Raw genomic sequence first — 112,450 nt, 5'->3', positions numbered from 1 at the left:
GCCGGCCAAGGCGACCTGGTACCTGGCCACCGACCTGCCCCGCCCGGGCTCCCCACGCGTCACCGCATCGCCCTACCCGGCCGCCGCCCTCGCCGAAATCGTGCGGATCTACGGACTGCGGCACTGGGTCGAGCAGAGCTACAAACAGGTCAAGGACGAACTCGGCTGGGCCGACTTCCAGGTCCGCTCCGATGCCGCCATCCAGCGTCACCAGGCCCTCGTGAACTGCGCATTCAGCTTCTGCTGGAACACCTGGTTCGCCCCGCCCCCGCCCGCCCCAGCCCACCAGCCGCCCGGTCCTGGCGCACCGCCAAGCCCGTTAGAGAGGGGGAGAACCCGGGTCCCAGCAGCCCCAACCGGCCTGCTGGCCCAAGGCACTCCGCGCCGTCCGTGGCTGGCTGACGCCCTGGGTCATGCTGCAACGCTACTGGCGGGCATGGTCGACGAAGCCCCCGCCCGAAGCACTCCAGGAGCTGATCAACACCGTCGGCAGCGGCAGACCTTTGACCTCTACTGCCCGGTCTAACAAACCACCGGGACCGGTTCGGTGTGGATTGCGACATCTCCACCGGTACTCAGGAGGCCCAAGACGTGCGGCTCCGGGCTGAGTAACTGCCGGTGGGTGGCCGGGTGTGCGGTGGCCCGTGCGGGCCGACCTGCGTTGAACGCGAGGCGTGCGACCCGGGGCCCCGGGGGTTCCCGGAGCCCCGCGGGGTGCGCGGTCAGCGCCGCGTGGGTGGCGCGCTCGGCGTCTCCCATGCGCGCGCATAGCGGCGGGCGTCGGGGCCTTGCGGGTCTCGGCTGCGGTACACCACATACGGCCTCACCAGATAGCCGAGCGGTGCGCTGAAGACGTGCACCAGGCGTGTGTACGGCCAGATCGCCAGCAGGGAGAGCACCGCGAGGTTGTGCACCTGGAAGCTGATCGGAACGCCGGTCATCAGTTCCGGCTGCGGGTTCAGCGAGAACAGGCTGCGGAACCAGGGCGAGACGGTCGCGCGGTAGTCGTAGCCGCCACCGATGAGGTTGCTGCCGACGGTGTTCAGCATCCCGGTCGCCATCGCGGTGGCGAGCAGCGCGTACATGACTTTGTCGTTGGCCGTGGTGGCCTTGCGCACGGCGGGCACGGTCACCCGGCGGTAGAGCAGAATCGCCAGGCCCGCCACCGTAGTCAGGCCGGACAGTGTGCCCGCCGACACCGAGACGAAGTGGTACGTCCCTTCGGAGATGCCGGCGAACTCGGTCCAGCTCGCCGGGATCAGGATGCCCATGGCGTGCCCACCGATCACCGCAAGCAGTCCGAAGTGGAACAGCGGGCTGCCCAGCCGCAGCAACCTGCTCTCGTAGAGCTGCGAGGACCGCGTCGTCCAGCCGAACTGGTCATGGCGGTAGCGCCAGATGTGGCCTAGCACGAAGGAGGTGAGCGCCACGTAGGGCGCGGCGAGCCAGAGCAAGGTGATCACCGGCGTCCTCCCATCTCGGCCTGCGCCGTCGGCTCCATCGTGAGCGGATCCATTGCGAACGGCTCCAGGCCGACCTCTTCCTCGGGCGGGCCCTGCGCGGCCAGTTCGGCGATCCGGCGCCGGTCGGCCGTGCCCAGCTCGGGCAGGGTCGCGCACACCGCGCCGAGCACGTGCGCATACGCTGACCCACTGTCCACAAGGGAGAGCCGGAGCAACTCCACGACGGGCCGGTATTCAAGGAGCAGCCGCCGTCCGGACGTGGGGTCGACGCCCGCGGCGAACTCCAGCACCACGGCGAGATGGTCGGGGAGTTCGTGGTCGCCCAGCGCGACGCCCGCCGCCTTGTACGCGTGCTTGAACCGCAGCAGCGCCATGCCGCGCTTGCGCGTGTCGCCGTAGGCGTAATAGGACAGGTGCAGGCAGCTGCGGCGCCGCAGGTCGAAGGTCTCCACGTAGTGCGCGGCCAGTTCCATTGGCGAGGTCCGCCGAGCGCTGTCCACGAAGGACACCAGGGCCGGGCCCGCCGGTGCCGGTACGGAACCGGCGGCCGCCGCCATGTCCTCCAGCAGGTCCAGTGTCTGCCGGGTCGGATAGTCCAGCAGTAGCGCGGCGATCCGCCAGACGATCCGCCGTTGACGTTCGGACAGTTGCTCGGGCGAGGTGGTCTCGGTCCCCCGCTTGCCCGGCCTGAGCGGATTCTTCGGAAGTGGGCTCACCGGACCCCCTCCGCCGTCGGCGCCTGCTCGGCGTCATCAGAAGCCGAGCCGCCCGCTTCCTGTGGGGCCTGGGGGGTCCGGGCCGGGAACAGGCCGTCGGTGCGCCGGCCGTCCCAGTTCAGCAGGTTGATACGCCCTCGCTTCTCCTCGGGTCCGGCGCCATTGGTGTCTGTGAGGCTGTCGGTGAGGTGGAATTTCTCGGCCATCGTGTCGAAGGCGGTCATCCCCGGTCCGCCGTCGCCGTCCAGGCTGCACCCCGTGGCGATCGCGTCAAGACGGTGCGCGTCTGCCGCCGCACCATTGGGGATCACGTAGCGCTCCTCGTACTTGGCGATCGCCAGCAGCCGGTACATGGCCTCGACCTCGTCCGGTGTGAGGCGCACCGACTCGGCGATCTCCGGCGTGGTCGGCTCGCCGAGGTTGATCCGGCGCATGTACGAGCGCATCGCCGCGAGTCGTTGCAGCGCGGCACGGACGGGCCCGACGTCACCCGCGGTGAACAGGTGCGCCAGGTACTCCACCGGGATGCGCAAGGCGTCGATCGCGCCGAAGAGGTTGTCTGCGTCCTCGCCGTCATGGCCGGTCCCGGCGAGCACGTCGACCACGGGTGACAGCGGCGGCACGTACCAGACCATCGGCATGGTGCGGTATTCCGGGTGCAGCGGCAGCGCGACCTGGTAGTCGACGATCAGCCGGTAGACGGGCGAGTTCTGCGCCGCCTCGATCCACTCGCCCGAGATGCCCGCCCGCTCGGCCTCGGCGATCACCCGCGGGTCGTGGGGGTTGAGGAACACGCCCAGCTGGGCCGGGTAGAGGTCCTGGTCATCCTCGGCCGAGGCGGCTTCCAGCACCGCGTCGGCATCGTAGAGCAGAACGCCGATGTAGCGCAGTCGCCCGACGCAGGTCTCCGAGCAGACGGTCGGGATGCCGACCTCGACGCGGGGGTAGCAGAACGTGCACTTCTCGGCCTTGCCGGTCTTGTGGTTGAAGTAGATCTTCTTGTACGGGCAGCCGGTCACGCACTGCCGCCAGCCGCGGCAGCGGTCCTGGTCGACCAGGACGATGCCGTCCTCGCTGCGCTTGTAGATCGCACCGGACGGACAGGACGCCGCGCAGGACGGGTTGAGGCAGTGCTCGCAGATCCGTGGCAGATAGAACATGAACGTCTGCTCGAACTCGAGCTTGACCTGCTCGGACACCTTGGTCAGCAGCGGGTCCCGGCCGATCTGCTCCGGGCCGCCGCCCAGGTCGTCGTCCCAGTTGGCTCCCCAGGTGACCTTGGTGTCCTCGCCGGTGATCAGTGACTTGGGCCGGGCCACGGGTGTGGTGTCCGACGGCGGCGCGGAGAGCAGGTTCTCGTAGTCGTACGTCCACGGCTCGTAGTAGTCCGACACGGTCGGCAGGTCCGGGTTGGCGAAGATGTTCAGCAGCCGCTTCAGCCGGGAGCCGGTGCGCAGCCGCAGCTTGCCGCGCTTGGACAGCTCCCAGCCGCCGCGCCACTTGTCCTGGTTCTCGTACTGGCGCGGATATCCCTGTCCGGGCCGGGTCTCCACGTTGTTGAACCAGACGTACTCGACGCCGCCGCGGTTGGTCCACGCCTGCTTGCAGGTGACGCTGCAGGTGTGGCAGCCGATGCACTTGTCCAGGTTCATCACCATGGCCAGCTGTGCCATGACCCTCATCAGTACCGCACCTCCTGGCCCCTGCGGCGGATCGTCGTGACCTCATCGCGCTGGTTGCCCGTCGGACCGTGGTAGTTGATCGCGAACGACTGCTGGGCGTAGCCGCCGATCAGATGCGACGGCTTGATCATCAACCGGGTGAGCGCGTTGTGGATGCCGCCGCGTTTGCCGGTCTTCTCGGTGCGCGGCACGTCCACCGCGCGGTCCTGGGCGTGGTACATGAACACGGTCCCCTCGGGCATCCGGTGGCTGACGATGGCCCGGGCGACGACGACGCCGTTGCGGTTGACCGCCTCGATCCAGTCGTTGTCCTTGACGCCGATCTTCGCCGCGTCCACATCGGACATCCAGATCGCCTGCCCGCCCCGGGACAGCGTCAGCATGTGCAGGTTGTCCTGGTACGCGGAGTGGATCGACCACTTCGAGTGCGGAGTGAGGTAGCGGACGGTCACCCCGGCCTCGCCGGTCGCGCCGACGGCGGGTTCGGCGAACAACGCCGTCATGTCCAGCGGCGGCCGGAAGACGGGCAGTTGCTCACCGAGTTCGAACATCCAGTCGTGGTCGAGGAAGAAGTGCTGCCGACCGGTCAGCGTGTGCCAGGGCTTGAGCCGCTCGGTGTTGATGGTGAAGGGGGCGTAGCGCCGGCCGCCGGTCTCGCTGCCGGACCACTCCGGCGAGGTGATCACCGGTACGGGCCGCGCCTGCGTGTCCGCGAAGGTGATCCGCTTGGCTTCGTTCTCGGCGGCGAGGTCGGCGAGCCTGGTGCCGGTCCGCCGCTCAAGGGCCTGAAAGCCCTCGGTGGCGAGGCGGCCGTTGGTGGTGCCGGACAGCGCCAGGATCGCCTCCGCGGCATGGGTGTCCTTGGCCAGTTTCGGCCTGCCCGCGGCGACTCCCTTTGCGACGACGCCGTTGACGGCCCCCAGTTGGTCCACCTCCGCGTCCGGGTGGACCGTCACGCCCTTGGTGGTCAGGCCGAGAGTGTCCACCAGCGGGCCGAGCGCGGCCATCTTCTCGGCGAGGGCCGGGTAATCGCGTTCGACCACGACCAGCCGGGGCATCGTCTTGCCGGGTATCGGCTCGCACTCGCCCGCCTTCCAGTCGCACACGCGGCCTCCCGGCTGTGCGGTGGCGTCGGCGGTGTCGTGCGTCAGCGGCACAGCGACGATGTCCTTGCGCACGCCCAGATGCTTCTCGGCAAGCCAGGAGAAGCCGCGGGCGATCCGGTGGAAGGCCTCGAAGTCGGTCTTGGCCTCCCACGGCGGCGAGATCGCCGGGGAGAACGCGTGCACGTAGGGGTGCATGTCCGTGCTGGACAGGTCGTGCTTCTCGTACCAGGTGGCCGCGGGCAGCACCACATCGGAGAACAGGGTGGTGCTGGTCATCCGGAAGTCCAGCGAGAGCAGCAGGTCCAGCTTGCCGACGGGTGCTTCGTCCCGCCAGGTGACCTCCTCAGGCCGGACGCCTTCGCGATCGGTGGCCTGCAGGTTGGAGTCGGTGCCCAGCAGATGGCGCAGGAAGTACTCGTTGCCCTTGGCGGAGGAGCCGAGCAGGTTGGCGCGCCAGACGGTGAGCACGCGTGGGAAGTTCTCCGGCGCGTCCGGATCCTCGCAGGCGAAGCGCAGGTGTCCGGACTTCAGGCCGTCCACCACGTGCTGCGGGCCGTCCTTGCCCAGCCGCGCGGCCTCGTCCGCCAGATCCAGCGGGTTGCGGTTGAACGTCGGGTAGCTCGGCATCCAGCCCAGCCGGCTGGCCAGGGCGATGTTGTCGGCCGCGGTGCGTCCCGCGAAGCGCCCGGTGGCCAGCGGAGATGCCATCGTCTGGGACGTGAACGGGTCGTAGCGCCACTGGTCCGTGGCCAGGTACCAGTACACCGTGCCCTGCATCTGGCGCGGTGGCCGCTGCCAGTCGAGACCGAAGGCGAGCGTCGCCCAGCCCGTGATCGGCCGGCATTTCTCCTGGCCGACGTAATGGGCCCAGCCGCCGCCGTTGACGCCCTGGCAGCCGGTGAGCATCGTCAGCGCCAGGAACGAGCGGTAGATCTGGTCGGAGTGGAACCAGTGGTTGGTGCCCGCTCCCATGAGGATCATCGAACGGCCGCCGGAACGCTCGGCGTTGTCGGCGAACTCGCGGGCGATCCGCTCGGCGGCCTTCGCCGGTACTCCGGTGATCGGCTCCTGCCAGGCGGGGGTGTACGGCTGTGACGCCTCGTCGTATCCGGCGGGCCAGTTGCCGGGGAGCCCGGCCCTGTGCACGCCGTACTGGGCGAGCAGCAGGTCGAATACGGTGGTCACGCGGTGTCCGCCGACGATCCGCGTGGGGACGCCGCGGTGCAGTACGCCCGGGTCGGCGGCCCCTTCGGCGGTGTCGCTCGCGTCGAACCGGGGCAGGGCGACGGTCAGCGCGTCCGGGGCGCGGCCAGGGCTGTGCAGCGACAACAGCGGGTCGACCTCACCGAGATCCAGATTCCATTTGCCCTGCCCGGAATCCGTGAACCGGTGACCGAGCGACCCGCCGGGGACGACAGGGGCGCCGTCGGCGTCCAGCAGGACGGTCTTGAACTCGGCGCCCTCGCCGGTCTCGCCCAGGTCGGCGGCGGTGAGGAACTTGCCCGGGACGTAGCCGACACCGCCTTCGCGTTCGGCGAGAGTGACCAGGAACGGCAGGTCGGTATAGCGCTTCACGTAATCGGTGAACCGAGGGGTCACCTTGTCGACGAAGAACTCCTTGAGGATGACGTGACCCATGGACATCGCCAGTGCCGCGTCGGTGCCCGGCCGCGCGGGCAGCCACTCGTCGGCGAACTTGGTGTTGTCCGCGTAGTCCGGGGAGACCACGACGACCTTCTGGCCCCGGTAGCGTGCCTCGGTCATGTAGTGCGCGTCAGGTGTGCGGGTCACCGGGACGTTGGAGCCCCACATGATCAGATAACCCGCGTCGAACCAGTCGGCGGACTCCGGTACGTCAGTCTGGTCGCCGAACACCTGCGGCGATGCCACCGGCAGGTCGGCGTACCAGTCGTAGAACGACAGCATCGAACCGCCGATCAGCGAGATGAACCGGGCGCCGGCGGCGTGACTCACCATCGACATCGCGGGTATGGGCGAGAACCCCGCGACCCGGTCGGGTCCGTGCCGCCGGATCGTGTGCACATGCGCGGCGGCGGCGATCTCGGCGGCCTCCCACCACTCGGCCCGTACGAACCCGCCTTTGCCACGTGCGGACTTGTACCTGCGCGCCTTCTCCGGGTCGTCGACGATGTCCGACCAGGCCAGCACGGGATCCCCGAGCCGCTGCTTGGCCTCCCGATAGAGTTCGAGCAGAGCCGCGCGCACATAGGGGTAGCGGACTCGTGCGGGGGAGTAGGTGTACCAGGAGAACGACGCGCCGCGGGGACAACCTCGGGGTTCGTACTCGGGCTTGTCGGGGCCGATCGACGGGTAGTCGGTCTGCTGCGCCTCCCAGGTGATGATGCCGTCCTTGACGTAGACCTTCCACGAGCACGAGCCTGTGCAGTTCACCCCGTGCGTGGACCGCACCACCTTGTCGTAGGCCCAGCGGTCCCGGTAGAAGACATCCGCTGACCTGCCGCCGATCTTGTGCACCGTCCGGAGGTCGGCCGAGGTCTCGCCGCGCTGGAAATGCCGGCCGATGCGAAGGAGGGAATCTTCGATGTCGGTGTCCGACCTGACCTCTTGCGCCGTGGGCCTGCCATTCGAGGAATCGGACACAAGCCCCACCTCTCCTATATTGTGTGAACACGCGCCGCGCTCCGCAGACTTACCGTAGGGGCCGCGTTATTGCCGTACAAGACCGCATGTGGGATCTAAGAATGCTCACGTATGCGCGACGATATTTGTGCGGTTACGGTAACGCCATGTTTACACTCCCGACCGGTGCAAGCTCCGCCCGCAGTCCTGCAGAATGGATTCGGTGAAGGCCGAGTCGGCTCCCTCGCCGAATTGCCCATCGACTCGGCGGTATTCGACGGATGACCTGCGGCAGTGTGCGAGCGCTCGACTCGTGGCCGGCGCAGTGCCACGGCGACGTGCGCGTCCTGGGCGGACCTCGGTTGCAGGGAATTCTCATACCGGCGGCGGTCGTTTGTCATTGGCGCTTGTGCTTGCGCCGGACGTTGGGCGTTGGTGTCTCGGGAGGCTCGTTGATCGGATTTCGTCCGAGCCCACTCCGCGGATGGCGCACATTCGTTGAGTGAGCGACCCTGGAACGCCCAGACATCAGTGTGAGCGTGGTGGCCTTGTGCCCATTCGACCAAACCTTCTGATCGGTTCTCACCAGAAATCCGTGCGTCCTTCGCCTGTCCGGTTCCGAAACAGTGATCGATTTCCGAACTTCCCCCGCAATCGTCATTGTGCCGGTACGGTCACACCACGGCTCGCATCGTTCTCGTGGTCCTCCCTCGCCGACTGGTCGCAGCGATCAACAAGTGGCTGGCGGTCGGCAGGCGATCAGACCCGACTCGCGCCCCCAACCAATCAGCAGAGCACGGCGCCAGACCCACCAGACCGCTGGCTGCGCAGCCACATACGCTGTGCCGATGCCCGTTGTCCCCGCGATGCCGAGACCCACATCCCGCCATCGCCCAGTGGTGCTCCACCATCTTGGCCGGCGACACCGCCCGCCTGCTGCTCCTGGGACCGCACTGGTCCGGCAAGTCCCACGCGGCCTACGCCGCACTGGAGGTCGCGGCGCGGGCGCAGGAGGAGTTCAGCTCGCCCGCTGGCCGGGGAGACGCTGCGGGCCGCACTGGAGACGCTGGCCTGCGCGGCCCCGGACTGGCTGGCCGAGGCGGTACCCGTTCGGGAATGGGCCGAACGCTATGGCCCGCGGACCCACTCCTGGCATCCACCGGCGCCCGGCAGACTGCGGCTGGCCTCTCCGTACGACACCGACGCGCGCTACGGCCTCAAACAGGGCTCCTGTGGACCGGCTACAAGATCCACATCAGCGAGTCCGGCGACGATCCCGATAACCAGGACGCTGCTGCCGGCGGCCAGTCGCTGATCCCTGGAGCAGACGGACCGCCGCCGCGCTTGATCACCGGCATCGCGCCCACCGACGCCACAGTGACCGACGCGGAAATGACCGAACCGGTCCATCACATGCTCGCCGCCCGCGATCTCCTGCCCGCCGAGCACTTCCTCGACTCCCGTTACCCTTCCGCCGAGTTGATCGTGGGCATGAAGAAGAACTTCGGGGTCACCCTGGTCACCCCGGTCCTGATGAACAGCTCACCCCAGGCACGTGCCGGCGCTGGCTTCGACCGCACCGCGTTCACCCTCGACTGGGACAAGCGGCAGGCCACCTGTCCACGCGGGGACACCAGCACCTGGTGGAGCCCCGCCACCCTGCGCGGCACCAAGGCCATCGTCATCAAGTTCGACAAGGAGACATGCCGCCCCTGCCCGGTGCGCGACCAGTGCACCCGCTCGAAGACCGGCGGCCGGACCCTCTCCCTGCAACCCCGCGAGCTGCAAGAAGTCCTCGACCATGCCCGCCTCCAGCAGGGCGACGAGCAGTGGCGAGCCAAGTACGGAACCCGCGCGGGCATCGAAGGAACCATCCACCAGGCCGTCGCAGTCACCGGGATGAGACGTGCCCGCTACCTCGGCCTCCAGAAGACCCACCTGGAGCACGTCTTCTCCGCCGTTGCGCTCAACCTCATTCGCCTCGATGCCTGGTGGAACGGCCACCCGCTCGACCGCACCCGCGTCAGCCACCTTGCCCGCCTCGACCTCTCCCTCGCTGCGTGACCGAATAAGCCAGCAGGATCGGTGACACGGTTCTTACCGCCACGTCCGCAGTGAATTCAGCGTGACTGAGGGACTTTCACCGGGAACCCACGGTGTTTTCTGGAGATGTGCTCGAAAGTGCGGTGGGTTCCTTGCTGCTGATCGGCAGAGTACGAAGTTGTCAGATCGTGCGCTAAGCCCTCGTCGCCCCTGGCAAGGGGCTGACGGAGCGTCGGCGGTCGCGCTGGCCTGAAGTCTTCCCCCGGATCATGCGCCGTTATTTGCGGTACCGTGACGGTGAGCTGCGGATCTACCCGGTCCCGACCGCGCGAAGCGACGCCGTTATCTCCAGGCCCGCCCCCACAGTCCCCCAGCCGGTCTACACCGCGATCAGTACGCTCAGCATCGCCAGCCAGCACAGCGCCACCAGGATCGGCAGCAGCACCATGATGAGACCGGTGGGAGACGACTTCAGCCACCCGTTGCCGCTCTCGCCCGCCTCCCGTGCCACTATCCGCTGCCCACCGTGCCAGGCCATGTACTCCTCAAGTTCTATGACCGCCTGTTTGCGGGCCAGGAGGTAGCGGCGGCCGAAGCGCAGCATCTGGGAGAAGGCCATCGAGGCGCCTAAGCCGATAACGGAGAGGACGATCGCCAGCCCGCGGGACAGCGGCTCCGACTCCCCGCTGTCCTTGCTCAGAGAAAACGCCATCGCTGCCGCGAGGCCCGCGGTGATGTAGAAGAAGTTGTTGAGCTTGTGCCAGTTGGTCGTATCCTCGTGTTTGTAGAGGTCCACGGCAACCGAGTACTGCACCTGCAGCATCGCCTCACGGGCCTTGCGCCGCACCCACACCGTGCGCTGCCTGCCGTCGGGAGGCGTAAGGCGGGTCAGCTCTTCGAACCCGAGCTTTCGGTGGAAGAGCGTGGATGCCTCATTGGGTGGGTCGGAGACGACCGCGGCGATCACCGGACTGGTGGTCCACTGCTCTAGGACATGGTGGTACAGCCGTGAGCCGATGCCCAGGCGGGCCGATTCCCGCTCTACGCACACCTGCTTGATGACCAGGAAATTTCCCAGGGTCGTCTTGATGTGATGGTTCAACCACTCGTCGGACTCGATGCGCTGGTCGCTGTACGCGAGCAGGAAGCCGACCACGTTGCTGCCCTTGCGCGCCACGTAGAAGTGCTCGGCCGTAGCGAGCCGCGCCCGGTAGGTGTCGACGGTATAGCCCGAGACGAGGAACCCGTCGCGGGGCGCCGTGGACGGGTGGGCACCGTCCAGGCTGCGGGATGCGGCGATCTCGGCGATGCGCGCCACATCCGACTCGACGGCTCGGACGATCTCGATGTGATCGCTCTCCATGGCCTCGGCCCCTCATCGCGACTGTTGCCCACAACTTACCGGCAAGGGAGGGACGTTGCCGCGTGATAGCGCACGATCTGACACGCATGTTCCTCAGCCCCCAGTACTCACTCTCGGCGGTCTGCCCGGTCTGCCCGGTCTGGTCGTCGAGCAGGTTCTGGGCGATGGCCGCATAGCGGCTCGCGGCGGTGTGGGACAGGTTGAAGACCATGGCGAGGTGCAGCGGATCGGCGCCGAGGGTCAGAGCTTCGTGAAGTACCCGGTCGCCGCGGATGCGTTCGAGGTAGACGCCCTGGTGCAGCAGGTGCCGCTTGAGGTATTCGGGGCTGACGGGCCCGGTTCCCAGGGCTGTCTTCGCGTTGATCAATACGTGCCGGTTGGGGGTCTTCGGCCAGGTGACCCGGCGCTGGGCGAGCCAGGCCAGCAGGGTCTGGTAGGGCAGTTCGCCGAGCCGCTGGGCGTGTCCGGCGATGGTGATCCGACGGTTGGGTAAGTCGAGGTCGTCCAAGGTGAGGCGTCGGATGGCTGTGGCGCGGGCGGCGTGGACGGCAGCTAGGGCGACGATCAGCCGCTGCGCGGGATGTCTTCGGTCTTGAGGCGGGTGGTGGGGTTGGCGAAGATCAGGCCGCGCTTCTTGGCGAAGCGGAACAGTGAGCGCAGTGCCTCGATGGCGTTGCGACGCTGCCATCCACGCAGGGGTGACAGCGCGGTCGTGACGTCGACGACGGTGATCTCGCGCAGGTGCCCGCGGGTCGTCGCCCAGTTCTCCAGCAAGGGCCGGACACAACCGAAGTAGACGTAGAGACAGGTGCGGGACCGTGTCGAGCAGGATCAGCAGCCAGGCTCGGACGTCGCTGGCGAAGCCGGCGGGCAGTTCGCCGGTGCGTGAAGGCACGGTGGGCGTAGTTGGTGCGGCCGGCTACTACCAGGGCGCCTGGTCGGGCGTAGGACGATAGGTTCTCTAAATGGTTGTCGTAGCAGATGGCCGCAAACTGCGATGAACGGTTGTTCAGCCCCCTCATGCGGGGCGCAGCAGTGGAAGGCGTCGTTTTGGAAGCCGCGCTCGGGCTGGACGGCGGAGTCGATTTGGACGGCCCGGTCGTACTGGCCGCGGTGCCCGCGTCAGACACGGTGGGCGCGGGTGTCGTCGAGTTCTGCGGGCGAGTGCTCGGGGCGGCGGATGCGTCGGTGGGGGTCCGATCAGCTGCCGCGCAGCCGGTTCCGAGGCCGGTGGCTGACAGTATGCCGACGGCTGCGATCTTCAGGGAGTCGCGTCGGTTCATGGCTGGGCGTGTGCTCCTCATAACGGAAGCTTTCTGGCGTTCGGGTGTGGCGCTTGCGTTCGGAGCGCAGACGATTATCAGTGGACGATCTTGTGCCAGTTGAGCTTCGCTTTCAGCGAGGGGGCACCACCAGAAAACTCAACTGGTTATTACCAGACCGAACCACAACGTAGCCTGTGATGGCTATAGGCGCAACTCCCCAGTCGGGCGGGCTGCTTGAGGTAGGCCACGCCTTCTCCTCGGTCGCTTCACCCAGAGGGCCATGCATCGCTTGAGCACACCACGCCCTACCATCTCCAGCTCACGGATGCGCTTGTCCTTTTCCGCCGTCTCCCGGCGCAGCCGCCCGCCGGCTCCGCGGCGCGGTCGGACGTCGCCGACCCGTTGCGGCGCCAGCGCGAGACCCAGCTGTGCAGCGCGCCCGGGTTGACGCCGAGTTCCTCGGCGACCTCCGGGATGGCTTCCCGGTCTCGATCACGATGTGTACAGCACCCTCACGGAACTCCGCGTCGTACGCGGTTGCTTGGACCCCGTGACTCCCAACTTCCCCTGCAATCACGGGCTCCACGCCACGAGGGGAGGGACGGTTCGTGCGACGACGGGAAGCGGCAGGTCGTGGCGGCGGGGTGGTCGTCACGACCCGCCGCAGCTCTAGGCGTCGACGCTTCGGGTGGCCTCGGCCCGCTCGTCCAGGTCCTGCAGACGGGCTGTCAGCGCGGCGCGCGCAGATCGGTCTCCGCCCGGCTTGCCCAGGGCAAGCCGGCGCGGGGGTGTTGCGGAGTTGACCGCTCCCAGGATGACCTGAGCGGTCCTGGCCGGGTCGCAGAACGCCTCGGGGGAAGATAGCCCAGCCCAGTGTCTTCTGCACCGCGCGTACGGTCTGGTCGTAGTCCTCGGCGGTCTCGGCGAACTCCAGATTGGACAGGAACGGTGTCGCAGTGGGGCGGGCTCGACGAGAGTGACGGTGATCCCCAGGGGCGCCACTTCGGCTGCCAGTGCGTCGGACATGCCTTCGATGGCGTGCTTGGTCGCAGCCAGCAGTCCCACGCCGGGGAGAGCGAGCTGGCCGTAGATGACGTCAACACATGCCCGGTCGACGGGCGTTCGGAGCGGCTCACCGACGCCGGCACCATGGCCGAGTGGCTGGTCGGGTGGAGGCTGGCTGCCGAGGGCACGCTGATCGCGGACGCGGACGCGGCGAACGCGTGCGAGCTCAGACAGGCCCTGGTGACCGTGATGCTCACGTGTACGGGTGACGGCGACGGCACGGATTCAAGATTGGCTGAGGTCGAACAACTGCTTGGGCGTGCCGGGACGCTGCATCCGCTGATTCCGGTGATCACCGCTGAGGGGAGCGGCCTCGTCCCCTCGAGCGGCTCCAGTTGGAGTCGCATGGTGGCGACGAGCCCGCGCGGGTAGGTGAGGGTGATCAGGTCGGCGGACTCCACCCCCGGTTTCTCGGCCCTCTTCCAACCTGCCTGCGTCATCGGTGGGTTGGTGGCTCTCGGTCCCTCGTGTCGGCATACTTCGGCCTGGTGTGGCGGCACGGCGAAATCGCACCCTCATTCAGGCGGCGATGTCGATATCCTCGAGCAATTGGTAGGGTCTGGTCATGACCATTCTGGATTGCTGGGTGGCCACATGTGATCGCTGCGGCCGGGGCTCAGACTCGGTTTCGCTGCAAGTGGCCGTAGTGGCTCCCATGGGCGGGCGGTGTCTGCATGGCTGATCATGCACGTGAGAGCGAAGCGGGCTGGGCGGAAGCCTGGAGTGTGCCTCCTGAGGTGCTGGTGAAGGGTGACCCGGACCGGGTCAGGGCGTTGCTTGACGGATCCCAGCTGTTGGTGTCGGTGTACGAGGCGTCGGGAGCTGTGCACCGGCGGGCAGCGGCGGGAGTGCGGCGGCAGTTGCTGGCGCTGGACGCCGCCCGGTACGGACAGCCACAACTGGCAGCAGAGATTCGCAAGGTGGCCGTCTGCCAGGAAACGGATGATCCATGGATCGTGCAGTGGGCGACCGGTACCGGCCTGGACTCCCGGCTGCGGTATGCGTTGCCTGCGCCGGCCAACGCGGGTGTGGTGGCGACGGTGGTCGTGGAGGGCCGTGGAATCGCTGTCGCCGGCTGCGGGGACGGCACGCTGCACTGGTGGGATCTGGCCTCGGGCAGGAAGCTCGGCAAGGCCGCAACCGATCACACCGATACCGCGCCTGCTCTGGCGACGGCGGTGCTGGACGGCCGTCCCGTCGCTGTCACCGGCGGCTCCGACGGGACTGTCCGGGTGTGGGACCTCGCTGAGGGAGAACCGGTCGGCGCATACCTAGCCAACGACGATTCCCGGGTCAACTCGCTCGCCACCGGACTGGTCGAGGGCCGGCCGGTCGTCATCAGCGGCAGCACCGACGGCGTGGTACGGGTGTGGGATCTGGCCGCCCCCACCCAGAGCGGTGAGCTCTTGACCATTCGCACCGGTACCGTGGCTGCCCTGGCGACGGCGCTGCTGCACGGCCGTCTGGTCGCTGTCACCGGCGATTCCTATGGAAGCGGCAGGGCGTGGGACCCGGTCACACCCGGAACCGTCAGGGCGTGGGACCTGGTCACGGGACGGGAGTTCGGCACCCTGGGCGACCACGCCGGGGAGTCTTGCGTAGTCACAGACCCGGCGTCCGGCCGCCCGAGGGCCGTCAGAGACGGCGACGGGGAGGTACACCGCTTACACCGGTGCGTCACCCTGGACCTCAACACCATGACGAGCCTCCTAGCGACGGACCCGACGTTCGAATGCCCGATGGCCATCAGCGCCAACTCCTACGCGGGTTGCATCTGGAACCTGGCCACGGGCGAGCAAGTGGGTGAGCCCGTTTGGGGCGTACAGGCGGCGGCCTTGAGGATGCTCCATGGCCGCCCCGCCGCCCTCCTGGCACGCCATGGGCGGGTCGAGGTGTGGGATCTGTCCACCCTCCGGCATCTGTACCCGCCGCTCATCGGCCACGAAGGGACTGTGAGGGGAGCGGCGACGGCGGTGGTGAGGGGGCGTCACCTCGCCGTCACTGGTGGCGACGACGGCTCGGTACGGATCTGGGACCTCGACGGCGAAACGGAGGCGGGCAGCCCACTTAGTCGTCACGTGGGCCCCGTGACAGGGTTCACCACGGCCGTCGTGGAGGGCCGTCCCGTGATCGTCACCGGTGGCGACGACGGCTCGGTACGGATCTGGGACCTCGACAGCGGGGCGCAGCTTGCCGAGCCCCTGATCGGCGACACCAGTTCAGTGAACCTGCTGACGGTGGGGATGGTGGACGGACGGCTCACCCTCATCACGCGCGGCCGGTGGCAGGAGAAGACAGTGCAGGTCTGGGACCTGACCACCCGGGAACAGCTGCACGGACGGACGACGACCGAGTACACCAGCTCGAACATCGAATTCTTCGCGGTACTGGACGGACGCTTCGTTGCCGTGGACTGGCGTGGACGTGTGTGGGACCTGACCGTGCGCCGATGGATCGGAGTGGCGCCGCATGAAGGCAAGCCGCTGGCCCTGGAAACGCTCGAAGGCCGCAACGTCGTCCTGACCGGCCGCTTGACACAAACGGTCCATCTGTGGGACATGGCCACGGGTGAACAAATAGGGCCGCCTATGACGGGACACACCAGCAAGGTTCGGGCAGGGGCAGCGGGGATGCTCGACGGCCGCCTGGTCGTCGCCGCCGGAGGCGACGACGGAACCGTACGGGTGTGGGACGCGACCACGGGGCGGCAGACCGGCACGTACACCTTTCCCGCCAGCATCTGGGGCCTGGCGGTGGCGCCGGAGGGGCGGCTGGTGGTCGGTTTCGGCTCGGACATCGCGGCCCTGGCCCCCCGCTGAGACCGTGCCAGGGGCCCGGACACTGATCCGGGGCCCGCTTCCCTTTCGAGCAGGTCGGTTTGCACCTCTTACGGGTGGACCGGCCGGTGAAGTCGGCGCTCACGTGGTGAGGCTCTCAAGCGGCTGCCGGACCTGGTGGGCCGGGAGAGGGGCCGGTGTCGACGCCAACCCTGATCTGACGCACGGCCTGAACAGTGCGCTGAGCTACGTGTCCCTTGGTCCGCTGTTCGCCCATCTGTTCGTCATCGGCACCCGCAACAGGAGTCTTAATGGCCGACAGCAGTCACGGATACGTCAGGGACCGGCGCGGATGCCGTCACTGGGGCCCGCAGGGCGCCGCGGGGCTTCTCCTGCGCCAAGGCCCTCGATTCCTGCTTCAGCGCCGCTCCTGGCGGGTCCACCACGGCCGCACCTGGAGCATCCCCGGTGGCGCGCTGAGAGCCGATGAAACCCCGTGGGACGGGGCCCGCCGGGAGTTCGCCGAAGAACTCGGCAGTGTTCCGGCACTGTCTCCTGTCCTCACCTTCGTCGATGACCACGGCGGATGGGCGTACCACACCGTCGTCGCGGACGCCGTGGAGCCATGCTTCCGACAACGTGGCGACGGTGAAGGCGTCGCGCACAGGTGGTACCCCCCCCCGCCGAGATCGACTCGCTGCGCCTCCACCCCGGATTCGCCGCCACGTGGCCTCGGTTGATCGCCGAGCTGGACGCCGCCGGACGATGAGACTCACGGTCGAGTGGTCAGCGTTCTGGCCCTCAGTCGGCACGGGTCGTTACGGCCCTCTTCGGCAGGGCGTCTGCCAGGGTCGACACAGTCCCGTCCCCTCCTGGCCAAGTCCTCTTCCGCGAGGCCGCCCTGCGGGGCGACGAGGATTCTGCGTCGGCCGACTCCTCCTCCTCGGGCTGGCGCAGGTCCTCGTTGACGTACCCGACGCGGTCCGGACCACGTCTGCTGCGACACCCGCGCGCCGTGCACCCCCGCAGGCAAACGTGCCGGATCGTCAATCCTGACAGGGTCGGCCTGCAGCACGGCTGCACCATCGCCGCGACCGGCAGCGGGCATGCCGTACACCAGTGGTGGAGCTCCCGGTGGCGCTGGGCTCAGGCGTCGACGTCCGTCACCGCCGCGTTCCGCCCCTCCAAGGGGGACGCCCGCCTTGCCGACGAGGTTTGTGCGGGTGTCAACACGGCGATGAGGACGCGGTCATCTTCACTCCGGCCGCGCTGGATGGTCGTCCTCGTCTGGGCGCCACGTTCCTGCCCCCCGCCATGCCGCCTCGTCGACGGCACGCTCACGTATGAGGTCAATCAGCATGTAAACAAACACCACCACGGCCGACAAGAGGACGGCGGCGATGGCGAACCCGACTATTCTCGTCATCGTCGTATCTCCTTTGGGCGCGGCTCGTTTCGAGAGACAGCGAAGACCGAGGGGACTCGCTCGAAGCTGAAGCGTCTGGTCGAACGGGGCTGGCTGGACGAGGACTCTCCCGTCCGCAGAGGGTATGGGCTTGGCCGGGTTGTCTGGCTCGGTCTTGATGCTTGCCCGTGCAGTGGTGCGGCCGAAGGGCACGGCTGAGGAAGGAACCACGTTGCCGGCGCAGTTCCGGTGGCGCCCATGATTCGCCAGATGGCCTGTGCGTAGCCTTCCTTCTGCTGTAGGGGACTGCTGGTTGTGTGCTGGGGCGGAGGTGACCGGCACACCAGCTTGGGCGGACACGTGCTCTGCCCTGCGTCGTTGGCGCGGGTGTCGTGTCGTGGTGGTGCCAGGAGCTTCAGGCCTGCGGTGGGCCTCGGTGCTGGTCAGGAGGGCAGGGCTCCGGTGGGCGCGGCGGTCGAGGCCCGGTCTCGGTGGTGACGGAGGCCAGGCTGTTCCCGTCTGGGGCCGGTTTTCGTTTTTCTGTCCGGCGGGGGCGGGCCGGGTGTCAGCGGAGGGAGAGGACGGCGATCTCCCGTCCGAAGCAGACCACCAGCCGCCCGTCCGGGGCCACCGCCACGGCCCCTACGGCTGTGGGGAACACCAGCTCCTCCCCGGCCTGCTGGCAGGTGGTGAGGTCCCAGACTCGCACCGTCCTGTCGAAGCTGCCGGTGACTGCGACGACGCGGCCGTTCACCATCCCTGTTGCCACGGACGACACCCATTGGGTGTGGCCGTTCAGGGGCTTGCCGAGCTGCTGGCCAGTGGCCAGGTTCCACACCCGCAACGGTCCGTCGCCCAAGCCGGTGATGCCGACAGGGCGGCCGTCCACCACCCCTGTTGTCAGAGCCGATAGCGGACTGTGGACGTCGACATGCAGCTGCTCCCCGTGCTGCCGCCTGGTGGCCAGATCCCAGATCCGGACCGTTCCATCCCGGCTGCCGGTGACCGCGACGGAGCGGCCGTCCACCACCCCTGTCGTCACGGCCTCCACCACTCTGCTTTGTGGAAGTCTGCCGAGCTGCCGGCCGGTTGCCAGGTCCCAGATCAGCACCGTCCAGATCCACGCCGCGTCGTCCCAACTGCCGGTGACGGCGACCGGGCGGCCGTCCGCCACGCCTGTTGCCACGGCCTTCACCATGTTGGTGGGGCCGATCAGTGGCTTGCAGGCCTGCTGGCCGACGGTCAGGTCCCACACCCGCGGACCGCCGAACTCAGCGCCGGTGATGATGACGGGGCGGCCGTTGACCACCCCCGTTGCCGCCCCTACCACTCTGCTGTGGGCGTCGAGGGGTGCGCCGAGCTGTCGGCGGGTGGCCAAGTCCCACATCCGGACCGTCCTGTCGAAGCTGCCGGTGACCGCGACGGGCCGGCCGTCGACCACGCTTATTGCCACCGCTCCCACCTCCTCAGTGTGGCAGTTCAGGGGTTTGCCAATCTGTCGGTGGTCGGTCAGGTCCCACACCAGGACCGTGCCGTCCCCAGCGCCGCTGAGGGCGACGGGACGGCCGTCCACCACCCCTGTTGTCACCGACCCCACCCCTCTGGTGTGGCCGTTGAGGGGTTCGCCGAGCTGTCGGTGGTCGGTGAGGTCCCACACCCGGACCGTCCTGTCGAAGCTGCCGGTGACCGCGAAGGGGCGGCCGTTCACCACCCCTATAGCCACCGCGGTCACGAAATGGCTGTGCCCCCTCAGGGGTTCGCCCACCTGCTGGCGGGTAGTCAGATCCCAGATCTGCACCATTCCGTCCCAGCTACCGCTGACCGCGACGGGGCGGCCGTTCACCACCGCCGTTGCCAGCGCCGGCACCGCGTCCCGGTGGCCCCTCAGGGGTTCGCCGAATTGCTGGCCTGTGGCCAGGTCCCAGACGCGCAGCCGCCCGTCCTCAGCGCCGCTAACGGCGATGGGGCGGCCGTCCACCACCGCCGTCGCCACCGACCCCACCCGGCTTGTGTGGGCCAGCGGTTCGCCGAGCTGCTGGCCGGTGGTCAGGTCCCACAGCCGCAGCGTGGCGTCCTCGCCACCGGTGACGGCGACGGGGCGGCCGTTCACCACCGTCATCGCCACCCCACGCACCACACCGAAGTGGCCGATCAGGGCATGCCGGAGCCGGGAATCGAGCTGGGCACCGGTGGCCCACTCCACACCCCACCGCGCCGCAGGCGTGCCCTTCACCGGCACGGCGTTGATCCGCTCCGACAACGCCCGGTACCCGTAACGGGCCGCATCGAGCGACAGCAACTGACGACGCAATCCCGCACCTGCCTCACGATGCACATGCGCCGACGCCCGGTACACCGCAGCGATCGGCAGAGGGCTGGAAGCCGGCGCTGCATCCAGCAACGCCATTGCCTCACTGGGATCGGCGTGCACCCAGAATGCGGGATCGGTCACCTGCCCCTCTGCCGCCGCGGATCCATTGTGCGAGCCGCCCTTTCGCAGGTCATCAGACATGACGGACTCTGCACTCCCTTCTTCACGCGCAGATAGGCGCAGTTGAACACGAGTTCGTTGGTCATGCGGCGCGGCGTGCGGTGGGGGTTGCTCGACGCGAGGCGGGCGGCCACGTGTGCGGGCATGTGCTCACCCGCCAGCTCTGGCGGCTCTGGGCGGTGGGTGGTGTTTCGTGGGCCGGTCAGGCTGCTGTGATAGTGGCGGGCTGGCCGGTGCGGAGGGATTCGTAGGCGGCCAGGACGATACGCAGCGTCCGTAGACCTGCGTGTCCGTCGGGGTGGGCGCGCTGTCCGGTGCGGGCGGCGGTGAGGAAGCTGTTGAGCATGGCCGCGTCGAGGTCGGTGGCGGCAGGTTCCCAGCGGGGTGTGGCGCGGGAGGTGTCGTAGCCGGTGAGGAGGGGTGGGAAGGCGTCGAACTCGACGAGGGCGCGTTCGGTGACGCAGGTGAGGGTGAGGCCGCCCCAGGTGGGGTGGGTGGCGGGGTGGCTCCAACTGCAGTCGATGGTGGTGACGAGGCCGCGCGGGTAGGTGAGGGTGATCAGGCCGGCGGTCTCAACGGCTTCTGCTGCCCCTTCGTGGGCGGGGGAGAGGTGTTCATTTGCGGCGGCGTAGACGTGGGTGGGCTGTTCGCCGTCGAGGAGGACGTCGATGAGGTCGGCGATGTGGACGGTGTGGTCCATGATGGCGCCGCCGCCGGAGAGTGCGGGGTCGGTGAACCAGGAGCGTTCCAGGGCGGGCGGGGAGGAGTTGTTGACACCGTGGACGCTCAGGAGCCGGCCGAGTGAGCCGTCTGTGGTGCTGTGCCGCAGGGCGGTGAAGGCCGGGTGGAAGCGTACGGGGTAGGCGGTCATGAGGCTGACGCCGGCCTGCTGGCAGGCGTCGATCATGGCGCGTGCGTCCTCTTCGGTGGTGGCCAGGGGCTTCTCGCACAGGATGTGAGCACCGGCCGCGGCGGCCTGCTCGACGAGTTGCCGGTGGCGGGTGTTCTCGCTGGTGATGATGACGGCTCGGGGGCGTTCGGCGAGGGCTTCTTCGTAGTCGGCCCGGTAGGGGACGCCGAGTTCGTCTGCGAGGGTCTTGCCGCGTGTGGGGTCGCCGGGTTCGGCGTCGGGGTCGGTCACGATGAGTTCGATGTCGCTGCGGTCGCGCAGCAGCTGGATGTACGTCGCTGCGTGGACGTGCGCGAAGGAGAGGAGGGCGACCTTCATCGGGGGCTTCCTTCCGTGAGCGTGAGCGGGTACGCGTCGTCGACGGCGACGGCGACGGCCAGACCGGTAGCCGCGGACTGCCGTGCGGCAGCGGCGATGCGGACGGCGGCTACGCCGTCGAGGGCGCTGACCCGGGGGGCGGGGCCGCCCTGGAAGGCTGCGGCGAACTCGCGTATCTGCGTGGCGAAGGGGTCTTCGCCGAAGTCACCTGTTGGCACGCCGTCGCCTTGCGCGCCGGCTGCGCCGGTCACGCGCAAGGACGGGTGGGCGAGGGAGTCGTGGGTGAGGGTGCCGTGGGAGCCGGCGATGTGGAAGGTGTATCGGAAGGGGGTGGCAGGCGGGCCCCATACGCCCAGGACCTGGGAGATCACGCCGGATTGATGGGTGAGGGTGGCGCTGCCGGTGGCCACGGGCCCCTCGGGGGCGTGGGGGCGGCCGCGCTGGGTGGCGTGGACGGTGACGACGTCGCCGAAGAGCCACCGGGCGATGTCCATGTCGTGGAGCATCTGGTCGGTGACGATGCCTCCGGACAGGGCGGGGTCGGTGAACCAGTTGCTCCAGGTCGGGTAGCGGCCGGTGCGGGTGAAGCGGGCCATGGCCACGCGCCCGAGTGCCCCGGAGGTGACGGCGTCATGGAGGCGGACGTAGGCGGGGAAGAACCGCACGACGTGTCCGGGGTAGAGCAGGCGTCCCGCCTCGTGCGCGGCGTCGGACATGTGCTGGGCGTCCTTGGGTGTCAGGGCGAGCGGCTTCTCGCACAGGACGTGTGCACCCGCCTCGAACGCGGCCAGGGCGATGTCGTGGTGGGTGGTGGTGGGGGTGCAGATGTCGGCGATGGCCGCTCCGTCCAGGGCTGCTGGGAGGGAGGCGGCCTCGGTGAGGCCGAACTCCTCGGCGAGCAGGGCGGCTTGGCCGTCGGTGGAGAAGATGCGGATGCGTGCGCCGAGGGCGATCCAGGCCGCCATGTGCGTGCGGGCGATGAAGCCGGCCCCGATCAGCGCCACATCGAGTCTGCTCATGCTCGGTTCTCCTTCTCGTTGCTTCGTCCTGCCGCAGTGCGTGCCTGGAGGGCGTCACGGATGGTGCGCAGGCGGGCGGAGGTGAGGTCGGGAATGGTCCAGCGCGCTCCGGCTCCGGTGAGGTCGGCTGCGGCGGCGGTGGTGGTGATGCCGACGATGTCCCGCACTCCTGCGGCGGCCAGGGCGCGGACCCCGGACGGCGAGTCTTCGAAGGCCAGGCAGTGCTCGGGGCGGGCGCGCAGTGCCGCGCAGGCTCTCAGATAGCCCTCGGGGGAGGGCTTGCCCGCGGTGGTGTCCTCGGAGGTGATGACCACGTCGACCAGGTGCCGTACGCCGAGGACCTTGTCGAGGAGGTGCTGCGCCCACGGGGCGCTGGCGCTGGTGATGACGGCCAGCGGGTACTTCACGCGCAGTTGCTGGATGAGTGCGGCAGCGCCGGGCACGACCTTCACGCTGCCGGCGTGTTCCAGCGTGAAGGCGGTCATGGTGGAGAGCACGGCTGCTGCGTCGGTGCCCGTCCAGGGCCCGGGAACGGCGGCGATGACGTCGCTGGGCCGCCGTCCCATGTAGTGCTGTTCGTAGTCGGCGTCACTCACCGTGACGCCCCAGGTGTCGAAGAACGCCTGCCAGGCGAGGCGGTGGACCTCTTCGCTGAGGACGAGGGTTCCGTCCAGGTCCAGCAGGACTGCCTCGCACCGGTCCCGGGGGTCGGGACCGTGTGCGCCCCCCTGCCTCGGGATGCCGCGGCGGGCGGCCGTCACGGCGCGGCCCAGGTGAACATCAGTGCCCCGGCCCGCACCACTGCGGTGGTCGACGGTGCCTGTGCAGATCCGGGAGCGCTGTCGGGGACGACGACGGGGCACATCGCGGACAGACCGCGGGCGCGGACTGCGCCGGGGTCGAACGTGATCAGATTCCGGCCGGCCTCGACCTGTTCTCCTTCGGCGACATGGGTGCGGAACCCCTCTCCGTTCAGCCGGACGGTGTCGATGCCCAGGTGCACCAGGACGGCCGACCCGCTGTCGGTCCGGATGACGAACGCGTGCGGGCGTACCGTGGCGGCCTGGCCGGCGACGGGGGCCGCGACGTCGATGGGCCCGGTGTCGTCATCGGGCTCCACCGCCATTCCGGAGCCCACCAGCTGAGCGGCGAAGACGTGGTCCGGGACGTTGCCGAGCGCGGCGAGGGTCCCGGACAGCGGGGCATGGACCGCAAGTCTCACTGCAGCTCCTTGATGTCCTCGGCCAGCGAGTCCGCATCCGGACCCACGACCACCTGTACGACACCGGCTGAGACGAGGACTCCCAGAGCCGCTGCCTTCTTCAGGGCGCCGACGTCGACGGCGTTCGCGTCGTTCACCTCGGTGCGGAGCCTGGTGATGCAGGCCTCGATGTCGGCGATGTTCCCGGCACCGCCGAGCCCTTCGACGATCAACTGCGCTTTGGACATGTGTGCCCCTCGATGGATGAGCGTGCCGGACGGCGCTTCGCGGGACGCCGAAATCATAGTGGTAATTACCAGACCTGACCAGAAGATAGCGCGGGGAGGGTTCGGTTTGCAAATATGTCATGAGCAGGTCAATTGATCGGCGGTCGCCGAGTGGTTGCGAGACTCGGCCAGACGGTCACCACTGTGGGGATGGAGCCGATGGTCGTGACGGGTGTGCCTGGGATGCCTGGTGGTGCGGCCACTGCCAAAGACGCCGGATCCGCCCATGACTGCGCGTTTTGTGCGGTCCAGGCGGTACCGCAAGCGGGCGGTCGGCGTCTGGTGGACGGATGCCGTGAAGTCGATGCTCTGCAGTGAGGGCAGGACGTCGGCGAGACGGGCGCCCCGGTGGCCGGTTTGGGGGACGAGCGGCCCAGATCTGCTCTGTCGAGTGCCGCTATGCCGGTGTTCGCAGTGCCGGCGCGAGCACAAGGGCGACCACCGCGAGGTTGGCCACGGTACCGAACGGCAGATACCACAGGCCCAGTCCGGCAAGGATGAGCACCGCCCACCACGCCCCCTGCACCCGTGCGGCGAATGCGATGCCGGCAGCGAGGTAGGCACTGGCGTATCCGACAAACGCGACCTTGACCGGCATCGACCGCGGGTCGAGCCCCGCTGCGGACAGCAGGCCTGCCCACGGTCCGAGCCGGCCCGCGTGTGGTGCGCTCGTCGGCGTGACGAAATCCCCGCTGAGCAGGGCGTGCAGGCCGTCGAACAGCATCCATCCGCCGATGATCACAACAAGGGTCACAACGACCCATCCTGTCCAATGCACGACGCACTCCTTGAGGCATGTTGGTCCGGTTCCCTGTCAAGTCGTTGTGTTCACATCGGAAGCTCTCTGCCGCCTTCCATCTGGGCCACCGCAAGGTGAAGCAGATCCCGCCGAACCGGCTGTCCGCGCAGGCCGGGACGGGGCCCTGGAGCTGTTCGAGATCCTGATGGCCACCAAGGTGATCGGCACCGCGAAGCGGTCCACCGACAAGCAGCGCCTGTCGACCCTGCCGAGGATGGAGAGGGCGGCACAAATCGCGGCCCGGATCTCGAAGGTGGTCATCGAGGAGCTGGAGCTCATCGATGAGACCGGCTGCGATGTGGATACGGCTGCTCTATGGCGGGCGCTGGAAGAGATCGTGCCCCGGGCCACGCTCTCCTGCGCAGCCACCACGGTGGTGAGCGGAGTGGCATGACCCTACGTCGTGCTGCCAGCTGCCAGTCGATGTCCGGCGACGGTCCGCGTCAACGCGGTGCCACGTGATCGGCCCGTCTCGTTTCGGAGCGTGCGGGAGTACGGTGAAGGCAGCGAGGGACCTTCGCATGCCGGTATCGGACCGGTCTCGTCCTCGCGGCTCCCATCACGGGCCTGACCCTGGCCGCGCCATCCGCAACCGAGGCCGAGGAGCCCCGCATGTCGTTCCATTTCCCCTGTGTCCATGACGGCGATTCCGTCGGACTCTGCCTCGGCGAGAGCCGGCACAACCTCCACCACGCCGACCCCACCAGCGCCCGGCACGGCGTCGACCGCGGCCAGAACGAACCGTCGGCCGCCGTCATCCGCCTCCTCGAACGCCTCGGCTGGGTGTACGACGTGCGCCAGCCGACTCCGGCCAGCGTCGCCGCCCGTCGCGCCTGACGCCACACATTCATCCGCGTATGCCAGTTGCCAGGAGCCCGTCATGACCACCGCACTGCAACCTCCGCTTCCCTCCCACCCCGTCCTGCGCCTGCGCCTGGCGCCCCAGGGGGGCACGCCCCGGCGCATCGACGGAGCGTGGTGGCCGCGCTCGTACGACCTACTCGCCGAACTCCCCCGGCTGCTTGCCGGATTGCCCCGCGCGTGGGGCAACATCAGCAGCGCCACGGTCAACGGACCCATGTGGTCCATGCCGCCCGGCCGGATGCTCGTGGCCAACCAGGTCGTACGATTGCACAGAAGCCTGACGGCACCCGCCCCGCACACCATCGTCCTGCTCGCTCCCGGCCGGGGGCGCTGGGACCTGCTGGTCGTGCCTCCGGATACGACCGTGGAGGCCGCCGAACCGCTCATGGCAGCCGCCGCGGGCGTTCCCGCCTGATCCGGCCCCCTCACAGACTGCCCGGCCCATCCCCACTGACGGCCAGGGCGGTGACGCCGTTCGTCACATCCCCGCCACCAGTCGACCGGGCCGTCCGGTGTCGGCCGCGTACGACGAGGAAGTGTCGTTGGCCTGCTCCGCCGTCATGAGAGCGGTCGCGGTCAGCTGCGGGCCGGTGCTCGCGCTCGCGGCGGCCATCAGCCGGGCGGCCGAGGGGGCACTGGTCTCCGGCGGAATCACCAGGAGGTCCCAGCGGCCGGCCGTGTAGGACAGCAGCAGGATCTTGTGCGGATCCAGCTCAGAGGTGAACCAACCGACCTTCACCACATGGCCGTTGACGAAGATCTTGCGCGGGATGATCGGCCAGTAGCGGGGGTTGACGGCGACACGGGTGATCCGTCCCCACAACGGGTCCAGTACGTCGGCCAGCGCGGTGAGCTCATGTGTCAGGTCACGGGAGCGAGGCCACCAGGCCCCGTCCAACTCGCCCCGCCCGGGGGAGGGACTCACGGCTTTCAGTGCGAGGCGCGCGGTCGGCACCCTGAAGGGCACGGCATACAGCGGGAGATGGTCGGTGGTCGCGGACATCATACGAACCCGTCTCCGGACCCCTGCGCGTGGGCAGTTGCCCGGTACCGTTGCTCACCAGGAACGACACCGGCATCGGGGCCGATGTGCGAAATGCTCCCAATGAGTTCACGCTACTCCCCGAAGAGGCCGAAAGGACCGCTCCTGGGCATCGCCTCACTGCGGTCGGCGGTCCTCCCCCGAGGAGCGGCTGGTCTCCAGCCAGGACCGCGCCGGTTCCGCCGCGCGCGTGGTGTCCACGGTGAGTTGGAGACGCGTCCCTCCCGTGGAGCCCGCAGGATAGCTGCGCTGCTCGGTGGTGGCGAAGCAGCGGCGGAGAACCTCCGCGACGCGACGGGCGACCTCGGGGGAGGCGGCGACGATGCGTACGTCGGCGTGCCCGTCCGAGGGTGTTTCCGCGGGCTGCATGGCGACCTCGTTGTGTGGGCACGGATCTGCTCAGTGGACTCGATCTTTCACTCTACTCCGGCGCTTCTTGCAGCCCACCCGTGCGCCCGCCGTGCTTCCCGGCCGCCGCGAGCCGCGGAGTACCGTGAAACGAAGAACCTACTTTGCGTTTCTCGCTGGCAGACAGGTAGGCGAGTGCGATGCCCGACGCCGACTCCCCACGCGTGACGAGGCTCCTGCCGGACACCGTCCACCAGGCGGTGAAGGCCGGGACGGCTGTCATACGGCTGGAGACGACTCACGACCGGCAGGGAGTTCTCGACGGGGCATGGTGGCCTCGGTCACGTGACATCGCCGTCGAGCTTCCCGCGCTGATCGCCGCGCTGACCGAGCACCTTGGGCCGATCACACGTATCGGCCTGGACACCGCCGCTTGGGAAGAACTGCCGACCTCGTGATCCCGCCGCATGCGACGCCCGACGCGGCGCGCGCCGCGATGGCCGAAGCCGTCCGCGCCGACAACGTGACTCCGGCCGAACAGATCCTCATTGACACCGGCACTGACCGGGCAGCGTCGGAGACGTGACGGCGGTCAGCCGAGGCGACCGTCGGGCCGGTCCCGTACCAGGGATGTTCGCGGTGTCGAAGCAGCCCGAAATGACCCGTGCGTCGAGCTCCACATCGTCCGCTTCGGCGGCGACGAGCCCCAGCTCAGCGAGCAGACGCTCCAAGTCGGCGACCGGGTGCTGTGCTTCACCGACGGCTGATCGAGGAGCACGATGTCCGCGGCGAGCAGTTCGGCGAGGAGCAACTCATCGCCTGGGTCAACCGCATCGAGCACGCCGAGAAAGGGGTTCGGGCGGTGGTGCGCTCCCTCTCCCACACCCTGATCCGGAAGCGGGGCGGGATCACCAGCGACGACGCGACCCTCTTCCTGATCGAGTGGCGCGAGGGTGCCGCCGACCACCTTGCCACCCTGGAGTGAGCCGATACCGCCCGCCAGGTGATGCGGCCGCGGGCGGTGACTCTGGCATGTCACGCGAGAAAACCGCGAGGGATCTATCGTCGAGGTATGAGCGTGTTCATCAAGCTGGTGGAGAACCGGCCCCCCAAGGAATACGCGGAGCTGGCGGCTGCAGATATCACTTACGCCGACATCACCGAAGGTGAGTCGCCCGCCACGTACGAGTACGACCTGCTTCCGAGCGGCGCATTGCGGATCCTCAAGGTGACCAAAGGCGAAGCCGCTGTCGTCGAATCGATCTACGCTCCCGGACTCTGGTTCCGTGTCCAGGGACAGTGGCGCGGTAATGCGGAATAGCGGCACTCTGCCACCGCCCGGACGCTGCCGGCTGCTGGGCCCGGTCAGCAGGTATACCGTGGAGTGTGGGTTGCGCACTCTCACGTGTTGCGCCTGAAAGGACGGCCCCGGCGGTTTCACCGGGGCCGTTTGCTGCTCAGGGCTTCCCGGCGGGCCGCGTTGAGCGATGTCGAGCTGGTGCTGGCGTGTGTGCCGCAGCCGCTGCTGCGGATCCTGGAGATGACGGGCGCCGATCAGGTCCTGCAGGTCCATGGCACCGTGGCGGAGGCCGACGCAGCGTTTGGCGGCCGAGGGGATGCAGCCGGGAGCCTCACCTGAGGAACATCGCTGCCTGACGGCCGTCCGCCGTCAGGGCCGTACCACGGATCTTGCGCGCCGCCGCTCGTCGTCGCTGCGCCGGCCTGTGGCCGTACTGCCGAAAGCGCCTGGTCACAAAACGGTTTGGGGCATCGTGCAGGAGTAGAGTTAAAGGACCGGGAGCATTTCGAACACCAGCTTCCACGCAGGTGCCGTTCCCGGCGATCAACAAACACCGGGCTGCCGACGGGCAGCCCGGGGGCAGGTCCGCACCATGACCACGACCCTCGACCGCACCACGCCGCGCGACCTCGCCCCAAGGCTTCCGGTGCGCTTGTCGCTCACACCGAAGACCACACTCGCAGGCCAGCTCGATGGCGCCTGGTGGCCCTACAGCCGCGATCTGACCGCGGAGCTTCCGCCGCTGACGGCGGCCCTCCATGATCCCTGGGGCCGCATCACCCACGTCACCGTGAATCCCAGCCGCTGGCCCGTCATCCCCCGCAAGGTGCCTGTGGACGGCGGCCGCAGCGTGCACGTCGGATGGTTCACCGAACAGGACGCGGACAAGCTGATCCTGCTCTCCTTCACTGTCGGCCGCTGGGACCTGTTGGTGATCCCGCCGGAGACCGAGCCCGCCGCCGCGGCCCGGCTGATGGCCGCGGCCGCGATCCCCGGCAGCGTCCTCAAGGCAGGTGTCCTGATGGCCAACGAGGCCGCCATAGGACGCGGCATGCGAGACAGCCGGGACTGGGAAGACGCCTGGGAGGCCGAGGGCGGGGCGTGCATGTCGCCCTACGGGCACATCGGGCTGACCGTCATGCCCGAGCCCGCGCCCGGAAACACCCAGGGGTGACCGTCATGGGGACCATCGTCTTCATCGCGGCGTTGCTCATCGCCGTCGCCGTGGGCGTGCGCCTGATCCATCTGCTCAACGCCCAGCACGACGCACGCATCGCCGCCCACCACTACAGCGACGTCCTGCCCGGCGTCGGCCGACGTCGCGGCAAGCACCACAGGCCGCCGCCCACGCCGGCCTCCCCGGTCGACCACACGGGCATCGCCCGATGACGGACCTTCCGCCGGCCGGCTCCCCGCCCCCGCCAAAAGGACAGCACTCCCTTGAGAACGATCAAGAGCGGCACCGAGGCCCTGCGGGCGACCGGACGGGCAGAAGTCCGCATTGTCGCGGCCTCTCCTGAGACCTATCGTGCGGTGGCCGAGGCCCTGCGGCACTGCATCGCCGGGACTGAGCAGCGCAGCTACCCGGCCCCGGGCGGCGGCCCCAGGCTCCATCTCACGGTCGCCACCGAAACGCCGGCCGGACCCGCCCGCTCCTGGCTGACGAGCAGCAGATCGCCGGTCGGCAGCCGCACCGAAAGCCATGCCGACGGAGATCTGACGGCCATGACCTCACGCCCTCATGGGAGGAGCGCGCCAGCTGTGGCCGGGTGTGACATGCCGCTGTTGGCGTAATGGGCTCGTAGGGCTGGTTGGCCGGGGCAGGCTGTGCGGGTTGACCACGGTCGTGTCAGGAGTCCGTGTGTACAGATCGCGTCAGTGGGTCTTCGAGCGGGTCCGCGGGGTCATCGAGACGGGCGTCCACCGTGCCCGGTGAAACCACTGGAGGCAGACAAGGACGACGCGGGTATGGCGGACGGTGAACGGCCTGACAACAGCGCGGTGGACCGGTCGGAAGGCTTCGGTGAACGGCTGTTGGGCGTACTGCTCGACCGGGCACATGAGATGCCGCCGCAGCTGATCGCCCCGCTGATCGCGGAGGAGATGAGCCGGGTCGGTGGCCGGGACGTCTCCATCCTCTTGCAGGACTACGGGCAGCAGCAGCTGGTGCCCCTGCCCGGCACGCGGCTGGTCGTCGGCGAGCCCGAGCCGATCGATGACTCCCACGCGGGCACCGCCTTCCTGCGTGCGACCCCGGTCGAGGTGCCGCAGGCCGAGGGAGTCCGGATGTACCTGCCGTTGCTGGACGGCAGCGACCAGGTGGGGGTGATGGCGCTCACCCTGGACGCCGTCGATGACAACGACCGGCGTCTTCTGCGCAGGCTCGCCGGCCTCGTTGCCGACATGCTGGTCACCAAGCACAGCTACACCGACCAGTTCTTCCTCGCCCGCCGCCTGGAACCGATGAGCGTGGCCGCGGAGATCCAGTGGTCCCTGATGCCGCCGCTGGCGATGGCCGTACCGCAGGTCGCGGTGGCCGGCATCCTCGAGCCTGCCTACAACGTCGCCGGGGACAGCTTCGACTACGCGCTCAACGGCGACATCCTGCACCTCGCCATGATCGACGCGATGGGCCACGGCCTGGACGCCGCCACGATGGCGACCGTCGCCATCGGTGCCTACCGGCACGCCCGACGCGCCAGCATCGGCCTGGCCGAGATCTACGCGTTCATGGACCGGGCCATCGCCGAGCAGTTCGGGCCCGACCACTTCGTCACCGCGCAGATGATGCACCTGAACATCACCACCGGTCATCTGCAGTGGGTCAACGCAGGCCATCCCGCACCGCTGCTGATCCGCAACCGCGAGGTCATCCGGCAACTTCACGGCCCCACCACCCTGCCGGTCGGCTTCGGCGGCGAACAACCCCAGATCAGCGAGCTGACGCTGCAGCGCGGCGACCGTGTGCTGTGCTTCACCGACGGGGTGATCGAGGAACACGAGGCCGGCGGCGAGCAGTTCGGCGAGGAACAACTCATCGACTGCGTCAACCGCACGGAGCAGGCGGGAGAAGGAGTGCGAGCGACGGTGCGCTCCTTGTCCCACAGCCTGAAACAGCAACGCGGGGGGAGTACCAGCGACGACGCAACGCTCTTCCTGACCGAGTGGCGCGGCGGCGCCGCCGACCACCTCGCCACCATGGATTGAACCGACACGGCCACCGACGAGGCGTACGCCGACACCAGGTTCGGGAAACAGTCGCTTGTTGAGGCTCCGGGCCCTTTTCTCCCACCCCTCACCGCGACGGCGTCTGCCCAACCGGGAGGACCGAGCCGGACCCGGCAACTGGCCATCATCAGGCGGCAGTCGCCCATAGGCCGCCGGGAAGGAAGTCGCCCCAGTCCCCGGCGGGGAAGAGTTGCTGAGCCAGTCGTATCAGCCTCAGCGGCTGCTGGCTCAGCCCGGTGACGGTCAGTGTCCGGTCCGTGTCCAGGCATGCCAGCCGCTGCTGGATGAGCAGGTGGAGGCCGGCGATGTCCATGAACAGGGCCTGACGCAGATCCCAGGTCACCTGGGTGACGGACTGCGGCAGCTCTCGGGCGGCGGCGAGCAGGCCAGGCAGGGCGTCGAAGTCGATCTCTCCGCGCGGGCTGATGACAGCCGCGCCGTCATCGATCGTGGTCGTGATGAGCAAGGTGAGCGCCCCCTCGTTAAGGGGGTCATGAGCCCAAGGCCGCGCCCGCAAGGGCGTCCCGGCGGCGATGGCGGGACAGGATGCCCGTGAAAGGGGCGATTTCCGGAACCCGTGAACCGGCCCCCCGCAACCGCGGCGGCAGGACACCGGTCAATCTCTTGTCCGGCCATCGTCGCACAGCCACAGTCCTCTGGACAGGCTCCCGGCCATGCGCTGCGAAGCCCGGCGCCGCTGGACCGAAGCGATTCCTGGATCGGGGATCGAAGGCTCGCTCTAACCGGGGTGGTGACGTCGGGCCCGGTGTCATGGTGCGCCCGCGGCCGCTCTCGCGTGCCCAAACCGCCGCACGCGTCAGCTTGGTGGTCGGCGCAGTGGCACGACGTTGTCGGCGGCAGGTGGGTCCAGTGCCTGCTCATCGTTCTGGAGAAGCACGGCGCTGGCGAGGGTGAGCCTGGCCACCAGCTGGCGAAGCTCTTCGATCTCGGCTTTCTGACGGGCGACCGTCTCCTTGAGCCTGGTGACGGTTTCCCGCAGACGTCTTTCGTGCTCCGGGACCTGTCGGGTCTCGGCGCGCACCCGCTCGTAGAACTCGTTCTTCAGGTCGGTGTGCCTCCGGAGGAGGGCCATGCGGTGCACGCCCGCCTCAGCGGCGAGGGCGACCACGGTGAGGCTGCCGTTGGAGGCGGTGGCCTCACCGGCCAGGAGCCGGTCCATGGCCTGGCGGATGCGGGCGCGCTCGTCCTGGTGTTGATCGTTCACGTGAGGGCCTCGGCAGGGTGAGCGGTGGCGTCGTGTGTGTCGGCTGTCGCGCGCAGCCGGTCGGCGTTGACGTGTAGGCGCTTGCCGATCGGGCCGGGGGCGTGGGCGGCGAGCTGGTCGAGTTCGTCGGCGCGTTCGCGGAGGAGACGGGCGTGGGTGTCGGTGCGGACGGTGTTGCCGCAGCCGGGCCGGCAGTCGTACTGCCGCGGGGCGGTCGCGCCTTCCTCCGGCTTGCACAGAGCGTTGTCGTGCTTGAACGCGCAGATCAGGAACGCGTCGGGGTTGTCGTAGAGCACGATGCCGTCCCGGGCGAGGAAGGCGCTGGCCTTTCTCGCGAAGGTGCGGGGGACGAGGCGGCCCTCGAAGCGCGGGGCGTGGGCGGCGGCGGTCAGGGCCCTGCGGGCGGCTGGACCGGAGATCTTCTCGCCGGCCGCGGCACGGTCCCGCAACCGCGCGGCGGTGTCGGCGGCGGCCAGTGCCGTTTCGACGTCGAGGATGGCGTGGATGCCGCGGCGGCCGCGGGAGCCGTAGGCGCTGGAGGTGCGTGCGTCCAAGACGGTGCGCATGTGGCCGTACTGGATGGCGAGGGCGATCAGGCCTCCGGGGCGCCGTGCGATGTGCCAGGCCAAGGTCCGTCTGAACCGGCCCAGTCTGATCGGACCGTGAGGGTCCTCGGGGATGGTCTGGTCGGGCAGCCCGTGCAGCTCGGCTTCGTGGTTGGCCCAGTCCACGAAGGACTCGATCCGCTTGGTCAGCGTCTCCTTCTTCAGTGCGCCCTGTTTGCCGCAGGTGCCGTGGTGGGCGGCGCTGAGCAGGAGTTCCCCAGGCGGCACCATCCGCTCCAGCACGCGGATCGCGTGGACGACCGGTGTGATCGCGACCCAGGGGACGCGGCGGACCTCGCCGGCGGAGATGTGGTTGCCGTCGTCGTCGGTGACGTTCTTGTAGTGGTGGCTGCGGATCAGGTGGCGTCCTCGGGTGCCGTCGGCGGTGGGTTCTGGCTCGGGGCAGCAGCCGGAGCGCAGGCCTTGTACTTCCTGCGGGCGCATGCCGGTCAGGTACAGGCAGATGATCGCGGCGGCGGTGCTCAGGTGCCGCGTCAGTTCCTCTGCCTCGTTGAAGTCGAGGTGCTCGCGCCAGGGCCTGCCGTTGATCCGACCGGTGACCGGAACATCCAGTGGACACGGCCCCGGCTGCTTCGCTGCTACCTGATGCAGGTCGTGGCGTTGGATGAACCTCGCGGTCTGCGGGACGCTGGCGCCGGTGAGAGCGGCGACGTAGCTGCGGGCCACCCGGAAGGTGTTCCCCACCGGGCTGGCGGGCAGCGGTCCACCGCCCTGGGCCAGTGGGAGCAGCCACTGCTCGAGCGCCGCCAAGGTCTGAGGCGTGGCCGTGTTGGTGGCGGCCTGGTTGGCCAGGCGGCACCGTTCGGTCCATGCCGCCAGGATGTCGTCGGCGAAGTCGTCGACGACCCGGATCGCCCAGGTCAGCAACGGCCCGAGCACCAGCGGGTCCAGCGGCTCCGTCGCATTCTCGCCTTGGCCCGTGCTATCGGCGGCGGGAAGGAAGTCGTCCACCCCTTCGGTCTCCCAGGGGGGTCGGCTGATGCCGGAGGGGCGGGCACTGAGCTGGTCGAATGCCCACAGGTCCGTCAAGCGGGTACAGAGGATCGCCGCGGAGTCGCGGGACACCTGGACCAGGCGCTCGCCGGCATAGGCCCGCCATTCGGCTTCGGTGCAGGCCCCCAGGCTCGTGATGTGACGCTTGTGCAGCCAGCGGGCCAGCCGCATCCACTCCCAGCAGCTGGCACGCATGTGCGGCGCGGACGTGCGGGCCCGGGCCTGGACTCCTCGGGTTTGGAGGTAGGTGGGCCGACGCTGACCGTTGATCATGGTCCAGGCCACCAGCTTCACCTCGTCCCGCAAAGGTTCGGGGCAGTTCCTCCAGTGGATCTTGCCCAGGCTCGTGCTGGGGTTGTCGATGAGCGGGGCCACGGACCAGATGGGGTCCTGGTAGCGGGAGTTCGGGTGCGTGTTGCCCGGGCTGATCCACTCGGGCAGCACCACGGGGCTGTCCGGGGCGGGCATGGACAGCACGTACGGGTCGAGCTCGGCAATGGCGCCGTTGGTCACGGGGTGAGTTCTCCCTTCACCAGGAGGTGGATCAGAGTGCGGTCAGCGTCGTCCACCCGGGCCAGGGCCGCTGTCCAGGCCGTGGGCCCGACCTTGTCGCGCAGGTCATCGAGCCGCAGTGCGTGCTCGCCCCATCGTTGCTGCCACGCGCCATCGGGCAGAGGGGATCGCAGGCTCTGCAGGACCTGGTGCAGGTGGGCGAGCCGGGGATGATGCCCAGGGTGGACACGGGCGTTGGGGCAGGCCAGGCAGAGCAGAAAGTCTGCGGTGCAGCCGCCCTCCGGGCCAGGCCAGGGGCTGGACGTCTCGTCCGCGCAGTCCCCGGTCACCGTCTGCTGGTGGGCAGGATCCGGCGCGCCCACGACGTGGCCGGCGAACACCACGGCCCGTGCCTGGGCGAGGGCCTCGCTGGCGCCGGCCTCGAAGACGCTCTGTGAGGCGCGTTGCACCTGCTCGTCGGGGAGCATGTAGACGCTTTGATGCGTGCCTGGGGAGTGTTGAAGGGGGCGGCCCTCGCGCGTCACGGTCGTCCGTCGGGTACGCCGGAACGGAGCTCCGCCCAGCCCGTGCCGTTGCGCCCACCACTGCGCATCGCCATGGCCGACACCGAAGGCCAGCGGGCCCACCGGCCGGGGCCGCTCCGTGTGCTGGTGCCGGCGCGTGGGGTAGTGCATCCGCGCGACCATCAGCAGCCGTATGCCTGGATCGAGGCGTGCGGCCAGTGCACGGCCGTGAGCGGTGGCCTCCAGCGCCTGGGTGATCAGCCGCCCGGCGGAGTCGGCCCCGGAGTCGGTGATGTTCTCCGTGGAGAACCAGTGGCCGCGGCCCTTGCGGCGCTTTTCGATCTGCAGCTGGTAGGTCACCGAGGCTGTCTCGCCGACCGACGGCGCCCGGGTCGGTGCCGGCAGGCAGTCGTAGACGGAGAGATTCCACCCGAACCGGTCGGTCAGCAGCACCGCCAGTGCCGTGAGCTCCGAGCGCGACAAGAACAACCGGCCCCATGTGGACTCCGCTCCGCTGCCTCCCAGCAGCACGCGGTTCTTCACGCAGTGATGTCCGCCCGAGGTGATCGTGGTGGGCACTTCGCCGGTGCGCGCGAGGTGATCGAGGATCCGGCCGATCCGCCATTCCCGGCTGCCCTCCACCAGCTCGCCGGCGCGCCAGCTCTCCAGCAGGCGTGTGTTCTCCCGGATCCGCAGCAGCGCGGACCGGAACTGCCGCTGTGCGGCCAGCACCACCCGCTCCCGTTCCTGCTTGTCATAGGACTTCTCGACCGGCCTCGGGCTGGGGATGCGCCGGGCCAGTTCCTCCGCGACCGGCCCGCTGGCCAGCCGCGGATCTGCCGTCAGCAACGGCCTGATCTGCCGCAGCACGCTCTTGCCGGTGTTGGTGGCGATGTGCCGGGCGCGCCAGCGCTTGAGCTGGGCGGTGGTCAGATCCCCCAGGTCCTCGGGAGGCTGGTCCAGTTCGGCGACGAACCGGGCGAACGCGTTCAGCGCGATCCAGTAGCCCTGGGCGGTCGCGTGGCTGGTCCATCCTGGCGCCCGGGCGGCGAACACCGTCGCCAGCGACCCCTGCATCGGCTCGGGGACCGGCAGCTCAGCGAAGTCGAACGCCTTCGTGTATCCCGCGTTGTTGACGACCGTCACCACGAGCCCGTCGGGGGCCAGGAGCGGCTCGGTGCGGTGGTCGGCCGGCGGCAGGACGGCCCGCCGTCCCCGCCCGGTCACGAGCCTGCCTCCAGCAGCCGGTCGATGTCCTGGATGCCCTCCGACTCCCGGGCCAGCCGTGCGAACACGCCGTCCAGGTCCTCGACTTGTTGCTCCTGGTCGTCGTCGGTCTCGGCGGCCGCGAGGATCGACTCCAGCTGCAGGTGCGCGACTGGCGCGAGGTAGTGCCGTTTCGTGATCTCCACGTCCGCGTGCCCGAGGAGGGTCTTCACCAGCCACCACGGGTCACCGAACAGCAGGGCGAAGTCCCGCCGGTCCGCGGCGGTGAGCCCGTAGCGGGAGTCCATCAGCTGGTTCAGCACCACCAGCATGTAGAGGGCGTACGAGTGCCGCGCGGCATGCGGGGTGGCGTGCGGGCTCTTCCCGCGGACCTCCGCCAGCCGGAACTCCCGGCTGATCTGCCGCTCCTCCTCGGTGAGCAGGACCTCTTCGCACCGCAGGTTCGCGGCCCTGAACACGCCGTTCCACCGGTCCGGGACCATGGGCAGGCCCTGCTCAGTCAGCCACAACCATGCAGGCTCCGGCCCGTCCGGCCCTTCGAGGAACAGCCACTGCCGCTCGCGCCAGTCCAGGCGGCCAAGTTCCTGTCCGCCGACGATACCGTCGGCGTCGACCCACTCGATCCGCGGCTTCAGCCCGCGGGTCACCTTCGTGACCAGCCGCATCATGGGGAGCCGGTCGTAGCGGCCCGCCGCCTGGGCGCGCTGCACCGCCCAGGCCCGCTCCGACTCCACGTAAGCCTCGACCTGGCCGACCGCGTCGATGGACGCGTAGAAGACCCGGCTCTGTTTCGCCCGGGTGAGCGCCGCGGCGACGTGACCGTGGCAGTAGCGGCCAAAGCGCAGGCGCCGGCTGGGCAACTCGAAAGTGAGCAGCGCGCCGCCCTCCTGCCGGCGCAGGCCGGAGCTGAGCAGCAGCTGCACGAAGCTGGTGTTGCGCAGCTCCGTCCGTGACTCCCACCCGGGTGCCGGAAACCCGGCGCGGCTGTGGCCGCGCAGCCCGATGTCCGACCACAAGCCCCAGGTCCGCGGCGTCAGCCACAGCACCCGCGAGCTCACCGAGTCCGGAGCCCGGTCCTCGCTCCGCGAGACGTCCACCGGCAGCGGGTAGACCTTTGCCCATCGGAACAGCTTGGTGAACGCGGACGCCTCCCGGTCCCACTTCGTCCCGCCGATCCGGCCGGGATTCTCCGCAGCCCGGCACCTCCAGTGCCGGTAGTCCGCCAGGTCCTGCCGCGTCGCCCTCCGCCACGGCACCCGCCGCGCAGACAGAAAGGTCAGCAGCGGGCGGATGTCCGTCGCGTAGTTCCGCTTCGTCTCCCGCTCCAGGTTCCGAAACTCGTGGGAGCGGACGAAGTCCAGCAGATCCCGGTCGACCGTGCCGTCCGGCGCCACGAACACCGGATCACCCGGCCGCAGACCGATCCAGGCGACCGCCGCCGGCAGGTCCTGTACCCCCAGGACCCCCTCAGGCGGCAGCGTCCCCCAGCGTTCCGGATCCGGCACACGCACCACATGCCACTCGTTCAACCAACGCCTCCCCTGACGCTTGAACTCGCTCAATCATCAGGGAAGTGGGGTCCACGACTGCTGGCGAGCGGCAGGACGTTATCGAGCGGTGTAGTGCGAGCGTGCTCGTGGTCGTGGATCACGCGGACCCTCGTGCCGCGATGACGAACGTCTGCCCGAGATGAGCGAATCACTGACCACTTGGGCCGCCCTCACGCTGATGATCCGACGGCTCCACCGACGCCCAGCCAGGCCGGCCGCAGTGCCTGGTTCGAGATCAAGATCTCAACTCCACCCGCACGATAGGGCGCGGTCCACGGCTCAGTAGGTGGTTTTGATCCCTGGCCGTGAGGTGCGTGCGCGGCGATGTCCAGGGCGTTGTGGAAGACCGCGTGAGTAGAGCACATACGTCTGCGATCAGCTTCAGCAGCGCTGGTTCGTCGTCGAGGACCCGGCGGGTAAGGAGGCGTTCACCCCGCTCGTCGAACACCACGCAGTGGTGGTGTTCCTTGCCGATGTCCACTCCGGCCCGGATCTGGGTACGGTCACCTCCGCCAGCTCGCCACACACGGTCCCGCAGACGACCTCGCCGTCGTTGGCCTGCACAGCGATCGAGTCACGTATCCCGATGAGCGGTCGAGTCGTCGCGGGGCTCCGGGCGGCCAAGTTCTTTGAGCCATCCAACGGCGACAGGCTCACAGCCATACCCAGAACCTCTGGGTCCGCCGATCTTACGAATGACCAGCTCAGACCCACGCTTGGAGGTAGGACGGGCTCAGCCGCTGGTGACGAGGGGGATCCTGTCGTCCCCTGTGTCCGGTCGGGGGGCAGTTGGGCCGTAGCGGGGTCAGTGATCGGAGAGGGTCATGTGCAGCTGGTAGCGGTCGGCGCGGAACCAGGAGTATGCGTGCTCGACGGGCTGCTCGCCGCTGAAGGCGATGCGGTCGAAGGTCATGACGGCAGTTCCCTTGGGGATGCCCAGCAGTGCGGCTGTCTCCGTGGAGGCAGGGCCGGCTCCGACGGTCTGTTCCGCTCGGTCGACGGGGAGTCCGAAGCGGGAGTCGAGGGTGTCGTAGACGGAGGCAGTGAAATCGACCGAGTCCAGATCGGGCAGGAGCTGCGCGTCGTACCAGGCGTCCTCGACGCAGATGGGCGTCCTGTCGGCCAGCCGGAGGCGGCGGACGTGCCAGGCCTGCTGTTCCTCGGTCATCCGCAGGGCTTGGGCGGTGGCCGGCGTGGGGGGCTCCTGGTTGATGGAGAGGACCACGGTGCCCGGCTCCAGCCCAAGCCGACGCATGTCCTCGTGGAAGGAGGCCAGGCCCAGTTCTGAGCGGTGGGTGCGTTCGGCGACGAAGGTGCCGCGCCCGTGCACCCTCACGGCCAGGCCCTCCGCCACCAGCTGGCCCAGGGCTTCGCGCACCGTCACCCGGCTGACCCCGTGGTCGATGCACAACTTCCGCTCGCTGGGCAGTGCATCGCCGGGGGAGAGCTGGTTGGTGCACATGTCGACGAGGATCGCGCGCAGCTGCGCGTGTTTGGGCAGCATGCCCTTGCCGGCGATCTGCTGTGCAGTCACTGCGACCCCACTTTCGATTCCGGAGGCTCCGTCACGCCCCCTGGATGGTTACTACCAGTATGCAGCATGCATGTGCTCGCTGTTCCGCAGCGGCGTTGCCCGTGCCCGCCAGGGGTGGAGGATGCGCGCGTCGCGCCGGACTGGACTTCTGCCGCCCCAGGGCATTGACATGCCCTTCCCCCAGGGCCATCCTGTGGGGCAACTGGTCATGACCAGACAATACCAACTGGGTTCGGCTTATCAGTAGCCCGCGCGCTGCTGCATTCCTGCCCGGCTCTCCGCGCCTCCCATCCTCCGCTCACCTTCGAGGTTCGTCATGAGCACCGACACGTCCACATCCGCAGGCCGCCGTCCGGGCCTGGCCGGCCTGCAGAAACTCGGCCGCAGCCTGATGCTGCCGATCGCCACGCTGCCCGCCGCGGGTCTGCTGCTCCGGCTGGGGCAGGACGACGTCCTGGGCCGGTTCTCCGCCCTGAAGGACACCGCCCACGTGATCTCCGCCGCCGGCGGAGCCCTGTTCACGCACCTGCCGCTGATCTTCGCGGTCGGCATCGCGATCGGGTTCGCCAAGAAGGCGGACGGCTCCACAGCACTGGCCGCGGTGGTCGGCTACCTCGTCCTCGACGGCGTCTTCACCGCGATGTCCCCGGTCGTCCTGGAGGGGAAGAAGGACCTCGCGGGCGAGCAGGCCGTCGTCAACTTCGGAGTCCTCGGCGGCATCGTCATCGGTCTGCTGGCCGCGATGCTCTGGCAGCGCTTCTACCGCACCGCGCTACCGCCCTATCTCGGCTTCTTCAGCGGCCGCCGGCTCGTGCCCATCCTGACCGCCTTCACCGCACTGGTGGTCGGGGTCCTGATGAGCCTGGTGTATCCGCTGTTCAACAACGGCCTCACCGCTGTCGGCGAGGCCGTCGACGAGAACAGCATCGTCGGCGGCGGCATCTACGGAACGGCGAACAAGCTGCTCATCCCGTTCGGCCTGCACCACATCCTCAACTCCGTCGTGTGGTTCATCCTCGGCGACTACGAGGGCAAGCACGGGGATCTGAACCGGTTCTTCGCCGGCGATCCCGAGGCAGGCATCTTCATGACCGGGTTCTTCCCGATCATGATGTTCGCCCTTCCCGCTGCCGCCCTGGCCATCTGGCGCGAGGCCCGGCCCGAGCACCGCAAGGCCGTCGGCGGGATCATGCTCTCGGCCGCACTCACCAGCTTCCTCACCGGTATCACCGAGCCGATCGAGTTCGCCTTCTTCTTCGTCGCCTGGCCCCTGTACCTGGTCCACGCCGTGCTGACGGGAACGTCGCTCGCGCTGGTCAACGCCCTCGACATCCACCACGGGTTCACCTTCTCCTCCGGCCTCATCGACTACGTCCTCAACTGGGGCAAGGCCACCGACCCGCTCCTGCTGATCCCCATCGGCCTGGGCTACGCCGTCCTCTACTACGTGCTGTTCCGTTTCGTCATCCGCCGCTTCAACCTGCGCACCCCCGGCCGCGAGGACGACAACCAGGACAACCCGGAAACCGATTCTGACCTCCGGCCCCAGCCCGCGGCGTGACCGACTGCGCAATGGCCCCCGTCCCCTTCGATTAAGGATTCCCGTTCATGGCGCAGCGCGTCGTCTCCACCGGCTTTCGCAGCGGCCTGCACGCCAGGCCCGCCGCCACCTTTGTCCAGGCCGCCTCCCGAGCGCCCCTGCCGGTCGCGATCGCCACCGCGGGCAAGCACCCAGTGGCCGCCGACAGCGTCCTCGGCGTCATGACGCTCGCCGCCGGCTACGGCGACCAGGTCACCCTGGCGGCAGAAGGCGAACAAGCCGAGGCCGTCCTGGACGAACTGGCCGACTTGCTGAGCAAGGAACTCGACGCGTGAGCCCCACCCCCACCACGATGACCGGCTACGGCGTCAGCCCCGGGCTGCCGTGTGCACCCCTGGCCCGCATGACGCCGCCGGTCATCCCCGATCCCGAACAAGCGCCGGGGGAGAACCCCGCCCACGAAGTCCAGCGGATACGACCGGCCCTGGCCGAAGTGACCGCGCAGCTGTCCACCCTTGCGGACGGCGGAAGGGCAAGCGCCGACGCATGCGGTGACGTGGCCGCCGACCCATTGCTTGCCCCCGTCCTTGCCGGGCTGGGTGCAAGCAGCCTCTCCATGGCCGCCCCGGCCGTCGCCGCGGTCCGTGGTGCACTTGCCCGTCTCACCTCGGAGCAGTGCAAGAACCTGGCCGCGAGTGCGCTCTACGCCAGGGAACCGGACGCGGCGCGCGCCACCGCGCAGCGGATGAGCCGGACGTTCCTGCCCGCAGGCAGCGAACAGCGGGAGGTCTGAGATGGAGGTGGTGATCCGCCCTGACGCGGACGACGCCGACCGCACGGTCGCCGGCATCGTCCACCAGGCGCTGGCGGACGGTATGAGGACGCTGGGCCTGGCCACGGGCTCCTCGCCCCTGGGCGTCTACCGGGACCTGGCCCGCCGCCATCGCCACGAGGGCCTCAGCTTCGCCGGCGTCGAGGCCTTCCTGCTCGGCGAGTATGTCGGTCTCCCGCCCGCTCACCCGCACTCCTTTGCCCACGTCATACAACGCGAACTGGCCGATCATGTCGACCTCGACCCTGCGCGGCTCCATCTGCCGTCCGGCACAGCGCCCGACCCCGCTGCGGAAGCGCGCCGCTTCGAGCGCTGCCTCACCGAGGCCGGGCCCGTCGGCCTGCAGATACTCGGAATCGGGGTCAACGGTCACATCGGCTGCAACGAGCCGGGCTCCTCACTGGCCTCACGCACCCGGCTCAAGACCCTCACCGACGACACCCGCCGTGACAAGGCACGCTTCTTCGGCAGCATCGAGGGCGTGCCCCGCCACGTGATCACCCAGGGCCTCGCAACGATCGGCGACGCATCCCACCTCGTGCTCGTCGCCACCGGCCCGCACAAGGCCCGCGCGGTGGCCGCTGCCGTCGAAGGCCCCGTGACCGCGGCCTGCCCCGCCTCGGTCCTCCAGCTGCACCCCCACGTCACCGTCGTGGTGGACGAAATCGCCGCCTCCCGGCTGGAGCAGCAGGCCTACTACCGCTGCATCGCCCGCCACAAGCCCGTCGGCCAAAGGTACTGATGACACGCCCCGCACACGTGGTCGCCGTCGATCTCGGCGGCACCACGATCAAAGCAGCCCGCTACGGGGCCCACGGGATCGCCGAGGAAACGCTACGGCTGCCCACCCCTGTCCCGAAGGGGCCCGACGCCGTCACTGCTGCGGTCATCAAGGCGGCCACCGTCCTCATCCGCCCTGGTGTCAGGCCCGTCGGCCGTTGCGCTCCCGGGCTGATCGACACCGACGCCGGGATCATCCGCTTCGCATCGAACCTCGGCCTGCGCGACACACCCCTGGCCGCAGCTGCCGCCGACGCCGTACGCCTGCCCGTCACCCTCGAGCACGATGTCCGGGCCGCCTGCCTGGCCGAGCGGCAGCACGGGCTCGGCGCCGGCCTGAGCGACCTGCTCGTGGTCGTGCTCGGCACCGGCCTGGCCGCGGGCATCGTCAGCAACGGCCGTCTGACACGAGGCGGGACCGGCACTGCCGGGGAGTTCGGCCACATCCCTGTCCACGCCGATGGCGAACTGTGCGCCTGCGGCCAGCGCGGATGCGTCGAGGCCTACACGGCAGCCGGCGCCCTGGTCCGCCGCTACCGCCCGCACCGGCAACAGCGCGGACACCGCCGCCGACATCACCGCGAGCCTGGACACCGACCCTGTCGCCGCCCGCGTCTGGGCCGAGGCGACAGACGCCCTCGGCCGGGCACTGGTCACCTCGACCCTCCTGCTCGATCACCAACGCATCGTCCTGGCGGGCGGAATGACAGCGGCCGGAGACCGCCTCGCCGCGCCTGTCCGCAGGAGCCTGCAACTAGGGCTGGCCTGGCGGACCGCACCAGCCGTGGAGATCTCCCCCTGGGCGCGGACGCTGGGCTCCTCGGAGCGGCTTTGCACGCCGCGACAGCCATGGACGCGGCCCCGGCCAAGGTGAGCTGAGCCCTTGCGGGGACGCCTCCCCCCAGGCCCAAGGGCAGCCGGATTGCCGCCGTGCGGCAGCGGAAAACCGGTCCGCTGCCGCACCACACCACCGGATGGAAGGACCAGGTGACCATGTGGCCCCGAACACGACGCCCAAGACCACCGCGCCGACTGTGCCCACCACTGGACGACAGCCAGCTCGCCCGCTCCCTGACCCACCTTGAGGCCCAGATCGCCGCCCAGGGCGACAACCTGGCCGAAGCCAACGACCGTGGCGCCCTCACCTACCCCATCGAACAGGCACTGCGCGACCCCGGACACGACTGGGACCGGCGCATGCACCGCCTGCTCGTGTTGAGCGCCCTGCCCCAAGCCCCCGTCCTCGCCCGCCAGTGGCGAAACCGGGATCCCACCAACGCCGACGCCCTGCTCCTCCAGGTGTTCGCCGACCTCCACCGGGCCCGCTCCACCGGCGCGGGCCTCGACATCGAAGGCACCGTAAACGTGGTCCGGGGGCGCGGCGGAGCTCGCGCCCCCGGACCCTGCCCCCTGGATTGCCCTGCTCAGCTGCCAGCGGCTGCAGCGAGCCCCCGGGAGGGCCGTGCAGCCGGTGTGGGAAGCCGTCAAGGCACGCGACCCCTGGAATCGGGAAGCGCACCTGCAGATGCTGCACTACGTCTCTCCGGAGGAATGCGGCTCAAACGCCCTGACCGTGCAATTCCTCGACTCCGTCGCTATCACCGTGCCTTCAGGGAGTCCCGTGACAGCCCTCGGCCTGACCTCCTCCCTCGACCGGTACCGCCGGGTCCTGACGGCAGGCGGGATCCCGGCGCTGACCGCGCACCGGCACTGGAACCAGCCGCAGGAGCTCGCGGTCGTCGACCAAGCCCTTAAGACCTGGCCGCAGCCGGGCTACCTCACGCACGCAGCCGCACTCGCCGACCTCAACCTCCTCGCCTACGTCCTGATGCAAGCCACGCGCCCGCGCGAGGCATGGCCGGTTTTCGAGGCGATCTCGGCAGTCGCCACCAGCTGGCCCTGGGAACTCGACGGCGACCCCCTGCAGCAAATCCAAAGGGAGCATCGTCGGGCCTTCCGTGCCCGGATGCGGAGCGGCCGCTGATGCATGCCATCCCCCTCCGCGCCGTTCGCCCTGAGGTATCCCGAAAAAACTCCTTGGACCCAATTGACAACCTCTCCACCCGGGGTTCAATCTGGTCATATCTGGTTAGTACCAGTAAGGGGGGGGTCGGGAGACCGCTCGGCCCCCTGCGGAAGGCGCGAGGTTGTCATGACTACCCAAGTACTCCCTGAACCGACCGGGCCGGTGCAACTGCTCGACGCGGATCCCAGCGTCACGGCCGCCGGTTCCGGTCAGGCCCAGCGCCACGGACCCTGGCCCGGCACGGATGACAAAGAAGCCGGGTACCTCGTCCTGATGGGCACCGGCGCCGAAGACGTCAGCCGGATCCGCCGCCTCGCGCACAACTTCCTTGCGCGTCTGCACGTGCCGCCCTCGGCATGCGACGACGCGCTTCTCATCATCTCCGAGCTGGTCACCAATGCCGTCGTCCACGCTCTCCCGCCGGCAGCCCTGCGGGTCCGCTGCACGCGATGGGGCGCCCTTCGCATCGAGGTCACCGACGGTGGCCCACAGCCCCCCCTGCCCTCGCACACCGACCCGAGGGACGAACACGGCCGCGGGATGTACATCGTCGCCGCCCTCGCCACGTGCCACGGCACCGTCACACATGAAAGGGGCGCTACACGATGGGCTGAGCTGTGTCCTTGACTACGGCTTCCCCCTGCCCAGGCATGGCCCGGCCTGCGGCTGCGGCGACACACGTGGGGGCGGGACGGCGCTCGGTGCGGATGAGCCCGTATTGCGCGCACCGACAAGCCATCGCCTTCCCTGATCTCGCGGGGCGTGGACCGGACCCGGCACGCAGCTCCGATCGGCGAGAGGGAAGCCGTCCTGCCCGCACCGAACGTGTCGGGACTTGCATTGAGTTCGTGGAGGGGCCATGGGAACACAAGCATGGACATCGGCCATTGCCCTGATCGGTGTGACCGTCGGAGGCGCGCTTTCGTTCGCAGCACAATGGGTAAGTCACCGCGCGCAGGATCGCCAACACCACGCGACGCGGCAGGAGGCTCGACGCAACGAGCGGCTGTCCTACCTCGTCACCTTCCTCGAAATAGCGCAGGAAGCTGAACGCACCGCGATGGAGCAACACCCGGTACGCACAGATGATGACGAGTGGCGCCGAAGGGCAGAGGCTGTCCAGGATCGCCTCTGGGCGGCGCAGAAGACACTGCACATGCTGTGCCAGCCGACTGTTGCGCAGCCCGCTCACGCGTTCGCCCAGACGGTCAATCATCTGCTCTGGCACGGTCCGGGGGCTCAGCCGGTCCGCGACTTCCTGCACCCGACGCGCAACGCGTTTCTTGATGCTGCACGATCCGATCTTGAGCGCCACGCCAGGTGGCCGGGCCGTTCTCATTGACGCGCCATGGGCGGTGTCGACCGGCGCGGACGGACTCACGCGCCAGCATCTTCACCGAGGGGACAAGACTCGTGGCGGCCGCCCGTAACGGCGGTATGGTCCCCGCTGGTCAGTCTGGTCGAGTCAGGAGCGCCAGTGGTCGTCGACGAAGGCGAGCAGGGGACACAGCGCCGGAACGTTGCCGAGTCCTTCGGTGCACTCCAGACGTCGCCCCGCCGGCTTCGCTCTCACGCGCATGATCAGCCACACAGGCACCGCCCGCCCATGGGTAACCCCGTCGAGATCGACTCGCTACACCTCCACCCCGGAATCGCGGCCACCTGGCCTCAGTTGATCGCCGAGCTGGAAGAAGCAGGGCGATGGGACTCACGGTCGAGTGGCCAGCGGCGCCCTGGACCTCAGAGGTCGTTTCCGGAGACTCGGTCGACTCCCGCAGCCCCTCGGCCAGCGCGATCAGCTCCTGAGTGCCGTCCAGGCGTACACCCATCAGCACCAGGACGCAGGAGTGCGCCTGCCCGAGCCGGACCTTGGGGTGCACCCCGTCGCCCACACGTACACGTAGTCGCTGTCGGCGAGGTCGCGCTGCTGGAAAGCGGCGTGGTCGTCCTGCCACTGCTTCGTCAGCCGGGTCACGGTGGCCGGCGACAGGCCGGCCGCCGAGCCGAGGAACTGCTCGAGCGCGGGCACGAAGTCCCCGAGGACAACCCGTGCAGGTAGGGCAGCGGCAGCACCTGGCTGACCTTGGGCGACTTGCGGTACCACGGCGGCAGGATCTCCGAGGAGAACCGCATCCGTTCTCCGGTGGCCGCGTCCGCCCGCTTGTCGTTCACGCGCAGGGCCGTGACCTCGACGGGACCTGCGGCGGTGGTCACGGTGCGGGGCCGGTGGTGGCCGATGCGGACCACCAGGCGGCCCGGCCTCGTCCGTCTCGGTGGCCAACTCGGCTATGTACTGGTTGACCTCGGCCTCCAGCGCGGCGGCGAGCATCCGGCGAGCGCCCTCGCGCACGATCTCGTCGATCAAGGAGCCGGACTCGGTCGAACCGTCGGCGTTCACTACGCTGAGCACGGGCGTGCTTCCCCGACCCGGGCTGCGAACGTGGGCCTACTCGGTGACTTGTCGATCAATCACCCGGGAAGGTACGCCCTTCGGGTGCTCCCGGGGAGCCGATCCACAAGTCCTGAGCATTGCTCCCTCGGCCACCCGGACCGCGGATTCGGTGTGACGCTGTCCCGCCGTACGTCGATCAAGGGGGTTGCCTCAATGAGGTCATGCTGAGCCACAAGATCGGGACTGATGGGGCGCTCCTTGCGCGGGCTCCGGTGCGCAGCCGGGGCAGAAAACGCACCTGACGTCTGGACTGGACCTGGAGCTGATCGTCATGGCCGACTCCATGTCGGCCCCGCTGGAGAACGTCCGTGTGATCAAGACATCACGTGTTCAAGGTCAGCGAGAAACCGTGCCCCAGACGGTGACCTTCCCCTGGAAATCCCACTTCCCCCTCTTGCCGGTGACGTCGGTGATCTCCATCATCGCGAGATTCTCCTGCTTGGTCACGGTGCAGAGCACCGCTCCCTCTGTGAGGGTGTTCTCGATCTGTTGGCTGTCGAGCTTGCCCGGCAGGGCGTTGCTGTCGACTGCCGCCCTGCATTGCTCGGGATCCTTGCCCGCGCTGATGCCGGTGGGGGTCACGAAACCGAACTCCGGTCCATACAAGGAGTAGAACCATTCGATGGCCGCGGGATCCGAATCCGAGGGTGCGGGGATCGCCTTCGGAGTGTCTATGTCGACGTCGACGTAGCCCGTCGTGGGCCAGTGGATGACGAACGGCTGGTCCTGGACGAGAAGCGAGTCCGCGACCGGTCTTATGGACGACCCCGTAGCGGCGCCGGTGGGTGTTGTGGTGGAGTCCGGTGTCGGGGACCGCTGGGCCGACGAGGTCTGCTGCCCGGTGCTCGCCTGGGTCTGCGTGCCGTTCCCGTCATCGTCGTCATTGTCTTTGAAGAGCATGGCCGCCGCGGTGATCACCACCAGGGCCAGGGCGGTGGCTCCGATGACCAGGGGAGTCCGGCTGAGGGGGGCGGCGCTCTGCGGCCGGTACGCCAGTCCGGTGTGGGGCCGCGTCCCGGATCCGGCTGCCGACCCCGGCCCTGTTCCCCTCCCGACCCCCGTTGCCAGCCCGGGGGGCGGGGGCGGTACGGGCCCGGGCGGGGCGGCCTGTGTGAGCTGAGCCCACGCCTGGTGCGAGGTCTGCGCGGGGCTCTTGGGAGGCTGGGGCACGTACGTGGGTGTATACCCGGAGGGACTCGCCGCAGGGCCCGCAACCGGAGGTACGGTCCCGCCCGCCGCACCCGTTGGTACGGTCGTCCCCATGCCGTGCGGCTGCTCGGCGAGCCGCTCCCGCTCTGCGATGTCCGCCGCGACCGGTGCCGGAAGCCAGTCGGTGAAGTCCCGCAGCGGCCGTCCGCTCAACTCCTCGCACAACGTGGTCAGTTCGGCGGCGGTGGGTCTCGTCCCGGGGTCGGCTGCCAGGCAGCGCTCCAGGATCGTCCGCAGCGGCTCTGGGTAGCCGGTCAGGTCCGGCGGCCGGTTCTCGGTGTTGGCGATCTGGGTGGCCAGTGTGATGGCACCGGCGTCTCCATAAGGGTGGCGGCCGGTCGCGGCCACCGCCGCGATCAGGCCGAGCGAGAAGATGTCGGTCGCGGGTGTGAGGTCCCGGCCGCTCGCGTGCTCCGGCGACATGAACTGCGGCGTGCCGATGAGCCCGCCGCTGCGGGTGAGCTGGGTGGCGTCGGCGGCCCGGGCGATGCCGAAGTCGATGACCCAGGGCCCCTGCGAGCCGATGAGGATGTTGCTGGGCTTCATGTCGCGGTGGATCACCGCGGCCTTGTGCACGGCGTGCAGCGCCTCCGCCGCGCAGCCGGTCAACTGCAGCGCCGCGTGCAGCGACAGTGGCCCGTACACGGCCAGCACCTCGTCCAGGGCGAGGCCGGGGACGTACGTCGTGGCCAGCCACGGCTGCGCCCCGCTCGTGTCGTGGTCGACGACCGGGACGATGTGGTAGCCGCGCACCTGGCGGGCGGCGTTCGCCTCCTGCTCGAAACGGCGGCGGAACGCCTGGTCCTGGGCGTAGTCACGGCGGATCACTTTCAGGGCGACGAGCTGGTTGCCCCGCGTACGGGAGAGGTACACCGTCCCCATGCCGCCCTCGCCAACTCTGGCGAGCAGCGGGTAACCGGCCATCTCCCTCGGATCCTCAGGGCCCAGCGGCTTCAAGTGGCCGTTCGTTCCGGCGGTATTCATACGCGTCGACTCCCCGCAATTGGTAGGTTCTGGTCATGACCAGTAAACTGATGATGCCCGTGACTTCAAGACCGTGTCGATGGCGTGCTGGCGGCGGTCACAGGACCCGGCGACGGCCACCACCTCGGGGAAGAGGACCGCACCCCGCACCCTGCCCCACGCCGGACGACAGGGCAGCCACGGCCGACACGCCGACTTCCGGAACCTACCGGCCGGGACACGGCCCTGTTGAGTCAGACCGCGGACGGGCTCCGGACCGGCGTCATACCCCGGGAGAGCCAGCCTTGAAGGGCGGCAGACGGTTCACGAGTCACCCGGCCCGGCGTCCTACGGCACGCTACGAGCGGCCAACCCGACCGCGTCCCGCTACCCCCATACAAGTCGGCGGTTCAGGCACTTTCTTGCGACGAACCTGAGGAGATGAGCTGCACCAGTTGCTCGTGGGTGACGTCGGCCGAGGTGCCCTGCCAGACGGTTCGCCCTTGCCGTAGGACGTGGAAGCGGTCACCGAGCGCGTACAGCTCTTCCAGGTCGTCCGAGACGACGAGGACGGCGGCGCCGGCGTCGGCGCGCTCGCGCAGGAGACGGTGGATCTGTGCCTTTGTGCCGATGTCGACGCCGGCGGTGGGCTGGTCGATGATGAGCACGTCGGGATTGGCGGCAAACGTCTTGCCGAGGACGACCTTCTGCTGGTTGCCGCCGCTGAGTGTCGCGGCGTTGGCGTCGATGTTGCCCGGGGAGATTTCCAAGTCCTCGACGAGGCGTGTGCTCAGGCGCCGGACCGCACTGCGTGGTACGACGCCCCAGCGGCCCAGTCGGCGGTGCATGGCCATGAGGCACAGGTTCCACGTCAGCGGTGCAGACAGGCTCAGTCCTTGGTGTTTGCGGTCCTCCGGTATGAGTGCCACGCCGTGAGCGATGGCCTTGCGCGGGGTTGTGAAGGACACCTGGTTGCCGCGAAGGCGAAGGCGTCCGCTCGTGGGCTTCTCGGCACCGCTGAGCACTCGGCAGAGCCTGGTCCGGCCGGAGCCGACGAGACCGGCAACACCCATGATCTCGCCCGCGCGCAGGCTTATGGTGACGTCGCGAAGGCGGGGTCCGCAACTGACCGAATCCGCCTCCAGGACGACGGGCTGCTGGTCGTCGGCGTGATGTGAGGCGACTTCTTCGTCCAAGGTCTGTTTGAACTTCTCCCCCAGCATCAGCTCGGCCATCTGGACCACCGACAGCGACTTTGTCGGCTGCGACGCGATGGCCTTGCCGTTGCGCATCACGGTGAGCCAGTCGGTCACCTCCCGGACCTCCTCGAGGAAGTGGGAGATGAACACCAGCCCCACGCCGCGGTCTGCCAGGTCGCGTACGACGCGGAAGAGGGACTGCCGTTCGGCCTCGGACAGGCGGGCGGTCGGCTCGTCCATGACGAGTACCTTCACATCGTCCGCGAGGGCCTTCACGATCTCGATGCGTTGGCGGATGGCCGGGCTGAGTGTGCCGACGCTCGCGTCGAGGCTCTCGCCGATCTCGATGCCGACTTGCTCGACCAAGGCCTGGGCCCGGTTGTGGACTGCCCGTCGGCTGTAGCGCCACCCTCCGGGCTCATGTCCGAGGAGGAGGTTGTCGGCGATGGTCATCTCGGACACCAGGCTGAACTCCTGGTGGATGACAGCGATTCCCTCCGCCCTGGACTGGCGTGGGCTGCCAAGCGTCGCGCGCTTGCCGTCGACGGTGATCAGGCCGCCGTGGTCCGGGTACAGACCGGCCAGCGTCTTGACCAGGGTCGACTTTCCCGCACCGTTCTGTCCGATAAGCCCGTGTACCTGTCCGGCGCGCACCTGGAAGTCGACGTGATCAAGCACCATGACGGGACCGAACCGTTTGGTTACGCCCGAGAGCTGGAGTCTGATGTCGCTGGGCATGGACACTCATTCCTCTGTATATGTGTCGTCACGTCTGAAATGGCGGAGATACCGGGGGTGGGCGGTCGGCCCGGTTGGCCGGTGGAGAAGGGCGGCCCGCCCTGCGCGCCGGCGGTACGTGGGTGGTGTCAGGCGCGCAGGGCGATCAGGTCAGCCGCTCCACTCAGCGGGGTTGGTGTCCACGTTGTCCTTGGTGATCAGTGGCAGCGGGATGTAGTAGTTGGGCCGCTTGACCTTGTCCTTCTGGCCGGTCAGCCAGTAATTGGCGTACTGGGCGCCGAGCTTGCCTTCCAGGACGGGACTCTGGTTGACGGTGCCGTAAAGGTCGCCGGACTTGATGGCGGCCTCGACCTGCTTGGAGTAGTCGCCGGCGATGAAGCGGATCTCGTTGCGCCCGATCTTGCGTGCGTACTGGGCCCCGACGTACATCTGGGGGCCTTGGGCGACGATCGCGTCCAGCTTCCCCTTGGGGTACTTCGAGAGGAGGTCCTGGGTCACGGACAGGTTCTCGCTGTTCTTGAAGTTGTCGACCGGGGTGGCGACGATCTTGATGTTGGGGTGATTCTTGAGGACGTCCTTGATGCCCTTGAGCCGCTCGACCTGCGGGGTGGAGCCGAGCGTTCCGAGCGTGATTGCGATCTTCCCGCCCTTGGGAAGCGCCTGGACGATGAGCTTGCCCTCACCGCGTCCGAACTGGCGGTCCGAGGCCCCGATGTACGTCACCAGGTCGGCGCCGGGGTTGAGCTGGGCATTGAGGGCCATCACCGGGATGCCGGCGCGGTTGGCCTGTTTGATGGCGGGGATGACGGCGGTCGGGCTCGAGGAGCAGACCAGGATCAGGTCCACCTTGCGGGCCACCAGGGTCTGCACGTTCGCGGCCTGCTTGGCGTTGTCGAGGCCGCCGTTGAGGGTGACGGTCTTCATGCCGAGCCGCTTCGCCTCGGCCTCGAAGGCGGAGTTCATGGAGGCGAGGAAGGGGATCGTGGTGTCGGCGTTGGCCAGACCGATGGTGAAGGTCTTGTCCTTGCCGCCAGCGGTGCTGCCGGTCTCGCCGCAAGCGGCCGTAAGCACGGTCAGCGACACGGCAGCGGTCGCGGCGGCCAGGCAACGTCTGAAGGTGCGGCGGGCGGGGATGGATGCGGACATGGTGCTCCCTTGGGGCGTGTCGTGCGGAAGTCCGCGGAGGACTTGATGATGTGCGGATGTGCGTGTCCTCAGCGCATGCGCAGCGCAGGGGACGTACCAGCCGGCGGTCAGGTCGAGGCCGACGGGGTCAGTGGGGTGGTGGGCGCGCCGGGCGCGGCAGCGGCGGGGGAGTTTTTGCTGCCGCGCCCGGCGCCGTTGTGTAGCCGGCTGTAGCGGTCGATGACCACGGCCATGAGAATGACCAGTCCGGTGACGGCGGGCTTCCAGTAGGGCGAGACGTTGAGTTGGTTGAGCCCGTTGGAAATGACGCCGAGGAGGAGGGTCGCGGCGAGGACGTCCTCGATGCGCCCGATACCGCCGGTCAAGGCGATGCCGCCGACCACGCAGATGGCGATGGCCTCCAGGGGCCAGTCGGCCGCGGCCGAGGGCTGCCCGACCATCGTCTGACCGAGGAGCAGCAGGCCAGCGCCTGCGGCCATCAGGCCGCCCATGGCGAAGGCGAAGATCTGCACGCGCTGTACGGGGACACCCGACAGGTGGCTGGCCTCGGCGTTGCCGCCGACGCTGTAGATGTAGTGCCCGTACTTGGTGCGGGTCAGGAGGAACCACACCGCAAGCAGGCAACCCATGAAGACAGCGAAGATCACGGGGATGCCGGCGACCCGCGCGTTGGCGGCGCTCTCCAGCAGGGGCGTCACACCCTGCTTGGACTCGGCGCCTGTGGCGACGAACAGCAGGCCGGAGACGATGCTGGCCATGGCGAAGGTGGCGACGAAGGCGTTGATACGGACCTTCGCGATCAGGATGCCGTTGGCGACACCGACCGCGATGCCTGCGAGGAGGCCGACGCCGATGGTGACGATGGCGCCGTTGCCACGGCTGGCGACGACTGCCCCTACGACCGATGTGGTGGCTCCGACAGCTCCTACGGACAGGTCAAAACCGCCGGAGATCATCATCACAGCCATGCCGCAGGCAACTATGCCGATGATGGCGTTCTGCTCCAGGATGTTTTCCAAGTTGACCGTGGAGCGGAACGTCGGTGATACGGCCATCAAGACGCTGGTGACGAGTGCGAACACCAGCCAGAGACCGAAGCGCCTCAAAAGGCCGCTTCTGTTTGCCATGCTCTTCATGCCGACCCGTTCTCCTGCTCCGTATTGTCGACGACTGTTCCGTACTGGGCTGATGTCAAGGTGGCGAGCGCGGCAAGCGGCCTGGGTGGCCTTGCCGCCGTCGTCCATTGGACGGGTGGTGCCGAGCCGAGCCGGATCGCGAGCCAGTCGTCGAGAGGCTCTGCGTCCGTGCTTTGGCCGTACGGCAGGTGGGTGACGGCGCCGTCCTCGTCGACGAGCGAGCCATGGCCTGCGAAGGCGTCGATCGAGAACCTGTCGTTCTCGAACCCCAGGGCTATCACCAGGTCGTTTGCCCCGGACATGCTGACCGGGTGTGACCAGCTCGGGTCGATGCTTGCCCAGGCTCCGCCCGTGGTCGTGACGACTACCTGCTCCGCGTCCTCCACGTCACCGACCCGGCTATGACTGCCGGCCTCCGCGCGGAAGGTCCGGTACTCATACTCGGTCAGCCCGCGCAGAGCGTCGGCCAGATGCACCGCGTCGTCGATAAGGACACCGCTGCCGGACTCGCTGTGGGTACCGAAGAATCCACCGGGGAAGGTGCCGTGGTTGGTTCGGCTCATGGCGACGAGGGGACTGAGCGATCCGTGCCCGTAGTAGGCGTGCGTATCCGGCGGTGTCGGGATGATGACCGCGTCGACCCGCTCCGGGTCGAGGGGGACTTCCGGATGGCTTCCAGAGCGGCGTGCGAGACCTGCTCCGAAGCGACAGCCAGCGGCTTGCATTCCGGTACCGCCGCAGGGCTCATGGCGTGCAGGGCGCCCAGAGGGCCCGCGCCAAGGAGACCTATTCGCATTTCCAACACTCGTGCCTTTCTCAGATCTTCGGGACTGCCTAGTTGGCTCGATGTCGAGCTGTCGTGGCAACGCCCCACCGCGCCGTCCCGAGGACAAGCCAGCCACTCAGAAGATTGGTAGTGTCTGGTAATGACCAGTAGAGAGAGCATGGGTCAAGGGTGGGGGGATGTCAATTGTTTGGCCGAAAGAAAATGCGGCAGCCCGAGTGCCCGCGGTGCACGGAGGTCCGGTGCACGTCGGAGACCTGACAGCGGCCTCGAGGATCTTGGGCGTCAGGATTTCGGGCGGCCCGGTGGCGGCTGAGTCTGGCGATGTACCGGTTTCTCGGCCTGCGGGGTTACCCCTCAGGCCGCCCTGATGGCCTCCCGGCCGCCGTTTGCGATCACTCGCACGCCCGAGTGCATGAAGGCGCTGCTGGCCCTGCAGCCGGTCAGCGACCTCTCGCGACCCCTGAGTGGGCGTTAAGTCCGTTCTTCCTCGGTTCGTGATCGCTCGATCGTGGTACTGATCGTCACACAGGGCGCCTGCCGGGCATGTCCATGTTGAGATGCGGGGCATGATGCGAGAGCCGTATCCGAGCGACTTGGCGGACGAGCAGTGGGCGTTGATCGAGCCGATGATCACGGCCTGGAAGCAGGCGAGGGTGGCGCGGTCAGCGACCGGAGATCCCGGGTCCTGCGATCTGCGGGAGGTCGTGAACGCGATCTTCTATCAGAACCGGACGGGCTGTCAGTGGCGCTACCTGCCCCATGACCTGCCGGCCTGGTCGGCGGTGTTCTACTACTTCACGCTGTGGCGTCAGGACGGCCTCGACCAGCGGATCCAGGAACTCCTGCGCTGCCAGGTGCGGGAGAGAGCCCGGCGATTAGAGGACCCGTCCCTGGTGATCATCGACACCCAGTCCGTCCGCGCGGCCGCGGGTGTCCCGAAGACCACGACGGGACTGGATGCCAACAAGAAGGTGTCTGGCCTGCTGCGTAAACGGGTCCTGCTCGCCACATGATCGTGCTGTCAGTGGGGGCTGATGCGAGGATCGCCGCACAACCCGTCAAGGAGATCATCGTGGGTACCTGGGACACCGGCCCTTTCGACAACGACGCGGCCGCGGACTTAGCTATCGCGCTCGACAATGCGAAGCCCGAAGAACGCGAATTCCTGATCCGGGGTGTCCTCGCCCGAACGGTCAACGCGACTGGCTACCTCACGGAAGCAGAAGAGGCGGTTGCCGCCGCCGCGTTGATCGCGGCACAGTGTCCAGGCGGCGAACCGATTGACACAGCTTACGGCCCTGAGAAGGCCATGCCAGCCTTTCCCGTCGATCTTCGGACGCTCGCGGCTGAAGCCCTCACCCGCATCCTCGATGACGAGTCTGGACTGGCCGCGAACTGGGTCGACCCTGCTGATGCGCGCCGATGGCTCACAACAATCAGCCACCTCTGCCGAGTACTTGCCCCGCCGCCAGCATCCACTGACGTCCCGCTCTTCGACCTCGACTCGTAACGCTACGTCACTGTTCACGGAACTTGTGCCAGACCCCAACTCAAACCGTCACGGCCAACCAGTGTCCTGTGACATCGAACCTTGAGCACGTGTCATCGAAGGTTGATCGAGGGCAGCAACCGGGGCCACTGGGGAGGGTTCTGATGCCCTGGCCATTAGGGCGCGCGCCGGGCTACTCCAATCGTCGCTGCCACTCTCCGGCTTCCGGAACCCATCTGACGATGACGGCCCGCCCACGCCGATCAGGGGCGGCGAGGGTCTCCAGGTCAGTCTCGGCGAGCTTGGCCAGCGCCTCATCCGTAGGGCGGCCGCGCATCTCTAGCCAGGTGTTGGCTGTGTTGTCACCTACGACGTAGAGGGCCGCTTCGGTAGCCCTCTCGGTCAGCTCCTCGCTCTCGCGCCCCACGGCGCGGCCAAAGAGCTGCCGCACCCACTTGTAAACATCACCGCCCGCCTGCGTCGCGACGGCCTGGACGAGGGGAATGACGGCTGCGGTCCCTACGATCGCCGCCGCATCACCCAGGTCGATGGCCACTGGGTCCGGGGAGCGGGTGGAGGTCGCTTCCCGCGCTTCCCGCGCCTCCCGTTCCCGCGCTTCCCGGTCCTTCTCCGCTTGTTGCGCGGTACGCACTGCACGGCGAGCACGGTCTCTCAGCTTGGCAGCCCCGTCCGCATCCTGGGGCAGTGCGGACAGAAGCTCTTGAAGCTTGTGCCAGCTCGTAGCCCCCAGCTCGATGGCCAGGCAGTGCCATTGAGCAGAGGCCTGGGGGTCGTCGTGGTCCATGCCGGCCAGGTCAAGGGCCGCTGCCGGGACGCTCTTCTCTACCGCCAGAGTGACGAGGAGTTCGCGCGCGTCCTCCCCTCTGCCCGTCCAGGACCGCATCTCGCGAGCCAGCCTAAGGAGATGACCCTCTCTCCGCAGCAGGGCTTCGGCCGGTGGCTGGTAACGGGCGTCGGTACGGGCGAGCGACACCGTCAGGTCAATGAACTGCCCGATGGCGCGACGGTTGCCTGCCTTGGCCAGCGGCGCCAGAGCCTTCAGTGCCTTGCTAGGGCGTCCTTTCGAGATGTGCGCCCTGGCGAGTAAGAACGCTGCACCCTCGTCCCCCCTTTCCGCCAGGCGGCGCAGATCCCCCAGTGTGCGTGGCACTGCCATGCGTACCCCCTTGGGTCGACTGACGTGGTCACGGCGACTCTAGTCAGCGAGGGCGTTGGGGGCACGACTCCATGAAGTCCGCGACAAGGTCGCCGCACACCACAACCACAACCGTGTTGTGTCGCTCAGCCTTCGGCGGCACATGCTCAAGGTTCAGTGGATATGGACGAGCCAACCTCGGCTTCCTCCGCAAACGCGTGCTCCTCACTCCCTGACCCGACTGCGTCACAAGATCAGCGACAGAGCCGAATTACGTGATCGTTCACACCAGTAACTCAGCTGGCTTCCCACGCGCTCTTGAAGTGAGCAAAGATCTCGGCATGTACGTCGTCCCCAGCGTCTCGCTGCACGACGCCGGCACTGGCCGAAATCATCTGGAAAAGTTCCCGGAACGGAAAGCCGGGTAGCCGGGCGTTGAAATCTGGTGCCAACGCCTCCAGCACCTCATAGCCCGCGTTGGTGATGCCGCCCATCCCGATCGCGTAGAGCCTGAGCCGCCGAGCCTGTTGTTGATCAGCCAGCATGGGGACGAGCTCTCTCCAATTGTTCGACGGATGTCCCTGCGAGTCGGTCGGCATTCCATCGGTCACCAGCAAGACGCTGGGCCTGTAGTACGGAACACCCGTCTCCCGGTGCTCAGCCTTGCGGGCCGCGACGAGGCGAACGCTGAGCTTGAGCGCCTCAGTCATCGGTGTTACGCCAGCCGCCGAGAGATGGGGTGGCTCGAAGAGATCAGCACGTATGAACGGGCTGGCCGACGTCCGTGGCGGCAGAGGTCGTGGACCCCGCCAAACGGTCACACCCTGCCCGCCGAAGGTCACAACAGCGACCTCAACTGTGGAGCTAAGGAAGGAATCACTGTGCAGTTCCTCGGTCCACTCGCGCAACGCAGTGTTGAGCGCCTGGATCGGCCCACCTGCCATGGAACTGGAGGTGTCCAGACACAGAACCAGCGGTTGACGCTCACGGGTATCCGTGTCGACCACGACATCGGCGCAGTGGCTGAGAGGCTCAGGCCGATCGGCAGCTCGGGCCTGATCGTAACCTTCCGGGTGGTCCAACCGCGTTGCTGCTGGCCGGAAGGCTGGCGATGCGTCGGAAAACGCCAAGAGCAGTCGTCGCGTCCTGCCGCCATCTGCGGTTCGGGCAATTGTCCGCAAGGAGGGTGCGGCGTCGGAGAAGGCGACCAGCAGTCGGCGCCAGAACCCGCTGACGGCAGCCATATCGCTCACTCCTCTCCCTCTCCATCAACGCCTGGTGGGGCGGGATCTAGAGTGGCTAGCGCGTATTGTCCGATCTTGGCCATCGCCGCTGGTGCGACAGCACCGAGTCCGAGCGCGAGTAATGGTGTGGCGATGATCCCTGATGGGGCCGCGGCGAGCGTGATACCGACACCTATCGCGCAGTGCAACGCGCTGGCGAGAAGGAAGAATCCGCCGCCCGGGCCGTCGGGATACCGCCAGGCGGGGCCCTTGGCGCGCCGATTGGCTTCCATGAATATCAGCGCACGGTTCACGGCGGCGCCCACCGCTCCCCATACAGCGTACTGCCACATGAGGCGAACATAAGGGCATCACACCGTCACGCACCACGCTTTGCGCCGATCCGACTCCCCTGCTAGTGCATCGATGAGGTCCTCACAAATACGCCCCCTGCTTGCCCGCGCCCGGCAACCCGCCGCCATCCTCCTTGGCAACGATGAACGGCACAAGCCGGGCGCAGGACATGCGGGATCATGCTGCGCGGCCACGGCCTCACCGCCTGCGAACCCGGGTGGCCGTTGAGGCTGCGCTTCTGCCGGATGCGGTGGGGTCGGCTGGCGCGTGGTTGCGCTGCAGTCTGTGTCTGGCGAGGGGGCGGTGCTGCGTCTGCGGGGGTGGGCGCGCCCGAGCCAGGGCGGTGTCGGGGCTCTTGGACTGTGGCCGTTGTTCCCGTGTTTTCGGGATTTTTGTCCCTCGCTGGCGGGATCACAGTACGTTGAGGATGCCTCTACTGTTCGTAGTCGAGGTGGGGGACGGGCTGTATGGCCGAGATGGTGCAGGACCGGGCCGGCAGTGAGGTTCATGGGCCGGTTCGGGTGAAGGCGCGGGTTCCGGCGGCGTGGCTTGCCTGGGTGTTGTGGGTGGTCACGGCTGGGTGTGCGGGCCTGACGATGGTTTTGGTGGCGGGTTCCCGGTCTGCGCCACGGCCGGACTGGCATCCGTGGGCTCTTGCGTTGGTCGAGCCGGTGTCGTTCGTCGCTTTCGCTGTGCCGGGGCTGGTGGTGGCAACACGGCGTCCGGGTAACCCCGTTGGCTGGCTGCTGCTGTCATGTGGGCTGGGGATGGCCGCGGACAACCTGGTCCATGCCTACGGGGCCTACGCCCTGGTGCACCACGTGCCCGGCGGTGTCCTCGCGATGTGGGCGGCGCGCTGGCTGTTTGTGTGTGTCACGTTCCCGTTCTTCTTTCTGCTTCTGCTCTTCCCCGACGGGCGCCTGCCCTCGGCCCGCTGGAGGTTCTGCGGGTGGTACATGGCAGCGGCCTCCGCGCTGACGCTGACGCTGGCCGCACTCCTGCCGGGTCCGATCCCCGATGGCTACTTCCCCTCGGCCGAGAATCCGCTCGGTGTCCCGGCGTTGTCCCTCGCGCGTCCGTTCCTTGGTCTCGTGACGCTGCTGTGCATCGCGGTTCCGGGCGTGCTGGCGGTGATGTCGCTGGGGTTCCGTTTCCGTTCCGGTGACGCCCTGATGCGCCGTCAACTGGAGTGGGTGGCGCTGGCGGTGCTGGCTGTTGCGGCGCTGTTCGGAGCGAGCGCGTTCCAGCACGGCGAAGTTGGTTCCGTGCTGGTCGATCTGGGAACGGTGGTCTTCAGCACCGGGGTCATGATCGCCATCGTCCGGGATCGGCTGCTCGACATCGACCGGGTTCTGAGCCGGTCGCTGCTGTACACGCTGCTGACACTGATCATGACGGGGCTTTACGCCGCAGCGGTGAGCGTCTTCGGTCTCGTCCTGCGGAGTTTTGCCTCGGGGGCGGCCCCGCTGCTGGCGACGGCTGTCGTCGCCGTTGCGCTGCAACCGCTGCGTGCCGCGCTCCAGCGGCTGGTCAGCAGAGTGTTGTACGGCCTGCGCGACGATCCGTACGCTGTCATGGCCGGCCTGGGACGCTGCCTTGAGGCGACGGCGGAGGCAGACCGTGTGCTGCCGGAAGCGGCGCACACAACCGCCAGGGCGCTGAAACTGCCGTATGTGGCGATCGAGTTGACCCAGGAAACGGGGGAGGGTCTTGAAGTCGCCCGCTACGGCATTCCGGCGTCGGTGCCGGTGTGCCTGCCGCTGGTCCACCGGGGGAGGCGACTGGGTGCTCTGCTCGTGGAACCCCGCCCGAGTGAGGAGTGCCTGTCGCCCGCCGATCTCCGTCTTCTGCACGAACTCGCCCGGCACGTGGCTACCGCGGCGTCCGCGGTGCGGGCCACCGAGCAGGAACGCAGCCGGCTCCGACGGGATCTGCACGACGGGATCGGCCCCAAGCTCGTGGGCATCGGCTTCAGCGTCCGGGCCGCGCGCGCGAGCCTGCACCGCGCCCCGGACCGGACGGACCGCGCGCTGGCCCAGGCCCTGGACGGCATCGCCGCGACACAGTCGGCGCTGCGGCAGGTCGTCGCGGGACTGCGACCCACCGATGTGGTCGTGCTCGGACTGATCGGCGCGCTCCGCAACAGCGCGCAGCAGTTAGGCCTTCGCCTCCTCGTGGAGGCGGCCGCGCTGCCTGCGCTGCCCGCCGACGTCGAAACCGTGGCCTTCCGCATCGGTGAGGGCGCGCTGGCAAACACTGCACGGCATGCACAAGTCGACCGCTGCCGGCTCGGCGTGACCGTACGGGACACCAGGCTGGTCCTGACCGTCGAGGACAACGGACGAGGGCGCAACGATGCCCCCGAGGGCGCCGGGATCACCGGTATGCGCGAGCTGTGCGCCCAGATCGGCGCCACCCTCGACATCACCACCCCCCGCGGCGGAGGCACCCGTGTGGAGGCCTGCCTGCCGCTGGCAGGCCGCTCGGCAGAGGCAGGACGTGCCGGACCGAATGCCGGAAATCGGAGCTGACATGAACCCCATCCGCGTACTCATCGCCGAGGACGAGCCCGTCGCACGCCAGGGGATGCGCGTCTGGCTCGAAGAGAGCGGCATCGAGGTCGTCGCCGAAGCCGGCACTGGAGTGCAGGCCGTGGAACTGGCGCGGGCGCATCACGTCGACGTCGTGGTCATGGATCTCAACATGCCGGAGCAGGACGGCATCACGGCCACCCGCGAGATCCGCCGGACCCGGCCGCACTCCAGGATCCTGGCTTTCACCTCGTTCTCCGACATCCGGCACCTGCGCGCAGCCGTGCGGGCCGGAGTGCACGGGTTCGTCCTCAAGGACCGGGAGAGCGACGACCTCGTCCGGGCGGTGCGGGCCCTGGCCGACGGCGAAGCCCACTTCGGCCCCGGTACCGCGGACCATGTGGTCGCTTTGCTTCAGGAGATCCCGGAACAGCCCTGTCCGCCCGACCTGCAAGACCTCAGTGCCACACAGCTGAGAATCCTCTCCCTCATGGTCGACGGCTACGACGACCCGGCCGTCGCCCGTCTGCTCTTCCTCCAGCTGAAGACGGTTCGCTCCCGTGTCTCGGAGATGAAGGAGACGACCGGTCTGCGCACCCGGGCGGAACTGATCGCGCTCGCCCGGCGTGCGGGGATGGGCAGTCCGTTCCCGTCCACGTCCGCATGGGACGCCCAATCCCCATCATGAGAGAGCGAGTTCCCGCGACCAGGGGTGTCGCGCGCCTCCGTTCAGGGACAGCTCACGCCCCAGATTGATGAGCGGACGGTCCGCACCGAGCGGCCGTCGTTCGGACATCTCATGGGGGATCGCCATGGCAGTATCGCTCTCGCTCGTGCTCGGCGTACCGGCACGGACTCTGATCACAGAAGCCGCCGGCCGGGCTGCCCGGCGTTACGCCCGCCAGCGGGAATGGACGCCGTCCACCCAGCGGCGCTTCGAGCTCGCCGCCCGCACCGTGGCCGGTGTCGTGACGAACGCGGTGCTCGTGGCTCTCGACGCGGCCGGTGCCGGTGAGTCGCTGCTGTGGCTGATCTCCCAGCTGTGAAGCCGGGAACGGCGGGACGCACCTCGTCGCGGTTCCATCAGCCTGCCGTCTGCCTGGTATCGGGCAAGGGCGTAACGCGGCCCGATGAGTGGCGTGCATCGTGAAGTGTGCAGGTCGCGGGTCTGGTGTGAGGTGCGGGCGGGATACTCACGCTGGTCGTCGGCGGGTGTCCACGGTGAAGATCGTCTGGCTTGTCGGCCGGAGGCGTTGTCGGGTTCTGCTGCGCCGATCGCCGCGCCGCTCTTACGATCCGTCACCGGGCCGGTAGGCCGGGAAGGCGCGGGGAGGGCGTGGGGATGCAGGAGCTGGAGCGGATCACGGCTCGCCGGAGTGAACTGGACGTGCTCGCTGAGGAGTTGGCCAAGTAGCTGCAGGAGGTCCAGGCCGAGTGGGAAGAGCTGGTGATCGCCGAGCGGGTCCTGAACCGGCTGGCCGAGCAGGACCGGGCCGCGGTGGAGGCGGCCGCGGCCGTCGTCCCGGCTCCCGCCCGGGTGGCGGGGCGGGCGGTCCTGCTGATCCCGCACCGCAGCGAGAATCCCGACGAGGCTGCCCTGCCCGCTGACTACCGCCAGATTCTGGCGATCGTGCGGGCCGCCGACGGCCCGGTCCAGGTCAGGACGGTGGGCGAGGAGCTGGGCCTTGAGGTGGCGGTGCGCGGGAAGCTGGAGCCGCTGCGGGCGAAGATGACCAAGCTCGCCGATCGGGGCTGGCTGCACAAACGTCCCGACGGGCGGTTCACCGCACGCCGGTAGCCACGCTGGGACGGGGGACGGTCGGGGCGTAATCGGCGGGCCCCCGGCGGCAGTTGAGTTTGGTGTGAAGAAAAACAACGGGTCCGCCGAGGGCCCTGACAGCCTTGTCTACACCGCTTGCCTGCCGCTGTCGAGCGCCACCCTGAACTACCTCGCCGGCCTGATACGCGGCCACCTGAAGAAGATCGGCTCACGCTGGCGGGCGCTGCCCCCGGGAAAGATCGCCGGCCTGGTGCTGGCGGTACTGCGCTGTGACCAGCGGCCCGGCGATCTGGCCGGCGGGAATGGGGTGCACCGCACCACCGTCACCCGCTGGGTGCGGGAGGTCGTGGGCCTGCTGGCCGCCCGCGCCCCGCGCCTGGACCGCGAGCATCCCGAACCCCACGCACACCAGACCCGTGACCTGCAACTTCACGATGCACAGTGCTCAGTGAAGGTAGTTGAGCGTGCTGTCCCGGGTCAGGTCGAACAGCTCCGGCCGTTGGACGGCGATCGCGGCGACGATGTCGTCCAGACGAGGTGCGCGGCATGCTGGGGGAAGCGCCGCCAGGAGCAGATCGTTCTGCGGGCCCGTACTTGCGTGAGCTGCTACCGGATCGCGCAGGCCGCACCCGGGGGAGCGGGGCGGGCGGTGCGCGCCGTGCTGGCTGTCGCGGCGGATCCGGGAGCAGTTCGCTCAGGAGCGGCGGGCGGCTGGTGATCCTTATGATGGGGCTCCGTCCGGAGCCTCATTCATCTGACCGGCGGGTAGGCCGGAAGCCGAGCACACCGAGGTGAACGACACCGCGCCGACCGAATCGGTCGTCGACCTCCGCTTCCCGGTGTCTTCGACAACCGGCCCCGGTGCCCGGTCGCGAAACAGTAGGGTGCGGGCAGCGGTCGACGCATCGGCCCAAGCCCGCTGCCCGGGCCCATGACCGGGGAGCACCACGGCAAAGGTGCCCGCGGCCTCTCAGCTGAGGGTCCGGTCTGTGCAGCATCAGCGCGAGGTGCACCACAACTTCTTGCGGCTGTACGGCCGCTGAGCCTTCCGCATGCTGCTCTTCGTCGCGCGCATCGGATCATGGGGTCGAGCGCGGAAACTGCGAGAGCCGTATGACCAAGAGCCACGGCCGCAAGAGCTGGGCGAGAAAGAAGAGCCGGACCCGAGGCGCTGCGTATGCCGCGGCCAACGCCGGCACCCTCCACCAGCACGACAGCGGCCCCTCGACCGAGGACCTCCAGCCGGCCGACCCCAGCCGCTGGGGCGTCGACGCCGCGTCGGACATGCGGACCGCATCCGCGCTGATCGGTGCGCGCATCGAGCAATGCGCACCGCGTGATCGGTCACCCGGGTAGCGGCCGGAGGGAGCTGATGAACCGCATCGCGGGTGCTCCGGAGCGCACCGCCCGAAGCCGGGGCGCCGACCTCCTGGGCCTTGACCACCTCGCCACGTATGGCGTGGCCACGAACATGACGCCGAAGGAGACCACCATGAGCCAGAACCTGGAGCAGCACGCGGAGAGCGCGGCGCGATCCCTGGTCGACCTGGTCAACGCCCTGCACCGCCAGGGGATCCAGTACCCGGGGGAGGCCTACCACATCTACAGCTGCGTCACCCGCGCCGCCGCGGAGATGAGGAACGCCCCTCGACCTCGTCGGGAACTCCGTGCAGGACCTGCACGCCAAGGGGTGCCTGACGCCCGACCTGAGGGGCGATTCCCTCGAGGACGTGATCCGACGGTGCACCGAGTCCTCCCATGCGGCGCAGGATCTCGCGAGTGGACTCGCAGACAAGATGGGCAAGGCCTACTCCGCTGTCGGCCACCTCGCGTACGAGGAGGCGCCCGGAGAGCAGGAGCCTGCAGCGGGCAGCTGAGCCCGACGGTCGCGGCGAGGTGTGCCACGTCTGCGGACGCAGCGAGCGAGGGCCGGCCCGGTGCCCCGGCCCTCGTCTCGTCGTGCGGCTGCGACCTGCTGAGCGGTGAACACTCCGACTGTCAACTCATACCGAAGGCCTTCACGACTGAGTGAACATGTCGAAGAAAGTGTATGATTCGAATCCATTAAATAAGTGGACTCCGCTACAATAGAGGGAGAGTTGAGCACGCTTGGAGGATGAGTGAGTCACGGTCAGGAGCAGCTGCCCGAGACTGCGATGAACGCAACCGAAGCCCGCAAAGAGCTCTACGCCCTGGTGAAAGCCGCCGAGGACGACGGGGTCACGACCCTGATCCACAAGCGAGACGATCGCGCCCTGCTGGCACCGCTGGACCGGTTCCCGGCAGCACGGCAGGCCGACGCCTTCCCCTCCCACGTACTCAGTGCGGCGCAGAAGGACTTCGGTGATCTGATCTCGCGGGCCGCGCACGGCGAACCGCAGGTGCTGCGTCGGAGCCGTACACCGGTCGCGGTGCTGCTGCCCGTCGACACCAACTCTGCTTCCCACTCGTACGATCCGGCCGCAGGAGGTGCGGTGAACAGCCAAGGCACTCAGGGTCGCGGCAGCGCGCCACGCAGGCTCGCCACGCTGGGCGACACCATCGGTTCCGTGCTCGCGTCCGGCCCCGCCAGCGGCCCCACGTTCGGGCTGCCCGGCCTGGACGCGGCGACGGGCGGTCTGCAGCCGGGGCTGCTGACGCTCGTCGCGGCGCCCCCGGCCGGCGGCGGAAGTCTGCTGGGGCTGGCTGCCGCCAGGAAGACGGCGCTCGTCGACGGCCGGAAGGTTCTGTACGCGGCGTCGGGACCGAACCGGGCCGACATCTTCCGCCGGATCCTCGCCGCCGAGACCGGCGGCGACTACCCGCGCCTGAAGCAGGGCCGCCTCACCGAGCACGAGCAGCAGGTCGCCCAGCGGCTCCGCCAGCAGGCCGCCGTGCTCCTCATCGACGATGGCAGCGACCTGACGGCCGAAGCCATCGCGGAGACCGCCCCACACGTCGAGGACCTGGCCCTCGTGGTCGTCGACCGGCTCCAGGCCGCCCACAACGCCCGCCTGCCGCTGTCCGGGGACCGGCTCCCGGACGCCTCCCAGGCCCTCGCCACCCTCGCGCGCACCCTGCATGTGCCGGTCCTCGCCGTCGTGGACAGCGCCGATCCCACGCTCTTGAGTCTTCTGGACGCCGACGTCACGCTGACGCTCGCCCCGACCGACGACCCTGCCAGGGTCCAGGTCACCGTCGCGGAGCGGGACTTCGGCGCGATCGGCTCGGCGTACCTGGGCCCCGATCTGCTGCACGCCCGCTTCCTGGACGCCGGAGCAGCACCCGTGGCCGGCACGGCCGGTGGCGGGGCCGCGTCGGGCATCGGCACCGCTGTTGAGCGGGAGTTGGCCGAAGCCGCGCTTCCCTACACCTCCGGCGCCAAGCAGGGGCTGCCAGCGTCTGTCACGCATGTGCTGGCCGCACTGCGCACCGCGCTGGCCGGCGGCGACCGGAAGGTCCTCGCCGAACTCCGGCCGTCCCTGGCGCAGGTGGCCGCGGCCCCGCCGCCGGTGCCGGAGACCGCTGAAGGGCGCAGCCTCGCCGCCGCGCTGAACGCCTACAACACCGCCGTGTCCGCCAGCACCCCCCGGCAGCCTGCCACTGTCCAGTCCGCCGCGGACAGCGCGCACATCCCGGACGACGAAGGTGATGACGACCGAGAGCAGGAGCTTCAGCCAGGGGATGAGGAGGACGAGCCGGACAGTGCGCCCTTCCCCGCGCTGAAGCTCCTCAAGGACGCGGTCGGCCGCTCGAAGATGCACCCGATCAAGGTCATCCGTATCGAGGACCGGGAGAGCGGTCCGTGGCCGCTGATCAGTGAGCACATGGACGGCGAACCGCGCTGGGTCCACCCTGACGTCACCAGCTCCCGGGTGCCCTACATCCGGAACAACGGCAAGCGGGTCCGCCGGGACAAGCTCGATGTCCCCGCCTCCTTCGGGGCGGGCGTGTTGTGCCTGATCGACCGCAACGGCAGTTACCCGTCCGCGTGTTCGGCCGTTCCCCTGGCTCCGAACAAGCTGCTGCACACCGGGCCGCTTGCCGCGTTCGACAAAGCCAGTGCCGGGATCTACCTCATCGACATCCCGGTGTGGACCCGCACCGACATGCCGCACCCGCTGGGCCGGATCATCGACCGGCCCGACGCCCAGGGCCGCGTGTGGGTCACCACCCCGCACATCAAGCAGTTGGAGAGGCTTGTCCGCGACGGCCACCTCGCCGCGATGCCGACCATCCACGACTCCTGGACCGGCAAGGCCAACGAGTCACTGTTCAAGCCCTTCTACGCCGCTGCCCGCCAGGCCCGCCTGGAGCTCGTCCAGGCCGGTGGTGAGCCGTACAAGGCGTACAAGACCCGGTTGTCCATCGCGCTGCGTCTGCTGTGGCCCAAGCGTGAGGAGCAGAAGTCCCCGTTCTGGCGGCCGGACTGGCGCATGAGCATGGTCGCCGAAGCCTCCGTCCGTCACTGGACCACGGCCTTCAAGGCGGTTCAGGAAGGCCACACGCTCATCGCCCTGCGCAACGTCGACGCCGCCGTCTTCTGGACGGCACCCGACACGCCCCCGGACACGTACCGGATCGGGACCGGCTTCGGCGAGGTCAAGGCCAAGTTCGTCCAGCCGGGTGAGTTCATCCCCGAGGGTGATTCCTGATGGCAGGTCCCACAGGTCACGGCCGCTCCCTGGGCGCCGCCCTCAACGACCTCCTGCGCTCCCAAGTCACCCCCCGCCACCGACTGACCTCCTACACCGCCAAACACTGGCACGCCCAGCTCAGCCAGCTCACCGCAACCCACCGCGGCCACCAGGCCCTGGAGGACGCAGGCCTCCACGTGACCACTAAGACCCTGATCAACTGGCTGTCCGACCCCGAGTACAACATCCGCCGCAGCTACCGCGACCTCATCCACACCGCCTACGAGAACACCGCCGTCGTCCCCGCCGACCCGATCCCCGACCACGTCAAGAGGGGCCAGTTCGAGATCAGCGGCCTCGTCAAAACGGGCGACGACGAACGCGAGCGCGGCAACCGACGAGCCGCCCCGCTGCGCATCGACGGCAGCCGGGGCAACTGGGACGAGATCGAGGAACTCTGGCTGGCCGGCGAGTTCACCGACGACGAGTTCGAGGACCACTTCGTCGACGACATCATCGTTGCGGACATCGGCGAAGGCACCGACGGATGGGAGTTCCCCGGCACCTCGTACTCCGTCGAACTCAGGTAATACCGCCACCAGCCTGGCGGCCGCCCCATCGTCTCCCACCACCCGAACATGCTCATCCGGAAGATGGCCGCCACCCAACCACCTCGCCCAGCGCCGGCCACCCGTCACCGCGGACGTCGTCGTCCACACCGGTTCTGAGATGAACCCGGTGGAAAGATCCGCCGTTGATTAGACACTCCCGCTCGGTGGAGGGGGAGGCGGGCGGCCAGATCGACGCGTTCGTCGCCGGTCAGCTGGCGTCCGAGTGCCGCGAGGACCAGGCGGACGGCTTCGCCGGCTCTTTCCCGGGTGGGGTAGGCGCCTTCGTAGCGGACCTTCTCCAGCATCTGCTCGTACGTCATCACGGGCGCGTGCTGCAGGGGTGAACGCCGGTCGGACATCACTACGGTGGTTGCCTCTCTGTCGTCTCTCGTCTGTCGTCAGTCGTCGTGCCGGTGTGCGGGCGCCGGCGGTGTGGGTTGTCAGGCGGGCTGGGGGTGGCCGAAGAGGAGGTCGTAGCCCGGGGGAGCTGCAGCAGGATCTGCCCCAGCAGGTCGTCGCCGGCCGCGTCGGCGGCGGTGCTGAGGACAGCGCTGACGTCCCAGGCCGCGGTCTGCTCAGTGGCGCCTTCGATCCAGGCGGCCGTCGCCCGCACGAACCGCTCCGGCGGCAGGGGCTCGGCGCTTTGCAGCGGATTGAGGAGGACCAGAGCGAAGTCGTCGGGCAGGCGCGCCGCCAACTGGGCGCGCACCGCGCCGACCAGGTGTGCGCCCAGCAGGGCGAGCACCACACGGGCCGCGCGCTCGGCTTCCTGCAGGTTGTTGTACTCGCCGCGTTCCTTCACGCGCTCCAGGAACGCTTCGCGTCGCAGGGTCACGTCGGCCGCCACCCTTCATCAGTTCGGTGGGCGCGGAGGACGGGGTGAGGGGGAGATCAAGTGCCCGTCCTCCGCCGCATTTCGGCCCGCATCATCCGGCTCAGCCGGAGATCTCCCTGCGGTCGGATCCGACGCCGATGGCGATCTTGCGGGGCTTGGCGCGTTCGGCGATCGGGATGCGCAGGGTGAGCACCCCGGCGTCGTAGTCGGCCTTGATGTTCTCGGTGTCCAGCGTGTCGGCCAGCACGATCTGGCGGGAGAAGACGCCCAGTGGCCGCTCGGAGAGTTCCATCTGCACGTTGTCGGACTTCGCCACGGGCCGGCGCTCGGCCTTGACGGTGAGCATGTTGCGTTCGACGTCGATGTCGATCGCCTCCGGGCTGACGCCGGGGAGGTCGAAGGCGACCACGTACTCGTCGCCCTCGCGGTAGGCGTCCATCGCCATCGCGGACGGCTTCGACCAGGTGCCCGGGCCGATCAGCTGCTGGGCCAGCCGGTCGAGCTCACGGAAGGGGTCGGTGCGCATCAACATCGTGAAACACCTCCAGAAGGTTCGGGCAGTTGCTGCCAATGCGCCTCACTGAAACCGTTGTAACATGTCATCCAATGGATGACAAACACGGTGTCGTCAAGAGGATGACAACCGAGGGAGGCCGCCCGTGACAGCAGCTGACCAGCCGGTCTCTTCCAGTGCCGACGCCCACAGCCCGGCTTCCTTCCTCGCCGCCGCGTCGGCCCTGCAGGCCATAGACGACGCCCTGCGCGCCGCCCAGCGCGAGGATCCCGGCATTCACGATGCGCCCGGACCTGGTCCGGAGCAGGCCATGGCCTCCCTCCTGCTGCTGCGACAGGTGCGCGAGCAACTCGCCGGCTGGGAAACCGGCCTGATCGAAACCGCCCGCGACGCGGGAGCCAGCTGGGCCGACCTCGCCGACCCTCTCGGCGTCGCCAGCCGCCAGGCCGCCGAACGCCGCTACCTGCGAGGCCGCCCCGGCCCCGCCGGAACCACCGGCGAACAACGCGTCCAGGCCGTCCGCGAACGCCGCGCCGCCGAACGCACGGCCGCCGCCTGGGCCCGCCGCAACGCCGCCGGCCTGCGCCGCCTCGCCGGCCAGATCACCGCCCTCACCGACCTGCCCACGGCCGCCCGCACCCCGCTCAGCGAACTGAATACGGCCCTCGCCCATGACGACCCGGCCGCCCTCGTCCACCCCTTGAACGCCACCCGCCCCCACCTGGCAACCGCCCACCCCGACCTCGCCGCCCGGGTCGAGGCCCTGACGGACTCCGCCATGACCACGCACGCCGCCCCCGGCTGACCGGTACAACGGCTCCATGTACGACGTCGAACCTCACGCGGCATGCCGGCCTTCAGGAGCAACCTCTGCCAGCCGCGGTTGATCGTTGGGGCGCTGTCACCGCGGCAGGCGGACGCGGGTGGTCTTGCCCGGCCCGGGGCCAGGAGTGATGGTCACCTCGCTGGCCGGGCGGCGGGCCATGGGCCACCCGAACCCGCCGGCGCCCCCGTTGAGGTCGGGGGCACGTTCCCGCGGGAGTGCGGGCTTGAGGTCGCTGACGGCGATGTGTATCGCGCCGGCGGTGGCCTCAAGCTCGAGGGTGTAGCGGCCTCCGTCGTGGCGCAGGGCGTTGGTGGCGAGTTCGGAGACCGCGAGAGCCAGGGTTTCCGTCGCTTCGGGGGCCTGAGCCGGATCCAGACCTTCGGCGAAGGCGCGGGCCACGTTACGGGCCCGAGCGATGCCGGCGGGGCTGTCGCCCTCGGCCACGGTCGGGGCCGCGGAGGCCTTCGTGTGCGGCGGCACCATGTCGGTCATGGATCGGTTGCGCATCCCGGCTCAGGGTGTGCCCGCCAAGCCGGGATGCAACCCGGGACAGCACTCTTTCGGGTGCAATTGCGTCAGGAGTCCACCCATCAGTCCTGAAGAAAACCTGTCGTGGCCGCAGTAGACATTGGTTCGTGGAGGGGTTACTGTCGTGTCGTACCCAGGAGTCGAAGTCGGCGCGGCAGACACGAACTGCCGTGCCAGCAGGTCAAGCAGGACGCGGCCCGCAGGGGCCGCGAGCAGTACCCGCGGTATCCAGCAGTACAACCCGTGTAACCGAAGGTAAGGAGCACAGGCGCCATCAGGATCGCCCGGGCGAGAAGCCAGTCCGCCCGGGTACGCAGGCCCCGGATTGGAAGGTGGTCCCCGGTCACGCATTCGCGATCCCCGCAGCCCCGCCCTCCAAGGCGGCGGTACGGACACAAAAGGCCGGCGCAGCGCGCCGGTAGATGGTGTTGAAAGCTCGGGGCCCGGGCGCCGGTCGGCGCCCGGGCCCCCCGACGCGTCCGCCGAAAGAAGAGGTCTATGCCCCCTACTGATTCCCGTCCCGCCGACAATCTCGACGATGACGACTACCCCGCCTACACCATGGGCCGGGCCGCCGAAATGCTCGCCACCACCCCCGCCTTCCTGCGCGCCCTGGGCGAACACCGCTTGATCACCCCCCTGCGCTCCGAAGGCGGCCACCGCCGCTACTCCCGCTACCAGCTGCGCATCGCCACCCGCGCCCGCGAACTCGTCGACCAGGGCACCCCCATCGAGGCCGCCCGCCGCATCATCATCCTGGAAGACCAGCTCGAAGAAGCCCAGCGCATCAACGAGCAACTGCGCACCCAAGGCCGCGAGCCGCAGCCGAAGACCTCAGCCTGAGGCTGCCGACAACACTGCTCAGTTCACCGCGCCCGCATCGGTTCGGTACGCCAGGTGGCGAACCAGCGCCTCGCAGGCGCCGATGTGCCGGCCGATCCGGCTTTCCGACGCGGGCTGCGATCGGGCCATGGGGGAAGCCCGAAGGAGCCCCGCGTGGTGTCTTACCTGCCCGATGGCCACGGCCGAGCCTCATCCGGCCACCGGGCGGGGGGCAAGCCACGCCGCCAGGCGATGCGCGCCACTGACCAGCGACGCCTACGCAGCTGCAGCCCGGCGAGCCCGCCGCGCACTCGAAGGCCTGCCTGTGGCCGCAGAGCGTTGCACCGGGGCGGTTCACGCCAAAGGGCGATTACCTCCTCGATGCTGCGGTGATCGACAGCGTCCTCGGCTGCGTGAGCGATGTCGTCGATGAACATCGTCAAGCCTTCCTGTGGCCTCAACTGGCCTTCGTTGCGACCGACTCGGGTCGTACGGAACGCTCGGCGAGAGCGATCGCCATGCGTGTCGGAATCCGGCTCGTGACACGCGCAAGCAAGGCGTTCGCGGCGCCGTCCACGACATCCGGACGAGTTGATAGGGCGTTAAGTCCGTTTCTGATATTGGCCGCGTCCGGGTGTTCGAGGAGTCCTTGACGGGCGAGTCGTCCCAGCCGGGAGCGGGTGACGTTGATCGAGGGCTCGTCGGTGGGCAGGCCGAGGTGTTCGTGCAGATCGCGGACGCGGAACACCTTCCCGGGGTGCTCGTTGAAGGCGGTCACGATGCGCTGGTAGACGGTGGTGCTCTGCGCGGGGGCCGGTTTGTGGTCGGGCGGGGCGAGGCCGTCGATGACTTTGCGGGTGGCGGCCAGTTCGGCCAGGCGGGCCTCGGTCTCGGCGAGGGCGGTGGTGAGTTGCTCATCTGCCCGCGCAGGTTGTCGACGCGGGCGGCGGTCTCGTCGTGCTCGGCCTGCAGGTGGCGCAGGAGTTCGCTGACGTTCACGCGGCCAGCTCCAGGTCGTTGCGCCAGGCGGGCGTGGGAGTGGTGAGGCGGCGGAGCATGCCGGCGGTGGAGGCCCAGTAGTACTCCTCAGGCATCGCGGCCTGCTGGTGGACGTGGACGGTGGCTGCCTGCTGTGCCGGAGTGAGGGCAGCGCCCCGGTCCGGGTGGTCGACGGAGTGCGGCGCGGCCGCCGCCTGGTCGTGATGGTGGTGGCCGGTGCGCGCGGCGGCCGATGCGGTCGTGGCCGGGGCGGTCGTGGCCGGGGCGCCGTCAAGCGCGATGGGGTGCGATGCGGGCGTCGCGGATCGCGCTTGGCGACCCGTGCCCGCTCGTACCGGCTCGACTCCCAGGGCCGTTTGCCGTTGGCTCCGGCGATCCACCACTGGTGCGGCCAGGCAAAGTCAACGGTGTAGGTGATCTGGCCGGGGTCCGGCGGCCGGGCTGGATGTAGTCGTCCAAGCCGCGTGTGAACTCCTGGCCGCGCAGGGTCTCCAGCAGGTGCCGGCGGGCTTCGGCCAGGACGTAGGCGGCGGGCGAAGGTGCCGCGGACGATGGAGACGGGCCGTGGACCATCTGCTTGCCGAACTTGAGGAGCGCGGACGCCCGCCACCGTGCGAGCGGCTGCTTCAGAGGACGTCACCGGTCAGAGTGAACAAGCTGAGACAGCGCGCTGCCGACTCGGGCCTCGGGCACCCTGCCGGAACGGCCGCCGTCAGGTGACGAGCCGGAGGACGTCGGCCAAGCCGCGGTCACCGGTGCGGTCTTCGGCGGGCAGGATGTAGGTTCGCAGGCCGCAGGCGCTCGCGCCGCCGTCGCGGACCGGGTTGTCGCCGACCATGAGGGTGGCGCGGGGGTCCGCGCCGAGGTCGGCGCAGGCTTTGAGGAACAGCTGCGGGTCGGGCTTCTCGCGGCCCTGTTCGTAGGAGATGACGCAGCTGTCGACCAGGGCGTCGATACCGTAGTGGGCGAGGTGGGTCCGCAGGTCCCAGGCGAAGTCGCTGACGATGGCGATGCGCAGTCCGCGGTCCCGCAGGGCGCGCAGGACCTGCTCGGTGTCCGGATAGGGCGCCCAGGCGTCCGCCGTGGTGAGCTCGCGGTAGGCCGCCTCCTCCGCGCCGCGCAGGAAGTCCACCTGCTCCCACCAGCCGTGCATGGCGCGGCGGTGGCGTTGCGGGGAGAGGTCCCGGCCTTCCTGGAGGGCGACGACGGAGGGCAGCCGGAAGGCGCTGCGCAGCTGCCGGGAGATCTCGGCCATGGCGCCGGGCTCCTCCAGCACGGGCAGGCGGCCGGAAGCGGCGCCGACGCGGCGCAGCCATGTCTCCAGGCCGATCATCCGGTACAGGGTGTTGCTGAAGTCGAACAGCACGGCCTCGACCCGCGGCACGGGAGCGGCCATCTGCGTGTCGGTGGGGCTGTAGGAGCTCGGCGTTTCGAACAGGGTCTGGATCACGGGGCGGGCTCTTCGGGCTCGATCGTCTCGACGGGGACCCCCAGGTCGCGGATGGCCGCGAGTTCCGCTTCCGGGGTGCCGGTGTCGGTGATGACGGCGCGGTAGTCGGCGACGGTGCCGTAGGCGTATGTGGCGGTCTTGCCGAACTTCGTGTGGTCCGCCAGAAGCAGCGCCTGCTCGGCGGAGGCGAGCATGGCCAGCTTCACCTCGACGTAGTCGTTCAGGGGGTGGAAGAGGCGCCCGTCCAGGACGGCGGTGGCGGACATCAGGGCCAGGTCGGCATGGAGCTGGGACAGGGCGCGGGTGACGGCGGGGCCGGTGCAGGAGTTGAAGTCGCCGCGGTAGCGGCCGCCCAGCAGGGTCACGTTCACTCCGGGCGCGGATCCGAGGCGCTGGGCCAGCCCCACCGAGTTGGTGACGACGGTGAGTTGGTCCAGCCGGGCCAGCGCCGGCACCAGGGGGAAGAGTGTGGTCGAGTCGTCCATGAGCACCGTGCTGCCCGGCCGGATGCGGTCCGCGACGGCCGTACACAGCGCGTTCTTGGCCGCGAGGGCGCTGTTCTCGCGGAAGCGGGTCGCGGTCTCCATGGTGAGGGCGGGAAAGGCGACGGCCCGTCCGCGTTCTTTGCGGAGCAGGTGCCGACCCGCGAGGTCGTCCAGGTCGCGGTGCATGGTCATCAGGCTCACGTCGAAGCGCCGGGCGAGGTCGTCGATGCGGGTCTCGCCGTGGTCGGCGACGTAGCGAAGAACGGCCTCCCGCCGCTCTTCGACGGCGGCCTGCGACGGTCTCGTACGAGCGGGCACAGCGGCCTCTCCTTCCCCCTTGGGGTCCTGGCGGTCCGACGCGGCGGGGCGGACCGCTCGGTGCGTGGCGCTGACGTCCAGGAGCGCGGTCGGTTGCTCCGGTCTCGCAGTCTCGCACACGGGCAGAGGGAGGCGAGGTCTCCTCCGGCGCCCGGACCTCGGGCCGTCCGTGCGCCGGCGAGGCAGGTACCGACGCCCATGCCTACTGGCCGTCCATGGTGACCAGCACTTTGACCTGCTCCAGGTCGAGGGAGGCGGAGAAGGCCTTGGCGACGTCCTCCAGCGGAAACGTGGCGGTGACGATCTCGGCGGTGTCCACGGCGCCCGAGGCGATGTGGGAGATGGCGGTGCGGTAGTCCTCGGCGGTGTACATCAACGTGCCCTCGATACGGATCTCCCGGTCCTGGACGAGGTCCAGACGGATCGGTGTGGGGCCGGCGGCGCCCACGCCCACCACGACGATGTGACCGCCCTTGGTGACGAGATCGGTGGCCTGGGCCATGGACTGCCCGCGGGCCACGCAGTCGAAGACGACGTCGACCGGACCGCCGAGCGCCGCGTGGATCTGCGCGGCCAGATCGGGGGCGCCGGCGGGCAGGGCCGCGTCGGCGCCCAGGCGCAGCGCCCTGTCCCGCTTGCCGCGCAGCAGGTCGGTGACGGCGATCCGGTCGGCGCCCGCATGCCGGGCGGCGATGAGGGTGAGCAGCCCGATGGGACCGGCGCCGAGGATGGCCACGGAGTGGCCGGTGAGGTCGCCCGCCTTGGCCACGGCGTGCACGGGGGTGGCCAGCGGTTCGACGAGGACGGCCTGGACGTCGGTCATGGCCTCGGGCACACGGTGGACGCGGTCGGCCGGGATGGTGAACAGATCGGCCAGGGCACCGGGTGTCTGACAGCCGAAGACTTTCAGCTCCTGGCAGATGTTGTAGCGGCCCGAGCGGCACTGGGCGCACCGGCCGCAGTGCAGGTTCGGTTCGACGATCACCCGGTCGCCGGGGGTGAATCCGTCGGCTCCCCTGCCCGCGGCGACCACGACGCCGACCGTCTCGTGGCCGGGGTGGTACGGCAGGTCGATGAACGGATGGTGTCCGGCCGCGGCATGGGTGTCGGAGCCGCACACGCCGACGACCGTCGGGCGCACCAGGAGTTCGTCGTCCTGGGGACGGGGGGCGGGCACCCGCTCGATGACGATGTCGTCGAAGGAGCGGACGAGCACACGGCGGATCTGCTGGGGCATGGAGTCGGGGTTCCGTTCGTCTCGGATGTTCACACGGCAGGGGATGAGGGACGGACGGGACGCGTGCCTCATTTGACGGCTCCCAGGGACAGGCCGCGCACGAGCTTGTCCTGAGCAGCCCAGCCGGCGATGAGGACCGGCACGGACACCAGCGTGGCCGCGGCGCACAGCCGGGCCAGGAAGAGACCCTCGCTGGTGATGAAACCGACGAGGAACACGGGGGCGGTGGAGGCATTGGTGGCCGTGAGGTTGACGGCGAAGAGGAACTCGTTCCAGCTGAAGATGAAGCAGATCAGCGCGGTGGCGGCGAGTCCGGGCATGGCGACGGGTGCAACAACGCGCAGCAGCACGGTGGGCAGCCCGGCGCCGTCGACCTCGGCGGCCTCCAGGATCTCCTTGGGTACCTCGGCGAGGAAGGAACGCATCATCCACACCGCGATCGGCAGATTCATGGCGGTGTAGAGGAGGATGAGCGTCCAAACGTTGTCCAGCATCCCGGCGTCCTTGACGATCAGGTACACAGGCAGCAGTGCCGCGATCGCCGGGAGGAACTTCGTCGACAGGAAGAAGAACATCACGTCGGTCCACTTCTCGACCGGCTTGATGGACAGCGCGTAGGCCGCTGGCACCGCGAGGACCAGCACGAGGAGCGTCGACAGCACGCTCGCCATGGCCGAGTTGACAAGGTACGGGGTGATGTCCCGGCCCAGCAGCAACTCGTACTGGTCCAGGGTGAAGGGCGCGAGAGGGCTGGGCGGGTTGGTGGCGGCGTCGGCCTCCTGGTGGAAGGAGGTGAGCACCATCCACGCCACCGGGGCGAAGAAGGCCAAGGTGGCCAGCCAGGCGACGAAGGTCCACACAGGTGTCAGCCGCGGCGAGCCCGCGTGATCCTCCTTGCGCCGGAAGAACTTCCTGAACCCCGCCCCTGGGGCGGCGGCTGTTGCATGGGTGATCATCGCGAGACCTCCTCGCGGAACAGGGACGCGATGGTGCGCAGTGCGAAAGTGGCGATGACGATGGAGCCGATCACCACGACGACACCGGCGGCGGCCGCCTCGCCGTACTCGTACTTGCGGAACATGGTCAGGTAGATCTCGTAGGGAAGGTTGGTGGTCCGCGAGCCGGGACCGCCCTGGGTGATCGTGAAGACCGCGTCGAAGGTCTGCACGATGTAGATGGTTCCGAGCAGGACGCCCAGCTCGATGTACTGCCGCAGGTGGGGCAAGGTGATGTGGCGGAAGGTCTGCAGTGCCGAGGCGCCGTCGACCCGGGCGGCCTCCAGCACGTCGCCGGGCTGCGCCTGGAGCCCCGCCAGCAGGATGAGCATCATGAACGGCGTCCACTGCCACACCAGCGCGATGACGACGGCCGGCATCGCCGAGTTCGACACCCAGTCGACGGTGGGGCCGTTCTCGGCCCCGAAGAGGCGGTAGACGGCGTTGAGGGTGCCGTTGAGGAGACCGTAGTCGGGGTTGTAGATGGCGTGCTTCCACAGCAGCGCCGCCGCAACGGGCATGACCAGGAACGGCGTGATGAGCAGGGTGCGGGCCAGACCCCGGCCTAGGAACCGGCGGTCGAGCAGGAGCGCGAGACCCAAACCCAGCACCACGCTGATGATCACCACTGAGGCAGTGAGCACGATGGTGTTCAGCACCGCCGTGCGCAGCCGTTCGTCGGTGAAGACGGCGGCGTAGTTGGACAGGCCGGTGAAGTGCCTCTCGCCCGGCTTGAGGATGTTCCACTGGAGGGTGGAGATGACGAGTGTGGCCACTATCGGCAACTGCGTCACCACGACCGTGAAGATCAGCGCCGGCAGCAGCGGAAGGCGCCGCCGCCACTTGTGCACCGTTTCACGTCTGCCCGGCCGGTGTGGAGGGGGTCTGCGCAGCGCGTGGCGCGCTGGAGTGAGCGTGGTCATGAGAATTTCCTTGAGCCAGGATGTGAGGCCGAGACCGGGGAAGGAAGCGGTGCCCGACCGGCCTTGGGGCCGACCGGGCCAAGGGACGTCACTGGTAGTTCTTGGCGACTTCCTCCGCGAGCTTCTGGCCGTTCTCCAGAGCCTGGTCGACGCTGGTCTTGCCGGCGATGGCCGCGGATATCTCCTGCGTTACCTTGGTTCCCAGATCCTGGAACTCGGGGACGGCTACGAACTGGACGCCCACCGTGGGCCGCTGCTGCACACCGGGCGAAGTCGGGTTCGCCTGCTGGATGGACTTCAGGGTGATGTCTCCGAACGCTGCGGCTGCCTTCTTGTACTCGAAGATCTCGTAGGTGCTGGCCCGCTTTCCTGCGGGAACACGCGACCAGCCCATCTTCTCGCCGACGAGCTTTTCGTAGTCCTTGCTGGAGGCCCACAGCATGAACTTCGAGGCGGCGTCGGCCTTCTTGGTGGTCTTCGGCATCGCCCACGCCCAGGACCACAGCCAGCCGGAGCTGTCCGTCTTCTCCACCGGTGCGTACGCGTAACCGACCTTGCCCGCGACCTTGCTGGTCTTCGGATCCTCCAACGAGCCCGCCGCGCTGGTCGCGTCGTACCACATCGCGACCTTGCCCTGACTCATCGCGTTCAGGCACTCGGTGAACCCGGCCTGCGGCGCACCCGCCTCACCGTGCTTCCTGACCAGGTCGACGTAGAAGTTGGTCGCCTTCTTGAACTCCGGGCTGTTGACCTGCGCCTTCCAGTCCTTGGTGAACCAGGTGCCGCCGAAGGTGTTGACCACGGTCGTCAGCGGCGCTCCGAGTTCGCCCCAGCCGGGCAGGCCGCGCAGACAGATGCCCTTCATACCGGGACGCGCTCCGTCGACCTTGGCGGCGATGTCGGCGACCTGCTGCCAGGTCGGCCGCGAGGGCACATCGATGCCCTTCTCCGCCATGACCTCCTTGTTGTACATGAGGAAAGACGACTCACCGTAGAACGGCAGCGCGTAGAGCTTGCCATCGGCGCCCGACAGCGACTGCCCCATCGGCTGCAGCAGGTCACCCTTGTCGAAGCCGGTGTCCTTCTCGGCGTAGGAGCTCAGCTCGTGCAGCCAGCCGTTCTTGTTCCAGATGGGCACCTCATAGGCGCCGATGGTGGCCACGTCGTACTGTCCGGCCTGGGTGGCGATGTCCTGGGTGACCTTGTCGCGCAGCTCGTTCTCGGGAAGGATCGTGAAGTTCACCTTGATACCGGTGTCCTTGGTGAAGCTGTCCTCCGTCAGCTTCGCGATGTCCTCCATCTGCGGATTGCCGACCATCAGCACATTGATGCTCTTGCCGCCGTCGGCGGACCCGCCCGCTCCGGCACCCGAACACGCGGTCGCCAGGAGAGCGGTGGCTGCTGCGCCTGCGATGAGGGCGTATCTGGTCGATGGCATGCGGGGACCTCTCGTGCGGGTGGAGACGGGGGTGCGGCGGCTGCTCAGCGGCCGCTGCGGCGATGACGGAATTATTAGCAGAGCACGGGCGCATTGTTAACACACAATGCGAGAACAACTCTGAGAATCTATCGAGATGTGGGCCAGGACCCAGGTCCCGCCGTCGTGGTGACGCAGGTCGACGCGGATAGAGAGAGCGCGGACGATGTCCAGGCCGCGGCCGTGCTCATCGGGGTCGCCATCCGCGGATCGTGCGGGCCCGGGAGCAGGATCGCCGTGATCGCTCACGACGATGCGCAACATGCCCGGATCGAGAAGCAGGCACAGCGTCATCTCGCTGCACCCGTGCCGGGCCGCGTTGGCGGCGAGCTCCCCCACGATCAGAACGGCCGAGTCGCGCTCGTCACCGGACAGGCGCCAGCAGGTGAACTGGTCGGCGGCGACGGCGCGCAGGCGCCCGACGAGAGCCTCTTGCGCCGGAAGGGTGAACTGGGCCCGGGCCGAACAAGGCGGGGCCGGGCCTCTCTGTCCGGGAAGTACGGCATCGGTCCACGGTGCAGTGGGCGAAGGTCCGAGGGGGGTCATGGCATAGGGGAACATGACTGGGGCTTTCGGGCTCACGGGTGGAACGCGGTGCCACTGTCGTACGTGGCGGGTGACCGGTTACGGGTCGTACACGGGATGGGGGCTCGCGAGGCCGCTATGGGTCCCTGTCTACGCCCCTTCCGGCGATATCTCAATAAATAGGCATAGAAAATCTCAATTTTTCTGTTAAAAGATCTCAGTCGGGTGGGGCGAGGTGGTCACAGATCGGCCCGAGGGCCGTCAGCGCCTCCAGATGGACCTGGTACGCCTCCTCCAGCACGGCGACCCGGTCGGCGTGCGGCTCATGGAGTCTGAGGACGGCGGTACCCGCGCGTGGATCTTCGATGCCGTCGAGCAGTCCCACGCCACAGGCCGCGATCAGTGCCGCTCCGCGGGCCGCGCTCTCCGCCACGTCGGTCACCACGATCGGACGGCCCAGCGCATCGGCGAACATCTGGCTCCAGACCGGGCTGTGCGCCGCACCGCCGGTCAGCCGGGCCGGCCCGGTGATCACCAACCGCGAGCACAGCGCGTCGACGTGCCAGCGGTGGTTGAGGACGACGCCTTCCATCAGCGCCCGCAGCAGGTGGCCGCGGTCGTGCCAGCCGCGCATCCCGAGGAACGTCCCGGACATGGGCTGCGGGTGGGGCGAGCCGTAGACGAACGGGTGGAACAACACCTCCGACGGTCCGGTCAGATGTGCCTGCACCTCCCGTCCGATCGCCTCGAGGACTCCGCCCGGATGCTCGGCCGACGCACCCGTCACCCGCAGGAACCACTCCAGGTTCGCCACCGACGCGGGCGAGGTGGACATCGTCATCCACTGCCCCGGGCGGACAAACCTGCGGACCTGCCAGCGGGGATCGACGATGGGACGCTCACTGACCACCTGGTTGATGCTGAACGTCCCGGCAATCAGGCACAGTTCGCCGGGAACCGTGCCGCCGATGCCGATCGCGGCCGCGTCGACGTCATGCGCGCCGGTGACGACGGGAGTGCCGGCGGTCAGCCCGGTGGCCGCCGCGGCCTCACCGGTGACTGTTCCGCTGATTGCATCGCAGGGCAGGACCGGCGGCAGCTTGTCGGCGAGCACGCCGAGGCGGTACAGGTCGAGCAGTTCCGCCGAGTATCCGCACCTGTGCATGTCCGTGAACGAGGCGCTCGCGTCCGTGGGATCGGTGGCCACCGCCCCCGTCAGTCTCAGGCGCAGCCAGTCCTTGCACGCCAGCAGCCAGCGGGCCCGCTCCAGCGCCTCCGGCTCGTGGCGTTCGAGCCAGGCCAGCAGGGCGGCCGGGGAACCGGCAAAGGGAACCGTGCCCGACAGCACGAGGGCACGGGACCAGACCGACGTGCTGCGCCACGCCTCCAGTACCGGCCCGGCACGTGTGTCCATCGCCACGATCGCGGCCCGCACCGGGCGGCCCCGTGCGTCGACGGCGTACAGGCCGTCGCCGTGCCCGGTGAGACCTACGGCGGCGACGGCCCGCCCGGCGCCGGGGCCGGCCGCGGTGAGACATGCCTCGACGGCCCGGAACGCCGTCCGCCACACATCGTCCATGTCCCGTTCCACCCAGCGCGGGTGAGGTGTGTTCAGCGGTAGCGTGTCGCTTCCCTGTGCCACCTGGCGACCGGCGGCATCGAAGAGCACGGCTTTGGTCGTGGTGTGTCCCGCATCGACGCCGAGCACCAGGTCACGCGCCATCGCTCACACCCACCCCAGCTCACGTGCGTTGACCGCGGCTGCGCACCGGCCGGTCACCTTCAGTTCGGCGACGGCCTCAGCGACGAGTCGGACCGAACGCAGCGTCGTGGTGGCCGTGTCGCCCGCGAAATGAGTGGTGAACGTGACGTTGTCCAGCCGGCGCCAGGGACTGTCCGCGGGCAGGGGCTCCTGATCGTGCACGTCGAGCCCGGCCCCGGCGATGCGGCGCGTCTCCAAAGCCTCGTACAGCGCGCGAGTGTCCACCAGACGGCTGCGTGCGGTGTTGACGAAGTAGGAGGTCGGCTTCATCAGCGCGAAGTGCCGGGCGCCGATGAACCGCTCCGTCAGTGAGGTGAGCCGGGCGAAGAGCTGCACGAAGTCGGCCTCCCGGAAGACCGAGTCCAGGTCCTCGGCCCGCACGGCGCCGTGCCGCGCCAGGACGTCATCGGGAACGTAGGGGTCGTACGCCAGCAAACGCGGACCGAAGCCCCGCAACCGCTCCGCGAATGCGCGCCCCACGTGCCCCATGCCGATCAGACCCACGGTGCTGTCGCCGATCTCGCGGCGGGACGGGCCGAAGTCCTTCCGCCACCCGCCGGCCTTGACCAACGCGTCCGCCCGGGCGATGTCCCGCGCCTCCGCGAGCATCAGTCCGACGGCGAGCTCGGCGACGGCCGAGGCGTTGCGGCCGAACACAGGCACCACGGCCACGCCGCGTGCGGTCGCGGCGGTGACGTCGACGTTCTCCAGCCCCGTGCGTGCCACGCACACGGCCCGCAGTTCCGGGGCGGCGCGGAGCACGGCAGAGGGGACCGGAGCGAAGTGCACCGCCAATACCTCGGCCTCTCCGACCGCGTCCACGATCTCGTCGGGCAACGCAACCGCCTCGGGCCCGCGCCACTCCATGATCTGCTGTGCCTCGTGCTGCTCGGCCTTGGTACCCCGCCAGTCGACGCTGCTGACCAGGCCGAACTGCGGACCGCAGACCTCCGCAAGGGCGTCGGCGTAGGACTCGGCAGGGATGAAACGATCACCGACGATCAGAACGCGCACTGCGGTCTCCTCGTCCGCCGAGCCCGTTCGGGCCCGGCTGGTCCGCGGGTGACCTGGCCGGCCGCCCATACAACAGTGCGCGGTCGGGCGCGAGTCTTCCAGCGGGGACGGTCGTCGGGCAGCGGAAGTACTCCAGGTGCCGCCGGGCCACCTGGGAGATCAACCTGGTCTGCGATTACGACTGCGAGGTGTCACCTCGGACACATGCCGCTTCGAGGGTTCGACTGAGCTTGATTCTGTCGGGGACCTTGGAGTTTCGCGGTGCGGCAGCATGGTCAACAGGCATGCTCGGGTAGTTCCGTTGACCGATGTAGCTGTCGAGGCGCCCGTTGTCCCTCCGTCCCCGTTCCGGTGACCAAGTCTCGCCTCTGACTGCGCAGGTCGCGCGGGCGAGTAACCCGGGTGGTACGACGGCGATATGGGTGCGTGACCGGCTGGATGGGCTGTGGTGCGACGAGGACTTCGCCGACTGGTATCCGCGGGACGGGCGTCCGGGTCTCTCCTGACCGAGACCTGTGCTCCCGACGGCCCCAACGTGATCACGGACGTGGCCACCACCGCGGCCACCACCACGTTCCACCACCCACGACAGCCAGGTCACGCCCGCGGCTCGCGGCTGCGGCAGCGTGCGCTCCGGCTGCGACTGACCGTCGCGCCGCCCGGTCCGCATGCAGGTCGCGCACAGTCGTGCGCCCGGGGACCGCGGGTCCTCGCGCGCATCGCCGGGGCAATCTCGGTTTGGAGCATTGACCGCCCTTCACCCTGAGCCTACGTTGACGACGCCTTGAGAGCGCTCTCAGAGAGGTTGCGCATGAGATTCCGTAGACGATTGGCGTTTGTGTCGGCGGCCTCCTTGGCCGCCACCGGGCTGGCGGCCACCGTAGGCAGCGGTGTCGCTTCCGCCGCCCCCATCGAGGTGGGCAAGGGAAGTTACAGCGATGTCCGGCCCGCAGGCCGGCAGGGCCCGTCGAACAATGGCGGCCAGGGGGTCAAGCCGAAGGTCACTCCCGTCATGGCGGACAAGGCGGTGCCGACCAACGACTGGTGGTCCTCGCTGATCTTCCAGCGGTTCTCCAGCAACCCGTGGTCGGAGAACATGTACGGGCATCCCCTCACCTACAAGGCGGTGTCCGGCGGCCTGGAGGTCGGCTACCCGACCGCTCACCAGATCGTGGGCGGTGGCCGGCAGTACGAGTTCCCGCACAAGGCCGACCTCACCCTCGGCCTTGCGGGCCTCAACTCGCCCGACGCCAAGGCGGACGGCTGGAGCGACTGGACCGTCACCCCGTACTGGAACGACGGTGCGCACACCCTGCGGGCGACCATCGGCCACGGCCTGCCGTACGTCTACGCGGAAGGCACCGGTGGCGCGGCGCAGATCAGCGCGGCAGCCCCGCCAACCGTCTTTGCCGACCACGGCAATGTCCTCGGCGTCACCGTCTCCGGCCACCACTACGCGCTGTTCGCCCCGAGCAGCAGCGACTGGACCGTCTCCGGCAGCGAGATCCGGGCCGACCTCGGCTCCACGGACTACTTCTCCCTGGCAGTCCTTCCCAGCAAGGACGCGCTCGCCGACTACCAGAAGTACGCCTTCAGCTTCGTGACCGGCTCCAAGGTCAACTGGGACTACCTGGAGGGCGACGGCAAGGTCAAGGCGACCTACACGCTCACCACGGAGGCGAAGGAGGGCAATGAAACCGGCACCTTGCAGGCGCTCTACCGCCACCAGTGGCTGCACAGCTCCGACGAACTCACCGGCTACAGCTACGTCTCCTCGCGCGGCGAGATGAAGGTCCGCGAGGGCAAGTCGTTCACCACCACGCAGAAGGTGAACGGCGTTCTGCCGGGGCTGCCGAGCGCCCCGGGAGTAGACAGGGCGAAGCTCAGGACGTACATCAACGACGTGCTGACGCATGGCGATCCGTTCAGCGGTGCCGTCGACAGCTACTGGACCGGAAAGGCCCTGGGCAAGCTCGCCCAGCTCGTGCCGATCGCGGACCAGATCGGTGAGACCGCGAACCGCGACAGGCTCCTCGACCTGATCAAGGGACGCATGGAGGAGTGGTTCGCCGTCGGCGGCCCGTCGGAGTTCTCCTACGACAAGGACTGGCGCACTCTCATCGGCTACCCGGCCTCCTACGGCAGCGACCAGGAGCTCAACGACCACCACTTCCACTACTCGTACTACGTGATGGGCGCCGCGATCGTGGCGCAGTACGACCCGCAGTGGGCCGCCGACTCCGAATGGGGCGGCATGGTCAAGGAACTCATCAGGGACGCCGCCAACCCGGCCAGGGACGACGAGAAGTATCCGTTCCTGCGCGGTTTCGACGTCTACGCCGGCCACAGCTGGGCTGCCGGTCACGAGTCCTTCGCCGCGGGCAACAACCAGGAGTCATCCTCGGAGTCGATCAACCTCAGTGCTGGCCTCATCATGTGGGGCTCGGCCGTGGGCGACAAGGCGCTGCGCGACCAGGGCGTCTACATGATGATGACCGAGTCGGAGTCGATCGCGCAGTACTGGTTCGACGCCGAACAGCAGGTCTACCCCGAGGACTTCACCCACGATGTCGTGGGCATGGTCTGGAGCAGCGGTGGTGCCTACGCCACCTGGTGGACCGCAAACCCCGAGGAGATCCACGGCATCAACTTCCTCCCGGTGACCGGTGGTTCGCTGCACCTTGCCCGGGAGAAGACCATGCTGCGCCGCAGCGTTGCCGAGATGGAGAAAGAGAACGGCGGCCCGGCCCTCGAGTGGCGCGACATCTTCTGGGAGGTCCAGGCGCTCTACGACCCGGCCAAGGCCATGCAGTACTGGAACCAGTGGGACGGCAGCTACGTCCCCGAAGCCGGCGAGACCAAGGCCCACACTTACCACTGGGTCGCCACGATGAGCTCCATCGGCGCGCCGGACATGACCGTCACGGCCAACACGCCGACGGCCGCGGTCTTCGACAAGAACGGCACCAGGACGTACGCGGCGCACAACTACGGCGCCGAGGAGTGCTCGGTCCTCTTCTCCGACGGCGCGGTGCTCAACGTCCCGGCGAAGTCGACCGCGTCCGGAGCAGGTGACGACGCCAGGCTCGAGACGCTGTGCGGTGCCGCAGGCGGCGGTGGAGAACCGCCGCCTGCCGACGAGAAGCCCTCCGCCCCCGGCACCCCGGCCGCGACCGGCGTCACCGACACCTCCGTCAAGCTGACCTGGGATGCCGCGACCGACGACAAGGGTGTGAAGAACTACGACGTCTTCCGCGGCACCGCGAAGGTCACCACCGTCACCGGGACGACGCACACCGACACCGGGCTGACCCCCGGCACCGAGTACACCTACAGCGTCAAGGCCCGCGACACCGCCGGCCAGGTCGGCCCGGCCAGCGGCACCGTGACCGTCACCACCACCGGCAACCCGCCCCCGCCGTACGTCACAGGCGACACGTTCTACCCGAGGCCGGGCGGAGAACTCGCCACTCAGGCCGCCTCGACTGGCACGTCCGACACCATCCCCTCCGCCGGCGGCACCAACAACGACGGCACACCGAAGAACCCGCTTGTGTACGAGGTGAAGAACGTCAAGGGCACCCTGAAGCCGGGTTCCAGCACGGCCTTCACCTTCAGGGTGGACGCCGGCACCAACGTCGGGTACGCCCAGCAAGCCCGGGTCTCGTACGATCTGACCGGCGACGGCACCTTCGACCGTGTCGAAGCGTTCCGCTACTTCGCTACCGACCCAATATCCGGCTGGGAGGAGTACTCCTCGGCACGGCAGGGAGTGCACTCCGCCTCGGGCACCCTGGGTGACCTGAACGGCGGCACCGTCCGCGTCGAGGTCTGGAGCGCACTGGGCAACGGCCCGTCCACCCTTCAGGTGGCCACGGGCTCCGTCCTCACCATCCCGTTCACCTGATCAGGAGGCCGGACTCCGTCGCGGTGGGCGCCCTCCGCCCACCGGGACGAGGTCGTCTGCCGGACCGTGTGTGACGAACTGGCAGCGCACCATGGCTGCATGCTGCCTGAGCGGCACGCTCCGTACGACGGCACAGCTCCAACGACCGCAACGCCGCCTGCTGCACCATCAGCACCCGGGCAAAGCCGGACTTCGCCATCGCCCCCAGCGCCACCGGAACCGCCCCAGCCCCCGGGCGCGGCATCTCCCTGTCCAGAGGCAGCTGAACTCCCGCAACCGCATCCCCGTCGTCACCGCCAGGTCCGCCGCCACCATGTTCCGCAGCCGCCCCGCTCACCGAAAACCCGGATTAGCACTGCCGTCCGGGAGATCACCCCCGAGACCAACCCGGTGCAGCATCACGTACTGCGCCCACGACAGATGCCGCACATCCAGATCGGCAGCCTCTCCCCACGACAAGGCATCCCATCCACGGCGACGCCGAGCGTACGGTCGCCGCTCCAGCAGACCCGCACCGACCGCCCAGTCATAGAACCAGTTGATCGCTGTACGGTTGCGCCGCCACGTCGCCAGCCCGACCGGAACCGGAGCCAACTCGTACGCCACCGCCGAAAGGCACCAGATCCGCCCTCGGTCGCGACAACAGATCCGACGGCGGATCCAGCACCCGAGCTAGGATCCAATCCACGGGCGACCATGCCGCTCTAGCATCGCTACCGCAACAGCCGCATCCCGTCCCCGGACGCGCCACCAGCCCTTACCACCTGCGGTTCGGGGAGTGAGTCAGCCCAACCCCGAGGTCGCGCACCGGGTCCACGCGGCACCGCTCGGCTGTACGTACCGTCTCTTCCAGCAGCTTCCGGCCGTGGTCCGGTGCCACGCCCGCGATGCGTTCGGCGATCTCCTCCATCGCGGCCAGGTCCTTGAGGTAGCGCTCGCCGGAATCGAGGCGGCCCCGGCCAAGGGGATCGGACGCAAGAGCCGCGCGGCGTCCAGTATGTCGGCGAGCCGGCACTGCTCCGGGTAGGCGTAGAGCACGGCATTGGTCAGCACCACGGGGATGGAGAGGCGGTCGCCGAGGGCCAGGGTATGGGCGGCCAGGCGCAGCGAGCCCGCGGCGAGACCAGGCATGCCGTACGACACCGATTCCAGCCGCAGTCCGGAGCCGCTGGAGAATTGACTCTGCCGGACACTGCAGCTGGACCGGTCCACCGTGCGCCGCTTCGCCCGCGCCACCAGCATCGACGAGCTGCTGGTCAAGGCGACGAAACGTCCTGGACGAGTACATGCCCCCATTCCACCAACGGTGGAACGAGGGCTGTCGCAACAGTGCCCAGCTCCACCAGGAGATCGTCGCCTTGGGCTTCACGGGAAGCGTCCAGACTGTCCGCCGCTACCTCCGCCCGTTCAAGACCACCACCGCCGGGCCACCCGCGCCGCCCGGCTCCACGGCCCCGCCGCATCGTCCGCTGGATCATGACCGACCCCGGAAACCTGACCCTCGATGATGCCGCCGATCTCATGAGACCCGGACCCCTGCCCCGAACTCGACGCCGTCACTTACCACGTCCGCGACTTCGCCGCCACGATGCGCGACCTGCGGGGCTACCAACCGCCCGCCTGGACGGACCGCGTCCTCGCCGACGACCTGCCCGCCCTGCACTCCCTCGCCAACGGACTGAGCCGCGACATCAACGCCGTCACCGCCAGGCTCTCCACCCCTGGAGCTCCCGCCAGGTCGAAGGGCAGGCCACAAGGACGAAACGACTCAAAAGACAAGGATATGGACGAGTCAACCTCGACTTCCTCCGCAAACGCATACTCCTCACGCCCTGACCCGACAGCGTCACAAGATCAGCGCCAGAGCCGAATTTCGTGATCGCCGACAGGGGGCGCCTTGCGGCACGGCAGAATGGACGCACGACCGAAGCGAGAGGCCCCTATGCCAGAAGACCCGATCAGCCAGGAGATGGCCCGCATCCTCAATGAAAAGCTCCAGCGGGTGATCGACAAGCAGACGGAGCACACCATCGCCCTGGCCAATCACACCGCGTCCCTGGACCGGCTGGAGAAGGGTCAGGAGGAGCTGAAGGAGATGCTGCGCCGACTCCTCGGTCGTGACCAGGCCGATGGCGGCTGACAGCGGACGCGCACCCGCCTGAAAGCAGGGGGTCCAGCCAGACGGGCGGACCTCCTGTTACCTGTCTGCCGGGCTACGCCGACGTCTGCGCCGCCCACTCCAGCCTGAGGCCGGCCAGCTGCTGGAGCTTGTCGGCGGTGAGCTTCGCGAGGCGGCTCTTGCTGTTGCTCAGGAATACCCCGAGCCGGACCTCGGTGCCGTCCCGCAAATCGTCGATGTGGGATCGACTGATGGGCCCTACAGAGCCTGTGCGGGCCTTACGACCTCGGAGGAAATTGATATCCGGGTGTGCTGGCCTGGCGGTTCGGCTGGTGGTGATCAGCAGACGGTGTCGCGGACGAGGACGAGTTCGGTGCTCGTCTGTCGGCGGGTAGCCCGTTGGGCGGATCGGTCGGACACGAGACCGGCGATCGCGAGGTGGGGTCTCGGCGTAGGTGTCGCGCCGTCCGATGAACCTACGCAGGGGTGCCCACTGGCGGAGCTCGGCGTTGGTGTGCTCGACGCAGATCCGGGCCGAGGACTGGCGGCGCCTTGCCTCCTGCCAGGCGTACTTGTCGCCATCGCACGCCTCGTCCGCGGGTTTCTTCGGTGGTGCGCTGACATGGTCGGGGAACTCCTTGGCCAGCCCCTGGTACCCGGAGTCGACCCGGGCCCTGACCGTGGTACGAGTCCGGAACTGCTCGGCGATGCCCTCGGTGCGCAGGGCGGTCTGATCGTGCATGCGACCCGGTCGGACCGCGTCGGACAGCAGCATGCCGCCCTGGCCATCGCTGAACGTGGTGGTCTTGATGGTGTTCTGCCTGCGCTTGCCGGAAACGAATGCCCGGCGGCCCGGGCGGCCCGCCTGAGGGCGGCGGACCTGGGTCTCGGCCCCGTCCATCCGCAGCTCGACGCCCTCGGCCTCGGCATAGGCAAAGACGTCCGCCAGGGTCTTCAGCCGCAGTCCCGCGCGGTCGGGTACGGCGAACCCGCGGGCCGCGAGAAGCGGACGGACCTGACGGACGGCCTCGGAGACGGTGGAGCGGTCCACGGCGAAGAGCTCGGCGAGGACCGCGTGCGGCAACTGGTGGCGCAGATGGACCAGGGTGACCAGCAGCCGGTCGAACAAGACCAGCTTCGGTTTGCGCCCAGCCCCTTCCAGCCGCTCGGGTGACGTCCCTGGCGCGTGCGGCGGAGCCATGCTGTGTGACGGCACCTTCCGCGGATCGATCGTCGTCCCCATGCCGTCTTCGTAGCCCCGCACCGGCACCCGTCGGCCCTCTGCGCAGGCATCACCGGCGGTCTGCCTCTACGGTGGTCGAGGAAGTGCCGCGCCCAGTCGGGCGGAAGTTGCAGGGAGGCGTCATGGAGGAGCACTTCGTCTGGGTCACGACGCGTCACCTTCGGCCGGGCACCTTGGAGGGCTTCGAGAGGGCGTGGCAGCCGGCCACACCTCCAGAGGGCATGCGTCGCGCTTTCGCGTACTGGTCCGAGGATGGACGGGAGATCACCGGGGTGTCGTTCTGGGACTCCAAGGATGCATGCGACTCCTGGCGAGCCTCCGATCCGGAGGCGCAGCGGCGTGCGGCCATGGCTCCATACGTCCTGGAGGAGCGGGAAGGCTTCTACCGCGGTCGTGAACTGGCCATCCCTCACCACTCATAGTCGGAGCGAGCAGGACCCGTCTCCGCCGCGCGCCGTCGAGTTCGTGTCAGTGCTGGTACAGGCCCACGAGCGTGCTGTCGGCCAGTTCGCGCTGCTCCACGCTTTCGTGGACCTGCTCGGTCGGGGCTGTCCAGCTTGAGCGGGGGCACTCGGGACTCACGCCGAAGCGGTCCTCACCGTCCTCGGCAAGACGATCTCCGGCGTAGACGTGAACAAACGCCTCAGCGCGCTCCCAGCCGGCTACGCCGAACTCTTCGGTCACGCCGAAACTGGCCTGACAGGCTCATGAGGCGCAGGCCCCTCACGGAGAGGTGACTCAGGTGTCACTGGGTGATGGAACGTATGCATTCGGACCGCCGACCGGCAGCCTGATGATCAGGACCAGCCGGTCGGGGCTGGGCCGGAGGGCAGGACACGACCTCTTGATCGAGGTCACCCGTTGGGCCGGGAACGCCGTGGTCGTCACCGGCGACCCCGGGAAGTCGTCGGTGACCGTGACGGTCGAGACCAGGTCGCTGGCTGTTCGGGAGGGGACCGGAGGGCTCAAACCCCTCACCGACGTCGACCGGGCTGAGATCAAGCGGACGCTGGAGAGTGAGCAACTGATGCACACGGCGGAGTGGCCCACCATCACCTTCCGCTCCACCAGCGTAACGGGAACGCCCGATGAGTTCGAGATCACCGGCGACCTGACCATCAAGGGCCGGACCCATCCAGCCACCGTGTACGGCAGCAGCGATGGCGACGGCCAGGTGTGCGGCTGGACCACGGTCACCCAGTCCACCTGGGGGATCAAGCCGTACACCGCCTTTCTGGGCGCGCTGAAGGTGGCCGACGATGTCCGGATCGAGTACGCGGTGACCGACTCTCGACCGTTGCCCGGGGCCGGGTGAGGGGCCTGGCGGAGGCCGATTCGTCAGGGGCTGCCGTCGGCGTGTGGGTGCCGATCGTGGAACTTGACGTCGCAGTCGACCGCGCACGCTCTGCCTGACCGTAGGCCGTAGGTTGCCTACTGACTTCGGCTCGTCGGGGTGAACCTTCGTGAAGTCCCTGATGGGCTTGGTGTGGTGGCTGTATCCCGTGGTGTGTGAGGTATGCGGATGGGGGCGGGCTGACCGCTGCGGGACGGCGGCGCCGGCGGGTGAGCCAGTCGTTGAGGTCGCTGCCGCGCCACTCGGTCATCATCCGGGCGAAGGCTCGCACGCAGTCGGCAACGGCGTCCAGTTCGGGGCAGTGGGCGAGGAATTGCTTCAGCTTGTTTTTTATGGTTTGCGAGCTTTGAGTTGATTACGTTCGGCGATGCTCTCGGGGCGTCTGGTCGTCTTGCCCACGTCGTAACGGATGGTGGGTCGCCGGTTCTTCGAGCCAGGTGGGCGTCCTGGGCCGGGAGTTGATGGTTTGGGTGCTCGGGCCGGACTGTGCAGGTGAGGTCGGAGGTTCCTGAACCCCCGGCGGACGCGGGCCGGGGTGAGCCGGGCGGGATCGGCCCGCTTCTCCCAGGGGCGGCGGAGGTCGGCCGCGGCCTCGCGGGTGAGCCGGAGCTGGGTATGCGCCGCGATCACGAGCCACGTCCACCGGTCCGCGGCCTCGGGGCTGCGGAGCTTGGGACGGGTCCAGCCGAGCGTCTGCTTTACAAAACGGAAAGTATGTTCAAGATCGAATCTGCGGAGGAACGCCTGCCACCGCAGGTCGACGGCTGTGCTGGTCATGCCGGTCTTGGAGGACCACAGCCAGACGGGCAGTGGGTCACCTCCGCCCGGCAGGTGGTCCACCTGGAGCCGGATCAGTGTGCCCTCGATGACGGGGAGTTCACCGTCGTGGTCGATCCACGCGCTGCGGGTGGTGAGCCGGGGGTGGATGCGGTCCCAGGCCATCGCTTGAGCTGTGCCGTAGCGGTCGGTGACCTGCACGGTCGCCACGTTTGGCTCGCCCCACGTGTCGGGCCTGGCGAAGCGGAACTCCTTGCCGTGCTTGGGCGGCCGGCCGCCCTGGGGATAGGACAGGGCGTACTGCTTGAGCGAGGGTGCCGGCCGCCGCATGACACGGTCCGAGCGCATACGCCCGAGGACCTCGATGGGAAGGCCGTCGAGGAGGTAGGCCATGCGCGGGGCGTCGTAGCCGGCGTCGAAGACGACCACGATGTCCGGGTCGCCGTCCTCCCACTGCCCCTGGCCGATCAGGTCGGTGACAACGCGGCGGACCTGACGGGCGGTGACCTCGGCAACATCGTCGTCGGGGCCGAACCGGACCGCGTCGAGCAGTTGGCACCACGACGTCCGCCCGGACTCCAGCGCGGCGACGAACGAATAGGGCCAGCCGGGGATGAACTGGTCACTGGAACGTCCCGAGCGTCCGTAGACGTGACAGAACAGCCGGTCCGGGCTGCACGGCGCGTCCGGCCGCAGCCAGTTGCTCACGTCGACCGCCAGGACGAGCCGGTTGTCGGCGGCCTTGGGCTGCGGCAGCATCGCCAGGGCCTTGCGCAGCCTGTCCACGTCGATGCGGCCCTGGTTGAGCGCGTCGTACAACGCGCCGTGCCCACGCCGGTGCTCGGCCACCAGCGTCAGATCGACCGGCGAGGTCACCGGGCCGTCCTCGCAGAGCATCGCGTCGCACAGCTCGAACAGCGTGTCACCGCGCCGGGTCAGACATGTGTAGAGGTCCTCCCGAAAGTGGGACGTGAAGTCGAACGCCTCGTGCCGGGCATCGTGATGCAGCAGAATCACCCCTGCGGCCTTCGTATGAGTGCGGTTCTGTGACGGAACGCATGCTCATACGGGGGCCGTCCGCCTGTCCCGCGAATGCCCAGGTGAGTGAGCTTGTGCGACGCGCTGTTCGAGACCAGCAGGAGAGGGTGCGCCACGGTCAGTCGCGGAGGGCAACTTCGCTGGGGCCGTTGAACGGGGCGAGGGAGGTCACTGTCCGCGGCGTCCGCAGCCCGTGGTTCTCCGCGAAGAGCTTCCGCGTCGCGCTGTAGGTCACCTCGCCGACGGTCATCTCCGCGGCCCTGTCGTACAGCGTGCGGATGGTGTCCGTCATCTCCCCGTCGCTGCTGGCCCCGACCCCCCATACATCCCAGAGGAGTGTCTCGACCTTGTTGAGTGCTGCGAGGTCGAGCCGGACGTTCCCCGCCACGAACCACTCCCCGACCAGGGGGCCGTGTGGCAGCGGGAGCCCGTATGACTTCGGATCGGCCTCGCCCGCGCGGATCTGCTGCCAGGCGTCACCGGCGACCTGGAACCGGTCGCGTGGGACGTCCATGGAGTCGAAGCCCACCTTGTGACTCTCCACGACGAGAGGGTCTGCCAGCTCGGGGTCGGCGAGCAGCACGTCCGTGCAGGATGGTGTGGCGCAAGGCGTAGTAGGCACTCTCGTGCTCCCAACGCTCGTGATACAGGTGCACGAGGCGGTCGGCGGGGTAGCGGCGGGCGTCCAGGAGCGTGGTCAGCAGACGGTAAGAGCCCTCGAAGTTGCTGCCATCGGTGCAGGTGATACTCACCTGGGCTTCGATGATGCGCACGGGACGCCGCCGATGACCGAGAGATAGGAGGAGTCGGCGAGAGTTTGAAGGACTGGTGGGCGGCGGCGCTGGCGGATGCGGCCCAGGACCTGTGCGCCGGTGGCGTGCGCGGCGGTGAGGTGGTGCAACAGCCTGGTGGCGTAGGAGGTTTCGCCCTCCCGGGTGGGGCCGAAGACCGCCGCGATGACGGCTCGGGTGCCGGTCTCGACCAGCGTCATCAGCTCGACCTGGGGATACCCGCCGTGCGGGCACCGCCCCAGCCAGCCCCGGTTGCGTTCGCTGTCAGGCACCTTGATCGAGCTGCAGCCGTCGAACGACACCGTCCGATACGGGCCGAACCGCACCCCCGGCATGGTTGGCCGAGCCAACGGCCCGGCCAACACCTCGAACAACGCACGCACCGGCGCGCTGCCGAGTCGGCGGCGCAGGTCACGGAGTGCCTTCGTGCTCGGGCGGACAACCGGCATCCCCGACAGGCCGGCCGTCAGCTTGGCCCACACGAGCCCATAGCCGACCTCGGGGAACATGCACGTCGCCAGCAGAAAGTAGACCCCGACCCGTGAGGGAAGATCCCGCAGCCGCCGCTGCACGGTCCGCGTCTCCGACAAGACGGCATCGACCAGCTCGAACGGCACGACCGGCGTCAGCTCTCCCAGATGGCCCGGCGCGAACCGACTCGCGGCCACAGTGACCGTACGGGTGATGGTCGCCAGCGGCGACGGCAGGACACAATGACCGGGCAACGGAGCTCCTTCGGGAACAAGCTGTCTTGGCTCGACTGCCTGTACCAACGAGCTCCGTTGCTGCATGTCAGGACTTCCTCAACTCCCTTGCGTGACCTGCAAAAAACGCTAACTACCCGGCCTTGGGGGAAGGCCCTAGCCGCCCACTTATCAGGGCAGATCACCTCGCGGTTGTGGTTCGGATTGCGGCCGTGCTGGTTCTTATCCGCGGCAGGAAGAAAGAACAGCGGCTTGTTGGCTGCCTTGCTACCGGGTGGTTAGGCAGCTTGGCCTGGATCAGCCATGCGTGCGCCACGGCCGGCGGCGTCTTGGCGAAGTTCATCACCCACGTCGGGATGTACTTGTAGAAGGTGCAACCCGGCGTGTCGGAGGAAATCTTGTCGCAGCGGATCTGCGCACCATCGGTTTGCCAACGCATCGCGGCCGGGTTCGCCACCGGCGAGTAGGCGGTGATCTTCGTGGACAGGTCCAGTGTGTCCGCCTTGTTCGCCGCGTTCCAGGTGTGGTCGATCTTCCCAACCGAGGAGTGTGAGAACGGATCCGCACCCGTCCACTCCAGCGCCCCGTCCCACGACTGCGGACCGTTGGAGCACCGGTCGGCGAGGAGGCAGTCGAACTGCACATTGAGCGTCACCGACCCGAACTTCGCGTCGATCGCCACCGGCACGAGGACGAGTTGTTGTGTGAACGTTGTCGAGGTCCCCGACAGCTTCACCTCTTGGCCGACGGCCCATGAGGCGTTCAGGATCTCGCCGGTGGGCCTGCCGTCCTTGATGACCCTGCCCTCGTACTCGTAGTTGAAGCTACCGATGCACGCCTCATAGCGCTTGATGTGCGGCGGGGTGAAGCCGGAGATGGTCGTGACCGACAACGCCTCGTACTCGACATGGCCTTCGGCCTGTACAAGATGCTTGGCTTCCGCTTCGCCCCGCGCTTCCGGGACCTGGACGACCAGCGGTTCTGGCGTGCGGACCTGCCCGACGGGGACGGCCCGCTCAAGCGGATCGCCACGCACTGGCCGGACATGCTCCGCGTCGCCGGCTCGCTCATCACCAACCAGGTCCGCGCCTACGACCTGCTGCGGATGTTCGGTGAGGGCCACCCCACCCCGCTGGGGGCCGCGTTCGCCGAGTACGGCCGCATCGACAAGACCATGCACCTGCTCGCCCTGGTCGACCCGGTCGACGACACCTACCGCCCGCTGATGAACCGGCAACTCACCGTGCAGGAGTCCCGCCACCGCCTGGCCCGCGCGATCTGCCAACGGCGGCCGGGGCCAGATTCGCCAGACGTACCGCGAGGGCCAGGAGGACCAGCTCGCCGCCCTCGGCCTGGTCCTCAACGCCGTCGTCCTGTGGAACACCCGCTACCTCGACGCAGCCGTCGCCCAGCTCCGCGCCGGGGACCACGACATCAAGGACGAGGACGTCGCCCGCCTCTCCCCGCTCAAGGACCGGCACATCCACTTCCTGGGCCGCTACCTCTTCAACATCAAGGCGAGTAGCCCCGGGCAGGGCCTGCGGCCCTTCCGGGACCCGGACGCCATCGAGGACGACGAGGACGAAGCCTGAGAACCTGATGTGGATGCCCTGCGCATGAAAGCCGTCTGTGGTCTGGCCGCGGTGCGACGCTCGTGCAGTGAGCCCGCGGCTTGACGCCGGGAGAGTCCTTGTCCCGAGCAGGAGGGCAAGTTGTCCGTTGACTGTGAGCTCACCGGTGGCCGCACCACAGGGGACGGAGCCGTTCGTGGAGTCCTCGTCGGCCAACGGCTCCCTTCGGGTAGTGGCGGCGCAGGTTGGCGGCGAGGACGCGGTCGAGCGTGCGGTCGGACAGCATCGGGCCCAGGCGCATGATCAGGGCGGCATCCCGGCCGGCGGTGTAGCGGGTGCGCGGTCTACGCGTCGTCACGGCCCTCGCGATGACCCGGGCGGCGGCGTCGGCGGTCAGGCCTGAAGCAGTGCCCGAGGTCATCAACTTGTTGTTCGCCTGGACCAGGCTGCCGTAACGCTCGGCCTGCTCCGGCGTCATCTGGGCAGCCAGGTGGTTCGCCGTCTCGACCCCGCGGGCAGCCATCTCCGTGCGGACGCCGCCGGGCTCGACCACGACCACCTGTACGCCCAGCGGAGCGACCTCCCGGCGGAGCGAGTCGCTGACCGCCTCCAGGGCGAACTTCGCGCCGGCGTACGCGCCGTATGTGGCCATGGCGAACTTGCCGCCGACCGAGCTGATGTTGATCACACGACCCTTGCTGCGCAGCAGCGCGGGTAGGAGCGCTTGAGTGACGGCGATGTGGCCGAAGAGGTTGACTTCGAACACCTGCCGCCACTCCGTCATCGGCAGGGCTTCGACCGGGGCGTTCACCTGGACGCCGGCGTTGTTGACGAGTGCGTGCAGCGCGCGCGGGTCGTCGGCGACCCGCGCGGCGAGTGCCTCCACCTGCTCGGACTTGGTGATGTCGAGGATGACCGGCTCGATGCCGGTCGATCGAATGGCGTCGGCGTCACGGTCGCGTCGCACGCCGGCCAGGACGTGAAATCCCTGGCGAGCCAGTTCGCGGGCGGCTGACGCGCCCATGCCCGTGGAGGCTCCGGTTACGACGATCAACTTCTGGGTTTCAGATGACGTTGTCACCTTGGCTACGGTACCGGTTCAGATGACACTGTCAACTGTATGATGGGCGTCATGACCACCCGTGCCGAGTCCGCCGCCGCCACCCGCCGCGCTCTGCTCGACGCGGCCGCCGAGCTCCTCGACCTCGGCGGCCCCGAAGCGGTCACCTTGCGCGAGGTGGGCGCGCGGGCAGGCGTGTCCCGGGGAGCGCCGTACCGGCACTTCACGGGCAAGGACAGCCTGCTGACCGCCGTCGCGGCCGAAAGCTGGGAAGGGATCGGCGACCAGGTGCACGCCCTTCGGACCGACCCGGCCCTGTCTGCCTCCGAGAAGCTGCGCGGCGCTCTCCGCGCCCTCATCGACGTCGGCCGGAACCGGCCGCACCTGTACCAGGTGTTGTTCAGGCGGCGCGCAAATCTTCCTGGGCAACTCGGTGACGGGATGGATCGCATCCGGCGTCAGCTATGCGGGCCGGAAGGCGACCCGGCCGTGGCCGACCGCGCGGCCGAACGCTTTCAGGACGAGTTCCTGGACATCGTCGCCGCCCTCGCGGGAGAGCGGAACGCACGACGCTACGGCGCCCTGCTGCTGACCAGCGCCCACGGCATCGCGGGCATGGAGCTCAGCGGCCACCTCGACACAGACAAGTGGCACACCACCGCCGACGAACTCGTCGACACCCTCGTCCGCATGGTCACGGACGCCGGTGAAATGACATAGCAAAGCCCACGCCCCCTCGACGGCAGGCGCCCCGTGCGAGGGCGGCGAGGACCCGCGGCGAGCTGATGCTCCCCTTTCGTCTCGCTCAACCTGCACCTCCTGGGTGCCTTCGCTCTGCCGGTTGCGGAAGCCATCCCGAGATCAAGATCGGGTACGCGCGGGTGTCGACCGGCGGGCAGAAGCTCGAACGGCAGATCGACGCACTCACCGCCGCCGGGTGCCGCAAGATCTTCGCCGACAAGAAGTCCGGCAAGACCGACCTGCGCCCGGAGCTGAAGGCGTGCCACGCCTTCCTCGACGCCGGCGACACCCTCGTCGTCCCGAGCCTGGACCGCTATGGCCGCAGCCTCCAGGACCTCATCAACATGGTCGCCGCCCTGCGCGAGCGCGGTATCGGCTTCACCTCGCTGCACGAGAACCTGGACACCACCACCCCCGGCGGCCGGCTCGTCTTCCACGTCTTCGCCGCCCTCGCGGAGTTCATCCGCGAACTCATCGTCATCGGCACCCGCGAGGGCCTGGCCGCCGCCCGCGCCCGAGGCCGGGTCGGCGGACGCCCCAGCGTCGCCACCGAGGAAGTCATCAAGGCCGCCCGCGACCTCCTGCCCGACCCAGGCCGCTCCATCACCTCGATCGCCAAGCTCCTCGGCGTCTCACCCGGCACCCTCTACAACCACATCCCCGACCTCCGGGAACTACGCGCCGGCACCCTACCCCGGCAGCTCGAAGGCCCCGCGAAGTAGCCGAACCCCAGCAAGATCAATCTCAGCGGCACTTTCTGCACCGCAACTACTCACGCCCCGATCCGATCGAGGCAGCGATGCCGGCCTTCTCCAAGTGCTCGGCCAGCGCAAGGACGTATATTGAGCCCGCGTCCGTGTGCATGATCACGCCGCGTACATCGCCGCCACGGGTGGCCGCGGCCATGTTGAGCGACGCCACCACCAGCTCCGCATCATGCCGCTCGCCCATCGCGTAGCCCAGCAAGCGGCGGGAGAAAAGATCGATGACAGTCGCCAAGTACAGCTTGCCCTCGCCCGTGTCGATCTCTGTGAGATCGCCGCACCAGACGAGGTCGGGCTCCTCGGCGGTGAAGTCCCTGCGCACGAAGTCCGGGGCCGTCGGCCGCTTGCCCGGCCGGGTCAGTGACCGGCGCCGCCGGATCTTCCGTCCGGCCAGCCCGAGCTCGGCCATGACCTTGGCGACCGTGTTCACCGATACCCGCCAGCCGCGCCGGACCAGCTCGATGAACACCTTCGGCGAGCCGTAAGTGCCTCCGGACCGCTGGAAGATCTCCTCGATCTCCTCCGCCAGATGCTGCCGGCGCACCTCCCGCGCGGTCGGTTCACGATCGCGCCACTTGTAGAACCCGGACTCGGACACACCCAGTGCCCGGCAGCCGATGCGATGCGGAATCTTCTGTTCGGCCTTGCAGCTGCTGATCACCCTGACCGCCACGGCCGGGTCTGCCTCAGCTACTTCACCCAGAAGGCCACGAATCGCTTGCACACATCACGCTCCATCTCCAGCTCGCGGATGCGCTTGTCCTTCTCCCGGGCCTCGGCCCGCAGCCGCTCCAGCTCGGCCCGCTCACCCTCCCGCAACCGGCCACCCGAGCCTGCCCCCGCCGACGCCTGGACGGGCGTGTCCGACGACGATGAGCCGTTGCGCTTGGCCCGCGACACCCAGCTGTGCAGCGTCCCCGGATGCACACCGAGTTCCTCGGCCACCTCCGGGATCGGCTTCCCGGTCTCCGTCACGATCCGTACCGCCCCCTCACGGAACTCCGCGTTGTAGATGCGTTTCCTGGATCCCACGACCCTCAACTATCCCTCCGGTCACGGTCTCCACGTACGAGGGGAGGGTCAAGCTGATCACCGATACCTATGAAGATCCGAGGCTAGTCTTGGTGCGCCGTAGTGATGTTCACGGGGAGGGAGCCATCAGCGGTGCAGCCTCTGCAGGAACAGGACCCTGACCGGATCGCGGACTATCGGCTTCTTGGCAGGCTGGGGGAAGGTGGCATGGGCGTGGTCTACCTGGCCCGGTCCCCGCGTGGCCGGATGGTGGCGGTGAAGACCATCCGCGCCGAACTGGCGGCAGCCCCCGACTTCCGGCTCCGGTTCGCCAAGGAGACCGCCGTGGCCCAGCAGGTCGGTGGGGAGTGGACGGCCGCCGTGCTGGACGCCGACCCCGACGCGGCGCTGCCTTGGGTGGCCACGGCGTACGTCGCCGGCCCGACCCTGTATCAGGTAGTGGCGGAGCAGCACGGGCCATTGCCGGAGCGCTCGGTGCGCGGCTTAGCCTCCGGGTTGTGCCGTGCCCTGGGCGACATCCACGACGCTGGGCTCATCCATCGCGATCTGAAGCCGTCGAACGTCATGGTGACCATCGACGGGCCGAAGGTGATCGACTTCGGGATTGCCCGCGCCGTGGACTCCTCCACTACGGGGGGCCTGACCTCCACCGGGGTGGTGGTCGGCTCGCCCGGCTTCATGTCACCGGAGCAGATCAGGGGCGAGAGGCTGACTGAGGCGAGCGACATCTTCTCGCTGGGCGCGGTGCTGGCCTTCGCCGCCGCCGGGCGGCTGCCGTTCGAGGCGACCGAGGGCCAGTTGCACGCCCTGATGTACCGGGTGGTGCACGAGCCGCCGGACCTCACCGGCGTACCGGAGCCGCTGCTAGGTCTGATCAAAGACTGCCTCGCCAAGGACCCAGCCGACCGGCCGACCCTGGCCGAGCTGCGGGAGAGGAAAGAGACGCAGTACCGCTCGCTGGGGCCATGGCTGCCGCCGGAGGTGCTGGCCCGGCTGGGCCAGGAAGCGGTGCAGCTCCTCGACCAGGAGGACCCGCGCACTCGGATGACCCCCAGCGCCGAGGCGGGCGTTGAGGCGATGGCCGAAGCCGTGACCGCACCGGGAAGGCCGCCCACTGCCCCGTCCACCGTTCCCTTTGCCGACCCCGCCACCCGCGCCGGCGGCGAGGACGGTCGGGTGGGGGTGCCCAAGCCCCGGCTGGCCGACGAACGCCGCCGCGCCCGCGGCCACGAGACCCCGGCCGACGGGTGCCGGGCCGCTGTCTACTGGCTCCTCACCCTCGTCGCCCTGACCTCCGCGCTCACGGTCGTCCAGCAGCTCCACGTTGCCTCCGGACAGGGTCTTCTGTATGACGAGCCTCTCCCGGACGCAGACGACGTTTGGGACCTGGGGGAATGGGGCGTCCTCTCGTTCCCCCTCCTGTGGTACGCCAAGCTCTGCTTCGGCGCAGCGCTGCTGGTGGCCTGGCTCGTCTGGTTCAGCCGCGTACGCGCCACCGCCGAGAAGTTCGCGCCCGGTCGGCTGCGGTACGACCCGTCCATGGCGGTGATCGGCTGGTTCATCCCCATCGCGAACCTCTTCCTGCCCAAGCAGATCGCCAACGACGTCTGGCACGCCTCCAGCCCCGGCCACAGCCCCGCACCGGCCCTTGTGCTGAACGCCTGGTGGGCGCTGTGGCTGACCACCTTCCTGACCTCGCCCCTCTTCTGGACCCCGTGGACAGCGCTCCTCAGTGAGCACACCGAGGACGTGGACGACGGCGTGAGCAGCGATTACGACTACGCGTACGCGTTCCTGCCGGAAACCTGGATCAACCTCATCCTGCACGTCCTCGTCGTGCCGACAGCAGTCGCCGCCGCCCTCTACGTCCGCCGGCTCACCGCCATGCAGGCGGCCAAACTGAACAGTTGACTCCTGGGCACGCCGCTCACCCGCGTGCCGACGGTGTGGTGGTCGTGTGGCGATTGCCGATCACACAGCGCGACAGGCTCCCGGCTACCAGGCGCCCGACCACGAAGCGCGGGTCTGCCTGGGGAATCAAGCCGACCAGCTCTGATTAGGCAGTTGCCTGAGCACTGCGCAGGCATCAGATGAGCCAGTGCCGGGATCGGACACTGCCGTTGAAGTATCGGAGGACGCAGCTCCTGCGCCGGAGGCGGAGGACCCCTGGGGTGTCGACCCCGCAGACGTGGATGAAGACGCTGCGCAGGAGTCTGAGGATCTGCCGGGCTTCGAACCGGAGGACGCAGAGGACGTCCCTGACTCGGAGTCAGAGGACCTCGGAAGCTTCGAAGCGGACATCCCGAAACCGAGCGAGCAGCCTGCGCCGGTGGCCGCGGCAGCGAATGCGTGCGATGACGCGGCTCAGCAGGCCCTGGCGGATGGGCAGTACGGCGCTTGTGTTGAGCCCGCGGAGCTGTCGGCCGACACGGTCAGTGCGGCCCGGGATGAGATTTGGAAATGGCCGGACTGGTGCGATGACCACGGGGTGGTCAACACGTGGTACATCACCCGGACCAACGGGTGCGGCATTTTCGGATACACGCTGAAGGTCCGCGACAGCCGCGGCAGGACTGTCGGAGGAATCGACTATCTCGCCGTGGGCTATGAGTTCTCCGCCCGGGACTCCAAGCGGTGGGCCTACCAAGTGGTGCTCTTGGAGGCGCGCCGCTGGGGCCAGGGCACGTCGGGGACGAAGGCCCAGGGCAAGGCGAAGTGCAAGCTTAAGTGCAAGGTCGCCAACGGGAGTTTCCCCTCCCAGACGATCAGCGCGAGCAAGGAGCCCTACGGCCAGTTCTTCATCGACAGCACGATCGACACCACACGGCGCGGCAAGCAGGGCCGCGGGCGGGGCGTCATCACCTGGAAGTTCACCAACCCACAGTGGGGCTCGACCAACCCACTGGACCTGAGCACCTCGGACGTGCGCTGCGACACCGCCCTGCCGGGCCGCTCCCGTAAGCCCGGCTGCATCAACCCCGGATACATCCCGGAGATGGTGTACGCCAAGTCCGGCCCCTACCCTGAGCTGGCCGAACACATCCAGTACGCGCAGAACGAGAAAAACCTGCCCGGCAAGCACGGCACCACCCGCTATCTCGAGCGCCTGACGAACACCGCCAAGCGCAACGAAAACCGGGAGATGGCCTGCCCGTCAAGCCTTCCCCGGCCCGAGGGCAAGAGCTGCGACGAGTACCCTTTCGCCTCAACCTGGCAGGGCGCCGCAACGAGTGGCGGGAACCTCAGCCGGCGCATGATCAACGCGCAGCAGAACAGCCAAGGCGGCAATGCCTTGAACAACTTCTACACCTACAACCGGATCATCGAGAAGGACCGGTTCCTGATGTGGATCAAGCCGTAGCCGGTCATCTCCTGGGGGCACAGCAGTGAGCGATCTCGTACACACCGGAAGCGGACCCGTCCGCGTCGACTACCACCACTACCTCGTCTACGACCCCGAAGCACCAGTGACCGAGGATGAGCTGGACGTCTCACACAACGGCCTCATCGCCCTCAGCGACGGCCAAGTAGAAATCCAAACCGGCATCCACAGCGGCAACGCGCAGGTCACCGTGGCCGCACACCGCACCACGCCGGATGCCGACCCCGGACCGTGGCAGGAGATCGTGGAAGTGTCCGTGCACACCCCCTCCGGAGAACTGCTGATCGGCGCCCTCATGGACGACATGGAGGAGGAACTGCCCTCGCTGGCGGCCTCCGGCCCAGGCGACTACCGGCTGCGGGTACACGCCCGCGGCCGGGACACCGCCGTGGACCTGACCACCCGCGAGATCACCGAGCACTACCTGATCCAGGGCTGGCCGGTCGCGCCGACGCCCCCGCTGACCTTGAGTACCGGTGACCGCGACGGGGCGCAGCAGCGCTCGTCCACACCCCTTAGCGCGCCGGTGACCAGCGGCCCTGCCCGCGGCCAGTCCGCCCGGGAACGCGACATCCTGCACCGATCCCTGCGCGACGAGGAGTCCTAGCAGTGGTGTGTCCGGTGGGTCTCTGGGAGACCCATCGGACACCACAGCACCTCGAGGATGAGCTCGGCACGGGTGGACGGCACGCCAGGGCGAGCAGGCGGAGGTACTCGGCGCGGGTTGTGCGTCCGGCTTCCTCGGCGGCGTCGGGATCTCGGCGGTGATCACGGCGTTGCAGTCGACCTGGATAGGCCCATTCACCGGCTGAGCGCACGCAGCTTCGGCAAGCTCGTGACCGCCCTGCGCCGCGAGAAGGCGGACGCGCTCCGCCGAGGCCGGCCACAGAGCCTGCCTCTGGAGGATCGCGTCCTGCAGTGGCGGTGTATTGGAGAATCAACTTGACACAGCGCCAACTCTCAGCGCCGTTCGGAATCTCGAAGTCCGCAGCCGACTGCACGCGTATCACTCGCTGAGCGCAATCCCCTTCCGCGTGCCGCGTGGCTCCTTGCTGAGCCAGGGTGTCTCTCGTCCCCTGTTGGCATGCCAGTGGACGAGACGCCATCCGAGAGCCAGGACCGTTCCTCCGACCGGGGGAGCAGCTGGTGGCCTCGGCACCGCATACGAAATGCCTTCGTCACGGCTGGCGCCGGTGTAAGCGTCGTCCTGTCCTCTCGGGCACTCTGGCAATCCTCCGAGGCCGCTCACGACGCTTGGCAGGCTGAGCAATGCACCAAAGTTGCGACGGTGCAGAGGGATCCGATGGAAGGCGTGAGGGAAGGTGTCGAGCGGGTGCAGGCCGGAGGACTCAGCGAGGTTGCGCAGGCCGGTGGCGCGTGCGGCGCGGATGTGGTCCTCGGCGCGGGCCCGCTGGTGGTGGCGCAGTTCCAGCGCGGCGATCGGGGTGTGCCTGGTGTTGGTAGCGAAGCAGGTCGGTGCATGCCGTCGGGGTCGGTGAAACGCAACTGGGCGCCGGGGTGCGGCCGTTCCTTCCGCACGATCAGCCGCATCCCCTTGGGCCGGCCGGTCAGGCAGTCGCCGTCGAGCTCGGCCACCCGGGCGCCGTCGCGGATCTCGCCGTCCGGCTCGACGGCCGGCGTCCAGGCCGAGGCCGGGACCTTCAAGACCGCCTGGTGGATGGCATCGGTGATGGTCATGCCGATCGAGTAGGACAGCCACCGGCCGCGGGCGGAAAGCCAGTCCACGAACTCGTGGGTGCCTCCGCCCGAGTCGGTGCGGATCAGCGTCTGCCGACCCCGCCGGTACTTCTTCGGCAGCTGCTTCAGGGCGAGCCGGGCGGCTTCGATGTGGTCTGCAGCGGTGTTGCTGCCCGCGTTCCCGGGCCGCAGCAGCCCGGCCACCGGCTCCCCGGACCCGCCCCCGCCGTGGTCGACGAACCCCATCAGCGGATGATGCCCTAAAGACTTCTTCCAGGTCGCGGCCGCATCCTGCTTCTCGGAATGCGCAATCACCAGCAGCGCGCCGAGGGCCTGGCACACGCCGCAGCGGCCCGCGGCAACAGCCACGCCCTGCACGGCCTCGCCCACCTCAGATTTGCCAAGGGCCATCTCCAGGACGCCGAACGACTGAACCGCGCCGCCGCACCAGCAGGATCACTGTCCGCCCGCGAATGGCTCGCCCGCAGCAGCCTGCTCGCATAACAGGCCATTTCATTTGGGGAGTCGGCGGTAGCAGATGAGTGTGGCCGCGATCGCGGTGAAGGCCAGGAAGTGGTCGGCCTTGCGTTCGTAGCGTCGTGCAGACGTCGGCATCCGCCGAGCCAGGCGGCTGGGTCGGCCGCGCGGCGAGGTGCCTGCCGTGGCAGGTCCTGTTCCGCGCGGCCTCACCAGCCGACCAGTGCCCGTAGCGCGGCCGTCATCGGGTTGGATGCGAGCGGTGCCCCGAGGCGGTCAGCAGCACAGGCCGATGATGCCCCAGCCGCGGCGCTCCGCCTCCGTGACCACCTCTCCCCAGTCGGATAGGAAGTCGGCAAACGATTCGAAGGTCGTGATCCATCCGCTGGGCTCCGCGGCGTGTTGTGTGAACGGCTCGCGCATTACTTGAACCGGTCCACCGCCGCGCGCACTCCGGGCTCGACGAAGTCGCGCATGTGGTCCCAGCGATGACCAGCCCAAAAGTGCGGCTTGTACGAGCCGAGCGTGTTCCGGAGGGCGTACCTGCCGTACCAGTCCTCACCCGGCTGCATGGACCAGGACCAGCCGTGCTCGAAGAGGTCGTCGCTGTATCCGTCTCCGAAGGCGGCATCGATCAGCATCTCTCCGCGGTCGTCAGGCGCTGCAGCCTCGACCCGCTGCCAGTCCACGATCAGCACCTCTATCCCCACGCTCATCACACCAGCGTAGGACGGGGAAAGGGGCGTTGATCTACTGCGGGGTCTGCGATCGAGCCCCCTGACTCCGTGGCGAACGCAGCCGCCCGAGAACCTACCAGGAGATCACTTTGGGGGATGCGGAACAACTTCTCGCGGGGTGAACCGCTGACGGGGAGAGGTGTGTGGCGAAGGAGCAGCGCGGGTGCGCATCCCGTGGATCAAGGACGCGCTGGGCAACGAGTACGACCAGTCCGAGATCGACCGTCAGCCGCACCCACGCTACGTGATGCCCCTCAAGGGCGGCGGGTGCGGAACCAGGGTGAGCGGCCGGCACGGCAACGCGGATGATCCCGACGGCCGGACCTTCCACTACTTCTCGACCCGCACACGCCGACCTGCACGTACGACCTCGAGCAGCGTGGCAAGCAGCTCGCCGGCGGCTCCCTTCCGCGCCGCTGGACGATGCGCTGGAAAGCGCCCCTGAACGCCTTCCAGATCGCTTTCGAGGGCCGACTCACCCCCACCACCAGCTGACACCCTAACCAAGATCAGCCGTTGATTGGACAGACCCGCGCCCGCAGATCGACGTCCAGCGTCACGGTGCGCACCAGGGTGCGGGCCTGTTCCTGGCCGACGTACAGGTGCAGCCGCGCCTCGATCCGGTGGTTGACGGGGGTGAGCTGTACGTACTCGTTGCCCCAGGAGAAGTCCGCGACGTCGGGGGAGAGCTGCACCCGGGCGGGAACGGTGCGTCCGGTGGGAACGTCGCGGTCGTTGAGCGGGGCGGTGGGGCCCTTCTCCCGGCGCGTCACGTGCTCGTGGAAGGGGTACCAGCCGGGCCCGTAGAAGACGGCTCGGGGTTCCAAGGCGTAGGCCCAGTCGCCGAGTTCCAGCTTCACGCCGTACGGGTAGGCCTCGTTCTTCGGGGCGACCTGGAGGTCCAGGTACGGGACCTCGCGGGGATGCCGGGCCGGGGCGAAGTCGGGTGGTGGGGGCAGGTCGGCGGGGAGGAACGTAGTGCGGGTGTTGCTCAACTCGTCCGGGTCGCAGGCGCCGTCGCCCACCGCCTTGCGGACCATGCGGGGGACGGAGCGATCGCGCGGGGTGACGCGCAGGGCCACGGCCGAGCCGTCGGCGGAGATCAGTCCCTGGAAGTCCCAGTCCGGCTGTGCCGCGCTCAGGTCGTGCTGGACCTCGCGCAGCGCCCGGAGATGCGGCGGCCCAGCGGGTCTTCCGGGTCCAGGCGGCGGGTTGCGGCAGGACGAGGGCGCGAGGGCGCGCCGGGCGCCGTCTGCGGGGGCGCGCAGAGCATGCCACGCGCCGGGGGCAATCAGGGGTGACAGACTGAACCTGGGAGAGGGCATGACCAGCCCTCTCCCAGGACCTCGTTCAGGGGGAAAATCGATCATGATCTTCGTAGCGGTCGGCTACCTCACCGCGTGGCTGGTGTTCACGCTGCTCGGATTCTGGAAGTTCAAAGACCCGAAGCGACAGGTCGTGATCTCCGGCTCCCTGATCGCCATTGCCGTCGCGCTGACCTTCGGCCTGCTGCGCAGCGCCAGCCTCGGTGCCGTCATGTTCGGCATCGGCGTGATCGCGACACTTGTCCGACTCACACGCGGGTGGAGCCGCTTGCCGGTTAACCGCCCCCACTGACATATCTCGGTCATGGCATCTGATCGCTGGTCGTGTGCTGCGCCCCCCGGATCCGTCGAGCGGCACGCGGGCCGCGTCCACGAAGGTTGCGGGGCCTCTCCCAAGGACGTCGGGGCGACGTCCGAGTGATCGTCAGGACCTGTGGATCACCGATCAGAACCAGCTGATCGCGTCCGTGAGGAGGCGGGCAACCTTCGCTCGAAGTGGTGCGTTCTCTCGCCAGATTCTCTCGGCCTGAACGCTGGCGATGGAAACGCCGGCCCGTCCGACCGGGTTCTCCACGGGGGTCAGGTGGCCGTTGGCAATCAATGCCCCGATGCGGATCAGTGCGATGCCCAGCTGCCGAGCAGCCTCGGGCTGGGACATCCAGAGGTCGTCCTCAACCCGATCCACCTTGAGCAGAAGATAGCTGCGCTCGCCTGTCGGCACCATCCACGGGAGGCCGGGACGTGTTCAGCGCGAGGGACGATGCCCGCGGACCCTATGAGCACCCGCTTCGGCGGACCACGCTCGGCTGTAGACCGGAGGCCCCGTCCCCGGCGAACATCCGGTCATGCGGTACCCAACCCGCGGATATCAGGCTGACCGCGCGTCGCCGCACAACACGCCACCGGCCTCCCGCCGGTCCCACAGCACCACTCCCCGGCCCGCGCCAACGGACCCGGAACCCCCTGTGCCCTTGACAAAAACGCCTGCATATCAGGGTCCCCGCATGAGTGCCACTGATGCTCAGGCCGCTGCAGCCTGGATGCTCCAGCAGATCACCGAGTCTCGTGCTCACGAGCTGTATCAGAGCGATGCGGTTGACCACATCGCGAAGAACTTCGACGACGGCCTGACCTACACCTACGACAACGGCAACTCGGCGATCCACAAGACGGTCTTGAAGGCATTCAAGGAGATCAGCGGAGACACCGTGGTCTGGAACAACGGGTGGAAGGGGTGGCTCTTGCGCAGCCCCCACGACCCGGTCGGCAAGCGGGGGCCGACTGACCCGGTCGGGGCCTGAACCGTGGGCAGTCCTGTTCTACGCGGACGGCGAAGGCCCCGAATCAGCTTGCCCATAGCCGAAGTGCGGATCGCGGAAGTCAAGCTCGCGTGGCACTCGGTCAAGATCGCCTGTCAGAGGACACCTTCCGTACGCCCTGGCCCGGCCCGCCGACGCGGAGGACGATGGAGGCATGGGCGAGCACGACCACGACCAGGACGACGTCGCCGAACCGGCGCGGCCGCCGTTGAGTACGGCGCAGGCCCGGGAGATGACGGCCGGGCTGCGCTCCACAAGCAGCCAGACCTGCGCCCGCAATTCGTCCTTCTCGCGCCGCCGTTGGAACCACTCACCTGACCGGCCCCGGTCACGCTACGGGCCCCGGGCGGACGCGGCGTATGGTGAAGGTCACCCTCTCCGCATACCTACTGGTCGGTATGGTTGTGGATGTGTGAGGGAATCGCGCGGGCATCGCCCCGCGCCCTGCTGGAGGAATCCTGTGAAGGCACTGACCTACCGCGGCCGCCACGACATCCGCTGCGAGGACGTGCCGGACCCGGCCGTCACCTGTCCCACCGATGCGGTCGTCCATGTCACCACGGCCGGCATCTGCGGCAGCGACCTGCACATCTACGGTGGCAACGGGTTCAGCCCGGAGGTCGGCTACACGCCGGGGCACGAATGCGTCGGCGTGGTCGTCGAGACGGGCGGCCAGGTCACCCGCTTCAAGCCCGGCGACCGGGTCCTGGTGCCCGCGTCGGTCGGCTGCACCCTGTGCGGAACCTGCGCGAAGGGGCTCACCGCCAGGTGCGAACGCGCCCAAGCCCCGACGGATCTGTGCTATGGAGTGAGCCCGCAGCTTCCGGGCAGTCAGGCCCAGGCCTTGGCCGTGCCCCACGCCGACGTCAACCTGGTGCACCTGCCCGAAGGCATCTCCGACGAGGCGGCCATCGTCCTTACGGACAACGCGCCCACGGCCTGGTACGGCTGCCGCCGCGCCCGCATCCAGCCCGGCGAGACCGTCCTGGTCATCGGCCTCGGCCCGGTCGGACTCATGGCCGCGCAGTCCGCCTTCGCCATGGGCGCTGCCCGCGTCCTGGGCGCGGACCTGGTTGCGGGGCGCCGTGCCTTCGCCGCCACCCTGGGCGTCGAGCCGGTCGAGGGCGAGGACGCACGAGCGGCCATACGGGAGACGACAGCAGGGCGGGGGCCGGACGCCGTGGTCGAAGCCGTGGGTTCGGACGCCACGATCGAACTCGCCCTCAAAGCCGTCCGGCAGGCGGGACGGGTCAGCGTCATCGGGGTGAGCCACAGCAAGGCTTTCCCCTTCCACATGGGACTGGCCCAGATCAAGGAGCTGGAGTTCGCCATCGGACTGTGCTCGACCCATTACGAACTGCCCGCCCTGATCCCCCTCGCGCAGGCCGGCCGGATCACGCCGCAGGCCGTGGTCTCCCACCGCTTCGCCCTCTCCGAAGGCCCTGAAGCGTACGAACTGTTCAACAGTCGGGCCGACGGTGTCCGCAAGATCCTTCTCGACCCCTCCCGTTGATCCACGTCGACCGCCTTGACGGGGCACTGTCGTTGGTGCGGCGGTTATCTACCTCCATGAAGAGGTATGGGTCCGATGCGGTTTCCTGCGACATGAACGTGTAGAAATTGCCGTTGACCAGCAATGCCAGTGATTTAGCGCATCAGTGCAGGTAGAGCGCGTACTGGTGGCTGTTCTGGGCGAGTGGGCACCTGGGGTTTATGGGGGGATCCGCCACGGTCTGCCAGGGAGCCCCGTTGGGCGCTCAGTCTGCCATCGCTGCCGCCTCAACCGTCGCGACGGCGGTCCGTCCGGGGTCCTCTCGAAGCCGTCGAAGGCGGTTGGAGCCGCAGTTCGGCGACCGGATCAGGCTCGGCGTACTCACCGAGGAAATCACCCCCGAAGTAGTCGACGAAGTATGGGAGTTGACGGGAAGGGCCGAACGCCGCCGCAGGCTCCTGCCGGCCCGTGCGGTGGTCTCCTTCGTCCTGGCGCTGTGCCTGTTCAGCAGCTCCGACAGTGCCGGTCCGCCGGGATACTGGGCGGTCCTGCGGATCCCGACCGAGAAACTGCGGCACCTGTCGGGCGGGAGCGTCCAGCGCCTGCCCACCAGCTCGGCCTCACCAGAGCCCGCCAGTGCCTGGGAGACAAGCCGTTCCAGGCGCTGTTCGAACGCCGGTGCGGGCGCGATGCTCGGGCCCCGCTGTCTCCAGGGCCTCGATGATGTTCTCGAAGGCCGTGACGGTGGGGGAGGCGAAGCTGTCCGCGGGGCTGTTCCCGGTGGCCTTGATGATCAGGTCGGGCAGCGGATGGTCCTGCGGAGCCCTGTCCATTCAGGCCTGCAGGACGGGGAATGACGTACTCACGTGGCGCCCTTCAAAGTTGTGCCGGGCGCAGGAGGTGGTCACGCCCTGCGGCACGGCTGTCGCCACGGCCCCAACAGTGGTTCGATCTGGCGGCCTCGCCGGCTGAGGCGGCTTGCTCTTCAGGGTGTCGGGCTGGTCCACGCAGCCGTCGGTCCCGGGCCGTGTCGGATACGCCCGCGAGGCCCGGACCAGTTGGGCCGGGGCTCGCGGGCTGTTTTCGGGATGCGGCCCCCGAGCAGACCTCGGCCGGAGAGGTCAGAGCCTTGCACACCTTCAACATCCAACGGTTGTGGCCAATGCGTGGCTGGCCGACACCGTACCTGTGCCATGGGCACTGCGACATCGGACGGCTCCACAGTCGAGATCACCTACCATCCGGTGACGGCGCTTTTGTCTCTTGCTCCCGTAGTCCGCCGCGATAGGCCGAGGCTCCATGTCGCGTCCGCCAGGTGGCGAACAGCCCACCGCCCGTGCTGACGATGGCGGAGAAGCCCGCTGGCCCGGCAAGCACGTACACCGCAGCGGCGACCGCGATGAGGAGCACCAGGGCAACCAGCTCCAGGATCTCAGGCCTGAGCAGGCGTCGCAGACAGGACTGTGCGTTGCGGTCTGCCGCGCGAGGGCTGGGCTTGTACGTCACGGCGATTCCTCCCGTTCCGGCACGCACACGGTGCCGTGACTGAGAAGATGAGGTTCGCAGTATTTGTGCCGCCAGAGGAAAGAAAAGAGAACGGAGTTCTTTCGCAGCGCGGGCAACTTGCCTCCGATGCAAGAAACCAAACGCGAGGACCACACCAAACCGGGGGACATGATGGCTACGGAGCCGGACGGTTCCACGGCTCGCCGCCGTGGGCGCTCGATGGCGCCTCTGGACCCGAACCTCTCTCACGCCGAACGCGAATTTCTGGAACGCCTACGTGAGGTGGCCTCGTCCATCGGGACCCTTGCCGTGACGAGCGCTGGGCTAAAGCGTCTGGCTGACGAGGGACCGGCCCCGGGCATGGAAGCCAGCGAGTCCGCCTTGTCCAGGATGCTGTCCGGCCAGAAGCCCACTCGGCCCGCTGTGATCAGGGGCCTGCACACCCTCGCCGCACCGCACGCCGGCCCGACGGAACTCGACCGCGAGATCGCGCTCACCAGAAGGCTCTTCTACGGCTGGCTCCAGGCCCGTGACCCCGACCGGCTGCTCCTGTACCGGACACAGGAGGAGATGGGGGATCTTCGGGACCGACTGGCAGAAGCCGAGGACAAGGCCACAGGGCTCGCGGCGGAACTGGCCGACGCTCACCGCCGCCACGCCATGAAGATCGA

Annotated in this window: 104 protein-coding genes and 15 pseudogenes (1 of these 119 cut by a window edge); 57 read left to right on the top strand and 62 right to left on the bottom strand. The window is 68.6% G+C overall.

What is annotated here, in order from left to right; genetic code table 11:
• A protein-coding gene (locus tag F7R91_RS25495) for an IS701 family transposase (protein ID WP_225320779.1) crosses the window boundary here: on the top strand, positions 1 to 526 show its 3' end. Its footprint begins 908 nt before the window's first position; only the last 526 of its 1,434 coding nucleotides appear in the window; the start codon falls outside the window, past its left edge; its stop codon occupies positions 524 to 526.
• A 196-nt stretch (positions 527 to 722) separates the two neighbouring features.
• Here F7R91_RS25495 and narI read toward each other — a convergent pair whose 3' ends face one another.
• From narI to F7R91_RS25475, 4 genes are read right to left on the bottom strand one after another with little or no spacing between them, the layout of a single operon-like run.
• Positions 723 to 1,463 (bottom strand): respiratory nitrate reductase subunit gamma, encoded by a 741-nt coding sequence (narI, locus tag F7R91_RS25490; protein ID WP_150951526.1) that lies wholly within the window; start codon positions 1,461 to 1,463, stop codon positions 723 to 725.
• Entirely contained in the window at positions 1,460 to 2,179 is a 720-nt protein-coding gene (gene narJ / locus F7R91_RS25485; RefSeq protein WP_225320778.1) for a nitrate reductase molybdenum cofactor assembly chaperone, read from the bottom strand. The genes narI and narJ overlap by 4 nt, the downstream gene beginning before the upstream one ends.
• Positions 2,176 to 3,861: a nitrate reductase subunit beta gene (narH, locus tag F7R91_RS25480; RefSeq protein WP_150951524.1), complete on the bottom strand. Its 1,686-nt coding sequence runs from the start codon at positions 3,859 to 3,861 to the stop codon at positions 2,176 to 2,178. The genes narJ and narH overlap by 4 nt, the downstream gene beginning before the upstream one ends.
• On the bottom strand, positions 3,861 to 7,589 hold the full coding sequence (locus F7R91_RS25475) for a nitrate reductase subunit alpha (protein WP_150951522.1): 3,729 nt from the start codon (positions 7,587 to 7,589) through the stop codon (positions 3,861 to 3,863). The genes narH and F7R91_RS25475 overlap by 1 nt, the downstream gene beginning before the upstream one ends.
• A gap of 1,323 nt (positions 7,590 to 8,912) precedes the next feature.
• Here F7R91_RS25475 and F7R91_RS42160 point away from each other — a divergent pair.
• The gene (locus tag F7R91_RS42160; RefSeq protein ID WP_191971631.1) at positions 8,913 to 9,632 is read left to right on the top strand and encodes a transposase; all 720 of its coding nucleotides are present in this window, start codon (positions 8,913 to 8,915) and stop codon (positions 9,630 to 9,632) included.
• Positions 9,633 to 9,990: 358 nt separating this feature from the next.
• Here the strand turns inward: F7R91_RS42160 and F7R91_RS25465 are convergent, their stop codons facing one another.
• Positions 9,991 to 10,974 (bottom strand): GNAT family N-acetyltransferase, encoded by a 984-nt coding sequence (locus F7R91_RS25465; RefSeq protein WP_150951518.1) that lies wholly within the window; start codon positions 10,972 to 10,974, stop codon positions 9,991 to 9,993.
• 217 nt (positions 10,975 to 11,191) lie between these two features.
• On the opposite strand from F7R91_RS25465, the gene F7R91_RS25460 reads away from it, so the two are divergent.
• Positions 11,192 to 11,467, top strand: coding sequence for a hypothetical protein (locus F7R91_RS25460; RefSeq protein ID WP_150951516.1), 276 nt, complete (start codon positions 11,192 to 11,194; stop codon positions 11,465 to 11,467).
• A gap of 71 nt (positions 11,468 to 11,538) precedes the next feature.
• On the opposite strand, the gene F7R91_RS25455 is transcribed toward F7R91_RS25460, so the two are convergent.
• Positions 11,539 to 11,748, bottom strand: a complete 210-nt coding sequence (locus tag F7R91_RS25455) for a site-specific integrase (protein WP_150951514.1) — start codon at positions 11,746 to 11,748, stop codon at positions 11,539 to 11,541.
• A 1,439-nt stretch (positions 11,749 to 13,187) separates the two neighbouring features.
• Here F7R91_RS25455 and F7R91_RS25445 point away from each other — a divergent pair.
• The 3 genes from F7R91_RS25445 (at position 13,188) to F7R91_RS25435 (ending at position 16,821) form a co-directional block, all read left to right on the top strand.
• Positions 13,188 to 13,676, top strand: coding sequence for an ABATE domain-containing protein (locus tag F7R91_RS25445; protein ID WP_191971630.1), 489 nt, complete (start codon positions 13,188 to 13,190; stop codon positions 13,674 to 13,676).
• A 302-nt stretch (positions 13,677 to 13,978) separates the two neighbouring features.
• Entirely contained in the window at positions 13,979 to 16,123 is a 2,145-nt protein-coding gene (locus F7R91_RS25440; protein WP_150951510.1) for a WD40 repeat domain-containing protein, read from the top strand.
• Between the two features lie 269 nt (positions 16,124 to 16,392).
• On the top strand, positions 16,393 to 16,821 hold the full coding sequence (locus F7R91_RS25435; protein WP_225320777.1) for an NUDIX domain-containing protein: 429 nt from the start codon (positions 16,393 to 16,395) through the stop codon (positions 16,819 to 16,821).
• A gap of 515 nt (positions 16,822 to 17,336) precedes the next feature.
• Here F7R91_RS25435 and F7R91_RS42155 read toward each other — a convergent pair.
• The 8 genes from F7R91_RS42155 to F7R91_RS25395 all read right to left on the bottom strand — a co-directional run bounded on the left by F7R91_RS42155 (position 17,337) and on the right by F7R91_RS25395 (position 24,466).
• Positions 17,337 to 17,507 (bottom strand): hypothetical protein, encoded by a 171-nt coding sequence (locus F7R91_RS42155; RefSeq protein WP_191971629.1) that lies wholly within the window; start codon positions 17,505 to 17,507, stop codon positions 17,337 to 17,339.
• Between the two features lie 544 nt (positions 17,508 to 18,051).
• Complete coding sequence (locus F7R91_RS25425; protein WP_191971628.1) at positions 18,052 to 19,797, bottom strand: WD40 repeat domain-containing protein; 1,746 nt, start codon at positions 19,795 to 19,797, stop codon at positions 18,052 to 18,054.
• Between the two features lie 382 nt (positions 19,798 to 20,179).
• The gene (locus F7R91_RS25420; protein ID WP_150951503.1) at positions 20,180 to 21,205 is read right to left on the bottom strand and encodes a Gfo/Idh/MocA family protein; all 1,026 of its coding nucleotides are present in this window, start codon (positions 21,203 to 21,205) and stop codon (positions 20,180 to 20,182) included.
• Positions 21,202 to 22,224, bottom strand: a complete 1,023-nt coding sequence (locus tag F7R91_RS25415) for a Gfo/Idh/MocA family protein (protein ID WP_150951501.1) — start codon at positions 22,222 to 22,224, stop codon at positions 21,202 to 21,204. Before F7R91_RS25415 ends, F7R91_RS25420 begins: the two co-directional genes overlap by 4 nt.
• On the bottom strand, positions 22,221 to 22,985 hold the full coding sequence (locus F7R91_RS25410) for an HAD family hydrolase (RefSeq protein WP_191971627.1): 765 nt from the start codon (positions 22,983 to 22,985) through the stop codon (positions 22,221 to 22,223). The genes F7R91_RS25415 and F7R91_RS25410 overlap by 4 nt, the downstream gene beginning before the upstream one ends.
• Positions 22,982 to 23,446: a PTS sugar transporter subunit IIA gene (locus F7R91_RS25405; protein ID WP_150951497.1), complete on the bottom strand. Its 465-nt coding sequence runs from the start codon at positions 23,444 to 23,446 to the stop codon at positions 22,982 to 22,984. The genes F7R91_RS25410 and F7R91_RS25405 overlap by 4 nt, the downstream gene beginning before the upstream one ends.
• Positions 23,443 to 23,673 carry a PTS transporter subunit EIIB gene (locus tag F7R91_RS25400; RefSeq protein ID WP_150951495.1) on the bottom strand — a complete coding sequence of 77 codons (231 nt, stop codon included), beginning with the start codon at positions 23,671 to 23,673 and terminating at the stop codon, positions 23,443 to 23,445. Before F7R91_RS25400 ends, F7R91_RS25405 begins: the two co-directional genes overlap by 4 nt.
• Positions 23,674 to 24,109: 436 nt before the next feature.
• Positions 24,110 to 24,466, bottom strand: a complete 357-nt coding sequence (locus tag F7R91_RS25395; RefSeq protein WP_150951493.1) for a hypothetical protein — start codon at positions 24,464 to 24,466, stop codon at positions 24,110 to 24,112.
• Positions 24,467 to 24,656: 190 nt separating this feature from the next.
• Between F7R91_RS25395 and F7R91_RS25390 the strand changes: the two genes are divergently transcribed.
• The 3 genes and pseudogenes from F7R91_RS25390 (at position 24,657) to F7R91_RS25380 (ending at position 25,790) form a co-directional block, all read left to right on the top strand.
• Complete coding sequence (locus tag F7R91_RS25390; RefSeq protein WP_191971626.1) at positions 24,657 to 24,905, top strand: hypothetical protein; 249 nt, start codon at positions 24,657 to 24,659, stop codon at positions 24,903 to 24,905.
• A gap of 263 nt (positions 24,906 to 25,168) precedes the next feature.
• Positions 25,169 to 25,348 (top strand): annotated as a pseudogene (locus F7R91_RS25385) (acyl-CoA desaturase); the annotation flags it as partial.
• 43 nt (positions 25,349 to 25,391) lie between these two features.
• Positions 25,392 to 25,790 (top strand): DUF5994 family protein, encoded by a 399-nt coding sequence (locus F7R91_RS25380; protein WP_150951489.1) that lies wholly within the window; start codon positions 25,392 to 25,394, stop codon positions 25,788 to 25,790.
• A gap of 63 nt (positions 25,791 to 25,853) precedes the next feature.
• On the opposite strand, the gene F7R91_RS25375 is transcribed toward F7R91_RS25380, so the two are convergent.
• Both F7R91_RS25375 and F7R91_RS25370 read right to left on the bottom strand, forming a co-directional pair.
• On the bottom strand, positions 25,854 to 26,381 hold the full coding sequence (locus F7R91_RS25375; RefSeq protein WP_408056061.1) for a DUF5994 family protein: 528 nt from the start codon (positions 26,379 to 26,381) through the stop codon (positions 25,854 to 25,856).
• Positions 26,382 to 26,534: 153 nt separating this feature from the next.
• Entirely contained in the window at positions 26,535 to 26,786 is a 252-nt protein-coding gene (locus F7R91_RS25370; protein ID WP_150951488.1) for a hypothetical protein, read from the bottom strand.
• Positions 26,787 to 26,965: 179 nt separating this feature from the next.
• Here F7R91_RS25370 and F7R91_RS25365 point away from each other — a divergent pair.
• The 6 genes and pseudogenes from F7R91_RS25365 to F7R91_RS25340 all read left to right on the top strand — a co-directional run bounded on the left by F7R91_RS25365 (position 26,966) and on the right by F7R91_RS25340 (position 29,454).
• Positions 26,966 to 27,351: pseudogene (locus F7R91_RS25365) on the top strand (DUF5994 family protein).
• A gap of 97 nt (positions 27,352 to 27,448) precedes the next feature.
• Positions 27,449 to 27,750, top strand: a pseudogene (locus F7R91_RS25360) (SpoIIE family protein phosphatase); the annotation flags it as partial.
• Between the two features lie 87 nt (positions 27,751 to 27,837).
• On the top strand, positions 27,838 to 28,086 hold the full coding sequence (locus F7R91_RS25355) for a hypothetical protein (protein ID WP_225320776.1): 249 nt from the start codon (positions 27,838 to 27,840) through the stop codon (positions 28,084 to 28,086).
• 129 nt (positions 28,087 to 28,215) lie between these two features.
• On the top strand, positions 28,216 to 28,404 hold the full coding sequence (locus F7R91_RS25350) for an STAS domain-containing protein (protein WP_150951486.1): 189 nt from the start codon (positions 28,216 to 28,218) through the stop codon (positions 28,402 to 28,404).
• Positions 28,405 to 28,657: 253 nt separating this feature from the next.
• Positions 28,658 to 29,239: a DUF5994 family protein gene (locus tag F7R91_RS25345; RefSeq protein WP_150951483.1), complete on the top strand. Its 582-nt coding sequence runs from the start codon at positions 28,658 to 28,660 to the stop codon at positions 29,237 to 29,239.
• A 5-nt stretch (positions 29,240 to 29,244) separates the two neighbouring features.
• Positions 29,245 to 29,454 carry a hypothetical protein gene (locus F7R91_RS25340; protein ID WP_150951481.1) on the top strand — a complete coding sequence of 70 codons (210 nt, stop codon included), beginning with the start codon at positions 29,245 to 29,247 and terminating at the stop codon, positions 29,452 to 29,454.
• 191 nt (positions 29,455 to 29,645) lie between these two features.
• Here the strand turns inward: F7R91_RS25340 and F7R91_RS44310 are convergent, their stop codons facing one another.
• Complete coding sequence (locus F7R91_RS44310; protein ID WP_191971625.1) at positions 29,646 to 29,792, bottom strand: hypothetical protein; 147 nt, start codon at positions 29,790 to 29,792, stop codon at positions 29,646 to 29,648.
• A 241-nt stretch (positions 29,793 to 30,033) separates the two neighbouring features.
• Between F7R91_RS44310 and F7R91_RS25330 the strand changes: the two genes are divergently transcribed.
• Positions 30,034 to 31,272 carry a PP2C family protein-serine/threonine phosphatase gene (locus F7R91_RS25330; protein ID WP_150951479.1) on the top strand — a complete coding sequence of 413 codons (1,239 nt, stop codon included), beginning with the start codon at positions 30,034 to 30,036 and terminating at the stop codon, positions 31,270 to 31,272.
• 148 nt (positions 31,273 to 31,420) lie between these two features.
• On the opposite strand, the gene F7R91_RS25325 is transcribed toward F7R91_RS25330, so the two are convergent.
• From F7R91_RS25325 to F7R91_RS25295, 7 genes and pseudogenes are all read right to left on the bottom strand, one after another.
• Positions 31,421 to 31,759, bottom strand: coding sequence for an STAS domain-containing protein (locus tag F7R91_RS25325; RefSeq protein ID WP_150951477.1), 339 nt, complete (start codon positions 31,757 to 31,759; stop codon positions 31,421 to 31,423).
• Between the two features lie 351 nt (positions 31,760 to 32,110).
• Positions 32,111 to 32,518 carry a hypothetical protein gene (locus F7R91_RS25320; protein WP_150951475.1) on the bottom strand — a complete coding sequence of 136 codons (408 nt, stop codon included), beginning with the start codon at positions 32,516 to 32,518 and terminating at the stop codon, positions 32,111 to 32,113.
• Positions 32,515 to 34,605 carry an integrase gene (locus tag F7R91_RS25315; protein ID WP_150951609.1) on the bottom strand — a complete coding sequence of 697 codons (2,091 nt, stop codon included), beginning with the start codon at positions 34,603 to 34,605 and terminating at the stop codon, positions 32,515 to 32,517. Before F7R91_RS25315 ends, F7R91_RS25320 begins: the two co-directional genes overlap by 4 nt.
• 41 nt (positions 34,606 to 34,646) lie before the next feature.
• Positions 34,647 to 36,380 carry a hypothetical protein gene (locus F7R91_RS25310; RefSeq protein ID WP_150951473.1) on the bottom strand — a complete coding sequence of 578 codons (1,734 nt, stop codon included), beginning with the start codon at positions 36,378 to 36,380 and terminating at the stop codon, positions 34,647 to 34,649.
• Positions 36,377 to 37,909: a site-specific integrase gene (locus F7R91_RS25305; RefSeq protein ID WP_150951471.1), complete on the bottom strand. Its 1,533-nt coding sequence runs from the start codon at positions 37,907 to 37,909 to the stop codon at positions 36,377 to 36,379. Before F7R91_RS25305 ends, F7R91_RS25310 begins: the two co-directional genes overlap by 4 nt.
• A 376-nt stretch (positions 37,910 to 38,285) precedes the next feature.
• A pseudogene (locus tag F7R91_RS25300) lies at positions 38,286 to 38,456 on the bottom strand (IS110 family transposase); the annotation flags it as partial.
• A gap of 279 nt (positions 38,457 to 38,735) precedes the next feature.
• On the bottom strand, positions 38,736 to 39,464 hold the full coding sequence (locus tag F7R91_RS25295) for a GntR family transcriptional regulator (protein ID WP_202425622.1): 729 nt from the start codon (positions 39,462 to 39,464) through the stop codon (positions 38,736 to 38,738).
• A 316-nt stretch (positions 39,465 to 39,780) separates the two neighbouring features.
• Between F7R91_RS25295 and F7R91_RS25290 the strand changes: the two genes are divergently transcribed.
• The 9 genes and pseudogenes from F7R91_RS25290 (at position 39,781) to F7R91_RS25255 (ending at position 45,984) form a co-directional block, all read left to right on the top strand.
• The gene (locus F7R91_RS25290) at positions 39,781 to 41,025 is read left to right on the top strand and encodes a PTS transporter subunit EIIC (RefSeq protein WP_225320774.1); all 1,245 of its coding nucleotides are present in this window, start codon (positions 39,781 to 39,783) and stop codon (positions 41,023 to 41,025) included.
• 47 nt (positions 41,026 to 41,072) lie between these two features.
• Positions 41,073 to 41,339 carry an HPr family phosphocarrier protein gene (locus F7R91_RS25285; RefSeq protein WP_150951469.1) on the top strand — a complete coding sequence of 89 codons (267 nt, stop codon included), beginning with the start codon at positions 41,073 to 41,075 and terminating at the stop codon, positions 41,337 to 41,339.
• Complete coding sequence (locus F7R91_RS25280) at positions 41,336 to 41,797, top strand: putative PEP-binding protein (protein WP_225320773.1); 462 nt, start codon at positions 41,336 to 41,338, stop codon at positions 41,795 to 41,797. The genes F7R91_RS25285 and F7R91_RS25280 overlap by 4 nt, the downstream gene beginning before the upstream one ends.
• A 1-nt stretch (position 41,798) precedes the next feature.
• On the top strand, positions 41,799 to 42,578 hold the full coding sequence (locus F7R91_RS25275) for a glucosamine-6-phosphate deaminase (protein WP_150951467.1): 780 nt from the start codon (positions 41,799 to 41,801) through the stop codon (positions 42,576 to 42,578).
• A pseudogene (locus F7R91_RS44305) lies at positions 42,578 to 43,099 on the top strand (ROK family protein); the annotation flags it as partial. The gene F7R91_RS25275 and the pseudogene F7R91_RS44305, both read left to right, overlap by 1 nt.
• The gene (locus tag F7R91_RS44300; RefSeq protein WP_191971639.1) at positions 43,077 to 43,490 is read left to right on the top strand and encodes an ROK family protein; all 414 of its coding nucleotides are present in this window, start codon (positions 43,077 to 43,079) and stop codon (positions 43,488 to 43,490) included. The pseudogene F7R91_RS44305 and the gene F7R91_RS44300, both read left to right, overlap by 23 nt.
• A 747-nt stretch (positions 43,491 to 44,237) precedes the next feature.
• Positions 44,238 to 44,600: a hypothetical protein gene (locus F7R91_RS25265; RefSeq protein WP_150951463.1), complete on the top strand. Its 363-nt coding sequence runs from the start codon at positions 44,238 to 44,240 to the stop codon at positions 44,598 to 44,600.
• 168 nt (positions 44,601 to 44,768) lie between these two features.
• Positions 44,769 to 45,269: an ATP-binding protein gene (locus F7R91_RS25260; RefSeq protein WP_225320772.1), complete on the top strand. Its 501-nt coding sequence runs from the start codon at positions 44,769 to 44,771 to the stop codon at positions 45,267 to 45,269.
• Between the two features lie 232 nt (positions 45,270 to 45,501).
• A complete protein-coding gene (locus tag F7R91_RS25255) occupies positions 45,502 to 45,984 on the top strand; it encodes a hypothetical protein (RefSeq protein ID WP_150951461.1) in 483 nt (160 codons plus the stop codon).
• Between the two features lie 415 nt (positions 45,985 to 46,399).
• Here the strand turns inward: F7R91_RS25255 and F7R91_RS25250 are convergent.
• The 6 genes and pseudogenes from F7R91_RS25250 to F7R91_RS25225 form a co-directional block, all read right to left on the bottom strand.
• Positions 46,400 to 47,052: pseudogene (locus F7R91_RS25250) on the bottom strand (transposase); the annotation flags it as partial.
• A gap of 378 nt (positions 47,053 to 47,430) precedes the next feature.
• A complete protein-coding gene (locus F7R91_RS25245) occupies positions 47,431 to 49,287 on the bottom strand; it encodes a serine/threonine-protein kinase (RefSeq protein WP_225320771.1) in 1,857 nt (618 codons plus the stop codon).
• 389 nt (positions 49,288 to 49,676) lie between these two features.
• Positions 49,677 to 51,203: a sugar ABC transporter ATP-binding protein gene (locus tag F7R91_RS25240; protein ID WP_150951459.1), complete on the bottom strand. Its 1,527-nt coding sequence runs from the start codon at positions 51,201 to 51,203 to the stop codon at positions 49,677 to 49,679.
• 150 nt (positions 51,204 to 51,353) lie between these two features.
• Positions 51,354 to 52,349: a sugar ABC transporter substrate-binding protein gene (locus tag F7R91_RS25235; protein ID WP_150951457.1), complete on the bottom strand. Its 996-nt coding sequence runs from the start codon at positions 52,347 to 52,349 to the stop codon at positions 51,354 to 51,356.
• A gap of 107 nt (positions 52,350 to 52,456) precedes the next feature.
• Positions 52,457 to 53,485: an ABC transporter permease gene (locus F7R91_RS25230; protein ID WP_191971624.1), complete on the bottom strand. Its 1,029-nt coding sequence runs from the start codon at positions 53,483 to 53,485 to the stop codon at positions 52,457 to 52,459.
• Complete coding sequence (locus F7R91_RS25225; protein ID WP_150951453.1) at positions 53,482 to 54,048, bottom strand: Gfo/Idh/MocA family protein; 567 nt, start codon at positions 54,046 to 54,048, stop codon at positions 53,482 to 53,484. Before F7R91_RS25225 ends, F7R91_RS25230 begins: the two co-directional genes overlap by 4 nt.
• A gap of 439 nt (positions 54,049 to 54,487) precedes the next feature.
• Here F7R91_RS25225 and F7R91_RS42925 point away from each other — a divergent pair.
• The 3 genes and pseudogenes from F7R91_RS42925 to F7R91_RS25210 form a co-directional block, all read left to right on the top strand.
• A pseudogene (locus tag F7R91_RS42925) lies at positions 54,488 to 54,747 on the top strand (D-glutamate cyclase family protein); the annotation flags it as partial.
• A gap of 91 nt (positions 54,748 to 54,838) precedes the next feature.
• Positions 54,839 to 55,273 (top strand): annotated as a pseudogene (locus tag F7R91_RS25215) (transposase); the annotation flags it as partial.
• 71 nt (positions 55,274 to 55,344) lie between these two features.
• The gene (locus tag F7R91_RS25210) at positions 55,345 to 55,782 is read left to right on the top strand and encodes a DUF4259 domain-containing protein (RefSeq protein WP_150951596.1); all 438 of its coding nucleotides are present in this window, start codon (positions 55,345 to 55,347) and stop codon (positions 55,780 to 55,782) included.
• Between the two features lie 172 nt (positions 55,783 to 55,954).
• On the opposite strand, the gene F7R91_RS25205 is transcribed toward F7R91_RS25210, so the two are convergent.
• Both F7R91_RS25205 and F7R91_RS25200 read right to left on the bottom strand, forming a co-directional pair.
• Positions 55,955 to 56,938: a hypothetical protein gene (locus F7R91_RS25205; RefSeq protein ID WP_150951451.1), complete on the bottom strand. Its 984-nt coding sequence runs from the start codon at positions 56,936 to 56,938 to the stop codon at positions 55,955 to 55,957.
• A 275-nt stretch (positions 56,939 to 57,213) separates the two neighbouring features.
• On the bottom strand, positions 57,214 to 58,161 hold the full coding sequence (locus F7R91_RS25200; protein WP_150951449.1) for a vWA domain-containing protein: 948 nt from the start codon (positions 58,159 to 58,161) through the stop codon (positions 57,214 to 57,216).
• A gap of 800 nt (positions 58,162 to 58,961) precedes the next feature.
• Between F7R91_RS25200 and F7R91_RS25195 the strand changes: the two genes are divergently transcribed.
• The 9 genes and pseudogenes from F7R91_RS25195 (at position 58,962) to F7R91_RS25150 (ending at position 68,011) form a co-directional block, all read left to right on the top strand.
• Positions 58,962 to 61,025: a sensor histidine kinase gene (locus F7R91_RS25195; RefSeq protein WP_150951447.1), complete on the top strand. Its 2,064-nt coding sequence runs from the start codon at positions 58,962 to 58,964 to the stop codon at positions 61,023 to 61,025.
• Between the two features lies 1 nt (position 61,026).
• Positions 61,027 to 61,713 (top strand): response regulator transcription factor, encoded by a 687-nt coding sequence (locus F7R91_RS25190; protein WP_191971623.1) that lies wholly within the window; start codon positions 61,027 to 61,029, stop codon positions 61,711 to 61,713.
• A 124-nt stretch (positions 61,714 to 61,837) separates the two neighbouring features.
• On the top strand, positions 61,838 to 62,071 hold the full coding sequence (locus F7R91_RS25185) for a hypothetical protein (RefSeq protein WP_150951443.1): 234 nt from the start codon (positions 61,838 to 61,840) through the stop codon (positions 62,069 to 62,071).
• A 401-nt stretch (positions 62,072 to 62,472) separates the two neighbouring features.
• A complete protein-coding gene (locus F7R91_RS25175) occupies positions 62,473 to 62,823 on the top strand; it encodes a hypothetical protein (protein WP_225320770.1) in 351 nt (116 codons plus the stop codon).
• A gap of 64 nt (positions 62,824 to 62,887) precedes the next feature.
• A pseudogene (locus F7R91_RS44070) lies at positions 62,888 to 63,190 on the top strand (IS5/IS1182 family transposase); the annotation flags it as partial.
• A 728-nt stretch (positions 63,191 to 63,918) separates the two neighbouring features.
• Positions 63,919 to 64,161, top strand: coding sequence for a hypothetical protein (locus tag F7R91_RS25165; RefSeq protein ID WP_191971622.1), 243 nt, complete (start codon positions 63,919 to 63,921; stop codon positions 64,159 to 64,161).
• Positions 64,162 to 64,535: 374 nt separating this feature from the next.
• On the top strand, positions 64,536 to 64,682 hold the full coding sequence (locus tag F7R91_RS25160; protein WP_225320768.1) for a hypothetical protein: 147 nt from the start codon (positions 64,536 to 64,538) through the stop codon (positions 64,680 to 64,682).
• A gap of 279 nt (positions 64,683 to 64,961) precedes the next feature.
• Positions 64,962 to 67,439, top strand: coding sequence for a DnaB-like helicase C-terminal domain-containing protein (locus F7R91_RS25155; RefSeq protein WP_150951437.1), 2,478 nt, complete (start codon positions 64,962 to 64,964; stop codon positions 67,437 to 67,439).
• The gene (locus F7R91_RS25150; protein ID WP_150951436.1) at positions 67,439 to 68,011 is read left to right on the top strand and encodes a hypothetical protein; all 573 of its coding nucleotides are present in this window, start codon (positions 67,439 to 67,441) and stop codon (positions 68,009 to 68,011) included. Before F7R91_RS25155 ends, F7R91_RS25150 begins: the two co-directional genes overlap by 1 nt.
• 173 nt (positions 68,012 to 68,184) lie before the next feature.
• Here the strand turns inward: F7R91_RS25150 and F7R91_RS25145 are convergent.
• The 3 genes and pseudogenes from F7R91_RS25145 to F7R91_RS25135 form a co-directional block, all read right to left on the bottom strand.
• A pseudogene (locus F7R91_RS25145) lies at positions 68,185 to 68,391 on the bottom strand (DUF2267 domain-containing protein); the annotation flags it as partial.
• 81 nt (positions 68,392 to 68,472) lie between these two features.
• Positions 68,473 to 68,867: pseudogene (locus F7R91_RS25140) on the bottom strand (DUF2267 domain-containing protein).
• Positions 68,868 to 68,967: 100 nt separating this feature from the next.
• Positions 68,968 to 69,399, bottom strand: coding sequence for an Hsp20/alpha crystallin family protein (locus F7R91_RS25135; protein ID WP_150951434.1), 432 nt, complete (start codon positions 69,397 to 69,399; stop codon positions 68,968 to 68,970).
• A 127-nt stretch (positions 69,400 to 69,526) separates the two neighbouring features.
• On the opposite strand from F7R91_RS25135, the gene F7R91_RS25130 reads away from it, so the two are divergent.
• Complete coding sequence (locus F7R91_RS25130) at positions 69,527 to 70,186, top strand: type III effector protein (RefSeq protein ID WP_150951432.1); 660 nt, start codon at positions 69,527 to 69,529, stop codon at positions 70,184 to 70,186.
• Between the two features lie 96 nt (positions 70,187 to 70,282).
• On the opposite strand, the gene F7R91_RS25125 is transcribed toward F7R91_RS25130, so the two are convergent.
• Positions 70,283 to 70,714, bottom strand: a complete 432-nt coding sequence (locus F7R91_RS25125; RefSeq protein WP_225320767.1) for an ATP-binding protein — start codon at positions 70,712 to 70,714, stop codon at positions 70,283 to 70,285.
• A gap of 519 nt (positions 70,715 to 71,233) precedes the next feature.
• Between F7R91_RS25125 and F7R91_RS25120 the strand changes: the two genes are divergently transcribed.
• A complete protein-coding gene (locus F7R91_RS25120) occupies positions 71,234 to 71,578 on the top strand; it encodes a MerR family transcriptional regulator (RefSeq protein ID WP_150951429.1) in 345 nt (114 codons plus the stop codon).
• Between the two features lie 436 nt (positions 71,579 to 72,014).
• Here the strand turns inward: F7R91_RS25120 and F7R91_RS42915 are convergent, their stop codons facing one another.
• From F7R91_RS42915 to F7R91_RS25065, 11 genes are all read right to left on the bottom strand, one after another.
• Positions 72,015 to 72,335, bottom strand: a complete 321-nt coding sequence (locus tag F7R91_RS42915) for a hypothetical protein (RefSeq protein WP_225320766.1) — start codon at positions 72,333 to 72,335, stop codon at positions 72,015 to 72,017.
• Between the two features lie 217 nt (positions 72,336 to 72,552).
• Entirely contained in the window at positions 72,553 to 72,939 is a 387-nt protein-coding gene (locus F7R91_RS25110) for a hypothetical protein (RefSeq protein ID WP_150951427.1), read from the bottom strand.
• Between the two features lie 329 nt (positions 72,940 to 73,268).
• Positions 73,269 to 74,006 (bottom strand): HAD family hydrolase, encoded by a 738-nt coding sequence (locus F7R91_RS25105; protein WP_150951424.1) that lies wholly within the window; start codon positions 74,004 to 74,006, stop codon positions 73,269 to 73,271.
• On the bottom strand, positions 74,003 to 74,809 hold the full coding sequence (locus F7R91_RS25100) for a DeoR/GlpR family DNA-binding transcription regulator (protein WP_225320765.1): 807 nt from the start codon (positions 74,807 to 74,809) through the stop codon (positions 74,003 to 74,005). Before F7R91_RS25100 ends, F7R91_RS25105 begins: the two co-directional genes overlap by 4 nt.
• Positions 74,810 to 75,011: 202 nt before the next feature.
• Entirely contained in the window at positions 75,012 to 76,046 is a 1,035-nt protein-coding gene (locus tag F7R91_RS25095) for a zinc-dependent alcohol dehydrogenase (RefSeq protein WP_150951423.1), read from the bottom strand.
• Between the two features lie 68 nt (positions 76,047 to 76,114).
• Positions 76,115 to 77,002: a carbohydrate ABC transporter permease gene (locus tag F7R91_RS25090; protein ID WP_150951421.1), complete on the bottom strand. Its 888-nt coding sequence runs from the start codon at positions 77,000 to 77,002 to the stop codon at positions 76,115 to 76,117.
• Positions 76,999 to 77,964, bottom strand: coding sequence for a carbohydrate ABC transporter permease (locus tag F7R91_RS25085; protein ID WP_150951419.1), 966 nt, complete (start codon positions 77,962 to 77,964; stop codon positions 76,999 to 77,001). Before F7R91_RS25085 ends, F7R91_RS25090 begins: the two co-directional genes overlap by 4 nt.
• Before the next feature lie 88 nt (positions 77,965 to 78,052).
• On the bottom strand, positions 78,053 to 79,402 hold the full coding sequence (locus F7R91_RS25080; RefSeq protein ID WP_150951418.1) for an ABC transporter substrate-binding protein: 1,350 nt from the start codon (positions 79,400 to 79,402) through the stop codon (positions 78,053 to 78,055).
• A gap of 96 nt (positions 79,403 to 79,498) precedes the next feature.
• Positions 79,499 to 80,002 (bottom strand): ATP-binding protein, encoded by a 504-nt coding sequence (locus F7R91_RS25075; RefSeq protein ID WP_225320764.1) that lies wholly within the window; start codon positions 80,000 to 80,002, stop codon positions 79,499 to 79,501.
• A 181-nt stretch (positions 80,003 to 80,183) separates the two neighbouring features.
• Positions 80,184 to 81,689: an FGGY-family carbohydrate kinase gene (locus F7R91_RS25070; protein ID WP_150951415.1), complete on the bottom strand. Its 1,506-nt coding sequence runs from the start codon at positions 81,687 to 81,689 to the stop codon at positions 80,184 to 80,186.
• Between the two features lie 3 nt (positions 81,690 to 81,692).
• On the bottom strand, positions 81,693 to 82,742 hold the full coding sequence (locus tag F7R91_RS25065; protein WP_150951414.1) for a 2-hydroxyacid dehydrogenase: 1,050 nt from the start codon (positions 82,740 to 82,742) through the stop codon (positions 81,693 to 81,695).
• Between the two features lie 811 nt (positions 82,743 to 83,553).
• On the opposite strand from F7R91_RS25065, the gene F7R91_RS25055 reads away from it, so the two are divergent.
• Positions 83,554 to 86,649, top strand: coding sequence for a glycosyl hydrolase (locus F7R91_RS25055; RefSeq protein ID WP_150951412.1), 3,096 nt, complete (start codon positions 83,554 to 83,556; stop codon positions 86,647 to 86,649).
• A 333-nt stretch (positions 86,650 to 86,982) separates the two neighbouring features.
• Here F7R91_RS25055 and F7R91_RS42910 read toward each other — a convergent pair whose 3' ends face one another.
• The gene (locus tag F7R91_RS42910; protein WP_150951410.1) at positions 86,983 to 87,255 is read right to left on the bottom strand and encodes a hypothetical protein; all 273 of its coding nucleotides are present in this window, start codon (positions 87,253 to 87,255) and stop codon (positions 86,983 to 86,985) included.
• A gap of 172 nt (positions 87,256 to 87,427) precedes the next feature.
• Here F7R91_RS42910 and F7R91_RS44065 point away from each other — a divergent pair, with 172 nt between their 5' ends.
• On the top strand, positions 87,428 to 87,676 hold the full coding sequence (locus tag F7R91_RS44065; RefSeq protein WP_191971621.1) for a hypothetical protein: 249 nt from the start codon (positions 87,428 to 87,430) through the stop codon (positions 87,674 to 87,676).
• A gap of 915 nt (positions 87,677 to 88,591) precedes the next feature.
• Positions 88,592 to 88,789, top strand: a complete 198-nt coding sequence (locus tag F7R91_RS25040) for a hypothetical protein (protein ID WP_150951408.1) — start codon at positions 88,592 to 88,594, stop codon at positions 88,787 to 88,789.
• A gap of 73 nt (positions 88,790 to 88,862) precedes the next feature.
• On the opposite strand, the gene F7R91_RS25030 is transcribed toward F7R91_RS25040, so the two are convergent.
• Entirely contained in the window at positions 88,863 to 89,969 is a 1,107-nt protein-coding gene (locus F7R91_RS25030) for a transposase family protein (protein ID WP_331000610.1), read from the bottom strand.
• Positions 89,970 to 90,133: 164 nt separating this feature from the next.
• Here F7R91_RS25030 and F7R91_RS25025 point away from each other — a divergent pair, with 164 nt between their 5' ends.
• Complete coding sequence (locus tag F7R91_RS25025) at positions 90,134 to 90,433, top strand: hypothetical protein (protein WP_150951406.1); 300 nt, start codon at positions 90,134 to 90,136, stop codon at positions 90,431 to 90,433.
• Positions 90,434 to 90,479: 46 nt separating this feature from the next.
• Here the strand turns inward: F7R91_RS25025 and F7R91_RS25020 are convergent, their stop codons facing one another.
• Positions 90,480 to 90,695 (bottom strand): hypothetical protein, encoded by a 216-nt coding sequence (locus F7R91_RS25020; RefSeq protein ID WP_150951404.1) that lies wholly within the window; start codon positions 90,693 to 90,695, stop codon positions 90,480 to 90,482.
• Between the two features lie 109 nt (positions 90,696 to 90,804).
• On the opposite strand from F7R91_RS25020, the gene F7R91_RS25015 reads away from it, so the two are divergent.
• On the top strand, positions 90,805 to 91,326 hold the full coding sequence (locus F7R91_RS25015; protein WP_150951402.1) for a YceI family protein: 522 nt from the start codon (positions 90,805 to 90,807) through the stop codon (positions 91,324 to 91,326).
• A 369-nt stretch (positions 91,327 to 91,695) separates the two neighbouring features.
• Here the strand turns inward: F7R91_RS25015 and F7R91_RS25010 are convergent, their stop codons facing one another.
• The 4 genes from F7R91_RS25010 to F7R91_RS24995 all read right to left on the bottom strand — a co-directional run bounded on the left by F7R91_RS25010 (position 91,696) and on the right by F7R91_RS24995 (position 95,567).
• Positions 91,696 to 93,153, bottom strand: a complete 1,458-nt coding sequence (locus F7R91_RS25010) for an NF041680 family putative transposase (RefSeq protein ID WP_331000615.1) — start codon at positions 93,151 to 93,153, stop codon at positions 91,696 to 91,698.
• Between the two features lie 145 nt (positions 93,154 to 93,298).
• Positions 93,299 to 93,763 carry a hypothetical protein gene (locus tag F7R91_RS25005; protein ID WP_150951398.1) on the bottom strand — a complete coding sequence of 155 codons (465 nt, stop codon included), beginning with the start codon at positions 93,761 to 93,763 and terminating at the stop codon, positions 93,299 to 93,301.
• A gap of 165 nt (positions 93,764 to 93,928) precedes the next feature.
• Positions 93,929 to 94,696 (bottom strand): transposase domain-containing protein, encoded by a 768-nt coding sequence (locus tag F7R91_RS25000; RefSeq protein ID WP_191971620.1) that lies wholly within the window; start codon positions 94,694 to 94,696, stop codon positions 93,929 to 93,931.
• Between the two features lie 160 nt (positions 94,697 to 94,856).
• Entirely contained in the window at positions 94,857 to 95,567 is a 711-nt protein-coding gene (locus tag F7R91_RS24995) for a hypothetical protein (RefSeq protein WP_150951394.1), read from the bottom strand.
• Between F7R91_RS24995 and F7R91_RS24990 the strand changes: the two are divergent.
• Positions 95,533 to 96,267, top strand: a pseudogene (locus F7R91_RS24990) (Tn3 family transposase); the annotation flags it as partial. The gene F7R91_RS24995 and the pseudogene F7R91_RS24990 sit on opposite strands and share 35 nt — an antisense overlap.
• Before the next feature lie 139 nt (positions 96,268 to 96,406).
• On the opposite strand, the gene F7R91_RS24985 reads toward F7R91_RS24990, so the two are convergent.
• The gene (locus tag F7R91_RS24985; protein ID WP_225320763.1) at positions 96,407 to 97,327 is read right to left on the bottom strand and encodes an SDR family NAD(P)-dependent oxidoreductase; all 921 of its coding nucleotides are present in this window, start codon (positions 97,325 to 97,327) and stop codon (positions 96,407 to 96,409) included.
• Positions 97,328 to 97,378: 51 nt separating this feature from the next.
• On the opposite strand from F7R91_RS24985, the gene F7R91_RS24980 reads away from it, so the two are divergent.
• Entirely contained in the window at positions 97,379 to 98,026 is a 648-nt protein-coding gene (locus tag F7R91_RS24980; protein ID WP_225320762.1) for a TetR/AcrR family transcriptional regulator, read from the top strand.
• Between the two features lie 65 nt (positions 98,027 to 98,091).
• On the top strand, positions 98,092 to 98,769 hold the full coding sequence (locus tag F7R91_RS24975) for a recombinase family protein (protein WP_150951391.1): 678 nt from the start codon (positions 98,092 to 98,094) through the stop codon (positions 98,767 to 98,769).
• A gap of 46 nt (positions 98,770 to 98,815) precedes the next feature.
• On the opposite strand, the gene F7R91_RS24970 is transcribed toward F7R91_RS24975, so the two are convergent.
• Both F7R91_RS24970 and F7R91_RS24965 read right to left on the bottom strand, forming a co-directional pair.
• The gene (locus F7R91_RS24970) at positions 98,816 to 99,484 is read right to left on the bottom strand and encodes an IS3 family transposase (protein WP_191971619.1); all 669 of its coding nucleotides are present in this window, start codon (positions 99,482 to 99,484) and stop codon (positions 98,816 to 98,818) included.
• A 17-nt stretch (positions 99,485 to 99,501) separates the two neighbouring features.
• On the bottom strand, positions 99,502 to 99,843 hold the full coding sequence (locus F7R91_RS24965; protein ID WP_150951387.1) for a transposase: 342 nt from the start codon (positions 99,841 to 99,843) through the stop codon (positions 99,502 to 99,504).
• 207 nt (positions 99,844 to 100,050) lie between these two features.
• Between F7R91_RS24965 and F7R91_RS42125 the strand changes: the two genes are divergently transcribed.
• The 4 genes and pseudogenes from F7R91_RS42125 to F7R91_RS42900 all read left to right on the top strand — a co-directional run.
• Positions 100,051 to 101,754 carry a protein kinase domain-containing protein gene (locus tag F7R91_RS42125; RefSeq protein ID WP_230989806.1) on the top strand — a complete coding sequence of 568 codons (1,704 nt, stop codon included), beginning with the start codon at positions 100,051 to 100,053 and terminating at the stop codon, positions 101,752 to 101,754.
• 277 nt (positions 101,755 to 102,031) lie between these two features.
• Positions 102,032 to 103,204, top strand: a complete 1,173-nt coding sequence (locus F7R91_RS24950) for a NucA/NucB deoxyribonuclease domain-containing protein (RefSeq protein WP_150951383.1) — start codon at positions 102,032 to 102,034, stop codon at positions 103,202 to 103,204.
• Between the two features lie 25 nt (positions 103,205 to 103,229).
• The gene (locus F7R91_RS24945) at positions 103,230 to 103,832 is read left to right on the top strand and encodes a hypothetical protein (RefSeq protein WP_150951381.1); all 603 of its coding nucleotides are present in this window, start codon (positions 103,230 to 103,232) and stop codon (positions 103,830 to 103,832) included.
• Between the two features lie 148 nt (positions 103,833 to 103,980).
• Positions 103,981 to 104,218, top strand: a pseudogene (locus tag F7R91_RS42900) (helix-turn-helix domain-containing protein); the annotation flags it as partial.
• 361 nt (positions 104,219 to 104,579) lie between these two features.
• On the opposite strand, the pseudogene F7R91_RS24935 reads toward F7R91_RS42900, so the two are convergent.
• From F7R91_RS24935 to F7R91_RS24925, 3 genes and pseudogenes are all read right to left on the bottom strand, one after another.
• Positions 104,580 to 105,253: pseudogene (locus F7R91_RS24935) on the bottom strand (transposase); the annotation flags it as partial.
• 183 nt (positions 105,254 to 105,436) lie between these two features.
• Positions 105,437 to 105,552: pseudogene (locus F7R91_RS24930) on the bottom strand (IS5/IS1182 family transposase); the annotation flags it as partial.
• A gap of 270 nt (positions 105,553 to 105,822) precedes the next feature.
• On the bottom strand, positions 105,823 to 106,116 hold the full coding sequence (locus F7R91_RS24925; protein WP_150951379.1) for a hypothetical protein: 294 nt from the start codon (positions 106,114 to 106,116) through the stop codon (positions 105,823 to 105,825).
• 184 nt (positions 106,117 to 106,300) lie between these two features.
• Between F7R91_RS24925 and F7R91_RS24920 the strand changes: the two genes are divergently transcribed.
• On the top strand, positions 106,301 to 106,582 hold the full coding sequence (locus F7R91_RS24920) for a hypothetical protein (RefSeq protein ID WP_150951377.1): 282 nt from the start codon (positions 106,301 to 106,303) through the stop codon (positions 106,580 to 106,582).
• 64 nt (positions 106,583 to 106,646) lie between these two features.
• Here F7R91_RS24920 and F7R91_RS24915 read toward each other — a convergent pair whose 3' ends face one another.
• Positions 106,647 to 107,462 (bottom strand): hypothetical protein, encoded by an 816-nt coding sequence (locus tag F7R91_RS24915; RefSeq protein WP_150951376.1) that lies wholly within the window; start codon positions 107,460 to 107,462, stop codon positions 106,647 to 106,649.
• A 43-nt stretch (positions 107,463 to 107,505) separates the two neighbouring features.
• On the opposite strand from F7R91_RS24915, the gene F7R91_RS24910 reads away from it, so the two are divergent.
• The gene (locus tag F7R91_RS24910; RefSeq protein ID WP_150951374.1) at positions 107,506 to 107,754 is read left to right on the top strand and encodes a hypothetical protein; all 249 of its coding nucleotides are present in this window, start codon (positions 107,506 to 107,508) and stop codon (positions 107,752 to 107,754) included.
• Between the two features lie 153 nt (positions 107,755 to 107,907).
• Here F7R91_RS24910 and F7R91_RS24905 read toward each other — a convergent pair whose 3' ends face one another.
• Positions 107,908 to 108,186, bottom strand: a complete 279-nt coding sequence (locus F7R91_RS24905) for a DNA-binding protein (RefSeq protein WP_150951373.1) — start codon at positions 108,184 to 108,186, stop codon at positions 107,908 to 107,910.
• Positions 108,187 to 108,466: 280 nt separating this feature from the next.
• On the opposite strand from F7R91_RS24905, the gene F7R91_RS24900 reads away from it, so the two are divergent.
• The 4 genes from F7R91_RS24900 to F7R91_RS24880 all read left to right on the top strand — a co-directional run.
• Complete coding sequence (locus tag F7R91_RS24900) at positions 108,467 to 108,763, top strand: DUF6953 family protein (RefSeq protein WP_150951371.1); 297 nt, start codon at positions 108,467 to 108,469, stop codon at positions 108,761 to 108,763.
• 478 nt (positions 108,764 to 109,241) lie between these two features.
• On the top strand, positions 109,242 to 110,294 hold the full coding sequence (locus F7R91_RS24890; protein ID WP_150951368.1) for an alcohol dehydrogenase catalytic domain-containing protein: 1,053 nt from the start codon (positions 109,242 to 109,244) through the stop codon (positions 110,292 to 110,294).
• 200 nt (positions 110,295 to 110,494) lie between these two features.
• Positions 110,495 to 111,130, top strand: a complete 636-nt coding sequence (locus F7R91_RS24885; RefSeq protein ID WP_150951366.1) for a transposase domain-containing protein — start codon at positions 110,495 to 110,497, stop codon at positions 111,128 to 111,130.
• A 1,009-nt stretch (positions 111,131 to 112,139) separates the two neighbouring features.
• Positions 112,140 to 112,450: hypothetical protein (locus tag F7R91_RS24880; RefSeq protein WP_150951364.1), on the top strand; the 311-nt coding region annotated here is incomplete at its 3' end.

The sequence above is a fragment of the Streptomyces luteolifulvus genome, from assembly GCF_008806595.1.
GTDB classification, from domain to species: Bacteria; Actinomycetota; Actinomycetes; order Streptomycetales; family Streptomycetaceae; genus Streptomyces; species Streptomyces luteolifulvus.
Note: the sequence above shows the minus strand (reverse complement) of the source record. Positions and strands in the feature narration are given on the sequence as shown.

What these genes read in the sequence shown, in the direction of transcription:
- F7R91_RS25330 (WP_150951479.1), top strand. Translation starts at nt 30,034, where the DNA reads ATGGCGGACGGTGAACGGCCTGACAACAGCGCGGTGGACCGGTCGGAA.
- F7R91_RS25235 (WP_150951457.1), bottom strand. Translation starts at nt 52,349, where the DNA reads ATGTCCGCATCCATCCCCGCCCGCCGCACCTTCAGACGTTGCCTGGCC.
- F7R91_RS44310 (WP_191971625.1), bottom strand. Translation starts at nt 29,792, where the DNA reads ATGGCCGTCAGATCTCCGTCGGCATGGCTTTCGGTGCGGCTGCCGACC.
- F7R91_RS25420 (WP_150951503.1), bottom strand. Translation starts at nt 21,205, where the DNA reads ATGAAGGTCGCCCTCCTCTCCTTCGCGCACGTCCACGCAGCGACGTAC.
- F7R91_RS25025 (WP_150951406.1), top strand. Translation starts at nt 90,134, where the DNA reads ATGGAGGAGCACTTCGTCTGGGTCACGACGCGTCACCTTCGGCCGGGC.
- F7R91_RS42125 (WP_230989806.1), top strand. Translation starts at nt 100,051, where the DNA reads ATGGGCGTGGTCTACCTGGCCCGGTCCCCGCGTGGCCGGATGGTGGCG.
- F7R91_RS25230 (WP_191971624.1), bottom strand. Translation starts at nt 53,485, where the DNA reads ATGAAGAGCATGGCAAACAGAAGCGGCCTTTTGAGGCGCTTCGGTCTC.
- F7R91_RS25245 (WP_225320771.1), bottom strand. Translation starts at nt 49,287, where the DNA reads ATGAATACCGCCGGAACGAACGGCCACTTGAAGCCGCTGGGCCCTGAG.
- F7R91_RS25355 (WP_225320776.1), top strand. Translation starts at nt 27,838, where the DNA reads ATGAGCGTGTTCATCAAGCTGGTGGAGAACCGGCCCCCCAAGGAATAC.
- F7R91_RS25205 (WP_150951451.1), bottom strand. Translation starts at nt 56,938, where the DNA reads ATGGCAGTGCCACGCACACTGGGGGATCTGCGCCGCCTGGCGGAAAGG.
- F7R91_RS25440 (WP_150951510.1), top strand. Translation starts at nt 13,979, where the DNA reads ATGGCTGATCATGCACGTGAGAGCGAAGCGGGCTGGGCGGAAGCCTGG.
- F7R91_RS25030 (WP_331000610.1), bottom strand. Translation starts at nt 89,969, where the DNA reads ATGGCTCCGCCGCACGCGCCAGGGACGTCACCCGAGCGGCTGGAAGGG.
- F7R91_RS25290 (WP_225320774.1), top strand. Translation starts at nt 39,781, where the DNA reads ATGAGCACCGACACGTCCACATCCGCAGGCCGCCGTCCGGGCCTGGCC.
- F7R91_RS25185 (WP_150951443.1), top strand. Translation starts at nt 61,838, where the DNA reads ATGGCAGTATCGCTCTCGCTCGTGCTCGGCGTACCGGCACGGACTCTG.
- F7R91_RS25225 (WP_150951453.1), bottom strand. Translation starts at nt 54,048, where the DNA reads ATGAGCCGAACCAACCACGGCACCTTCCCCGGTGGATTCTTCGGTACC.
- F7R91_RS24910 (WP_150951374.1), top strand. Translation starts at nt 107,506, where the DNA reads ATGATCTTCGTAGCGGTCGGCTACCTCACCGCGTGGCTGGTGTTCACG.
- F7R91_RS25135 (WP_150951434.1), bottom strand. Translation starts at nt 69,399, where the DNA reads ATGTTGATGCGCACCGACCCCTTCCGTGAGCTCGACCGGCTGGCCCAG.
- F7R91_RS24905 (WP_150951373.1), bottom strand. Translation starts at nt 108,186, where the DNA reads ATGGTGCCGACAGGCGAGCGCAGCTATCTTCTGCTCAAGGTGGATCGG.
- F7R91_RS24975 (WP_150951391.1), top strand. Translation starts at nt 98,092, where the DNA reads ATGCTCCCCTTTCGTCTCGCTCAACCTGCACCTCCTGGGTGCCTTCGC.
- F7R91_RS25275 (WP_150951467.1), top strand. Translation starts at nt 41,799, where the DNA reads ATGGAGGTGGTGATCCGCCCTGACGCGGACGACGCCGACCGCACGGTC.
- F7R91_RS25055 (WP_150951412.1), top strand. Translation starts at nt 83,554, where the DNA reads ATGAGATTCCGTAGACGATTGGCGTTTGTGTCGGCGGCCTCCTTGGCC.
- F7R91_RS24915 (WP_150951376.1), bottom strand. Translation starts at nt 107,462, where the DNA reads ATGCCCTCTCCCAGGTTCAGTCTGTCACCCCTGATTGCCCCCGGCGCG.
- F7R91_RS25380 (WP_150951489.1), top strand. Translation starts at nt 25,392, where the DNA reads ATGACCACCGCACTGCAACCTCCGCTTCCCTCCCACCCCGTCCTGCGC.
- F7R91_RS25165 (WP_191971622.1), top strand. Translation starts at nt 63,919, where the DNA reads ATGACCAAGAGCCACGGCCGCAAGAGCTGGGCGAGAAAGAAGAGCCGG.
- F7R91_RS25120 (WP_150951429.1), top strand. Translation starts at nt 71,234, where the DNA reads ATGCCCCCTACTGATTCCCGTCCCGCCGACAATCTCGACGATGACGAC.
- F7R91_RS25150 (WP_150951436.1), top strand. Translation starts at nt 67,439, where the DNA reads ATGGCAGGTCCCACAGGTCACGGCCGCTCCCTGGGCGCCGCCCTCAAC.
- F7R91_RS25080 (WP_150951418.1), bottom strand. Translation starts at nt 79,402, where the DNA reads ATGCCATCGACCAGATACGCCCTCATCGCAGGCGCAGCAGCCACCGCT.
- F7R91_RS25040 (WP_150951408.1), top strand. Translation starts at nt 88,592, where the DNA reads ATGCCAGAAGACCCGATCAGCCAGGAGATGGCCCGCATCCTCAATGAA.
- F7R91_RS42155 (WP_191971629.1), bottom strand. Translation starts at nt 17,507, where the DNA reads ATGACGAGAATAGTCGGGTTCGCCATCGCCGCCGTCCTCTTGTCGGCC.
- F7R91_RS25070 (WP_150951415.1), bottom strand. Translation starts at nt 81,689, where the DNA reads ATGGCGCGTGACCTGGTGCTCGGCGTCGATGCGGGACACACCACGACC.
- F7R91_RS44300 (WP_191971639.1), top strand. Translation starts at nt 43,077, where the DNA reads ATGGCGAACTGTGCGCCTGCGGCCAGCGCGGATGCGTCGAGGCCTACA.
- F7R91_RS25195 (WP_150951447.1), top strand. Translation starts at nt 58,962, where the DNA reads ATGGCCGAGATGGTGCAGGACCGGGCCGGCAGTGAGGTTCATGGGCCG.
- F7R91_RS24925 (WP_150951379.1), bottom strand. Translation starts at nt 106,116, where the DNA reads ATGAGCGTGGGGATAGAGGTGCTGATCGTGGACTGGCAGCGGGTCGAG.
- F7R91_RS25400 (WP_150951495.1), bottom strand. Translation starts at nt 23,673, where the DNA reads ATGTCCAAAGCGCAGTTGATCGTCGAAGGGCTCGGCGGTGCCGGGAAC.
- F7R91_RS25090 (WP_150951421.1), bottom strand. Translation starts at nt 77,002, where the DNA reads ATGATCACCCATGCAACAGCCGCCGCCCCAGGGGCGGGGTTCAGGAAG.
- narH (WP_150951524.1), bottom strand. Translation starts at nt 3,861, where the DNA reads ATGAGGGTCATGGCACAGCTGGCCATGGTGATGAACCTGGACAAGTGC.
- F7R91_RS25340 (WP_150951481.1), top strand. Translation starts at nt 29,245, where the DNA reads ATGGGGACCATCGTCTTCATCGCGGCGTTGCTCATCGCCGTCGCCGTG.
- F7R91_RS25200 (WP_150951449.1), bottom strand. Translation starts at nt 58,161, where the DNA reads ATGGCTGCCGTCAGCGGGTTCTGGCGCCGACTGCTGGTCGCCTTCTCC.
- F7R91_RS25375 (WP_408056061.1), bottom strand. Translation starts at nt 26,381, where the DNA reads ATGATGTCCGCGACCACCGACCATCTCCCGCTGTATGCCGTGCCCTTC.
- F7R91_RS25255 (WP_150951461.1), top strand. Translation starts at nt 45,502, where the DNA reads ATGGGAACACAAGCATGGACATCGGCCATTGCCCTGATCGGTGTGACC.
- F7R91_RS25415 (WP_150951501.1), bottom strand. Translation starts at nt 22,224, where the DNA reads ATGAGCAGACTCGATGTGGCGCTGATCGGGGCCGGCTTCATCGCCCGC.
- F7R91_RS25315 (WP_150951609.1), bottom strand. Translation starts at nt 34,605, where the DNA reads ATGCCCGCCCCGGACAGCCCCGTGGTGCTGCCCGAGTGGATCAGCCCG.
- F7R91_RS25015 (WP_150951402.1), top strand. Translation starts at nt 90,805, where the DNA reads ATGATCAGGACCAGCCGGTCGGGGCTGGGCCGGAGGGCAGGACACGAC.
- F7R91_RS25085 (WP_150951419.1), bottom strand. Translation starts at nt 77,964, where the DNA reads ATGACCACGCTCACTCCAGCGCGCCACGCGCTGCGCAGACCCCCTCCA.
- F7R91_RS25465 (WP_150951518.1), bottom strand. Translation starts at nt 10,974, where the DNA reads ATGGAGAGCGATCACATCGAGATCGTCCGAGCCGTCGAGTCGGATGTG.
- F7R91_RS25435 (WP_225320777.1), top strand. Translation starts at nt 16,393, where the DNA reads ATGGCCGACAGCAGTCACGGATACGTCAGGGACCGGCGCGGATGCCGT.
- F7R91_RS25125 (WP_225320767.1), bottom strand. Translation starts at nt 70,714, where the DNA reads ATGCGCAACCGATCCATGACCGACATGGTGCCGCCGCACACGAAGGCC.
- F7R91_RS25285 (WP_150951469.1), top strand. Translation starts at nt 41,073, where the DNA reads ATGGCGCAGCGCGTCGTCTCCACCGGCTTTCGCAGCGGCCTGCACGCC.
- F7R91_RS25240 (WP_150951459.1), bottom strand. Translation starts at nt 51,203, where the DNA reads ATGCCCAGCGACATCAGACTCCAGCTCTCGGGCGTAACCAAACGGTTC.
- F7R91_RS25390 (WP_191971626.1), top strand. Translation starts at nt 24,657, where the DNA reads ATGGCCACCAAGGTGATCGGCACCGCGAAGCGGTCCACCGACAAGCAG.
- F7R91_RS24900 (WP_150951371.1), top strand. Translation starts at nt 108,467, where the DNA reads ATGAGTGCCACTGATGCTCAGGCCGCTGCAGCCTGGATGCTCCAGCAG.
- F7R91_RS25345 (WP_150951483.1), top strand. Translation starts at nt 28,658, where the DNA reads ATGACCACGACCCTCGACCGCACCACGCCGCGCGACCTCGCCCCAAGG.
- F7R91_RS25260 (WP_225320772.1), top strand. Translation starts at nt 44,769, where the DNA reads ATGACTACCCAAGTACTCCCTGAACCGACCGGGCCGGTGCAACTGCTC.
- F7R91_RS25095 (WP_150951423.1), bottom strand. Translation starts at nt 76,046, where the DNA reads ATGCCCCAGCAGATCCGCCGTGTGCTCGTCCGCTCCTTCGACGACATC.
- F7R91_RS24980 (WP_225320762.1), top strand. Translation starts at nt 97,379, where the DNA reads ATGACCACCCGTGCCGAGTCCGCCGCCGCCACCCGCCGCGCTCTGCTC.
- F7R91_RS24885 (WP_150951366.1), top strand. Translation starts at nt 110,495, where the DNA reads ATGGGGGGATCCGCCACGGTCTGCCAGGGAGCCCCGTTGGGCGCTCAG.
- F7R91_RS25370 (WP_150951488.1), bottom strand. Translation starts at nt 26,786, where the DNA reads ATGCAGCCCGCGGAAACACCCTCGGACGGGCACGCCGACGTACGCATC.
- F7R91_RS25190 (WP_191971623.1), top strand. Translation starts at nt 61,027, where the DNA reads ATGAACCCCATCCGCGTACTCATCGCCGAGGACGAGCCCGTCGCACGC.
- F7R91_RS25075 (WP_225320764.1), bottom strand. Translation starts at nt 80,002, where the DNA reads ATGTTCCCCTATGCCATGACCCCCCTCGGACCTTCGCCCACTGCACCG.
- F7R91_RS25155 (WP_150951437.1), top strand. Translation starts at nt 64,962, where the DNA reads ATGAACGCAACCGAAGCCCGCAAAGAGCTCTACGCCCTGGTGAAAGCC.